Below are 115,343 nucleotides of genomic sequence, written 5' to 3'. Positions count from 1 at the left end.
CCCAGATAATCCCACCCACCTGCTGGCTTTGCTAATCCACCTTCCCAATTAGGGTTACCAATTAAGAAATTTAAAGCGATTAGAGCCTGAGCATTATACCAACCATTTGTATGTTTCACTGCACCACGATAGAACTCGACAGCTGCTTTTTTGCCATGAGATGTAAATTCCTTGGCAACATCGATGATGTCTTGGATAGCTAAGCCGGTGATGTCCGCATACTCCTGTAAAGTTCGTGAGAAAGCTTCCTCTTTAAGGAGCTGAAGAGAAGATTTTAGCATTATTCCCTCAAGTTGAGTTGTAACGAATAGTTCACCTTCAATTTCTTTTTGAGTGCTATTGGGATCCACTGCAATAAAATTCCCTTGGAAAAAAACAACAAATTGATTTTCCGTGCCCAATTTAACCTCATTGGCTCGTAAAAATTTCTCCGGTCGTCCGTTGACGATTTTGACCAAATATGAAGAATCGCTCCAGGTACTCTCCATGTCAGCATTTGCCGCTGCCAGATTGGCATTCTGCAGATATTTTTTATCAAAGCGATTATTCTCTAAAATCCACCGGATAAGTCCCAAGCCCAAGGCTCCATCGGTTCCTGGCTTAGAAGGCAGCCATTTCCAGGCTTTACTCGCCACCTTACTAAGTTGAGGATCGACGACTGCTAACTTTAGCCGTCCATTGATTATTCCATCCGTTATGGGCTCCGCTTCCTGAACGGGTCCATAGTTCGCTTCAAATACCCGAGTTCCGACGACAAGAACGAACTCCGTATTTGCCCAATCCGGACGAACAGTTTTTGTTCCTCCCGTCCATTTACCTTCTTTGAAAAGATTCGTTGAGGCAACCCAGGCCTTATTGCTGGTTTGGCCGCAGATGGAAGTTTTCTCAATCCAGTTAATACTGCCAAGTGCATTTTTCACAAATCGTCGTGTAAACTCAATCCTGCCATTATGAATACGTCCAACTTGGAAAAGAAATTGGTTGTTTTTGGGACCTAAATCCGGATGCTCAGGATCAATGAGATACTTAAGGTTGTCTTGATATTTCGACTTAAATTCCTGAACAGTCATTTTTTTGCTGCGGATGGACTCAACATCCTTTGCCATACTGGACATAAGCTTGGCGTCTCTCAAAATGGCAATATCCTTTATCCCCTGAATATTCCGTTCCTCACCAATTTCTTCAAATAACTGTCCACCATGAACAATTTCTTGTACAGCTTGATCGAAGGGAACCGATTTCCATTTCCCTGAGCCCCGCGGTCCTACCCGTTTGAGTACTTTGCGCAGTCGATATGGATCATAGGCAGTTTGGACTCCGGCTTGTCCTTTGCAACAACTCTTTCCATCCACTTGTGAGGAAACTAAAGGAGAAAGCGTATAGGACAGATTAGGCAGTAAGTTTGTTGAGCTATAGGGATTGCCGTCAATCTTCATAGCAACGCCATTAAGAAGCTTTACTTTTACCAGGCAGGCAGTAGTACATTGTAAACAGGTGGTATAGATAATGTTCTCTGGTTGTGCCAAGGGATAGAGATTTCCTTCTTCAGTCGTTGCTGCCTCAGCACTGGACGGCGTCCCCAATATACCCATTTGCGACGCTAATACACTGCATCCGCCTAATAAGGCTGTTGACTTAATAAAGTCGCGCCGTGTCAAGCCTGATTTTTGATTGGTATTCATGATGATTATTTCCTTCCATTAATTATAATATATGGACTTTCGGGAGTGAACTCGTTCAGCTAAAGCTGAACATCGGGGGGCTTCAGATACAATAATGTCCAGTGGACATTATTGCCGAGCCGCCTTTCCCAATAGGAAGACTTAGCGGCGAAGGAGGACTCTACCCCACCTGAAGTTACCGAAGGACCCACCCCCACTAAGTGTTGGGCCTGAATACTGGAAAAATTGTTTATTATCGCTTGCAGTAAAAAAGTTAGCATATCGTCTATTAAATTCAGACCAAGTAGTAGACATTGGGACCTGTTTTTAATTCCTCTTTTAACTTCATCACGGAATTCGATTTAATTAATCCATTGATTAAACTTGTATCATTGTTTAAATCACCAAAATACGTTGCACGGCCTAGGCATGTATTTACACAAGCGGGTAACATTCCAGCTTCAATCCGTTCAAGACAAAAATGACACTTGCGTACTTTGTTGATCGGTGGTTTTATTGAGCCAGGTTGGCGAAACCAATCTCCGCCATACTCAAACGAAGGTTCTGACTCATAGGGCTCATGCTGAGGAGTGGAGTTAGTATAATAACTCCCTTTATCAAAACTACGCGCTCCATACGGGCAAACAGAAATACATCTCTGACAACCAATACATTTGGTGTAATCAACCACTACCACGCCATCGTCTCGTTTATAAGTCGCAGCTACAGGGCAAACTTTAGTACAAGGTGGTATTGTGCAATGCATACATGGCTGAGGGAGAAAATGCAGCCTGACCTGAGGATATACACCGCCTTCCTGCTCGGTTACGGGACGATAAATAACCCCCGGAGGAAGAACATTCTCCGCTTGACAGGCAACAGTACATGAGTGACAGCCGATACACTTACGTAAATCTATAACCATAGCCCACTTTCGTTGTTGCTCTGGTTTTAACAAGGCCTGCTGAAGTTCACGCTGCATTCGAAGAACAATTTTATCAGAAGGGAAATCCTGTGTTAAAGGAATAGGAAAGTTCAAATCAGGAAGATTCTCCTCTGTTTTGGCCTTTGCTTCGGCAGCGATAAGCGCTGCACCGACTATTGCCCCTAAACCAATTTTGAGAGCTTTTGTGTTTGAATGAGTCTTAATGTCTCGATTAGGTTCCTGTTCCTGGTCATTAGGCACGTTCGTGTTCCTCCAATTGTAAATGAATTTGTTACTGTAAACGCAAATTGTATGTCCGAGTCATGCGAGATTTTGCGTTCTGACACGCTATATTGGCTTCGTATACAACACAACCTAAAGCCCAAGTTATATTGGGAACTTGGGCTTTAAGTTACTTTTAAAATATCAACATTGCAACAGCACCACTTAATATAGCTATTAATGCTACAGCACCTGCTGTAAGGAGAAGAACTTTCACCGAGAAAACTCGCTTGACCAATTTCGTGCTTTTTGCTGCATCTGTTCTTTAATGTCCCCTCTCGTTTGTATGGTCGGCGGTCTTTTCTCAATATAATGTAAATGTTATATTAAATAATAATACAACAATTATATGACATTGTTCAATATTTTCATAGAGAATATTGTCGGTTTTGATCGAAAACAAATACGCCGGAATTGGCATATACTGGTTATTAAAGGAGGTGCCAAAATGTTTCTTGGAAGAAATCGAGCGTTAAATCAAGGCGGAGAACTCGGAGGCACAGATGCAGGAGGTAATACTGAGTTCTTAAATCAGTCTAATCGAGCGATGCCCTACGGTATGCAACGCTTCTTAGCTAAAAAAGGGATTAACTCCTATGAGGACCTTGGGAGCAGATTTCAATCAGCTCCGCGAATGCCTTTTAGAAGGGCACGTTAATGGTTACTGAGATGATTAAAAAACAGCCTCCTCATTGTGAGGGGGCTGTTTGCTATGACTATGACTATCGCTTTAACTTTAATAGAACATTATCCGATGAAGACTTCGGTGTAATATCAATGATTTCGCCAGAGGCAAAATGAGTGTGAGTGTTATTCTTGTTAAAACTTCGGTAATGTTTTCTTTTCCAATAAAAACGTAAAACCCCTATTGTTCCGACCAGAAGAACACCCATTAATAGAATTCCCATGGTGAAAGCAGCCATTGTAATGACAAAGACCAAAATCGCCAAATACCAAAGAGCTTTATAAAATTTTGCCATATATCCTCCTTTTAGAGACAATGTAGTGAACTATTCAACATGTACGGCAGTACCAGAAGCACTAACCATCAGCATACTGCCATTTTGACCAATCACTTCGTAATCCAAATCGATTCCGACGACCGCATTAGCCCCTATTCGTGCTGCCCGATCTTCTAACTCTTTTAAAGCAACACTTCGCGCATCCTGCAGTTTCTCCTCATAAGCACCTGAGCGTCCGCCAATAATATCCGTAATACTGGCAAATATATCACGCATAATGTTGGCACCCATAATAGCTTCTCCGGTTACAATACCTAAATACGAGGTAATACGATGTCCTTCAATAGACGGGGTTGTCGATAAAATCATAGGTCTTCCCTCCCATATCGTAATCGTTTATCTCATTGCCGGAGCTTTAAATCTTAGCTCTCATTAAGATTTTAATGTCGTAAGGCAATCTTTTGAAACATCACCAAAAGACCAACACACAACCTATAAATTGAATCAAGCTGGAGATTAGCTTCTGCAGTCTCATCGAAAAATACATTTAATTTTGATTCAATGTCCTCTGTTGGTTTAGTGTAACAAAGGAGTAAAGGAACTTTAGGCAAGGGATACAAGGCAAGAGAAATATCTGCTTCAAAACTTGTCTGAACAGGTTTGCCGCTGAAAATATGAATCATATCTTCAATCAAGTCTGGGTGGTCATCGGTTAGTTGTTTTAACGGCTTTTCAAACCGTTGCTCGAAGAATGCAATCCAAACAGTCTCTTTACTAAGTTCTCTGAAAGGAACCCATTTTCCGCTAGGGGCTTTCCCGGCACTATAAATAACATAGTTGAGCAAAGGCACTATTACCCAGACATTAATATGGCAATCCGAGATAACAGTCCCCTCAGAATCAACGCCAAAATCCTTTCCCAAACATTTAATGATCAGCTTATCTCCGGATAGAGCAGCCCCTAACCGTTCTACTGATGCAGGAAAGTTTATCTTACCGATTTCTTTTTTCAAAGGTACGAGAACTTGCTTCAATTGCTCTTCCGGGGTCGATTGGCGGACGATTTTTCCTTCTAATTCCTCTATAAACGTCCTCTCTAAATGAGGACATCCAGTAAGACGTTTTTCTCCCTTGATTACTGCTGCAGCAAAAGCAAGACAGGTCGCCAGGCCGCATTGTCTGCAATTCGATCTAGGGAGCAATTTGTAAACTTCCAAAGGATTATCCAGTGACATGTAATTTGCCACCCCCCTATTTTGAGACGCTGAGGCTTAACATTGAGGTTCTACCCAGTAAAATCAAATGATTAATCTTCTAATTCTAATGCTGTTTCTAAGGCTATTTCAATCATATTGCGGAATGTTTTTTGTCGCTCTTCGGAGGTTGTAATTTCATGCGTTATAAAGCTATCGCTGACAGTCATTATCCCAAGTGCCCTGACGTTAAATTTGGCAGCTAAAGTATAGAGGGCAGCCGCTTCCATTTCCACTGCCAAAACTCCAAACTTAGCCCAGTGCTTCCAATCATCAGGTTCATCCCCATAAAAGGTATCCGTGCTTAATATATTGCCGACACGAACAGGGACCCCCAATTTCTGAGCATTATTATAGGCTTTCATGAGTAAGGAAAAATTAGCGGTTGGAGCATAATCCATATTGTTGAATCTAAGTTTGTTCATGTTGGAATCAGTTGAGGTACTCATTGCCAGAATGACATCCTTAAGATGAATATCCTCCTGCATAGCACCACAAGTACCGATGCGAATTAAATTCTGAACTTTAAACTCTGTAATTAGTTCATTGACATAAATTGAGATTGAAGGCATTCCCATTCCTGTTCCTTGAACAGAAACTCGTTTTCCTTGATAAGTACCTGTAAATCCGAACATGCCTCTTACTTCATTATAACAAACAACATCCTGAAGAAAGGTCTCTGCTATGAACTTTGCTCTCAAAGGATCGCCGGGTAAAAGAACGGTCCTTGCAATCTCGCCTTCTTTAGCGCCAATATGTATACTCATAAACGTCACCTTCCTAAATTAAACAATTTTGATCAATCCTATTTTATCCTATTCGATGATAATCTGTCCACTTTAATGAAATAAGCCCACCAAAAGGCGGGCTTATTTCTAAAATCTAATCCAAAAATTTTCTTCATTTATCCTCTAAGAAACTATAGGCAGTACGTTCCTAACCGTACTAGGAAAGAAGAAAAAGGTTCCCTCCGATTATGCTGTCCCGGAGGGACAAAGAGGATATACATGAAAAAGACTTAAGGACATATGTCCTTCCGCCTTATTATACAATATTCACAGGGATTTGTATTGGTTTGCTTCGTGGTAAGTTTTAGGTAAAGGCCCTGGAGGGGTTTTAACCCTCTGCATTTACGCCACTGCGTGGTGCAAACGTAGAAAAGGCCACCAAATTAGTGGCCTTTCTTTTAACTGATATATCCCGCAAAGTCCCCCCAGAATTAATGGATAAACGGCTCTGGATTAATTTTCAACATACTCACTAAAAGAAATATGAACCAAATCAAGTTAGGTTAGCAAACTAATCTCGACAAATCCTCCACTACTTCTGATAAAATGTGTTTCGGAAACAATCCTCTGAAATCTCGACCTAATTTCCCAGCAGAATCAATGACTTACTGATTACCAAAGAAATTTTATGGGACTAACGACAACAGAGTTACGGGGAGGAACTTTGCGGGAAAGCTTTCTTAAAAGAAAAAACTACCTTCTTACTAGGTAGTTATCAATTCAACGAATTCAGCACCCATTAAAACCGCAATGCTGAAAACCTCCGAAGAATCGAAACTTTACCTAGCATGCCCTAACAAGAACTAAACTGAATCTTTTTTATTCATTGACTATAATTTAATTATAATCATATTTTAATTCTTGTCAAGTGCCTTATTATACCAGAGTTGTATGATTTAGATGAAATTTCCGCCGTCCACAACAATCGTTTGCCCAGTTACAAAGCCGGCATGGGCAATAAGTGCGTAAACAACTTCGGCGATATCATCCGGGGTAGCCACCCGTCCGAGGGGAGTACCGGCTGCAAGATGGGCGATATGTTCATCCTTACCTGCTACCCAACGCGTCTGCACAATTCCCGGAGCTACAGCATTGACCCTAACCTCAGGCGCTAGAACGCGAGCTAAAGATTTATTAATGCTGACAACGGCAGCCTTGGAGGCTGAATAAGCAATAGAGCTGCCTAATCCCGTCAGGCCGGCAATGGATGCCATGTTGACGATACATCCCCGAGTTTTCTTAAGTTCCGGGGCGGCAGCACGGGAGCAGAAGAACGTTCCTTTAACATTTACTCCCATAATGTCGTCCCAATATTCTTCTTTTAAACCTTCTAAATCAGCATGATCTACAAAGTGAGTCATACCGGCATTATTCACAAGAATGTCTAATTTCCCAAAGTCGTTAACAACCTTCCTGATCATTAATCTGACGTCTTCATCCTTTGCGATATCGGCCCGGTAAGTTAGACAACGAACTCCCAAACTTTCGACCTCGGCCTTTGTCGTTAAGGCGTCATCTTCCGAACGGGAATAATTAACGGCAATCTGGACACCAGCTTTAGCAAGAATCAGGGCGATTGCTCTCCCGATTCCCGTACCACCGCCAGTAATTAAAGCTATTTTTCCTTGCAGCATTCAAACTCCTCCTCTACGTCTTAGTTCTGTATTATAGAAATTTTAAATATTGAATTCTAGTATAACGCACCCTCTAAAACTGTACAAGTTTAATCCGGAGTCTCTTACCCAGAGCTTAAGATTCCAAAAAACATAAAACAAATCACTTTTCTGATTTGTCGTCTAAATCTTGAACTAATGCTTAACCTTCAGTTCATCATTCCCGCTTTCTTATACAACTCATAAAAGTGATGAGTCGGTCCAACACCTTTGCCAATCTCTAAAGAGTGTTCAATCGCTGCGGAAATGTATTCTTTAGCACGAGAAACAGCTTCGTCAAGAGAATAGCCCAGGGCAAGGTTAGAAGTTATAGCTGAAGAAAGAGTACAGCCAGTTCCATGGGTATTCTTTGTCACAATTCGTTTTGAAGCATAATACTCAAAGCCTTGACCATTATAGAGAATATCTATTGAATCATCCTCCAGGTGTCCGCCTTTAAGAAGAACATTCTTAGCTCCCATTTGGCGAATTATTTTAGCAGCCGCTTCCATCTGGGGAAGATTACGAATTGACATTTTCGTCATCACTTCTGCTTCCGGAATATTAGGTGTTACGACGGTCGCTAAGGGTAAAAGCTTACGAATAAGCGTCTCCTCGGCTTCTGGATTTAACAAATGGTAACCGCTTTTTGATACCATGACTGGATCCAGCACAACGTTCTGCGGAGAATAGTTTTTTAGAGATTCGGCAATGACCTCAATAGAGGAAATTTGAGAAACCATGCCGATTTTGAGACCATCGACCTCAATATCTTCAAAAATCGCCTTAATTTGAGCTGCTATCATCTCTCTGGAAATATCTTGAACGGCAAAAACTCCTTGTGTGTTTTGAGCCGTGACGGCGGTAATAACGCTCATGCCAAAAATGCCATGTGCGGAAAAGGTTTTGAGATCGGCTTGAATTCCTGCTCCACCACTACTGTCTGAGCCGGCAATTGTAAGCGCTTTTTTCATTGTTCTCCCCCCATGATTTTTCATCTAATCGTGAGACTCCCACTTCTACAAGTGGGAGTGGCCCCCGTTCTCCGCTTCGGTGGGGGTAGAGTCCCCCACCGAAGCCCCGATGTTCAGCTTTAGCTGAACGAGTTCACTCTTTCATATAAAAAGAGCCTATCTCCAGAATAGGAGTTAAGCTCTTAATTATTTAAACCGTAAGAGTAACTGCTTACCTACGCTGGCATTATCCAGATCAGGTTTATAGGGTCCTAGACTTTCCAGGGTCTAAATCTCAGCCGGCCTTTCCAGCTCCCCCGCTCTATATGCTTTTTTAAAACTTAACACGCTCGAAATCGAAAGTCAACTCTTTGAGCTCGGTCAAACCATGATTTTCGATTTGTTTGAAAGCTACAGAGACACTTGATCGTCCATGACCGGCGGTAGACTTGAGGTATTTCTCAGAGGTTTTGCGGAACTCCCGCATAAGTGAATGGACGAAACCTGGAATGCGAAGGTGTTGAAATCACAAATATACGAGATAAACAGCGAAATGTCTTTTAAGTGTGTTATTGTAATTATAGATTTAAACTTAGGAGGCATTTTAATGGGAGATCCTTTACTTATGACTTTAATAGTTCTGGCAAGTATTTCGTTACTCTTACTTATTCTCTTACTCTTTCGCTCTTCTCAAAATTCAATGAACCATTTCCAGGGGAAATTCGAGGTATTGGAGAAGGGCCTTGAACGCAGCGAGCGCTTAGTTCATGGTGAAATCTCTAAAAATCGCGAAGAATCAATGCTCAACGCACGTCAGGTGCGGGAAGAACTAAGCCAAACGCTTCATTCCTTCAACGATTCAGTTTTGACGCGTATGGCGGAGATTGCTTCCCTCCAGCGTAATCAGTTGGATATTTTTTCAGATCAGTTAGGCTCGCTAACAAAAACCACTGATTTAAAATTGGAACGCCTGCGTCATACTGTCGAAGAACGGCTTACACAGATTCAACAGGATAACGCTCATAAATTAGACCAGATGCGCGCCACCGTCGATGAGAAACTCAGCGCTACCCTTGAACAGCGACTGGGAGAATCCTTTAAATTAGTCAGTGAGCGGCTTGAAGCCGTCTATAAAGGGCTTGGGGAAATGCAGACGTTAGCCTCCGGTGTTGGAGATTTAAAGAAAGTCTTAACCAATGTAAAAACGAGAGGCATTATGGGTGAGATTCAACTGGGGAATTTACTTGAACAAATCCTTACTCCCGAACAATATGCAACCAATGTCCCGACAAAGCTCGGAAGTAATGACCGCGTTGAATTTGCCCTTAAATTACCGTCACGGGATGATCAGGATAGTATCCTTTGGTTACCCATTGATGCCAAATTTCCCTTGGAGGACTATGAACGATTGCTGGAAGCACAAGAACAGGTAAATGTCCCGCGGGTTGAAGAGTTGGCTAAATCTCTGGAGAATCGCCTTAAGTCAGAAGGTAAAAGTATTCATGATAAATATATCGATCCGCCCCACACAACGGATTTCGGCATCATGTTTCTGCCTATTGAAGGCTTATATGCCGAAGTTTTGCGGCGCCCAGGTTTATGTGAATTCCTGCAGCGCGAATATAAGGTGATCATCACCGGTCCAACGACCCTCGCTGCACTTCTTAACAGTCTACAGATGGGCTTCAGAACCTTAGCCATTGAAAAACGATCGAGTGAGGTTTGGAACCTCTTGGGTGCAGTCAAAACGGAATTTGGAAAATTTGTGGAGATCCTTGAGAAAACCCAGAAAAAGCTTCAAGAAGCAAGTAATACTATTGATTCGGCAACGAAAAAATCACGCACTATTGTACGAAAACTTAAAACTGTTCAATCGTTGCCAGTAAATGAAACAAACCTACTCTTAGAACAGAATGAAAGTAATATTGAGGACTAATCGGGTTCCCTGCTGTCAGTTTCTTTTGTTAAGAATTGGCAGCTCTTTTAATCTCCAGGAGATAATTTTTCAGCAAATTAACTAACTCATGAAACTCCCACTTCAAGTGGGAGTAGTTCCCATACCTTGCTTCGGTGGGAGTAAAGCCCATCCTTCAGGGCATTAGCATTTATTATGGGCTAACTAACAAATCTTGCTCGATTCCATAACTCATTATATTCCCCCTCGAATTGAAGGAGCTCTGTATGCGTCCCCTGTTCAATTACTCTTCCGTTGCCGAGCAGCATAATCTCGTCCATGCTCTCTAGACCTAAGATGTTGTGAGTTATCAATATTATTGTTCGCTCCTCCAGAAGATGAAAGACTTCCCTTTGCACCTCGCTTTCAGTAAGCGAATCAAGGCTTGCAAATGCTTCGTCTAGAATTATGAGCGGTGCATTCTTTAGTAAGACACGGGCAATAGCTAAACGCTGCCTCTGCCCGCCGGAAAGTTTTAAACCTCCTTCACCGACATAACTATCATAGCCTTGGGGTAAGGACAGGATGAACTCGTGGAGCTGGGCCTGTTGAGCAACCTCAATCAGTTCCTGATCTGTGGCCGATGGTTTGGCCAGAAGAAGATTTTCCTTAATCGTTGCATTAAAAAGATAGGTCTGTTGAGAAACGACTGCGAATAAGTCCCTCAGTCGTTCTAAATCATATTCCGGCAACGAATGTTCAGCCAAGAATATTTTGCCCTTCTCAGGTTCCCAAAATCTTAAGACAAGGTTAATGATACTGGTTTTGCCCACTCCGCTCGGTCCAACGATTGCCGTTTTGCTTCCCTCTGAAATGGCCAAAGACAGATCTTTCAGAACCCAAGGTTCATCTTGGTTATAACGAAAACTCACATCTTGGAAACGTAAATCCAAATTATTTCCTGGGGGAAGAAGATCGCCCTTGTCATTTAGCTCGTGTTTGTTCTCTATTAGCTCTAACAAACGATCAGCCGCCGCAAGGTTTTCTTCACAATAGTTAGGGAGCATGGCTAGGGGGAAAATTGCTTCGAAGCTGCTTAACGTTCCAAGAGCCAACATTCCTAAATCAACTCCCTTTAACCTCCCTGCTTCCACAAGCAGAATTCCCCAGACAAGGACAGACAGCATGCCAAGATTGGCAATCAATCCCATCAGTGATGAGGAAAGTGCTGAAAGCTTCACGAGTTTACGCTCATGCTCGATTATCTTGTTACTTGTCCGTTCAATTTTGTGCAAGTGTTTACTGACCTGATTATAAGATAACAGTTCGGTCATTCCCAACAGGCCGTCAGCAACTTGGGTATTTAATTCTGCTTTAAGGGAGATAATCCGAGTTGAGATACCCCTCCCCAGTATCTTAATTAACCAAGGCAGTAATAGACCTGCCATTAAGAAACCGGCAGCAAGAATATAGGAAAAACGAATATCGAACCTCGCTAAAAAAACTCCATATCCCAGCAAAACCAGGAAAGCTACCAGAGGCGGAGCAAAAACTCGAAGATAAAAATTCTGCTGTGTCTCCACGTCCCCAACAATTCGGCTTAAAAGATCAGCACTGCGGTAGTTGCTTAAACGAGCCGGAGCAAGGGGCTCTATTTGTTCATAAAACGTTACCCGAATTCGGCTTAAAACACGAAACGTCACATCATGGGACAAATAACGCTCCAGATAACGGAAGACAGCGCGCGATAGCCCGAAAAAGCGCACTCCTACGATGGTTACCATCAAATCCAGAATGGGAGGATGCAGAGCAGCTCGAGCCAAAAGATAAGCGGACGCAGCCATTAAACCAATATGACTGGTAACAGTAAACACGCTTAAGACCAGGGCTAACAGTATTCTTGGCCAATAAGGAATCAGCAAACGAATTAACCAGATTAGTCTTTTCATAATGAGAGCCCTCTTGCTTTCTGAACAAGCTGATAATACAGCCCTCGTTTTATCATTAAACCATCATGGTTTCCCTCTTCAACGATGCGGCCTTGATCCAAGACAAGAATTCGATTTGCCTGCCGAATGGTATTAAGCCGATGAGCGATGATAATGCTGGTCTTCCCTTGAGCTAAATTCCAGAGAGCTTCCTGAACAGCCTTTTCACTCACGAGGTCTAAAGAAGACGTCGGTTCATCGAAGATAAGCAGCGGAGGATTTTTTAAAAAAATCCTCGCCATGGCAATTCTTTGAGCTTGACCTCCACTTAAACGATACCCACCCTCACCCAGGATTGTGTGGTACCCGCGGGGAAATGTCATTATAAAATTGTGAGCATTGGCGCTCTCCGCCGCCTTGATGATCTCGTTCATAGTCGCTTCGGGTTTTCCGAGAGTAATATTTTCTAAAATGCTGCCGGCAAAGAGATAGGGATTTTGAGAAACATAGCCAATCTGTTCTCGCCATATATTGGGTGAGATGGTCTGAAGCAGCTCTCCGTTGATAGAAATTTGACCTTCTGAAGGCTGAATAAAGCCCATTACAAGTTGAACCAAAGAGGTCTTCCCTGCCCCGCTGGGGCCGACAAGGGCAATAGTTTCCCGGCAATTCAAAGATACAGTGATATCTTGTAATGCCGGAGTATCCTCCTGCTCGTAGGTTAAGGTAACATGGTCAAACTTAATTTGATAATCGTCTGCCAAAATCCTTGAATGGCGGGTATCGGAATTAGGCTCGATGCTAAGATTTGGCTGAGGAACGTTTAAAATCTCAAAAATTCTGTCAGCAGCATTTACTCCGGATAGTCCAGCATGAAAATTTAAGCCAAGTGTTCTTAAAGGAGTATAAAATTCAGGGGCCAGCAATAAAAGAAACAACCCGGAAGAGAAAGAAAGTGTACCGTAAACAAGTCTTAAGCCAATAGCGACTGCAACAAGTGCAGTACTCATTGTCGCCAAAAATTCAAGAACCAGAGCCGATAAAAAGGCAATTCGCAGCACACTCAGTGTCGACTCTCGAAAGGATTCACTGACCCTGGCAATAACTCTAATCTGATCTTTAGCCCGTCCAAATAGTTTTAAAGTAGTGATTCCGCGCAAGATATCCAGAAAATGTCCGCTCATCCAACTCAAACGCTGCCACTGCTGTAACGACTTTTTCTCAGCTAATTTGCCAATCATCACCATAAAGATGGGAATCAGAGGTCCTGTTAAAAGAAGAATGCTCCCAGATTTCCAATCCAAGGGAAAAACAAAGGCTAAGATGATCAGCGGGATACCGACCGCTATCAGAAGCTGAGGCAAATATTTGGCAAAATAATCTTCAAGAGCATCTGTTCCGCCAACAATAGTTGAGATGACTTCGCCGCTCTTTTCTCCCCGAACATAAAAAGGACCTAAAGCAAATATCTTTTGCAGCAATCGCTGCCGCAAATCGCTTTTAACACGCAAGGCTGCTTCATGGGCACATACTTCGCTTGACCATTGAAAGAGAGCCTTAACGACGACAATGGCCAAAATTAAACCCAGAGCATGGTCAACAGCTTTAAAGGGCGCCTTAGCAAGAAATACTTTAGCGACAATCTGAGAAAAATACCAAGCTTGGGCAACGGCCAGGAGTGAAATTCCGACACTCAGACCAACGGTAAGTATAAGGTACCCCTTCACTTGCCTCCCTTCATTTATTAATCGCTTATCAAACATGCCATTCATCTCCTAAACCTTAGCATGACTAGACGAAAAAATGAGGGCTTAGTTTTCCAAGGCATTCACAGTCGAAGTAAAAAATGGAATCCTTGGAGAACAGGCCCTCAGGCTTATTTTTAATAATGCAGGTCTTTTTCAGTAACCCGTTTACGGAAAACCCAATAAGTCCAGCCTTGATAAAGTAAGACGATAGGAACCATGGTAAACGCTACGATGGTCATGATTTTCAAAGTATAAGGACTGGATGAGGCATTATAGATTGTCAAACTCCAATTCGGATTTAAACTTGAAATCATAACGTGAGGGAAAAGTCCCCAGAACATTGCCACAGTAAATAAGAGGATTGTCAAGCCATTCAGGACAAAAGCAGCTTTCACCTTTTGCGAACGCAATAAGACATTGGCAAGTACTAGAGTAATACCTGAGGATAATAAGGTGATTCCGGCGCCCAGGCTGGAAAATAGTCCTGTTTGGAAGTACGTGCAGCCCGCCATGATTAGGACGATGACAATAGCTAATAAGCCAACACTTCGGGCTGTTTTCGCAGCTTTTTCAGCCATTTTCCCTGTAGTTTTAAGACTAAGAAACAAAGCACCATGAAAGACAAAAACAAAAAGTGTCGTTAAACCGCCGATAATTGTATAGGGAGAAAGCAGATCAAAGAACGTTCCGACGTATTGCATCTTCGCATCAATGGGTACTCCCTTAATGAGATTTGCTACAGCAACTCCCCAGAGAATTGCCGATAAGATACTCCCCGTGAAGATTGCCCAATCCCAAGAAGTACGCCAGCCGGCGCTTGAATGACTGCTGCGAAACTCAAAAGCCACTCCCCTTATGATCAAGGCCACTAAGACTAAAAACAAAGCGAGAAAAAAACCGCTGAATAAGGTAGCATACCAATTGGGAAACGCTGCAAATATAGCTCCCCCTGCCGTAATCATCCAGACTTCATTGCCATCCCAATGGGGACCGATGGTATTAATAATTTGACGGCGATCCACATCATTCTTTCCTAGGATAGGCAAGAGTATGCCTACGCCAAAATCAAATCCTTCGAGGAAAAAGAAGCCGACAAACAAAACAGCGATTAAGATAAACCATAAACTATTTAAGTCCATAACGACGCCCCCTTCATTTCATGATTCAGTGCCTCCGGGCTTGCCTCTTCAGGACCTTGTTTGATAAATTTAACGAGGAGATAAACATCGGCAATAGCTAAAATCGAATAGATCAGTGCAAAACCGATTAGGGCTATGAGCATTGACGCCGCAGGTACGGAAGTCGAAACAGCCGCGTCCACTTTTTGCAGACCATAAACAATCCAGGGCTGACGACCGACTTCTGCCATATACCAACCCGAGGTATTGGCAATATACGGAATGGGAATTGTAAAAAGTAAAAGCTTTAAGAACCAAGTCTTTTGCTCTAAGCGTTTTGATTTATAGAAATACAATCCTAAAAGAGACATTACAACCAGCCACATCCCGGCCGCAAGCATAATTCTAAAGCTCCAGAACAGAGATGTTACGGGCGGAATATAGTTTCCCGGTCCATATTGCTGCACATCGGCAGCCTGAAGTTCATTAATTCCTTTAACCTCCCCGGTAAACCTATCATAAGAAAGGAAACTCAACATGCCGGGAATTTCAAGTTGAGACGTATTTTTATGCCCTTGTTCATCAATAGAGGCAAAAACCAACAAGCCGGCGGGATTTTCAGTCTCCCAATGTGCTTCCGCGGCAGCCATCTTCATAGGCTGAACCTTAACAAGATACATGCCTTGTAAATGCCCAATACCGGCAACTCCGAAAGTACTAATTATTCCAAAAACTACGGCCATATGAAAAGAACGGCGAAATACGTCCAGATGGTTCTTTTTGATTAGATGATAAGCACTAATTCCCATTACGAAAAAGGCAGCAGTAACAAAACCGCTTAAAACGGTATGAGGAAATTGATAGAATACATGTGGGTTGGTCACTAAAGCTAGGAAACTTGTCATTTCTGCCCGGCCATGACGCAAAGCATAGCCTACGGGCTCCTGCATAAAAGAGTTGGCAATTAAGATCCAAAGTGCTGATAAATTCGAAGATATAGCTACTAACCAGATACTAAGCAAATGTACCTTTTTGGGCAATCTATCCCAGCCAAAAACCCATACACCCAAAAAGGTTGATTCCAAGAAAAAAGCTAACAAGGCTTCAACGGCTAAAGGTGCCCCGAAAATATCTCCGACAAAGCGGGAATACTCAGACCAGTTCATACCGAATTGAAACTCCTGAACCAAGCCCGTGACAACACCCATGGCAAAATTGATCAGGAATAATTTGCCCCAAAACTTAGTCATTTTTTTATAGGTTTCATTGCCTGTTCTTACGTACCAGGTCTCCATCAGAGCAACTAAAACTCCAAGCCCTAAGGTCAGGGGTACGAATAAGAAATGATAAGATGTTGTAACTGCAAACTGTAATCTAGATATTATTAGTTGAGTCATCACTGCACCTCCGCTTTCATTTTTAACTCAAACTACGTCTATTTAGACATAGGGTTTTTTTTACACAATCTACCACCCCATTTCCTATCCTTCATTGATAATTGAAGCTTTGTAAGATAAGTCCGTTGATTGAAGTTTGGTTTAGTTTGTGGATAAACTGGATTAACTGAATCAGAGTGAAGTACTTTTGCTTATATATGTATTATTTACTTTATTGTTATTATACTAATTATAAATAAATTCGTCAACAGAGATATTGTCGAAGAATTGTTGACAGCAAGGAATAGAACCACTCCCACTTGTAGAAGTGAGCTTCTGACAATTGGATAAATAACTTATGCCTAAGCCAGCCTGGAATTCCTAACTGACTTAGGCATATTAGTCTTTAACTATTCCTCAAATTATTTATAACCTTGTGCTTTAAAGTAATTCTTCTCAATAACAAGATCTGCTAAATCTATTCCTGTTATTTCTTGATTTTTCTCAGTCTCGGAGGAGGCTTGTCCTACGTATTCTTTATTAGCTAAAACAGCAAAATTCTTATGCGTATTTAAGAGGTTTCGTCCAAAGGCAGTGTTTTGATACGTTTTTTCACTAATACCCATTAAAGAAGCTATTGTCGGCAGAGTATCAATCTGGCCTCCGGTAATTTTTAGCTCTTGCCCATTCATTCCTTTATGAAAAATAATCAGGGGAATTCGTTTGCTGTCATCAAGCCACCAGCTTTCTTGGGGCTGTACTTGCTTAACTTCATCATCATAATATTTATGAACACCGGTATGATCACCGTAAATAACCACTACGGAATTGTCCAAAACTCCTTGTTGGTCCAAAGTATTCAGGAACTTTCCGATCTGTTCGTCGGTATAATGGACGCTTTGGAAATATCCCCCCAGCTTCGATTTGTTTAAGTTATCACTTAACTTGAGAGTTCGATATTGAGCGGGCAGATCAAACGGATTGTGACTCGTCAAGGTGACTATAAAATTGTAGAAAGGCTGTTTTTCATTTTCGATAATTGGTGCAATTTGCTTTAAGTAGCTTCCATCGCTGATCCCTAAGCCAATTTTCTCAGTTTCCTTAAAATGAGAAGAATCAATAGTTTTTTCAAAACCTATAGACTTCAGAGCGGGCATCCAATTCCAATAGGACCCCTTGTCGGGATGAATAGCTACCGTTGCATACCCTTTATTGGCCAACATTTTTGGCAAAGAATTATAGGTATTATTGGGAAAGCGGAAAAACGTAGCCCCCGTTCGTATAGGGTAAACGGAAGTGTTGGTCATAAGGTCGGCATCGGAACTCGTCCCATTATTCACTTGTTCATAAAAATTAGAGAAATATAGGCTGTTTGCTAGTAATTTATTTAGGTTAGGTGTAATTTCCTGTCCATTAATTTTTTGCTTAATGACAAAATTCTCAAGCGACTCTACTTGAATCACGATAAGGTTCTGATTGGCAAACCTACCGAAATATTGATTTGGAGGCAGATTTTCTTGCTTTTCTTTAAACCAATTCTTGATTTCAGCGGTTTGCTGTGGGGTAATCGGCTGGATATTTTTATTTTTGTAAAAATTATATAAATCAAATGCATGATAACCTAAAGGCGACAAATTGGACATGGTTTGGTTCGGAGACCAAGATACTCTAAACAACATTGTCTTGTTGTTTCCATGTAGATCAAGTTGATAATGCTGATAATAGATATACGAAATGGGCAGCAGCAATGTCAGTAAAAAGGCAATTCCGCTTCGATTCCTATGGAGATAAAGTGTTTTTTTACCAAGGCCAAGGGTAAGATATATTATAAGATCTATGATCATAAAGATATCAATAGGACGAAGCATAGAAATTATGCTGTTTGATAAATTATCAAGATTCGTAGTCTGACTAAAGATATAGGGAGAAATAAAACTATTAAATCCACGATAGTACATTAAATCAGCGATTAATAATAGGGTTATTAGGCTATTGCAAAACTGCAGGAACCAAAAGCGTGCCCGCCCTCGGAATAAAAAGCTAAAGCTTAGCGGAATCAGAATCATGGAAATATAGACAAGGATCGGCGGAGGTGAACTAAAACTAAAGAATGCCTTCATGAAGCTGAATTTTGAGGAATCGTCATTATTAACTAAGCCTAGAAATAGAACAAACTTTAATAAGATTGTCAAAACCATGGAAAAAAGTAAAATGTTGTTTTTCAGGAACTGCACGAGTCCAAATCTCTGTCGTTTTTCGAAAAAACCACGAGTTTGAGATGGCGGCAAATTTAACGGATTGTAGATCAATGGTTCCTCATGTTGTGACAGAATATATCAATCCTTTACAATATATTTAGGCACATTTGAAATATTCGAGAAATATCCAAAAATTCCTCTATTTTTCCCGAAGGAGTTCGTGTATTAACACGCCCTCCTTTCCGGGACAAAATATTTGGCATTTCTAGTGTAAAGTATTCGGACGATCTTCAAAGACTGTTTTGAAATTCTCATTATTAATAATTTGGGCTATTAACTCTCTTTTTTCAGCAGCAGAATATTCATAAAAAATCGGATTGAGATCCCATTCGTGATTTGCAGGATAATAGCGCAAGTTTGCTCTAACAGTTTTTTCTGAGCCGTTGTTCTGGAAGACGAGAGTTAAAGCATAATTGTTAAAGTTATATTCAGGATCAAATCCCGCGCCATTAACTGTAACATCGAAAATTTCCATCATAAATCCTCCCGTTTCACCTCTTGTTTACTCTTTAGTATGTTGCACCTTCATAGGCATTATGCAATATTCTCTTCTCAAAACATCCTAACGCTTAGATTATCCTGTAAAACAGGTATCCATTGTATTCCGTATTTGGTCCGAGGCTCTGTTTTCAAATTTTTTAGATCCAGTTTTGTAATCTCACCGTTGACTTGAAGAATTTCTAAAACATCATCCGCTTTAGCTTGAGTGATGCCGACAAGAAAACCCGTCTTAACCGGGTTGATTTTAGTAATTCCGATCCCCTTGCCGGTTCTTCCCTGTGGTTTAAATTCATTAAAGGATGTCCGTTTGACAAATCCCCGCTCGGTGAGGGTTACCAGGTCGCCTAAAGAATCATCTGGCGAGGATACTAGTAATAATGCATCGACAACTCGATCCCCTTCGTTCAAGGTAATACCTTTAATACCACGCGCTTTACGACCCATTGGGTTGATATCCGTCAAGGGATAGCGAATCCCTTGTCCATTATAAGTGGCAAGGAATAACTCTCCTTCATCAGAACCCATAAATACTTTGATTAAACGATCTCCTTCTTTGAGTCCCATGCCCTCGGAGCCGCGAGCGTGAACAAAGTCCTTAACTGGACTCCTCATCACTTGTCCTTCTTGCGTTATAAAAACAAAGTAACTCTGACCGCTCTGTTCTGCCCCATCTTTTAGGGCTGCAATCGAAACGATGGTTTCCTGAGCTTGCAGCTGAAGCAGATTATTCAGCGGGCTGCCTTTCTCTTTAAACCCAGCTTCCGCTACCGTCTTGGCTTTGATACTATAAAAATTACCAAGTTGGGTGAAGAAATAAAGTGTTTCTTGATCTGTGGCCTGGACTTTTATGGCGACACTGTCCCCATCTTTAAACGATAGTAACGGTGTCGATTTAAGATTCTTGACCGGTAAAGGAATTCGTTTAATATATCCCTGTTGGGTCAGCATTACTTCAATGGGATGTTCTGCTTCTTCAAAGGAACTGAGGTCAAACTCGTTTCGCATTTCCTCAGGCAAAATATGTGTACGGCGTTCATCACCATACTTATCGGCGATTTCTTTAAGTTCCCGCTTAACAATCTGGTAAACCTTAGACACATCGGCCAGGATTCCTTCTAATTCTGATATCAGGTGCAGAGTATTTTCATAATCAGTTTTTATTCCTTCCAGTTCATAATTCGTGAGGTTCTGGAGCTTCAGGTCGAGAATTGCTTGTGCTTGTATTTCCGAGAGCTCGAATCTTGTCATAAGTGCTGCTTTGGCGAGTGCCGGTGTTTTACTAGTACGGATAATCTCAATAACCTCATCAAGATGTTTTATCGCAATCATCAAACCTTCAAGAAGGTGAATCTGCTTTTTGGCTTTTTCAAGATCAAACTCTGTTCGCTTCGTAACAACAATTTTGCGATGTTCGATAAAGGCCTCATTAATCTCGCGCAACCCTAAAACTTTGGGTGTTCCATCCGCAGTAATAACAAGATTGATGATACCAAACGTCTCCTCCATTTGGGTGTACTTATAAAGATTGCGTAAAATTTCGAGGGGGTCTGCTTCTTTACGGCATTCCACAACCAAGCGAATCCCTTCACGGTCCGATTCATCTCGAACCTCACTAATCCCGTTGATTTTTCCAGAATCCGCATGGGCCTCGATTTTAGAGGCTAACGTTGCTTTATTGACTTGAAAGGGAATTTCAGTGATGACAATTAAACTTTTGCCATTCTTACCTTGCTCTAATACTGTTTTACCACGCATGGTCACTTTTCCGCGGCCAGTCTTATAAGCGCTGGTAATTCCTCCAGCTCCTATGATCAACCCACCTGTAGGGAAGTCGGGGCCTTTCACTTTTTCCATAAGCTCTTCGACGGTGATGTCCGGCCGGTCAATTTGCAGGATCAACCCTGCAACAACTTCTCTTAAATTATGGGGAGGAATATTCGACATCATGCCTACGGCAATCCCTGACCCCCCATTAATTAACAGATTGGGAAAAGGGCTGGGAAGAACAACGGGCTCTTTAAGTCGCTGATCATAATTTGGTTTAAAAAGTACGGTGTTTTTATCAAGATCTTGGGTCATTAGTTGAGCTAAAGGGGTCATTCTCATTTCCGTATAACGCATGGCGGCTGCATTATCGCCATCGATTGAACCAAAATTCCCTTGACCGTCAACCAAAGGATAACGAATTGCCCAGGGCTGGGCCATACGAACAGCAGAATCATAGATGGAAGAATCGCCGTGAGGGTGATATTTCCCCATACAATCACCAACAAGACGGGCAGACTTACTATAGGGTTTATCTGGAGACATGCCGATTTCGTCCATAGAGTAAAGGATTCGGCGGTGTACAGGTTTCAGTCCATCCCGAACATCCGGAACGGCTCTCTGTAAAATTACATGTTTGGAATAGCCTAAAAACGATTCAGGCAGGACTTCTTCCAATGGCCGTTGACTAATCGTTTCTTCAGTTACACTCATTGGGATACTCCCCCTTTCACGTTACATATCATCATCAGTAAAAATAATATTTTCCATTAAAAAATCACGCCGCGGCTCAACCTGTTCACTCATAAGAATCCTCAGTTTACGTTCCGCCTCTAATGAATCATCTATAGTTACTTGAATCATGCGCCGATTGGCAGGATTCAGGGTTGTTTCCCAAAGTTGTTCGGGGTTCATTTCACCAAGCCCTTTGTAACGTGAGATCTTGGCCGTTTTCCCCAATTCTTTAAGCTCTTTCTTCAATTCTTCTTCATCATAGGCATAGCGGGTGATCTTTCCACGTTCTTTTTCCACTTTAAAAAGAGGAGATTGGGCAATAAATACTCGACCGTTTAAGATGAGAGGCTTCATATAACGGTAAAAAAACGTTAATAAAAGACAACGAATATGAGCTCCGTCAATATCAGCATCTGTCATGATACAAACACGAGCATAATTACCTTTCTCCAAATCAAATTCTTTGCCAATTCCCGAACCTACTGCCGTAATAATACTTCGTATCTCTTCGTTTTCCAGGATCTTATCTAATTTCGCCCGATAGGTGTTAATAACTTTGCCTCGCAAAGGAAGTATAGCTTGAAAACGCCGGTCCCTCCCCATTTTAGCTGAGCCGCCGGCGCTGTCTCCTTCTACTAAGAATAGTTCATTGCGAGTTTTATCCTTGCCGCTGCAGGCAGCAAGTTTGCCGCTTAGAGCTTTAACCTCCGCATCTCGGGCCTTCTTTTTTAGTTCTTTCGCTTTTTTAGCAGCCAAGCGAGCTAAACATGTTGTTAAGGTGCGGTTAATCACTTGTTTAGCTATGGTTGGGTTTTGTTCGAGAAACTGACTTATGCCCTCGTTCGTTAAAGATTGAACTATCCCTTCAATCTCTAGATTGGAAAGTTTCGTTTTGGTTTGTCCTTCAAACTGAGGATCTTTGATTTTAAGAGATAAGATACAGGTTAGACCATCACGCAGATCATCCCCGATAAGACTCTCATCTTTTTTGAAGAGGTTATTTTTGCGCCCGTAATTGTTAAATGCTTTAGTTAAAGCAGTACGAAAACCCGATTCGTGGGTTCCTCCCTCATCTGTAGGGATGTTATTAACATAGGAGTGCAAGGATTCATCCTCGCCATCATTATACTGCAAAGCGCATTCAACAATGACCTCGTCCTTCTCTCCGGAAAAATAGATCGTTTTTTTATGGATAGGTGATACTCCGGCCTCTTTCATTAAATGTTCAACAAAACCGACGATCCCTTGTTGTTGTAGAAAGGTCTCAGTCTTTACCTCTCCCCTGTTATCCGCAAGTATGATCGTCAATCCCATATTCAAAAAGGATAACTCCATCAAGCGGCTGCGCAAGGTAGTGTATTTAAAAACAGTTGTCTCCTTAAAAATCAAAGGATCGGGTTTAAAGGTTACCGTTGTTCCAGTACCTTTTACCTTTTTATCAACAATTTTTAAATCAGACTTTAATTCCCCGCCTTTAACATATTCAACTTGATATTGCTTGCCATCCCGTTTAATTTGTACCATTAAAAACTCCGATAAGGCATTAACAACACTTGCCCCAACTCCGTGTAACCCGCCGGATGTTTTATAAGTATCTCCGCCAAATTTACCACCAGCGTGCAAGGTTTCAAAAGCTAAGCGAACTGCGGAGATTTTTTTCCCTGGATGAATATCAACGGGAATTCCCCGCCCATTGTCTTCAATCGTAATTGATCCATCCCGATTAAGGGTAACCGTAATTCGATCGCAAAAACCTGCTCCCGCTTCATCAATAGCATTGTCAATAATCTCATAAGCAAGATGGTGTAGTCCTTTGCTTCCCGTGGAACCTATATACATGCCCGGACGGCGGCGTACAGCCTCCAGGCCCTCTAAAACTTGTATGGATTCTGCATTATACTGCGTTGCTGACAAACAGTTCACCTCCGTAGTGATTTTACTCTACTTTTGACATTATGTACAATAACACCTATTTCTCCTCCTTGTCCAGTTACTTTAATAAAAAAAACTCTGAGCATCACTGTATTGATAACTACAGTTTTACTCAGAGACAGTATAAGTATCTGAACAACTCAATCTCTAAAGAACTGCATTATCACCATGTAAGCCCCCCACTTCTGGATGTGGAGATTAGCGATAAACGCAAAATTATTCTCTAGAGCCTCAGACCTCGAGCTTCCTGATAGCCCTGATGAATAGCATCTAATACTTTGTGGGGTTTTAGCGCATCTCCAATCAAAGTCAATTTTTCAACCTTTCCCAGCAATGCGTGGTATAGTTCATTTTGAGAGATAGAGCCCACAGCAAAGATCACAGTATCGCAAGAGATTTGACGTTGTTCCCCTTCGCGCTCAACCAGCACGCCATCTGTTGTAATTTCTAAAACTTTCGTTTCGTCCATACATTTAACGCCATAGCGTTTCAAATCGGCGAGCATTGACCAGCGCGTACTTGGGCCGATGTCTCTGCCAATTCCCTTGGCCATTTCTAACAATGTAATTTGCTTATTACCTTGGGTTAATAAGCGATATAGTTCTTTGTCAGATTCAGCTTGCTGTAAGATAAGGAAGCGAAGGCTCTCGTCATCCAGAGCAGATGGTTCTGCCAAATATAAAGCCGTTTCCACCCCAACTGCACCGCCGCCAACAATTATTATGTTCTGACCAGGTGTTTTACGGCCAGCCAATACATCCCATGCTTGAAGAATGTTCTGATGTCCCTGATTGGGAAGCGGCGGGCTGATGGGAATAGACCCGGCAGCGATGACAACTTGATCAAACGTGTCTTTTTTTACCGCTTCCAGAATCATTTCCGGCGTAGCCGCAACACCAAATTCAAGGTGTACTCCTTGTTGCTGACAGGCCGCTAGCAAATAGGTGCTGAGATAAAGGAAATCTTTTCGCCCCGGAGGAGCAGCAGCTAGTGTCAATTGTCCTCCAGGTTTTTTAGTTTTTTCCCATACAGTAACCTTATGCCCAAGAAGACTTGAAACTCGAGCATATTCTAGTCCGGCAGCCCCGGCCCCAATCACTAGAATTTTTTGGGGGTTCGGTGTTGGCTGAATTGATCCTAACTCAGCTTCATGTCCGGCTTCAGCATTGACTAAGCAAGCAACCGGTTTTAAACGAAAAATATTATCAAGACATCCTTGATTGCAAGCGATGCAAGGACGAATGGCTTCCGAATTTCCTTGAATGACTTTATTGGGAAAATACGGATCGGCCATGAGCTGCCGGGCCATGCCAATGAAGTCCGCTTTACCTTCTTGGAGAATCTTCTCGGCAAGCTCTGGGGTGTTGATCCGATTGCAAGCAATGACGGGAATCGAGACCACTTGTTTAATCCCTGCAGCTAAGTAAGTAAAGGCTCCGGGCGGAACATTCATAGTAAGTTGAGGTACGGGTGTTTCATGCCATCCCCCTGTCACATTGAGTGCGTTGACCCCTGCATTTTCAAGAGCCTGACAAAAAGCTCTCGATTCGAGATTTGTATGACTTCCAGGCATAAAATCATTGCCCGCAACCCGAACGATGATTGGATAATCCGCTCCAACAGCTCTGCGAACGGTTTCAACGACTTCTAAACCAAACGTCATTCGAGCCTGAAGATCTCCCCCGTAACGATCTTTACGTTGATTGGTTAAAGGAGAAAGAAACTGAGAGATTAAGTAACCGGCACTAGCCAATATTTCAACCCCATCAAAACCGGCTGCCTGAGCACGTTTAGCTGCGCTTTCATATGACGCAATAACTTCCAATATTTTCTCTTGCGTCAATTCCTGAGGCGTTTGGCCTGTAAGCCGAGAAGGGATCGCTGAAGGAGCTACGGAAGATTGACCAGTATGGGCTGAGTGAGCGTAACGACCAGCTTGGTAGAGCTGAGGTACAATTTTTGCTCCTTCGGAGTGTACTGCCTCAACTAAGCGAATTAGTCCCGGTATATAACGATCCTCGTCAAGCTGCGTCATGCCAAAGGCGTTGCCGATTTTGTCAATGCCACAACCGCCGACTATAATCAAACCTACGCCTCCGCGGGCGCGGGTTCGATAGAACTCGATCAGTCGATCCGTAACTTCGCCCTCCGGGCAGTACCCCAAATGCAGCGGAGTCATGATCAGACGATTACGCAGTTGAAGGGTTCCTATCTGGGCGGAAGAAAACAATAGAGACATCCTATAATCCTCCTTTTTCATTCTTGCATTGTCTGTATCTTTGTCCACAGCTTAAGCGGTATCAGTTCATAAACCTGACACAACTATGTATCAACGGAAGTATCCATTAATGACAACATTAAGTTAACTTGTTCAGCTAAAGCTGAACATCGGGGTTCCTATCTAAAGCAACCAGAGTTTTTCCTCAATCTTGGAAAAGACTCTCCAAAACCTTTTCAAAAATAGCGTATTCTTCTCTGGAAAAACGCTCTTTGATCTCTTGATCCATTTTTTCTGCAAGATTAGTAATTTCCAAGATATTTGCACGTGCCTTTTCTTTTAGACAAACTAATAGAGACCGTCTATCTTCAGGATCGTCCCTCCTCTCTACTAAGTCTTGTCTCTCCATGCGATCCAGGATGGACGTCAGGGTCGATCCATCCATTTCTAAACGTTTAGCAAGTTCTTTAAACTTGAGTCCGTCATTCTCCCAAACTACGGTCAGAACGTAAAACTGAGACGGAGTAATACCATAGGTGGAAAGATTACTCTCGTAATAACGATATAGTTTTCTCATAACACGGCTCAGCTTATAACAAATATATTTTGAGGGACCGCATGAATTATCGGTGATCATTTTTGCCTTCAGACCTCCATTTTGTTGGTACTACAATTAATGGTATACAAATGATTGTAATACCATTATAGTTTTCAGTTAAGTAATTTTCAAGAATTTAATTAAATTTTCAAAACATTATATATAAATTGATCCTTACTTTTTTATAAAATTAACGGGCACGATTTATTGGATCGGCCCGTTAATTTCTTTCATCATCGGTACGTTGCATTATGGTTGTCTGCTATTTTGAATTGCCGTTTATGATCAGCGAATAATTCCACGATTTATAAAGTCTTGTTTCAAAACCTCTAAACGTTTTGTGCCATCAATACGTTTTTGCCTCATTTCATCTTGGATAGCCTTGGTCTCTTCTATTCCTTTAACGATTGTTTGCCAGGATTTTTCCAGAGTCTCAATACTCACTGAACTTCCCGAAGCTAACTTAGCAACCATTTTAGATTGCAAGGCTGTGTTTTCTGCGTTGCGGAGCAGAAGTTCATTCGTCTTTTCATCCAAAGCGCTCATTGCCTTAGCTTGGACTGATTGCCGTTTTAACATAATTGCCTGAACTAAACATTGTTTGAAGATTGGCATGGTAATAACAAAAGCTGAGTTAATCTTACGGATTAAATTATAATTACCATATTCAATAGATTTGATGGTCGGCATACTTTGAACAGCAACATTTTCGGCCAGTTGTAAATCATAGATTCTCTGTTCCATAATCTCTTGTATTTGCAAGAGGTTATTAACCTTAATTTGATCAAGCTGATTACCCGTCTGATTAGCCGCAGTTTGGGCAGCAGGAATAATATTGTTTTTCAGCTCGTCCAGGACGACTTGACCGGCATAGATATATTGACCCAGTTGCTCATAATATTCCGTATTTCTCATAAACATGTCTTCTAAATGCTTGTTTGCAGTATTGATTTCCGCTTCGTATTGTTTTAGAGTAACAAAGACTTTATCAACTTCATCACCCATAGAGTTATATTTATGGAACAAAGCTTCTACAGAGTTTTTAGCTTTAGAAAACATCTTTGCTAAAAATCCCGGCGATTTTTCTTCGAAGTCCTTAATATCAAATTTGTCCATGATTTTATTAAGCTGCAATAAGAGTTCACCTGAATCTTCAACTTTCGTTGTCTGCATGGAATGCAAAATAGCATCGGCAAATCTTGAAACCTCTTCTGACGTATTTTTCCCAAAGCTCATAATTGAACTAACATCTTCAATATTGATTTGGCGAACAATACTGCGTACTTCCGGGCTTTCTTTAACCTTAGCCATAATTTCGTTTTTAGTTTGTTCAACATTAAACTCTGGAACAGGCGCCGGAACTAAGCTTTTGTCCTCAGTCAATGTCGTTGTAAAACCTTGGATTTCCATGTTCTTTTATACCTCATTTCCTGCTAAATTAAGAGCATCTCGTGGTCATTTTTTCGACCTCTAATTAGCTTCAGTGAACTCGTTCAGCTAAAGCTGAACATCGAGACTTCGGTGGGGGACTCTAACCCCACCGAAGCAGAGTACGGGGGACCCACTCCCACTTATAGAAGTGGGAGTCTTACGATTGGATAAAAGCTTATAATCACCTATCCCTTGATATTCCCAGCCTTGACATCAGTACTATAGCTTATTACTATTGAAAAATCTCGAGAAAAACCCTTGCTTATGAGTCGAAGGGGACGGAATATTGTATAGTTCTGGGAGATCAAGGTCATATTTCAACAAAGGCAGCTGAAATACATCAAAAAGGTTTGGCCTGATTAGTTGTTCAAGGGTATTATACTTAGTAGGAGTAAAAACAAGAATATCCAGTCCGACTAGATTCAGAAAAGCAATTAATATCGCGTCAAATTCCGAAAAACTTTCCTTATTAGAATCATAAACAATAAGTTTGGGAATTTCTTGAGGAAAATCAAAAGTTTCTATGAGCTTGATCAAAGAATCATCCATGGTCAAAACTGTCATTAAAATCTTCAATTTCATCCGTTCATCAATTTGGAAAAGAAACACATTCGAATATAGAAGTTCGTTGATTTTAGAAAGCAAAAACTCTTGCAAAGGTGTTCTCAGATACGCAAATTTATAATGTTGACTTTTCATAACTTTATCCTCATCAAGATAACCTTGAGGATTAAATAAATAATCGGCTTGATAAAGTTCTTGTCTGGAATAAGTCACTTTGCAGAAAGGTACAGCTTTGATCAAGTGAGTATTGGAAGCCTGGGCAAAAGTTTTTAGATCTTGCCAATACTCTCTTAAATCCTCATGAACTCCATTTATCTTGGCGAAGAGATTGGGAATATAAACTTTATGATTTTGAACTTTGAATTCAGGTCTAATTTTAGCTGCTTCCTGCCAAAGTATCTTCAGCTCATCATACGTTGTTTTCAGAGTAATTGGTTGAGTCAAGTATTGTTCGAATTGCCAAGGTTTATATAAACCGACATCCTCACTGTAAATAACTTCTTCAATTTCTCTTGAGGCATTATACGCCACGGTACTTTTACGGATTAATTGTTCTTTTTGAGGAAATAGCACTAATGGTAAACTATTTAAGTTTCTGATCACTTGAGTCATTGTACCATTATTGTCGAAATTTTTAAACGTTGAGTCACCGTCCAAGTCGGAATGAATAAAAAGCACATCACTTCCGATCCTATGAAAAAAATCCAATAAATAAACCTCATGAAGTTTAATAGGGCCATAAAAGAGAATTTTAAAGCATTGTTCCTGAAGAATTCCTCCCTCCCCATCTTTCGCCAAGGGGTCGCTTCCTTCCAGCAGTTTGGGCAGATAGCGATTAATCCATACTACGAGCTTCAAACAAAAATTCAAGAAAATTGAAGACGTGAAATGCGATTGACTATCACAAAATAGATTTGCTGAATCGATAAACGATTGTTTAAGCGTATTACTGAAGATTGAGTTTTTTAGCTGAGGCAATAAATTAGCTTGCAGAATCTTTTCTAAGATATCCTCACGAGTCTCAAAGGAACCATGGGCAAATTGCTCCGGAATTAAGGAACTTTCCACGGGGGTAGGAGCAGAAACACCCTCAATAAACTTCAGATAATGACCCGAACGCTGTAAGGTTCGGTCTAAATTATAGAGGTCGTTATAGTATTCTGCTTTCCAATCATCTGAAGAAACAGGCACACCGATATAACGTGTAAATAATGTCGGTAAAATCGGGAACTGTCCAGAAATATAACCACTGCGTTTTGGTAACGGAAGGAGAATATCTTGCAAAGGATTATCTGAATGCTGCAATTTCACTACGATTGCAGGATCAGTTTTTATTTTAGAGATTAAATTGGAGGGCCTTTGCGCTGCCTTTGTTGGGGATTGAATAGCAGAGATGTTTTTGGGGCTATTTTCCACCAGCGGCCGTCTTTGGGGAAAGGAAGGAAGGGGTATTTCTTGGGATAATTTTATGGGCAGGCAGAAATGATTTTGCTTATCGACGTTATCAAAGCGGTCGTTAAAGGTTGTATTAATTACAATGACATCACCGCCGAGCAGGAACACTAAAATCAGAAAGTATACTTCATGGGTCTTAGGGCTTCCCCAATAGAGAACTTTCGGCTTAATCCGATTTTTTGGGCAAAGCTGCCCAAAATCAGTGTACCAGAGCAGAACTTTTGTCACAAAGTTCATGGCGATACTAATATTTTTAGGTTGATCATTAACCATATATAAATTAATTACAATCGCAAAAGCCTCGCGAATGGTTTGAGGACTCAAATCATCTATCGTTAGAGAGAAATAGCCTTTGCCTTCAAGAACATTGAGAAGAGCCCCGTTATTATAATCTTTGAGGGAAATCGGTTCTAGAATTCCCTTAATTCTTTCAATAATTTTTTGATCACTGGGCAAGGGAATTACCGTGTCCCAAATCTTAAAATTGTCCGTAGATTGTAGCTTTTCCGCAAAACTAGCGACTCGACTTAATAATTCCTTCTGATTATCGCAGCCGACAATTCGATAGAAGTAAGCAGGTGGACCCCCTTCTCTTTCCTGCAAAGGAGACAGAAGATCCTTAAAAAGTTTTTCGATTTCCAACAACATCATTTGATCATTTGGGCTTGTCTCCATCCTATTTCACCTCTTTAGAAAAGCCATGATTTGTACTAGACCCAAGAGTCCCATACCTCCGGTTTATATCCTACTGTTGCCAATTTCCCATTACGTACAATCGGTGTTTGATAAAGGCTCGAATGCTTCAATAACATCTCTTCCTTGCCCTGGGGTGTAATCATTCGCTCCATCATTAATAGCTTATAATCTTTGGCCTCAGAATTGATTAAATTATTTAAACCAACTGCAGACTTAACACTTTGCAGTTCGCCTTTACTTAAACCAAATTGTGCTAAATCAATAAATTGATAAGAAATTCTTCTCTCTTTAAAATAGCGTTCTGCCTTTTTAGTATCAAAACATTTCTTAACACCAAAGATTTGTATAGTCATTCCTTAACTCCCCTTACCATAGTTCTCCATCAAATGCATCTGCTTAAATTATGGCATTATTCCAATAAACTGATACTTACACCAAGTAAACATTCATAGTGAGACAGATTCGTCTTTCCTTCTTATTCCAGAATTGAAACTATGAAGCGTCATGCCAAGAATTACAAGTCCGATACCTATGATTGAAATGATGCTGGGGTAATTTCCCTTTAAAACAAAAATCTCTCCCAAGAGCGAAAAAATAATTTCACCGGACTGTGTTGCTTCAACTGCAGCTAGTTTATGAAGATCGCCTCTGCTAAGATCAGTTGCTGTGAAAAAGAGGACAGTGGCAATTACACCGGACGATAGAGCTACAATCAAGGATTGAATAACTTGTTGATGACTGGGGAGTCCAACACTCATATAGCCATAGATAGAAAGAATCAGCCAGAACGGAAGGCTTGCTAATGTCATTCCCAGAACTCTTTGATAGGTATCCAAACGTTCTCCGCAAACTTCCATCATTTTACGATTTCCTAGAGGATACGCGAAAGCCGCAGCAATAACCGGAAGTACTCCGAGTAGAATCTCCCGTAGAGCGAGATGTTGTATTTCCTGACATTGGATAACAGCAACCCCTATCAGGACGATTAGGGAAATCCACAGGCCTTTCACAGGTATTCTCGAACGTACTTTTTGTAATCCATTGTCTGAAGAAACAACTTCAAAAAAAAATGGGGCCAGTAAAGAACCCGCGACAATCGTAATTTGCCACATACTGGCCACTAACCAGGCCGGGCCGTAGTCAGCGGCAAAACATAAAGGAGCATAAAATAAACCAAAGCCAACTGTACTCCAACCAAGCCATAACCAAGGCCTTCTTAGCAAATCCAACAGAAGGTTTTTTAAATTTCCCCGGAGAAGGACAATTAAAAGCAACGGCCCTACCATAAACTCATAGCGCAGAACTGCACTCCATACCCAACTGCCTCCGGCAAGATTCATTGCCCGATTAAGCACAAAGGTGAAAGCAAAAAAGAATGATGCTAAAATACCCAGAATAATGGCTTTCAAAGTGTTCCTCCTCCAGAACTATACAACCTATTTTAACCATTTTGGAAATTGTATAGGTTAGTTGGTTTATACCATTACCATAATATTATTGTATAATATAACGTTATGGAGGACAAGAATCCTCGTTAATAGGCACTTTAAGCTCTATCCCTTTCTGTCTGAGATTTAATAAGCATTCTTCTAAATACGCCTTATCATGTTCAGGGTAAATATGAGCAGCTACTGGAATGTCTGATTTTTCAAGTGAAAGGCCGACCCACGGCCCTATATTTTTCCCCCTGTATTCAGGGGTATACCACTGTTGATCTGGTTTGTAGCCGCGGCGTTTCATTTCATTAAGAACAAGACGATGAAAGCTAACAAGCTTTTCGACGTCGTAAGCAAAAACATAATCGACTGTCGAATGTCTTTTCCCCCACCCTTTGCCTCGCAAAGCGCAGCACTCGCGGTGTTGTCCAAGGAGTTGGGCGCGAGGCAAAAAAGGTAAGAGATCTTGATGCCAGAGCCGCATAGAACACCCTTCCTTAGCTGCTATAAGAATAAACCTTAAACCATATTGTATTAATAAATGAATTCCCTGGGATCCAAGTGAACTTCCCGACATATTTCACTCACAACATTCTTTTCGACCGGCGAAAATTCTCCATCTGCAAAACCAATAGCACAACACAGACGGACAACTAAACGAGCTGCTTCCGGTTTATGAGCGACTTTGCCAACAGCTCTCAATGCTTCTGCTTTACCTAACATGGGGTCATTTTTTATTTTTTGAACAAATTCGGTAAACCGACTGTCAACGTCGCGAATATTTATACCACGCATTTCTTGACTCGTCCTGAAATAATCTATGAGTTTCTCCCGTTCTGAGGGATCAATTACTCCGTCTGCCATAGCGACCAAGGCACTCCCAGCTACCAGAGCATCAGTTAGGTCTTTGCCCATATACTTATTAACGACATTTTTGGCATTTTCCGTCTGTTGTTGAAGCCACTGAGCGGTATTGGTATTACTCGCCGCATTCCAACGTTCTCGACAGCTCAAGCAAGCAAATTCCATATTTCTGCTGCCGATAAAACCAGCCAGCAGGCCGACAGGTCCAAGTAAAATGCCCCCCACGAAAGCTTTGCCGATTCCAAATCCTTTCTTTCCTGCCGTTATTTGAGTCGAATGACAACGCGGACAAGTCAGACCACCATGATCCTGTGGATACCCTGAATTTCGGGATAGTTCAGAGGAAGGATAGTTTGTCCGTCCAGATGATGGGCTTGCATAAGAACTTCCATAAGTTGCATGATCGATGCTTGTTTCTTGTCTATTTTCATAATTACCTGCAGAGAAATTTCTTTCATTATTGATATTAGGGTTTCTGCTTGTTGACGTTTGATCTTCTTCAACGTCTAAGCCAAAATTTCGACAGAGGGCGGCCAAACCACCTTGGAACCCGCTTGCTATAGCATGAAATTTCCACTCACCACCATGGCGATATAGTTCTGCAGCTACAATAGCTGTTTCGACTGAAAAATCTTGACCCAAGTCATAATTTAGCAATAATTCATTGGTGTTTGCATTAATAATTCGAACGTAAGAGCTTTTTATATCGCCAAAACTTTGTCTCTTTAGTTGAGCATCATTGATGGTAATCGTAAAGGCAATTCTTTCAATATATGATGGCACAGCTTGAAGGTTAATTCGGATCTGCTCATCATCTCCGCTTCCGGATCCTTTCTTATTGTCACCGCTATGTTTAACAGAACCTTGGCCACCTGATGGGTTATTATAAAAAACCAAATCCTTTTCATCTTTGACAAGTCCATTGGAACTTAACAGAAAAGCTGAAGCATCTAAATCATAATCATAACTATTCGTTGAAACATTTGGAGCCCACCCCAGGCCAACAATAATTTCTTGCAAATTCGGATGACTCTTAGTTAAATCGACCTTTTGCCCTTTACTCAATCTAACAGCCATTAGCTTTCCCCGCCTTTCTATTTTAAACGTCAAAATTCTTATTAAATTAAATGAAGTTTACCATATAAAACCAAGGCCATGCAAACATTATGGTAAAACTATATAGCTTATTCCGCTGCATTGCAAAGGAACTTGATCTTATGCTTAGAACACTTTTGACCTATAAAATATTAAAACGCTCCTAAATGTAATAAAATAAACAGTTTCTTTTTAAACTGTCTTCTACTACAAGAGGAGCATTTCATTCCTTTTGACCTTTTGGCCGGATTATCTCCAGCTATTCTTATGTTTCAGCAAGGTATCGTCTTTTAAAGTGAGTAAGTATCTACCAGAAAACTAGTCAAAAATGACAAGAGCTAAAAACTCCAGATTCTGGTTCCCCGTATTTTCAATAGCATGTTTTTCGCCACTGCAAGTAATAATCACATCTCCTGGTTTGACAGCTTTTTGCTCTCCATTATCATTTAAAAGGCCTTCCCCGCTGAGAATGACATATGTTTCAAAATCGCCAACATGTTCATGAAGACCAAGAGACGCCCCAGGGAGGAGTACATTTTTAGCAAATAATCTTCCCTTGCCATTAAATTCATCAACATTAAGAAAATGAGTTATTTGGAGTTCTCCTTTTCCACCAAAACGTTCAAAAACTGTTTCCTTTTTTAAAGAATCTCCATGTTTTAACATTGGATGTCACTCTCCTTTGATATAATTACCGAATAATTATATCATATCCTCTTTTAGATTAAAGAATATTTTTCTCAATTTTAATTTTACAGACTATTTGTTCTACTAATAGTTTATTCCAGTTTTTAAGACCCCCACTTCTTAGTTCACTCCACCTTGAAGATATTTATATGATATTAAGAGAAATTCTTCAGAAAATATATGTTATAATTTAACACGTCTTTCTAAGCTTATAAATACATCATCTCAAAATCTTTCGCTTATGTACACCTCGCTTTTCGCATATATTAGATGCTGATGAAGAAATAAATTATGAGGCTAATTTTGTTAGGAAGGAATGTTATCATGACTAATAGTTTAGAAAAATACGCTTTACTTATTGTAAAAACCGGTTTAAATCTCCAGCCAAATCAGACCCTCGTTGTTATGTCTCCTATTGAATGTGCATCATTTACCCGATTGGTTGCCCAGACAGCTTACCAAGAAGGGGCAAGAGATGTCATAATCCAATGGAGAGACGAACTCTTTTCAAAAATTCGTTTTTTGAACGCCCCTGAAGAAATATTCGATGAATTCCCTGAATGGCAGAAAAATTTCTATCTCTCTTATGTTCATCAGGGAGCTGCTTTCTTAACTATTTCTGCTTCTGACCCTGAACTTATGCAAGACGTCAGTCCTGAGCGTATGATGAAAGCCCAAAAAGCAAACAGCATGGCATTAAAAGAATACCGCGAACGTCTTATGAGTAATCGAAATGTTTGGAGTATCGTTTCTATTCCTACCGCAGCTTGGGCTAAAAAGGTATTTCCAGAGCTGCAACCTGAAGAGGCACTAACCAAGCTATGGGAAACTATTTTTATGACAGTACGAGTTGACACTGAAAATCCGATTATGGCCTGGAATAACCATAAAACCAACCTCATGAAGAGTCTGGATTTCCTCAATAACTATGCGTTCAAATCACTCCATTACAGGAATTCTTTGGGCACGGATTTAACCATTTCGCTCCCTAAAAACCACCAATGGCTTGGTGGTTCAGACTTTACACCTGAAGGGGTTGAATTTATTGCCAACATGCCTACTGAAGAAGTGTTTACATTGCCTGATCGAAATGGAGTAAATGGTACCGTCGTCAGTTCAAAGCCCCTAAATTACAATGGAAATTTAATCGAAGAGTTTTCCTTTACGTTTAAGGGTGGGAGAATCGTCGACTTTTCTGCAAAGAAAGGGTATGACACGCTGAAAATTCTCATTGCTACAGACGAGGGTTCTCATTATTTAGGCGAAGTTGCTTTAGTTCCTTTTGATTCTCCCATTTCAAATTCAAATATCCTGTTTTACAATACACTTTTTGATGAAAACGCATCCTGTCATTTAGCTATTGGTAAAGCCTATCCTGTATGTATTAAGAATAGTGAAGCAATGGATGCAGAAGAATTACAGAGATTAGGTGTTAATGATTCTTTAATACACGTTGACTTCATGCTTGGTACTAATGATTTAGAGATAATCGGAGAAACATGGGATGGAAGAGAAATCCCAGTCTTTCAAAAAGGAAATTTCGCCTTCTAACTCATTCATCTGTTATTCTTTTTCCGGGCAGCTTCACCAACACGTCAGCGCATTCAAAACTTGTGGGAGCTCTCATTGAATCCCTACTTTCGCTTTCCTGATCATTAAGTGAACTCGCTTACGCTAAAGCTGAACTTCGGGGCTTCAGATACAATAATGTCCAGTGGACATTATTGCCGAGCCGCCTTTCCCAATAGGAATACTTAGCGGCGAAGGAGGACTCTACCCCACCTGAAGTTAACGAAGGACCCACCCCAACTTAAGAAGTGGGGGTCTTAAAAACTGGATAAAAGGCGTTCTCGCTTCACTATACTAGTGAACCGAGAACGCCCTGAGTTATTTACCACTCACTTCGGATTTCTGATTACGTTTTTACGCAGCCCCCGTGGCGATCATCAATTACACATTTATTTTATCCAGATATCAAGATTCTCTTTATATTCAATAATTTTCTCAGCGATTTTCACCCCAACATATTGAAAATAGCTCTCGCCGAAGTAATTTTGATTCTCAACAAACTTTACACCCGCATTAACTCGATGGAGCAAAGGTATTCGGTTAGTTTTGTTTATATCAAAATTTTTAATTCCTTTGCCAAATTCTTCGCCTAAAATAGCATTTCCCCAATAGACTGGTCCCTTCTCCGGCTTGATTTTAAAGACCCGTCGCAGAAATTCATAGGGAAAGGCACCAAATGTTATAATAATTTTCGGTTTATAGTCTAAGACAATTTCCCTGAACATCTCTATTTCTTCGCCGACTTCAATGCCCCACCAGTTTAAGGTATTAGGAACGATACCGCTATCAGTTACTGCGTTCCTAATATATAGGTTTGTTGTATCAATTCTCGTTTGGATTTCCCGATATACTTTATCCTGTATTTCGGCAAGAACCGGTGTCCATATTTGATGGCGAACTGCAGGATATTTGGGATTTACCAATAACCAAATCGGATAATTTTTATCTCCTGTATCTCTCTTAGCCTTTTCAGTCTGCGATATATAGTTATGGCGTATAAGATTTGTCATTTTGATCCCGCCTCTCAATCAATTTATCGATCGTCGATCACTCGTCGTTTTGGGTTTACAATCACCTTTAATTAGTGCTAGTATTTTCAAAATAAGCTGGCTTTTTATCGGAGTTGTTCCCCCCATTAAAATTCGAAACAGACTGTAAGAGATGATAGGCGAAATTATTAGTTTCCGTGTTCGTATTTTCACAAGGAAATGGAACCCTAGTTTTCTCGATATCAAGAGCTATTAATTTTAATAGTTCGTCTTCTGACAAGGTAAACTTGTTATCCACTCCTAATTCAGTATCTAGATTCGCCTTTAAAAGTAGTAAATTAATCTCCGGTCTTACTCCGCAGATCATGACTTTTCCGCCAAACCTATTGACAGCTTTAATGAAAACCTTCAAGGCATTTAGTACTGTTACGTCAAGGGAGATAACATTTTTCATTTCCAAAATATAAAGATTAGCTTTATCAACCAAACTATCAAGTTTCTGTTCTAAATCGTAGGCAGAGCCAAAATACAAATGCCCTTCTAATTGGATTATAAGCAAATCAGTTTTCTCATCTACGACCATTAATTCCTGTCTGTTAATTTTCAAATCCCTTCCCTGTGAAGGAATGAACAATTTAATTGGTGATTTATTCGTGTCCTTAAGATAAAGTATTATAGATAACACTATGCCCGTATAAATCGCATAATCTAAATCTGGCAGTAGGATTGTTGCTAAACAAGTTACCGCCATAGCTAAAGAATCCGAATTTAATTTCCCTAATTTGATAATACTCTTAATTTCTTCCTGATCAATTAAACTATATGCTGTTACCAGGATAACTCCTGCTAGGCAAGGATTCGGGATATAGCGGGCATAGGGTGCAAAGAACAAGAGAACAATGGCTATCACCACACCGGACAGAATTCCTGACAATCTGCTCACAGCTCCATTATGGTAGTTAATGGCAGAACGAGTGAAGGAACCCGATGCAGGAAAACACTGGAAAAACGAAGATATTATATTCGAAAGTCCCTGTCCTATAAATTCTTGATTGGCATCAATTTTTTGTCGAGAGGTACTTGAAATAGATTTAGAAATTGATATCGCTTCGACTAAACCAATCACAGAAATTGCAATAGCCCCACTAAATACTTTACTTGCTGCATCAAAGTTGAATTGAACCATTCTAAAAGGAGGCAATGACGAAGGTATAACTCCTGTAAGTTTAACACCCTTTTGATCCAATCCAAACATGACAATTATTAAGATCGGGATAATAATCCCTATAAGCGCACCAGGCAAGTTTTTATTGATTTTTTTACATGTCACAATGATTACGATCGTCAATAATCCTAGTCCTAATGCATAAAGATTTGTCTGATTAATGTGAGTTAATACATAGTAAAGTTTCTCCATAGTTGGTAATTGGGCTGAATTTTTAATCGAAATGCTCAGTATGGTATTCAATTGTCCAAGGGCGATTAAAACACCCGCACCCGCGGTAAAACCCACAATAACGCTATGTGAAACAAAATTAATGACTTTTCCTAGTTTAATTATTCCGTATAACATTTGTAAAGTCCCCACTAGGAACGTCATAAGAAAGAGCATTTGATAAGCATTATCAAGTCCCATATAGTTTCGCATACTTCCTGCAACGAGTAAGCATATGGCATTTGTGGGACCTGTAACTAAATGTTTCGAACTTCCAAAAGCTGAACCAAAAATGGAAGACACGATAGCCGTGTATAGACCGTAAAGTGGATTTACTCCCGCGATTAGAGCATAAGCCATTGACTGAGGAATCGCTACAACAGCAACAGTCAAAGCAGCAATTAAGTCTTTGACGAAATACTCCTTTTTGTAGTTCTTAATTGTAGAAATCACAGGAATATAGCGAAATCCTGTTAGGTTCAAATTAATCCCACCTTTCCTCTGAATGACAACCCTCTAAGCTATCTGAGTCGTTGATACATTAGGGTTGTTATTCCGAACGTTTAAGGCATAACTTTAGTCTCAAAATTTAGCAACAAAAAGCCAAGCCTATTGGTGTTAACCTATACCTATAGACGTTCAAATCGCCCTAAAACGGCGGCCTAGAATTCCTTAACCCAGATGACTTTGATTGAGACTTAGTTGCAACCTACAACTTAGGCTGCAACTAAGTCTTCTTTTCTTTTAAGCATGAGATTTTGCAGCAGTTACTTGGTCAGGGTAGATAACCATAAGGAATTCTGGTATAATTTATTTAGTCACATTTTTTAGCGGCCTTCGAGGCTGCTTTTTTTATTTTTTTAACTCTAACCCAATCGTTGAAGTTTTTGTTTTTGTTTTTGTTTCTGTTTTTGTTTTTGTTTCTGTTTCTAAAACTGTCCATTTACACATGCTCTCTTCCTCCGCTTCTTTGCCCCAATTGATCCGCTAAGATAACTCCGAAGGATGCTACCATAACCATGATCGCTAATATACCTGTTAACATTACTCTCACCTCCAAATTAAATATTTCACTAACTTTACTAAAAGGTTAACATTATGTTTTTGTTCTGTCTATGGGAAATCAATATGCTCACCATCGATTAACGTAATGGCTAAAATGATAAATAATGTAATTCGTGATTTAGCTCCTCTATACTGCTCTTTACCTTTTGATTACTTTGTGAATTTTTCTCTTTGCTCAGATTCATTACTCCCAATATAATCTTTAAAAATAACCAAAAATATCTTTTCTTTTCTACAATTCGACATTTCCATTCTTTAAAACGCCAATCGATGATTTAGGTATCCAGTTGAAAGCAGTAGCTAATCAATAATTATTATCGATGCTGAAAGAATGATCCTAAAAAAATTTTTAAAAAGCTTGCCGGCATGAATCCCGTACAGTACCGTTAAGTGAAACTCGTTCAGCTAAAGCTGAGCATCGGGGCTTCAGAGGGGACTCTACCCCACCTGAAGTTAACGAGGGGCCCACCCCACTTAGAAGCGGGGGCCTTAAAAACTGGATAAACGCAGCATAAAAAGAGGTGACCGCTTATTCGGTCACCTCGACATCGTTTTAACCTATTTTTGTCTACCATTTTGGGGGACAATTCTATAACATCTATAACGCAAATCCTTAGCAGGGTTTCAGCGGGGGGGGCTCTCCCCCACCGAAGCTAGGTGTGGGAACCACTCTCACTTATATAAGTGGGAGTCTTACGATTGGATAAATGTCTTACAATAATTCCTATCAATTTTCCAAGTAACTATCAATAAATTCTTGCGGAAGTTTTTTAATCAGCATAACTGGTATCGTTGACTTATTAAGTAAATTATGGGCTAAACTGCCGAAGATTAACCCCTTAAAACTTGATAAACCGCGAGTTCCAATAATAATCAGATCAAAAGAATTGGTATTTGCATATTCAAGGATTATATCTTCAATATGAGAAGTATCATTAGGAGCACCGCTTGTACTCTTAGTGTATATTTCTTTATGGGCAACATTATATCCCTGGTTGAAGAAGATTTGATTTGTTTTACGAAGAATCTTATAATATTCTTGCTCAGTCTCGTTATCCGATTCGGAAAGGACATGCTTCATCCATTCAGAAGTTGGAGTAGCAGGCCAAGTATCTCTCCAATCATACGATTTAAATGAAGGAGATTCGGTTTCCTCAATAACTCTTAATACCGTTAATTGCATATCTGGCATGTTTTGCAGTAGTGTAGCAGTATAGACCGCTGCTGAAAAAGCCTGATGCGAGCCATCGGAGTAAAGAAGCACTTTAAACTGAGAATCATTCATAATTCAATCTCTCCTAATAAAATTTAGAACTATTTTATCATAATTACAAGTTCTCAGTCTCTAGTGTTTTAAAGTTTTTTTAGATTTTTTCAGATCTTTTTCAAATCCCCTTTTGATTTCACATTTAGTTAAGCCCAGATAATATGAGCATAATCAATTATCATCTCTGAAATTGCTTTAGATCTACTCAGGTCAGAATCTCATTAACTAACAGTTATCTTATTGGGTTTCAGAAAAGCGATCTCACGAAAATGAAATTTTCTTATCCGGCTACATGAAAAACGCCTGAAGCTGCCGAGAGTATAATAATAATTTCCAGCCCAACCATAATTGCATAGGGTATATCTTTTTTCATAGAATAATTGAAAAACAAGGTAATATACCCAATAACAGAAACTAATCCTAAAAATGCTAATCCAACTAAATTCATATAATCAGCATGGCTGACCATTGTTAACCAACTCCAACCCGAAGGAGCATTAGTAAGTTTTGCATATTCATGAACTGAAAGCCCCCAATACTGAGGCATTTGCGAAGGCGCAACCATTGGATTAAATAAACCAGCCATATACAGAATAAACGTAACAGCCATAATACCTATGCCGGCCCAGGAACATACTAATAAAATATTTGCATATCGATTCTGTTCAGGACTAACCATTGAACTTAGAGCAGCATCCGAAGTATTGACTACACTTGGAGCATGGCCATTGGAAACAGAAGCTTGACTATTCATAATTTTTACCCCCATCCTAATCCATCTAATAAAGATTTTAACCCTGCAAATAATAACATAAGGATTACAATATAGCGGATTGATTTAGGTTTTGTAATATTGAGAAGCCGAACACCTACACGTGATCCAAGCATAATGCCAAGAACTGAAGGAATAGTAATTATTGCCAGTACTGCACCCTGATTTAAATAAATCCAGGCCGCTGAGGTATCAGTGATTGCCAGTAGTGACATACTCGTACCAACTGCTATTTTGAGAGGAGCCCCTAGCAGGAGATTCAATACAGGAACGTTAGCCCAACCTGCGCCAATTCCAAACATTCCAGCGATAACCCCGATAACGCAGAAGAGCAACAAACCTTGAGGCAGTCTCCAAACCGTCCAGTTGATATCTTGGCCGCTGGAAGACTCATAATATGCGCCCCCGATATTCAGATAACGAGCTAAAGAATCCGGACGGCCAATCTTAGGAATTTCACTATTTTTCGAAACCACAAATACTAAGGCTATACCTGTTATTAAAACACCTAATAATATTTTCAATATATTCTGTGGTAGAGCAAGTCCTAAATATGCTCCAGCGATACTTGAAGAGGAAGCAAGCAATGCTAGGGGAATAACTAATCGCAAACTTGCCATATTTGCTTTGAGAAGCTTAGGTCCGGCAGACAATGAACATGCAAGAGCAACAAATAAACCCGTGCCACGAATGAAATCAAAGTTAAAAGGAAAGAAGCTGCTAATGATTGGTACAAAAAGTGTACTTCCCCCAATTCCTGCCAGGGCCGAAACAATACCAATAAAGAAGGTTGTTACCATCAAGGCAAGCGGCCATACCCACCAGGGCATACCTGGGGTACTAGCTGCATTCGCCACAGCAAGACTAGTTGATGCAAATATTGAACTGGTGTGGGCGAAAAATTGTCCGATCATATTCTGGGCCTCCTATATACGTTAAATTTTCTAGGCATTAAGTCTTCAACTTATAGTTTTTTATCAATCTCACCCCCCTTACTTTTAACATGTGAGTCTTCTCACAAATAGAGTAACATTTGTCTTTGCCTCGTGTCTATAGGATAACAATATGTTCATAATCGATTTTATTTATGACTCAAGCCCTCTATAAAGTCACCTAAAAAAAGCAAAGGCCCGTAGGAACATACTCACTACAGACCTCTATCGATTTCGCCTGGAACTTTTGTCAATTTCGATTTATTTTCACAAGAGAATAATTTTATTGAAGCTTTACTCAATTCAGTAAAATAGTCATAATTTAATGTTTATCAGCCCCGGTGTTCAGCTTTAGCTGAACGAGTTCACTTAATCTTAACAGGTATTATTCACTTAGTTCAAAATTGCACTAAAGATTGGGCCAAGGCCATAGTGCTGGGTTTATTTTAAGCTAAATGAATACTAATAAATTGCTAAATCCAAATATCGAGATCATCCTTATGCTCAATAATTCTATCCGCTATTTTTGTTCCAACATAATGAAAGTATGTCTCGCCGTCATGAGGGCCCGAATAACTTTGATCAACCGTAAATTTTGCGGTTTCAATGACTCGACGGAGCAACGGAATTCTGTTTGTCTTCGTAATATCAAAATTATTGATTGACTTTCCAAATTCTTGACCAAGATTAGCAGTACTCCAAAACTTTGGTCCCTTTTCAGGTTTAATCTGATAAACTCTTCTCAAGAATTCAAAAGGAAATGCGCCAAAGGAAATAATAATTTTAGGCTTATTTTCAACGGCAATTTCCTTAAAAACCTCAATTTCTTCTGCTACTTCAACGCCCCACCAGTTTAGTGTATTTGGAACGAGCTCACTTATTCTAACTGCGTTCCGAATATAAATATTTGAGGTATCTATCCGTGAGTGCAAAACTCGGAATACCTTATCCTGTATCTCAGCAAGAACGGGAGTCCATATATTGTGACGAACAGCAGGATGTTTGGGATTAACAAGCAGCCATATAGGGTAACTTCTATCTCCTGTCTCCTGTTTGATTTTTTCTACTGCAGGAATATATCTGTTAAGCGTTAAGTTAGACATATAAAAATCCCTCCTCTCAAGATTTAAACATCTAAATATTATCAGTTCTTTAGCTTGGGTCAGGAATTAGCTTATCAAACAACTGTCTTAATCTATAACTAATATTTTATTGAAAATTTATCAAATTTCTTAGCAGCCCTTAGATATGCCTTCTTAACTCTATTGCTTCTATATCTAAGATTATGATAGTATCGTCTCCCTCCTCACCTAAAGTATGTACTTATCCTCACAATTAAAGATTATCATTGTGTTAAGATATTGTCTATAACTAGGCAATATTATCGTAATCAGAATATCCTATGGTTATAGCGCGTCCTGGTTCCTGTTTATTCCATTTTAGTTAATCTTTCTTTTTCGCTGCATTAACTTTGGCTATATTTTTAAGTTATTAATATAACACCTTTGACGTGTTCGGGCGCTAAAGAGGTAAAAACAAGAGAAAAAGCTTGAAAATCAAAGTCAATACAAAATCATAAAACCCCGTGATTGTTTTTACACTTCGCAGTTTACCAAATAGAGTATTAATTTTAAAAGTTTGCAGAATTTTATTGACCAATTATTATAATATTTCTTAATTACCTAAAATATTTTTTTCCTAGAAGTCAACCTCGCCATTGAAAAATTGGCAGTTAAAAATAAGCCCTGAAGTTTGAGCCTTCAGGGCAGTTGAGCACTTGATTCCTTATTTGATCCATATATCAAGACTATCTTTATTATCAATAATCTTTTCAGCTACTTTTTTTCCTACATACTGAAAATAGTTTTCTCCATAATAGTTATGATCTTCAATAAATCTCCCACTTTTTACAACTCTGCGCAGCAAAGGAACTCGATTAGTTTTCGTGATATCAAAGTTTTCAATAGCTTTGCCAAATTCATCCCCTAAATTTGAGGTACCCCAAAATTTTGGACCTTTCTCCGGATATATTTCATAGACTCTTCGCACAAATTCAAAAGGAAATGAGCCAAATGTTATTAATATCTTTGGTTGATAATCCACAACGATCCCTCTGAAAAGCTCAATTTCTTTGGCTAATTCCGTACCCCACCAATTTAAAGTATTGGGAATTATTCTGCTGTCACTAACAACTTTTCTCGTGTATAGTTTCGTTGTATCAATTCTCGTACGCAAGTCTCTATAAACCTTTTCTTGTATCTCCGCAAGCACTGGTGCCCAAATATTATGGCGTACAGCTGGATGTTTAGGGTTTACTAACAGCCAAATCGGATATGATTTATCTCCGGTCTCCCGTTCAATTTCTTCAGGTGGATTTGAAATTGTTGTATTAGTTTCATTTAACGATGACAAATTTATCCCTTCTTTCAGATTCAGTCATGCATATAAAAGCCCCAAAGAGAAATCCTCATTTAGGGCAAGTTATCTTGTTCTGCTGAATACATTAAAAAAATATATTACTTGTACGGCCACTGATCATATGTGCAATCGGGCAGTTTTCTTCTCTAGTATCCGATAAGAAATTACTAATAAATTCTTGAGGCAGCTTTTTAATTAAGAGTACCGGAATTGATGACTTATTTTGTACTTTATGAGCCAAGCCCCCGAAAATCAACCCATTAAACATTGAGAAACCTTGCAACCCTATAATAATTAGATTAAATGAGTTTCTACTTGAATAGTTTAAAATCAAATCTGCTGTATCGGAGATATCTGACTTATTAATATTGGAATATAATATCTGATGTTTAATGCTGTGCGAACTTTCTACAAAAATTCGGTTTGTTTTCGATACTATACGAGCATATTGATCTCCACAATCTTCCTCTGAATTAAGCATTCGTTTAAACCAATCATCGTCAGGAATTTTAAGATAAGTTTGGGACCAACTAAGTTCCGATTCGGATTCCCAGTAAATCCTCTTATACTTTCGTCTTAATTCAATCCAACTAAATTCACTCCCCATAAAACGTTCATGACTTTCATGTATTTGAAGAATTGTCAATTTCATATTAGGAATATTATTTATGAGTGATGCGGCATATACAGCAGCAGAGATCGATTGTCTCGATCCATCTGAATAGAGCAAAACATTAAAATTCGATTTTGCCATATAAATAGCCCCTTCCCTAAATAACTTGAACCATATAAAATAAATCCGATTAAAATTTTCGCATATTCTTTCAGCTATTTCGAAAATAATTAGTCAGTATTTTTTCGAGTTTATGGTATAATTAACATGTCAAATTTCTTAGCAGCCTTTACAAGGCTGTTTTTTTTATCATACTTTCATGTCATCATCTAAAGATACCACTGATAAAGGTATTTATTTTGGCAAGTATATATTCCGATCCACTAGTAAATGGCCTTCACCTTCACCTCCTATTTCCTTGTGACTTTACTAACAAGTACAGATTAGCATTGTATTTACACGGTGTCTATATTAAAACAATATGTTCATAATCAATATAATTAATATCTAAGGTTTTTCTTCTACGTAGAACTCGGGTATCTGTTGAAATATCTAAAACTATTAGAAGGCAAAACACATATAAAAAAGGCTTTGGAAAGAAATTACTTATCCCAAAGCCTTTTAAATCAAATATGAATCTCTATTAAACATTTAGTTGTTATACAAGAATAAAATATTTTAATTAATGACAAATATTTATCCAGTTTTAAGACCCCACTTCTATAAGTGGGGGTGGTTCCCTCATAAACTTCAGGTGGGGTAGAGTCCTCCTTCGCCGCTAAGTATTCCTATTGGGAAAGGCAGCTCGGCAATAATGTGCACTGGACATTATTGTATCTAAAGCCCCGATGTCCAGCTTTAGCTGAACGAGTTCATTAATTTCAGTACAATCATTTATAAATTATTAAAAATCCACTGAGGCTAGATAATTATCAATAAACTCCTGTGGCAGTTTTTTTATTAACAAAACAGGAAGCTTAGATTTATCAAGAACCGTATGAGCTAAACTGCCATGAATTAAACCATTAATTGTTGAAAGACCTCGAGTACCCATAATTATTAACTCAAAAGGATTACTACTAGCATAATCAATGATCATTTTTACCGTTTCAGAAATACTTGCTGATTCATTGAGACTTGTTTTTTTGTAAAGAATTTGTTGTTTAACATTTGCAGTCCGTTTCTGGTAAATCTCATTAGTCTTTTTTAAAATGCTTGCGTATTGTTTTTGGCTTTTTAAGCTAGACTCAGATTCATTAAGTACACCACACATCCAATCAGGACTTGGATTCTCTGGCCATGAATCAATCCATTTATACTCATTTTCAGATAGACAGCCCCAATGATAACGCTTATATTTGGGTCGCAGCTCTAACCAGCTGTAACTCATTTCTTGTGATTCATCATCGCTTTCTTGTACTTGAAGGATAGTTAACTGCATATTAGGGATTTTTTTTAAAAGCGTTGCGGTATATACAGCCGCTGAAAAAGCTTGATGTGAGCCATCGGAATAAAGTAAAACGTTAAACTTAGAATCGTTCATACAAACACCTCTTTCTCCATGATGGATCCTTGTGATTCTGATATATTAGACTGACATGATTTTCTCAAATATACGCTTATGCTTATTTATTCCTTATTTATAATTTCTACGATATAAAAAATTATAGCATATTAATATCCACTTAAACAAGTAGAGACAAATCTAAAATAATTTCATCTGCAATTATAAGACACCACTTCAATTAGTAGGAAATGTTCTCATACTTTGCTTCGATGCTGTAGATTTATCTCTAAAAGAGAAAACCTCAAAGATTATTTCTCTGAGGCAAACTAATAGTGATATTTTAAGTTGATTGTGAATGTCTCAAAATATGAAAACGCCGATTATTCCTGATGCTAAGATAAGATATGCCGGATGTATTTTCGTCTTAATTAATAGAATAAAAGCTGCGACTAATAATATGCTGCTCTTAATGTCAATAAACTGGCTACCGCCGACAATACCATTACTTATGGCGAATTTTATAGCAGCATAAGCAATTACTCCTACGATAGTCGGCCTTAGTCCATAGAAAGCGGCTTTTACATAAGGATGATTCTGAAATGTAAAAAATAGTTTGCCGACAACAAGGATTAATAGTAATGATGGTAAAGTTACTCCAATACAAGCAACTGCAGCCCCTGTTAGACCGGCCAATTTATACCCCACTACTGTTGCTGTGTTGCTGGCAATTGGACCGGGAGCCATTGCTGATACAGCAATTAAGTTCGTAAACTGACTGATATCTAACCAATGATGACTTTGCATTTCTGTCTGGATAAGAGGGATCATTGCATAACCGCCGCCAAAACTGACTAACCCAAGTTTGAAAAAAGTAACGATCATTTCCAAATACAAACTCATAATGTCTCACCACTAGCTTTCTTATGAGATAGTCTTTTATCTTGTTGATCCTTAACTTTAACAATCACAATGCCTACAAAAGCTCCTAAGAAAATCACCAGGATTAAGTTAAGACTCTTGATTAGTAAAAGCGACATAATACATACTGCGCAGATTGCAGCACTAATTTTATCTACTACTGAAACGTGTCCCATCTTAAAAGCAGCAGAGGCGATTAAAGCAACTACAATTGGTCTAATTCCTTGCAGAGCAGCCTGAACGTAACTATTTTGCTGAAATGAACTAAGTAAAGCACCTAAAATTATAATAATCACAAATGTAGGGATAACAATTCCAACTAATGCAGCTAATGCACCAGGAATGCCACCGATCTGATAACCAACAAATGTAGCGGAATTAACAGCGATCGCCCCTGGTAAGGACTGCGAAACTGCGAAGATATCAACGAGGTTTTCACGATCTATCCATTGTTTTTTATGGACAATTTCTTCTTCCATGATAGGAATCATAGCAAATCCGCCGCCAAAAGTAATAGGGGAAATTTTAAAAAATACCATAAATATTTCATATAAAAATTTAAATGTGATTTTTCGTTTTTCATTTTCCTTTTCTACTTCCACTTTGACTCCTCCTATGCAAAAGCAAGTTACGCAACATTAAGATTATTAAGTTAACAGATTTTACTTTCCCCCTTCCTACCTCTTGCATCCTTTATCTATACTTTGAGTGTTACATTCGAAGTTGAAATTCGTAGATATTTAGGGGGTATTGCACCAAAAGATCAATAAATATTTTCATATTATCGTAATAGCTTGTAATAGAGATTATTTTCACTTGGTGATCTATTAAAAGTTAATCCTGCTAGCAAAGGATTAGTGAAAAAGAATAGGTTATTCATGTCTGTTGGGAAGGATTAATAACATTTTTAAAACTGATTACGAACATACCGCCTTAGCTAAAATTTTTAGCTGTTTTTTAACGTTTGTCAGGTATCATACATTTATTGCTCAGAATCTCTGTTATAATAAGCTCGCTGCTGACGATATTGAATTTATGAGATAAGATTAACACTGTGAGTATTCCGAGTCAATATGGTCGTAATCAGGATATATTATGGCAAGATATTTTTAATAGAATTTTCTGTCTATTATTCTTGATACTTTATCACAATTTAGTTTATTACTTTATAGTTTTGCAATGTTATTTTGTTTTGCTTTTAATTTATATTATATTTCTAGAGGATAACACTCTGTTTTATTTATTATTGCCCTCGTTTCTGTACTTTAATAACAATCTACAAACGATTGATAACAAAAATTGTGCAATTTAATTTAAATTTTATAATAAACATTTATTATTGTCAGATACCTTTCTTTATGATTCTCCAATCTCTAATTAAAATTACGCTTGATATTTCACTAGCAAGAGAGAAGTTAGCTGCTTTTGATAGAGGCTCCGACTAGTACTGCCAGCCTCTATCAAAAGCAGCAGGCTAAGCCCTGCGCATTTCACGGGATACTAGACAAACGTATTAGATTTCTTGATAGAATTTTAATCGTAAAAACGAAACTATATATTCGTAAAAAAGAAGACGAGTATAAACCTTTCGATAGACTCGAAAAGTCATACTCGTCTCTCTGGAAGTTACCCTATTAGTTATAGTAGCAACTTAAAGCTGAAAGATATTACATTCTTTAGAATTTAACGTCGAACATATCGATGACAGGACGTTTGAAGATAGACCATTCTTTGGTTTGTGGATCCCATTTCATATTAACGAAACAATGCCAGTTCTCTTCGTCAATTACTGGTTTGTCTGTTCTGATATAGTATCCAGGCCAACGAGTTTCATCACGGAAGGTTACTGCTCTAAGGTGGGATTCAGCTTGCCACATTCTGTGTTTGTTTTCCCAGACTCTCAGCAATTCATAAATATCTTTAGCAGCCAGTTTTTCCGAGTCTTCTTTCAGGAACTCAAAGAGTTCTGCTGCTCTTTCTAAGGATGCATTGTTCATGCAGAAGTATACGTTGGCTCCGCCGACATACTCGTCCATCAATTTTTGTAAACGGAACATAAATTGTTTCGGAAGAATATAGTTCGGGTTGACTTGTGGATCGGTGCTGAAGCCGCTGTGTTGCTCATAGATTTCCAGTGGCTTGTAGGTGATAGCTTTCATTTCTTCAATTACTGAAGATTCTACTTCGAGAAGCGTATTGTTCTCTAAGATATATTTGCAAGCAGATTTCCCTGCAATACGTCCTTCAGCGTGTGTTCCTGAAGAGAATTTGTGCGGGCAGTTTCCTGAAGCGTCACCTGCAGCAAAGAGTCCAGGTACGGTGGTCATGTTAGCATAACCCCAGAAGTAATCGGTTCCAGCGGAAAGGTCTTCCGGACCAGAGATCCATGCTCCTGATGAACCGGAGTGTGAACTGATGAAGTAAGGCTCTGCTGCCGCGATTTCAGAAGATCTTTCTTCCGGTTGTACGTTGCTTGCAGCCCATAATAAGGCTTGGGCAATCGTCATATCGAGGAAGTCTTCCCAAGCTTCATTTTCTAAGGATTTCATTTTCTTCTTGAAGGCTTTTTCGTCTCCTTCATACGCTTTAGCCAGATTGGCAATAGCTTCTTCTGTGCGCATGAAGAGAGGTCCTTTACCTTCTTGGACGTCTAATAAGCCGAGATGGTTACGCAGGTTTGCAGGAATCGGTTTAATGGAACCGTAGACACCGAACTTCTTCAATTCATCGGCACGGGTTTCCATATAGTTTTCGCCCATAGCATTGGTTGCACGGGATTTAAAGAGTAAGAACCATGCTCCTACTGGTCCATAAGCGTCTTTGAAACGAATCGGTACGAAACGTACTTCTTGGCTGCTCATCTCTGCTCCAGCCTTCATGGTGAAGTAAGCAGATGATCCAGTGGAGAATGGAGGATACCATGAACGTCCGGCACCTTCACCTGTGGATTTCGGTTTGAAGACACCAACGGTTCCACCCATTGCACACAAGGTAGCTTTTGCTTTGAAGACATAGAATTTATTCTCACGTACACTGAAACCTACGGCTCCTACGCATTTGCCGTCTTTTAACAGCGGCTCGGTGATGAAGACTCTCTCATAAATGTTTTCTTCGCCTAAAGCAGTCTTAGCAGCTTCAGCTACGATTACTTTATAAGATTCACCGCTGATCATCAGTTGCCATTTGCCTTCGTGCACATAGTTGCCTTCTTCATCTTTCCATAAAGGAAGGCCCCATTTTTCAAACATATGCACGGAGCTGTCTACGTGACGAGCGATGTTAGCGACCAAGTCATCACGGGCAATTCCCATCATATCGCCTTTAACATAGCGAACATAGTCTTGGACTGTATTTCTGCCTTCAGCAAGTCCAACATAAAGGTTGATTGCGGACAATCCCATTCCGACAGCACCGGAACGCGGCATTGATGCTTTATCAACTAAGGTTACTTTAAGTCCGTGTTTTTTGCCCCAGTAAGCTGCTTCTACAGCTGCGCCGCAGGCTCCCATTCCGCCTCCGATGATGAGAAGGTCGGTTGTTACTTCTACTGTTTCAAAGTTCATTGGCATTGATTTTAACCTCCCTATTTATTCCTTATTGCAAGAGCTTATTTCTTATAAGTCCAAACCGGCATTTTCATGGATGAAGGTTCGGTGAAGAGTTCGATGCTGTTGATATCGGTGTTATCTTCAACGAAACCGCCATCAGGAACAGCGGAGCCTTCTTCAGTTGTACGGATGGGGAATTTAAAGCGTTTGGTCATGCCATTACGGAATTTAACTGTCCACATGATGCTGTCCGAACCACGGAGAGGTACACAAGAAGCGCCGAGGGGAACGAAATCTGCATAACCACGAAGGTCCATAGCTTGCTGCGGGCAAGCTTTAACGCAGCATAAGCACTCCCAGCATTGGCTAGGGTCTAGGTTTACAGCTTTCATTCTTTCTTTGTCTAAAAACATCAGGTCATTTGGGCATGCATACATGCAAGCTGTTTTATCTTGCCCTTTGCATCCGTCACACTTTTCTGCAATTACAAAACTTGGCATTTGTTAAACCTCCATCATTCTTATATTTTTGAAATTAAACGTAAGAATTACTCTCTTGTTTAATTTACAAACCAAAGTTTTACTTATTTAATGAGCCGTAATATTTGAGTAAGATTTGCAGAACTTCTGGACGACTGAAGTTACTGGGTGGTACTTCTCCTGCGCCTAACATAGCTCTCAGTTTAGTACCGCTAATTTTGAGATGATCTTCTTTTCCGTGTGGGCAAGTTTTTTCTGTAGTCATGCCTTCACACTTATTGCAGTACATAGCAGCTGTTACTTTGAGTGGTTGACAGAGAATTTCACCAGGTTTGAATTGGTCAAAAATTTCTTGAGCTTGATATGCGGTATAGTAGTCGCCAACACCAGCATGGTCACGGCCAATTAAGATATGGCTGCAGCCGAAGTTTTGACGGAAGATAGCGTGGAGAATTGCTTCGCTAGGTCCTGCATAACGCATTTCCATCGGATAAACTTTCATTACAACATTTTTAGGATTAAAATAGTTCTTTAAGAGAACTTCGTAGCACTCTAAACGAACTTCAGCAGGAATATCTCCAGCTTTCAGTTTTCCTACGATTGGATGAATGAAGAGTCCATCACAAACTTCATTACCCATTTTGCAGAGGAATTCATGCGAACGATGCAATGGGTTACGGGTTTGGAAAGCTGCAACAGTTGCCCAGCCTTTTTCGTCGAAGATTTTTCTGGTTTGTTCAGGAGTAGCATAATAGTCACCATATTTGGAGGCATAGCCTAATTGACTGAAGGTAATGATCGAACCACCAACATTGACATCTCCTTGAGCCATAACTTTTTGAACACCATTATGCTCAGGATCATCAGTGAAGAAAACTGCTTTGCATTCTTTTGTTTTGTTATACTCATACATATCGCCGACGGTTAAGATACCAACATAAGTATCAGTTTCATCATCGACTAAAGCAACTTCTTGACCAATTTTCAGTGAACCAGCTTGTTCTTTGGTAACTGAAAGAGTAATAGGAAGAGGCCATGCTAAGCCATTGGTTAAGTGTTTGGTTTCAACAACACTTTCATAATTAGCTTTATCCATAAATCCAGTTAACGGGCTGAAAGCACCCATGCCAATCATCAAAACGTCAGATGTTTCTCTGGATGTCATACGAATTACAGGTAATGTTTTAGCTTTGGCAAGGGCCTCAGCACGTTGTGTTTCTGGAAGTAATACTGGTGTTAATTTCCCGCCATGGGGTTGTACTAACTTTGACATCATTAGTCCTCCTCTATCTATTTTCTTCATTAGAGCCTACGAATTCGTGTGTTTTGTATTCGCCAGAGTCCACAAATTTTGCTGTCGATGACAGCTTCGAAGGATTACCGGCATCCCCCCCCTCGAATATTATCGTCTAGACAATATCACTAAGCTGAACCCATTATCCGGTAGACTTTCATCAACTCTTAATCACCTACGAGATATTAAGGCTTGCTAGCTGAACAAAGGAGTTCGGACATTTCCATAACTTCCAAGACATCATTCTTTTCCAGTCCTGCGCAGGCATCGTCAAGCATCAGGATGCAATAGGGACACGCTGTTACCAAGACATCAGCCTGTTTTTCCACCGCATCGGTTATTCTCAGTTCTCCAAAGCGCTGGCCCATTGGCACTTCTGCCCAGACTCTTCCTCCTCCGCCTGCACAGCAGAGGCTTTTGCTCTTGTTTCTCTCCAGTTCCACGAATTCTACTCCTGGGATCGCTTGGATTAGTTCACGTGGAGCATCGTACACTTCATTATGTCGTCCTAAGTAACAGGGATCATGGAATGTTACTTTCTTCCCTACTTCTCCCTTGAAGGTTAATTTTCCTTCTTTCATCAGCTTACTTAGCACTTCTGAATAATGCACGACTTCATACTCGCCGCCGTAGTCTGGATAATCCTTCTTAAAGGCATATAGGCAGTGCGGCGATGTCGTTATGATCTTTTTGACCCCTTTACTGTTAAACAACTTTATATTGGACTCCGCTAACTTTTGGAACAATTCCTCATCGCCCAGTTTGCGGATTGTCTCTCCACAACAGTTTTCTTCCGCCGTCAATACTCCAAAGCTTACCCCTGCTTCTTTTAACAAGCTTACGATGCTTTTGGCAATCTTTTTGCTTCGGGTATCGTAGCAGGACGTGCAGCAAACATACAGCAAGTATTCTGTATCCTCACTAAAGGCCGGTATATCCAATCCTTCTTGCCATTCCGCACGCTTTTCTTTCTCTCCTGACCATGGATTTCCGTTAGCATGAATGCTTCCGGCAATCGGCCGCAGGTGCGCCGGCAAAAATCCTGCACCTACTGTCGTGTTTCGCATTGACCGTACATTGTTGATGATCTCAACTTTTCGCGGGCAATTAGATTGGCACATCCCGCAGGTTGCGCAGGCAAACAATATTTCTTCGTCTTCAAATCCTTCTAATCCCAATTGTCCCAAGCGCTGCATTTTCCGAATGTTAAATGCTTCGCTTACTTCTCCGGGGACTAACCGCCAAGGACAAAGGTTGGTGCAGAGTCCGCATTGCATACACCAGCTGAGCGTCTCCGCCCCTGAAGAAACAATATAATCTTTCATCTCCAGAGATACACTTTTTATTTCTTCCATACTAATGCTCCTTTGCTATTCAAGGACTTAGAACCCTTTATAGGGGTTAGGACCCAGTTCTTCTAGTCTCTCGGCAAAGCCGTCCAAAATTCCTGGTATTTGATCGTAATCCATAATGGATACTTGTTCCATCCGTACGCGTTCCGACTCTAAGGACAATCGGTCTAACGTTTCTGCCACTTTGGAGAGTCGGGTTTCTGCCAATTCACTTCCTTTGATGAAGTGGCATTGGTAATCATCACCATGCTTACATCCGAGGAGAAGTATGCCATCAATTCCTTTGGATAACGTATCCGCGATCCACACCAGGCTCATGGAACCTAAGCATCTTACCGGTATCACCCGTACCCAAGCGTTGTAACTTAGGCGATTGATTCCCGCCATGTCTAAGCACGGTATGGCATCATTTTCACAGGCAAATACCACAATTCTTGGTTTTTCTTCATCCTCTTCCGGAACTTCGATGGCTTTGATCATGTTGCCGATCATCGGCACGGAGTAGTTTTTGAAGGATATGATCCGTTCCGGGCAGGCTCCCATACAGATTCCGCACCGTCGGCAACGGGTTGGATTCGGCAGCGGATTGAATTTATCATCTTCGTTGATCGCTCCGAACGGACATTCCACGGTACAACGTTTACATTGCGTACAACGCTGCATCGCAAAACTCGGGAAGGACAGATCCCCCACTCTGGGATGCACTGCAGAACCGAGTTCGCTCAATTCTATGCATTGGATGGCTTTCATGGCTGCTCCTGTCGCATCTTCGATGCTTGACAGCGCATCCATCGGTGCTCTTACACTTCCTGCTGCATAAATCCCTGTTCGTCGTGTTTCATATGGGAAACATACAAAGTGGGAATCCGAAAATCCATATTTTAATGTCGGCATCTCTGGTCCTTGGCGATACGCCAGGTTTAAGAGGTTCGACCGTATAATCGTGTCACCTTGTGGTTTCTCTTCTTTTTCTTCGTTTTCGCTCTTCGCGTCTAAGCTTTCTCCGAACGCTGTCGTCGGTACCATCCCTGTGGCTAAGACAACTAAGTCTACACCTTCTGTTCCAATGGTTGCGCCGGTGAGAACGTCGGCTGCTTCGATGAGCAGGTTCTTATCGTCGTCTTCTGTGATCCCCGTCACATCGCCTCGTACGAAAACGGCTCCATCTTTCTGAACCCGTTTGTACAGCTTTTCATATTGTCCGGGAGTTCGGATATCTTTATGGAAAACGTAGATCGCGGCTTCTGGGTTTTGCTCTTTCAGGTAGGTTGCTTGTTTCAAGGATTCTACACAACATACAGACGAGCAATACGGCAGGTGCTCAGCATCCCGTGACCCTGCACATTGCAGGAAGGCGATGCTTTGTACTTCTTTGCCGTCTCCCGGGCGTACGATCTTTCCGTTCTTCGCCAGTTCTTCGAAGGCTTGACTGGTTATGACGTTAGCATATTTGCCATAGCCCAAGTGCTCTAATTTCGATGCGTCATAGGGTACGGCACCGGTGGCCAGCACAACTGACCCGATTCGTTCATTAATTTCCTGGCCATTCTGTTCGATCTTGACATCAAACATTCCAGGCGCCCCGGCGATCTCTTTAATTTCTGCACTTGTATAGACTGTGACATCCGGATTGGCTTCTACTTCTTGGATCCGAACTGCGATGTCTACCTCTTCCGGATCGCTGTAGGGAGCTTTTAAGGGGGCTTGTTTGAACAGATTGTTCATCCAGCCGCCCAGCACCGGACTCTTCTCCACGAGAACCGTCTTGTACCCGGCTTTTGCTCCTTCAATTGCTGCCGTGATCCCTGTCAGTCCGCCGCCTACGACGAGAATGGTCTTAACCATGTTTTCACCATGGTATCCTTCGGGAATTTCAATATGTCCTGCTTTGGCCAGACTCATCCGCAGGTTGTCTTCTGCCATCATTTGCGTGTCTTCATCCTCTGCCGGATGACACCAAATGACTTGCTCCCGTATATTGGCACGTTCCAAGATAACTGAAGGTCCAAAGTCAAAGACATCATAATTTACGCGTGAGGAACATCCGGCGATGACCACCGTGTTTACCCCTTCGTTTTCGATGTCACTTTTAATTTGCGCCACGCCTTCTGCTCCGCACAAAAATGCGTGGGTCTTACATACGGGTACTTTACTTTCTTTGGTGGCAACCTTGGACAAAGCTGCTATGTCTAAGGCGTCTCCAATTCCACAGCCGCTGCAGATATATACCCCTGTCTTTTTATCCATTGAGCTACCTCCTCACCGTAGATTGTAGAGCTTTTAGTGCTGCAGCTGTAGCATCTTTTGCCGATGAGGCTACATCCAAGGGTTTCTTCACGCTTCCTGCGCCGTATATCCCCGGTTTCCCTGTTTCAGAAGCAATAAATCCATCCTCATCATACACTATACCAGCCGGTACTTTTGATCCTGCTGTGGACGGCACCATCCCTGTGGCCAAGACCACCATGTCCACTCGTTCTCTCATGATTTCTCCGGTCTCTTGATTCTCCACTTGGACGATCAGATCTTTTGTCTCGGCATCTTCCGAGATCTCCCCAACTTTGCCTTTAATGAGGTTGATCTTATCTTTAACGTTGTTATAAAAGTCTTCATATTTCCCCATCGCCCGTACATCAATGTAAAACATCGATACCTTAGCATCCGGAGCTTGTTTTAAGACGTATGTTGCTTGTTTTAATGAGGCCATGCAGCAAATGCCGGAACAATACGCCAGATGATTTTCATCCCGTGATCCCGCGCATTGTACGAAGGCGATCGTCTTTACTTCTTTGCCGTCAGATGGCCGGACAATTTTTCCGCCGGTTGGTCCGTTATGTGCAGCCATGCGCTCCAGCATAACGTTCGTTAGCACATTTTGATGTCGGCCATAGCCGTAATAGGAGATCTTCGTGGCATCATACGGCTCCCAGCCTGTTGCCCAAACGATGGAACCTACATTGAGTTTGAAACTTTTCGGTTCCATATCCAGTTCAATAGCACCGTACTCACAAACGCTGACACACTTCCCACATTCTGCTCCCAGGCATGCTTCCCGGTCAAGAACGTACTTCATTGGAAACGCAAAAGCATGGGCTCTATAAATTGCTTTCGTTTTATCCATGCCATAGTTGAACTCGTTGGACCTCTCTGCCGGACATACCTCCGTGCATTTCCCGCATGCCGTGCAGTTCTGATTTACATAACGCGGTTTCGCGGTTACCGTAACGGTGAAATCTCCTTCTTCTCCTTCAATGGATTCGATCTCTGACAATGTGAAAAACTTGATCCTCGGATTCTGTTTTATTCTGCGGAAGTTAATCTCTAATCCGCAGTTCGGAGGGCATAACTTAGGAAAATACTGGTTCATCTGGGCTACTCGGCCACCGAGATAAGATTTCTCTTCGACCAGATAGACCTCACTTCCTGCTTCGGAAGCTTCTACAGCGGCGGTAAGTCCGCTGATTCCCCCTCCAACCACCAGAATACTCTTATAAGCCATCCTTTTACCTCTTTTCTTCCTTAAAAGCAAGACTTTATTATTTAAATCGTAACAAATTACACAAACTATATTAAAAAAAATTTCGACTAAGTATATTAAAATAACTCGACTTAATTAATTTTCTCACAAATTAGATTAGCACTGAAGTCATAATACGTCAATATGAATACGATTAATATCTTATATAGCCAAACTATTGATCCTTTTGAATCATTTGTAAATAGCGTAATCCAAACCCTACTTTGGTCCATAATAGCACCTTAAAAGCAGCCAAAACACTAACCATTGATTAGGATATTGAACTATTTTGCACTAATTAACGCAACAAATACTTTTATGGTAGACATCCCCTCACTAAATCTTACTGCTTGCTCAAAAGGACAAGTAAAGATTTAGTGAAAGGAGTAAAGATATTCCAAAACAAAAGACTATCTAGCCATAATAATAATGTATTAACAAAGTCAAAAGCAAAAACAATTGTCAAAATTATTTTTAAATACTTTGAATTCCTTCTCTAATTTTACCAGATATTGTCTCCATTAGCTTTTGAAAATTATTATTGGCATTGTTGGAAGCATAAACTTGATTATTTGATAAGCAGACGTTTTCCAATTCCTTCATTTTTTCTTCGTCTTCTTTCGAAATCTCAGTTCCAGCCATCTTTTTGAGATAATGCTCTTTTTTCAATGTTTGTAAATCTTCTACAAGTTTACGTGCCTCCGGATTATGCATTAGATTGTACTCCGCTTTTTTGAATTCTTGATATACAGGGGTATCTGCTATTAGCTTCCCAAGATTAAGACATTTTTCGATGATTTCTTCATATTTTTGATCCATTTTTAAAGTCCTCCTTCGTTCGTTTCAAGATCTTTGAAATGACTATTAGTGTGATGATAGCAGAGGAATGAATCCTGAGCTAAACATCGTAAATATACCTTAATTTGTTACTAAGCATACTTACGATATTTAATCTGGGGATGAGTACATGTTTTCTGACTTCCCAGAAAATTGTACTCACCCCCGATCTGCTAGTTAATCCTATTGTAATACGAAGAATCCTTATTGACTACCCTGTAAAACAACTCATTTTCTAAGTTTAAATCTTTAGATTCAAGTTCCCGTCACTCTAGTTTCGTCTTTAGACTTGAGTTTGCGTCGTTCTAGTTTACGTCTTTAGACTTAAGTTTGCGTCGTTCTAGTTTACGTCTTCAGTTTACTTCTTCTGTTTATCCAATTGTAAGACTCCCACTTCTATAAGTGGGAGTGGGTCCCCCGTACTATGCTTCGGTGGGGGTGGAGTCCCCCACCGAAGTCTCGATGTTCAGCTTTAGCGTAAGCGAGTTCAATGTTTAATCTCAGGCTAATCTTCAAAAAATAATTTTAAATTTTCCTTAGAATTTAACGTCGAACATATCGATGACAGGACGTTTGAAGACTGACCATTCTTTGGTTTGTGGATCCCATTTCATATTAACGAAACAATGCCAGTTCTCTTCGTCAATTACTGGTTTGTCTGTTCTGATATAATATCCAGGCCAACGAGTTTCATCACGGAAGGTTACTGCTCTAAGGTGGGATTCAGCTTGCCACATTCTGTGTTTGTTTTCCCAGACTCTCAGCAATTCATAAATATCTTTAGCAGCCAGTTTTTCCGAGTCTTCTTTCAGGAACTCGAAGAGTTCCGCTGCTCTTTCTAAGGATGCACTGTTCATGCAGAAGTATACGTTGGCTCCTCCGACATACTCGTCCATCAATTTTTGTAAACGGAACATAAATTGTTTCGGAAGAATATAGTTCGGGTTGACTTGTGGATCGGTGCTGAAGCCGCTGTATTGCTCATAGATTTCCAGTGGCTTGTAGGTGATAGCTTTCATTTCTTCGACTACTGAAGGTTCTACTTCGAGAAGCGTATTGTTCTCTAAGATATATTTGCAGGCAGATTTCCCTGCAATACGTCCTTCAGCGTGTGTTCCTGAAGAAAATTTGTGCGGGCAGTTTCCTGAAGCGTCACCTGCAGCAAAGAGTCCAGGTACGGTGGTCATGTTAGCATAACCCCAGAAGTAATCGCTTCCAGCGGAAAGGTCTTCCGGACCAGAGATCCATGCTCCTGATGAACCGGAGTGTGAACTGATGAAGTAAGGCTCTGCTGCCGCGATTTCAGAAGATCTTTCTTCCGGTTGTACGTTGGTTGCAGCCCATAATAAGGCTTGGGCAATCGTCATATCGAGGAAGTCTTCCCAAGCTTCATTTTCTAAGGATTTCATTTTCTTCTTGAAGGCTTTTTCGTCTCCTTCATACGCTTTAGCCAGATTGGCAATAGCTTCTTCTGTGCGCATGAAGAGAGGTCCTTTACCTTCTTGGACGTCTAATAAGCCGAGATGGTTACGCAGGTTTGCAGGAATCGGTTTAATGGAACCGTAGACACCGAACTTCTTCAATTCATCGGCACGGGTTTCCATATAGTTTTCGCCCATAGCATTGGTTGCACGGGATTTAAAGAGTAAGAACCATGCTCCTACTGGTCCATAAGCGTCTTTGAAACGAATCGGTACGAAACGTACTTCTTGGCTGCTCATCTCTGCTCCAGCCTTCATGGTGAAGTAAGCAGATGATCCAGTGGAGAATGGAGGATACCATGAACGTCCGGCACCTTCACCTGTGGATTTCGGTTTGAAGACACCAACGGTTCCACCCATTGCACACAAGGTAGCTTTTGCTTTGAAGACATAGAATTTATTCTCACGTACACTGAAACCTACGGCTCCTACGCATTTGCCGTCTTTTAACAGCGGCTCGGTGATGAAGACTCTCTCATAAATGTTTTCTTCGCCTAAAGCATTCTTAGCAGCTTCAGCTACGATTACTTTATAAGATTCACCGCTGATCATCAGTTGCCATTTACCTTCGTGCACATAGTTGCCTTCTTCATCTTTCCATAAAGGAAGGCCCCATTTTTCAAACATATGCACGGAGCTGTCTACGTGACGAGCGATGTTAGCGACCAAGTCATCACGGGCAATTCCCATCATATCGCCTTTAACATAGCGAACATAGTCTTGGACTGTATTTCTGCCTTCAGCAAGTCCAACATAAAGGTTGATTGCGGACAATCCCATTCCGACAGCACCGGAACGCGGCATTGATGCTTTATCAACTAAGGTTACTTTAAGTCCGTGTTTTTTGCCCCAGTAAGCTGCTTCTACAGCTGCACCGCAGGCTCCCATTCCGCCTCCGATGATGAGAAGGTCGGTTGTTACTTCTACCGTTTCAAAGTTCATTGGCATTGATTTTAACCTCCCTATTTATTCTTATCGCCAGTATTCAAATTCAATAGTTATTTTTTATAGGTCCAAACAGCTGGTAATTTCAAGGATGACGGTTCACTGAACAGATTTAAACTGTTGATATCAGTGTTTTCTTCAACGAAACCACCATCAGGAACAGCGGAGCCTTCTTCAGTTGTACGGATGGGGAATTTAAAGCGTTTAGTCATGCCATTGCGGAATTTAACAGTCCACATGATGCTGTCCGAACCACGGAGAGGTACACAAGAAGCGCCGAGGGGAACGAAATCTGCATAACCACGAAGGTCCATAGCTTGCTGCGGGCAAGCTTTAACACAGCACAAGCACTCCCAGCATTGACTAGGATCTAGATTTACAGCTTTCATTCTTTCCTTGTCTAAAAACATCAGGTCATTTGGGCATGCATACATACAAGCTGTTTTATCCTGCCCTTTGCATCCGTCACACTTTTCTGCAATTACAAAACTTGGCATTTGTTAAACCTCCCTTAATAATACGTAAATATGATTTAGTTTAAAGATAAATTGGTTAATGTTTTTTAAAAAACATAATAATTAACGATAAAAATATGAGTGGCAAAGTACTATTTTGAATATTGGAATTATTTATTAGAAATTTTTTTTAAGGTTATTTACAATCACATCCCTCCCTAGAATCCACATTAACTCCAGTTAATTTAAGAGAAAACTTAGATTAAAGTATTTAATCATTTATTGAATCGATTTTGAATTCAATTTTTGAATTCAATTTTATGAACAAGACGTAATCATTAATTATTTATATTTGGTGAATATTTTATCTGTACAGATTAAAATAAATGTTCTGAATTCTAAATTTAAATGACCATTTCTAAAATTTCTGAAATATCTAAAGCTGTTAATTCTTCTCCGACTTCACGCATAGCAATTCCATCAACAATCATGGTTAAACAGAATGGGCAAGCAGTACCTACATAATCAGTTTTAACAGCGATTGCTTCATCGGTACGCATGACATTAATGCGTTCTCCTTCGTGTTCCTCAAGCCACATACGTCCGCCGCCAGCACCGCAGCAAAAACTCTTTTCACCGGTATGAGACATTTCCTTGATTTCCAGACCCACCATTTTGAGCAACTCTCGCGGTTGGTTATAGATCTGATTGTAACGTCCCAAATAGCAAGAATCATGATAGGTAATAGATTTCCCAGCAATATTTTTAAATTTAAGTTTTCCGGCTTTAGCAAGCTCCAGTAAAAAGACCGAATGATGAATGACTTCGTAGTCTCCGCCTAATTGTGGATACTCATTCTTTAGAATATTAAAGCAATGCGGGCATTGAGTTATAATTTTCTTGATTCCATAGCCCTTCATAACCTCAATGTTTTCCGAAGCTAAAGAATAAAACAAATATTCATTTCCAAGTTTACGAGCTGAGTCACCACAACACTTTTCATCGTTGCCTAAAATTGCGAAATGAACACCAGCAGCTTGGAGTAACTTCACGAGTGCTGCAGAAACTTTTTGATTACGTGCATCAAATGCTCCTGAACATCCGGGCCAATATAAATATTCAGCACTAGGATCTTCTTCGAAGGTCTTCACTCCTAATCCCTTGATGAAATCAGCACGAGTCGTCCAGCCAATCCCCCATGGGTTACCATTGTTCTCCATATTTCTGAAGGCTAACTGTGCTTCAGCCGGGAATCGAGTTTCCATAAGAACTAAATTTCGCCGCATGTCTATAGTTTTGTCAACATGTTCAACGAAAACAGGGCATTGTTGTTCACAAGAACGACACGTTGTACAGGACCACAAGTCTTCTTCAGGAATAACTTCACCAATGAGAGCTGGTACAGGAAGTTCGACAGGCTCTTCAGCTGCAGCACTTTCCAAATCGGCACTTTGCTTTGACAGAGCCAATTTTTGAGACGCCTTAAGAGCTTCACCTGTTTCTTCCATTAGAATGCGCATATCTTGAATTATCCTTTTGGGACTCAAATGTTTCCCGCTTAAATAAGCAGGACAATTATCCTGACAACGTCCGCAACGCAAGCAAGCATCAGTATTAAACAGAGCTTTCCAGCTAAACTCACGCAGTTGACTTTTTCCAAATGTTTCAAGATTTTCATCTTCAAAATCGATAAGTTCAGGAATGCCTATTGGTCCCCGATGACGGAAAAACATATTCAAAGGACCAAGTATTACATGAAACAATTTTGAATATGGAAAATACCCGATAAATGTCATGGCTAAAAGAAGATGAAACCACCACAGGAATCTGTGCAGCGAGAGTAATTGTGCTTCGTTGAGAGATGCTTTAAGAGGAATAGATATCCACTGTCCTATAAATCCCCATCCGGCCCAAGGATCAGGTGTTGCAGCGATACGGACTCCTTCAATTACAAAGCCCGTTAAAAGAATTGCAAATATTAAAGCTAGAGTAATTGCATCATCAGTTTTATTATCTAGGCGATCCGGTCTTTGTATATACCGGCGAAAGGCTGCTGTTATGATTCCCAGGATTGCTAACAAACCAAAAAGATTAGCTGTCAATTTAATGAACAAATATAGCCATCCATGGAAGATATGTAAGCCAAAGTCTGCTTGAAGTGTAATCATAGCAGTAGCAAACGCTAAAAATACAAATCCCCAAAAAATGCAAAAGTGCATAATACCCGGATAAGAATCTTTAAGGATTCGTTTATGACCGAATCCATATACAAGAATATCTTTTATGCCTTGCCATACGTCTTTCCAGCGATTCTCAGGTTTTCCCGATTTCCAAAGTGACAAACGTTTGTACACTCCGTAACCGAAGAAAATCAGTGCAATGATGAAGAATAAATAAAGCCAATGCTCTCCTTCAATGTTCCAATACACTTGACGTGTGGCCATTCTCATCTCTCCTTATTCATTTAGCGAAGCACCTTTATGGAGGCGCTCCGCTAAATTATATTTATTCAATTATCAAATATCAACATTAAATCCTAGAACAATCATTAAAGCAATAACATGTTGTTAAGCACTAACAATCTTTTTAAATTCTTCGGTCAGAACTGGAACTACTTCGAAGAGATCGCCAACAATTCCATAGTCTGCAACGTTGAAAATATTAGCTTCAGGATCTTTATTGATTGCAACAATAAATTTAGAAGAACCCATTCCTGCAAGGTGCTGGATAGCTCCAGAAATCCCACAGGCGATATAGAGGGTAGGAGCAACAGTTTTACCTGTTTGTCCAACTTGGAACTTTTGCTCTCTCCAACCTGCATCAACAGCGGCGCGTGATGCACCAACTGCTGCGCCAATAACATCAGCCAGGTTTTCTAAGATAACATAGTTTTCAGGGCCTTTCATGCCGCGTCCACCAGAAACAATGATGTTAGCTTCAGTTAATTCAGGACGTTTAGAAGCGGCAATAGCAACTTCTTTAAGGATTGCGCGTAAATCCGCTGCATCAATTTCCGCACTTTCTTTAACAACGTCTGCCTTGCGGGAATCATCAGCGGCAGGCAAGTTAAACGTATTGGGACGAATTGTAGCCAGGATAGGACGAACGCTGGAAGCAAGATATTCAAAGGCTTTACCAGCATAAATAGGACGTTTGAAGGTCATGAAGCTGCTGGCATCGAGTTCAATACCCGTGCAGTCAGAAGCAAGACCAACACCTAAACGTTGAGCTAAACGAGGAGCGAGGTCCTTTCCAACAGCTGTATTACCCATAAGGACAGCTTGTGGTTCCTCTTTACGAATCAATTGGTTCAATGCCGAAGTATAGGCACCTGTTGTATACTCTGCCAATTTCTCATTTTCAACAACGATAACTTTGTCTGCTCCATTAGCAGCAAGAGTTTGTGCAAGTCCTTCTATTCCTTGACCAAGTACAACAGCGACTAAGGGTTCGCCAGTCTCATCGGCCATTTTCCGTCCTTGTCCAAGAAGTTCTAATGAAACTTTACGAATTTGTTGTTCGCGTTGTTCAACAACAACCCATATTCCTTTTGCCATGTTTATTCCTCCTTCTACAGAACTTTAGCTTCTTCATGCAATAGTCGTGCTAATTCTTTGGCGGCTTGAGGTGCATCTCCAGGGATCTTTTGTCCTGCTTGGCGAGCAGTAGGCAAGGTGTATTTCTGAACACTCATTTTAGATGCTAAGTCGCCGGCAGCTAACCCGAGGTCAGCAACAGCCATTGATTTTAAAGGTTTCTTTTTAGCCTTCATGATTCCAGCTACGGATGGATAACGGGGTTCATTGAGGCCTTTTTGGGCTGTGAATACAGCAGGTAATGCAACTTCAATGGTTTCTGTTCCGCCGTCAATTTCACGGGTTGCAGTAACTTGAGTTCCAGCAACTTCAAGCTTAAGAACGCTGGTTACCGAAGGAATATTTAAGGCTTCTGCTAAACGTACGCTAATTTGACTTGCTCCGTCATCAATGGCAATACGGCCGGATAAGATGATATCATAAGGGAGTTGTGCTACTGCTTTAGCAAGAATTTCTGCATTAGCCCATTCATCCGTACCCTCTAAAATAGGATCATTCACGACGACACCTTTATCAGCCCCCATTGCCAAAGCTGTACGAACAGCCTCTTGAGCACGCGGACCTCCCATAGTAACGATCGTAACATCGCCACCAAATTTCTCCTTCAGACGAATTCCCTCTTCAATAGCGTACTCATCGTAAGGATTAATAATTAGGTTGACCCCGTTGGGATCGATTTTGCCATTACCATCAAGAACAATTTTAGCCTCGGTATCAAATGTTTGTTTGATGCAAACGATGATGTTCATGCTTTCTCCTCCTAACTTTTCCTATTTTGTCAACGGCTTATTGGGTATAATTGTATATATTGGACACCTCCCCTATATGGGGAAATGGCATCACCTACGAGATATTAAGGCTTGCTAGCTGAACAAAGGAGTTCGGACATTTCCATAACTTCCAAGACATCATTCTTTTCCAGTCCTGCGCAGGCATCGTCAAGCATCAGGATGCAATAGGGACACGCTGTTACCAAGACATCAGCCTGTTTTTCCACCGCATCGGTTATTCTCAGTTCTCCAAAGCGCTGGCCCATTGGCACTTCTGCCCAGACTCTTCCTCCTCCGCCTGCACAGCAGAGGCTTTTGCTCTTGTTTCTCTCCAGTTCCACGAATTCTACTCCTGGGATCGCTTGGATTAGTTCACGTGGAGCATCGTACACTTCATTATGTCGTCCTAAGTAACAGGGATCATGGAATGTTACTTTCTTCCCTACTTCTCCCTTGAAGGTTAATTTTCCTTCTTTCATCAGCTTACTTAGCACTTCTGAATAATGCACGACTTCATACTCGCCGCCGTAGTCTGGATAATCCTTCTTAAAGGCATATAGGCAGTGCGGCGATGTCGTTATGATCTTTTTGACCCCTTTACTGTTAAACAACTTTATATTGGACTCCGCTAACTTTTGGAACAATTCCTCATCGCCCAGTTTGCGGATTGTCTCTCCACAACAGTTTTCTTCCGCCGTCAATACTCCAAAGCTTACCCCTGCTTCTTTTAACAAGCTTACGATGCTTTTGGCAATCTTTTTGCTTCGGGTATCGTAGCAGGACGTGCAGCAAACATACAGCAAGTATTCTGTATCCTCACTAAAGGCCGGTATATCCAATCCTTCTTGCCATTCCGCACGCTTTTCTTTCTCTCCTGACCATGGATTTCCGTTAGCATGAATGCTTCCGGCAATCGGCCGCAGGTGCGCCGGCAAAAATCCTGCACCTACTGTCGTGTTTCGCATTGACCGTACATTGTTGATGATCTCAACTTTTCGCGGGCAATTAGATTGGCACATCCCGCAGGTTGCGCAGGCAAACAATATTTCTTCGTCTTCAAATCCTTCTAATCCCAATTGTCCCAAGCGCTGCATTTTCCGAATGTTAAATGCTTCGCTTACTTCTCCGGGGACTAACCGCCAAGGACAAAGGTTGGTGCAGAGTCCGCATTGCATACACCAGCTGAGCGTCTCCGCCCCTGAAGAAACAATATAATCTTTCATCTCCAGAGATACACTTTTTATTTCTTCCATACTAATGCTCCTTTGCTATTCAAGGACTTAGAACCCTTTATAGGGGTTAGGACCCAGTTCTTCTAGTCTCTCGGCAAAGCCGTCCAAAATTCCTGGTATTTGATCGTAATCCATAATGGATACTTGTTCCATCCGTACGCGTTCCGACTCTAAGGACAATCGGTCTAACGTTTCTGCCACTTTGGAGAGTCGGGTTTCTGCCAATTCACTTCCTTTGATGAAGTGGCATTGGTAATCATCACCATGCTTACATCCGAGGAGAAGTATGCCATCAATTCCTTTGGATAACGTATCCGCGATCCACACCAGGCTCATGGAACCTAAGCATCTTACCGGTATCACCCGTACCCAAGCGTTGTAACTTAGGCGATTGATTCCCGCCATGTCTAAGCACGGTATGGCATCATTTTCACAGGCAAATACCACAATTCTTGGTTTTTCTTCATCCTCTTCCGGAACTTCGATGGCTTTGATCATGTTGCCGATCATCGGCACGGAGTAGTTTTTGAAGGATATGATCCGTTCCGGGCAGGCTCCCATACAGATTCCGCACCGTCGGCAACGGGTTGGATTCGGCAGCGGATTGAATTTATCATCTTCGTTGATCGCTCCGAACGGACATTCCACGGTACAACGTTTACATTGCGTACAACGCTGCATCGCAAAACTCGGGAAGGACAGATCCCCCACTCTGGGATGCACTGCAGAACCGAGTTCGCTCAATTCTATGCATTGGATGGCTTTCATGGCTGCTCCTGTCGCATCTTCGATGCTTGACAGCGCATCCATCGGTGCTCTTACACTTCCTGCTGCATAAATCCCTGTTCGTCGTGTTTCATATGGGAAACATACAAAGTGGGAATCCGAAAATCCATATTTTAATGTCGGCATCTCTGGTCCTTGGCGATACGCCAGGTTTAAGAGGTTCGACCGTATAATCGTGTCACCTTGTGGTTTCTCTTCTTTTTCTTCGTTTTCGCTCTTCGCGTCTAAGCTTTCTCCGAACGCTGTCGTCGGTACCATCCCTGTGGCTAAGACAACTAAGTCTACACCTTCTGTTCCAATGGTTGCGCCGGTGAGAACGTCGGCTGCTTCGATGAGCAGGTTCTTATCGTCGTCTTCTGTGATCCCCGTCACATCGCCTCGTACGAAAACGGCTCCATCTTTCTGAACCCGTTTGTACAGCTTTTCATATTGTCCGGGAGTTCGGATATCTTTATGGAAAACGTAGATCGCGGCTTCTGGGTTTTGCTCTTTCAGGTAGGTTGCTTGTTTCAAGGATTCTACACAACATACAGACGAGCAATACGGCAGGTGCTCAGCATCCCGTGACCCTGCACATTGCAGGAAGGCGATGCTTTGTACTTCTTTGCCGTCTCCCGGGCGTACGATCTTTCCGTTCTTCGCCAGTTCTTCGAAGGCTTGACTGGTTATGACGTTAGCATATTTGCCATAGCCCAAGTGCTCTAATTTCGATGCGTCATAGGGTACGGCACCGGTGGCCAGCACAACTGACCCGATTCGTTCATTAATTTCCTGGCCATTCTGTTCGATCTTGACATCAAACATTCCAGGCGCCCCGGCGATCTCTTTAATTTCTGCACTTGTATAGACTGTGACATCCGGATTGGCTTCTACTTCTTGGATCCGAACTGCGATGTCTACCTCTTCCGGATCGCTGTAGGGAGCTTTTAAGGGGGCTTGTTTGAACAGATTGTTCATCCAGCCGCCCAGCACCGGACTCTTCTCCACGAGAACCGTCTTGTACCCGGCTTTTGCTCCTTCAATTGCTGCCGTGATCCCTGTCAGTCCGCCGCCTACGACGAGAATGGTCTTAACCATGTTTTCACCATGGTATCCTTCGGGAATTTCAATATGTCCTGCTTTGGCCAGACTCATCCGCAGGTTGTCTTCTGCCATCATTTGCGTGTCTTCATCCTCTGCCGGATGACACCAAATGACTTGCTCCCGTATATTGGCACGTTCCAAGATAACTGAAGGTCCAAAGTCAAAGACATCATAATTTACGCGTGAGGAACATCCGGCGATGACCACCGTGTTTACCCCTTCGTTTTCGATGTCACTTTTAATTTGCGCCACGCCTTCTGCTCCGCACAAAAATGCGTGGGTCTTACATACGGGTACTTTACTTTCTTTGGTGGCAACCTTGGACAAAGCTGCTATGTCTAAGGCGTCTCCAATTCCACAGCCGCTGCAGATATATACCCCTGTCTTTTTATCCATTGAGCTACCTCCTCACCGTAGATTGTAGAGCTTTTAGTGCTGCAGCTGTAGCATCTTTTGCCGATGAGGCTACATCCAAGGGTTTCTTCACGCTTCCTGCGCCGTATATCCCCGGTTTCCCTGTTTCAGAAGCAATAAATCCATCCTCATCATACACTATACCAGCCGGTACTTTTGATCCTGCTGTGGACGGCACCATCCCTGTGGCCAAGACCACCATGTCCACTCGTTCTCTCATGATTTCTCCGGTCTCTTGATTCTCCACTTGGACGATCAGATCTTTTGTCTCGGCATCTTCCGAGATCTCCCCAACTTTGCCTTTAATGAGGTTGATCTTATCTTTAACGTTGTTATAAAAGTCTTCATATTTCCCCATCGCCCGTACATCAATGTAAAACATCGATACCTTAGCATCCGGAGCTTGTTTTAAGACGTATGTTGCTTGTTTTAATGAGGCCATGCAGCAAATGCCGGAACAATACGCCAGATGATTTTCATCCCGTGATCCCGCGCATTGTACGAAGGCGATCGTCTTTACTTCTTTGCCGTCAGATGGCCGGACAATTTTTCCGCCGGTTGGTCCGTTATGTGCAGCCATGCGCTCCAGCATAACGTTCGTTAGCACATTTTGATGTCGGCCATAGCCGTAATAGGAGATCTTCGTGGCATCATACGGCTCCCAGCCTGTTGCCCAAACGATGGAACCTACATTGAGTTTGAAACTTTTCGGTTCCATATCCAGTTCAATAGCACCGTACTCACAAACGCTGACACACTTCCCACATTCTGCTCCCAGGCATGCTTCCCGGTCAAGAACGTACTTCATTGGAAACGCAAAAGCATGGGCTCTATAAATTGCTTTCGTTTTATCCATGCCATAGTTGAACTCGTTGGACCTCTCTGCCGGACATACCTCCGTGCATTTCCCGCATGCCGTGCAGTTCTGATTTACATAACGCGGTTTCGCGGTTACCGTAACGGTGAAATCTCCTTCTTCTCCTTCAATGGATTCGATCTCTGACAATGTGAAAAACTTGATCCTCGGATTCTGTTTTATTCTGCGGAAGTTAATCTCTAATCCGCAGTTCGGAGGGCATAACTTAGGAAAATACTGGTTCATCTGGGCTACTCGGCCACCGAGATAAGATTTCTCTTCGACCAGATAGACCTCACTTCCTGCTTCGGAAGCTTCTACAGCGGCGGTAAGTCCGCTGATTCCCCCTCCAACCACCAGAATACTCTTATAAGCCATCCTTTTACCTCCCTTATATGCCAGTAAAATCTCGACGAACGCCGAGCTAGTCAGTCCGGTTTCCCGGACCAACCATATAGCACTCCTCCAAGATGATTATGGAGGTATTTGCTTTCTCCTATAACGAATTCAATTTATATTGTATAAAATAATATAAATTTGGATTATTAAGACTATTTACACGTTAACATTAATCCCTTGACGTTTATATCATAAGCAGGGAATATGAATACTTTCACATAAAGAACTAAAAAAAATAAGTAGACCCGAAAGGCCTCTCTTCTAAGCAAAATAATACATGTACAAAAAATAATATACAACTTTTAATGTCGTAGTTAGTTAGCTTACGTATTTAAGATTAGCACTGAGGTTACTAGAAGTCAATATTACTATAATTAATATATTATATAGTGAATTAATTAAATCGATAATTCTATTGGGAATTCAAATAGCAAATTTCTCATATAAATTGATGCCCAAAATTATTTGTCGAGCTGAATCGAATCCTATATATTTTATGATAGGATAATTGCTTTTTAAACTTAATATTTAAATGCCTCAGCGAGCAAATGAACACGTCTTATTTGGCCATATGAATAATGAATTATGGAATTAATAAACCCCGTTATAAAAGACCATGAAAGAAACTTATTACTATTCCTCCATGGTCCTTATCTATAGTGCTTAATGACTAATTTGTGCGCTTTAGCAACATATAATTACTGGTTAACTACAGATGTCAAAGAAGTGTATAACTTATATAGACTTTGTGTACCGCTGTTTTCTTCACCGGCAGCGGCTAATTTGTCATATAAGGATTTTGCAAGCTTCAAGCCTGGAGTCAATAGTCCCATTTCATCAGCAGCATTCAAGGCAATTGTCATATCTTTAATAAAATGCTTGACATAAAAACCAGGAGCAAAATCATTCGCAAGCATACGAGGCGCCAAGTTGCTTAATGACCAACTTCCTGCTGCACCAGTAGCAATGCTCTTAAGAACCGTGTCAGGATCTAAGCCCGATTTAGAAGCATAGGCCATTGCTTCACACACGCCAATCATATTAGTCGCAATAGCAATTTGATTGCACATTTTAGTATGTTGACCCGCTCCAGCCTTCCCTTGATAAACAATGTTTTTACCTAAATAACTCAAAACCGGGACTAATACGTTAAAGACTTCCTCATCACCACCTACCATAATCGCCAAACGCGCTTCCTTAGCGCCCACATCTCCTCCGGAAACCGGTGCATCTAAGGCGAACATTTCCTTTGCAAGCGCTTCCTCATATATTTTTTTAGCTAATGATGGCGACGAAGTAGTCATATCAATTAGATAACTTCCGCTTTGAGCATAATTAACAATTCCATGTTCTCCTAAATAGATTTCTTCGACATCCTTAGGATAACCTACCATAGTAATGATAATATCACTATTTTGTGCCAGCTTTTCGACCGTTTCTTGCCAAACGGCTCCGGCAGATAGGAGTGATTCTGCTTTACTTTTAGTTCTGGTGTAAATATTCACTTCATAGCCAGCCGATAATAAATGTCCCGCCATGCTTTTGCCCATAACCCCTGTGCCAACGAAGCCAATCCTGGAATTTTGTTTTATTGTTAACAAGATCTTCATACTCCTTTCTATTTCTAAGGTTAAATCGATCGTCTGCAGTTGGTTAAAGCTAATCAAAAATGCATATCGTTAAAGAGTATCATCACTCTTCCTTTTGATTAGGCATTACCTAGCGTCCTACTACAATATTCTCTAGAAACCGGGAATTTCCTCCTTATAAGAATTTCTTCATTATTTATTCGACTTCGACACTCCCGCTTATAGAAGCGGGGAGAACAAGCGAGCACTTGATTCTTTCAGACGATTGGAGAAAGGACGATTTTTATATTCAGTGAGAATTAATTCCTTACTGTCTTGAAGATCTTGATAAAAGTCTCGTTCTAAACGATGAGCCAAAGGTTCATCGTATATAAAAGCACTAATTTCAAAATTTAAACTAAAACTTCGAATATCAAAATTAGTCGAGCCAACAACCCCGATTTCTCCATCCAGGATTAAGATTTTGGCGTGTAGAACTCCCTTTTTATATTGATATATTCGGACTCCAGCTTCCAATAACTCTTCAACGTAGGAAAGAGAGGCCCAATAGGTAATTTTATGATCAGCCACACCTTGTAGAATAACTCGTACATCTATGCCGCTTAAGGCTGCGGTTTTTAACGCCATTATTGAACCTTCATCGGGTATAAAATAAGGTGTTTCAATATAAATCGCTTTTTCAGCACTGGTCAAAGCTACAAAGAAGATTTCCAGCATCGAACCCCAATCAGAATCAGGGCCGGTAGCAGCAATTTGTGTCATTTGAACATCTAGTTGGTTCGCCTTAGGATAGTAGTCCACATCAAATAGTTTTTGTCGAGTGGTTCCATTCCAGTCATTTAAGAACACCGCTTGCAGAAAATTAACAGAATCCCCCTCAAGTTTCAGAAAAGTGTCTCGCCAGAAACCGATTCTTTGATTGAGAGATAAATATTCATCTCCGACGTTTAGTCCTCCCAGAAAACCGATTCGGCCATCAATGACAACAATTTTACGGTGATTGCGCAAGTTAAGACGCCGCGATAGAAATGGAAAGCGGACCGGATAAAATACTTCCGCCTCAACTCCTGCTGCTCGTAATTCGCCAAAATGTTTTCGCAAAGAACGATTAACCAAACCATCGACCAGAACTCGGACTTTGACACCTTCAGATACTTTGCGCATCAATAAATTTAGAATATCCCGTCCAATGCTGTCATTGTGAAATATAAAGAATTCCAAATGAATATGATTCTTGGCGCTTTCGATGGCGTCAAAGATCGCTTTAAATGTGTCGATACCATTGGTAAGCACTTGTGAACGATTATTAAAGGTTATGGGGGCAGAGGCATCATTCATTAAAATATTTGCGAGTTTGCGATTGATTGGAATACTTGTGGTCTGATCATCATCGTCTTCAGCTTGAATTGCCTGTCGTTCCATTAAAAGTTCTTCCGTAGGTCCCTGCAAAAGCTGAGTATGATGTGAAAGTTGATGTTTACGTACCAATCTGCCTAACATGAGATATATTAGAGCACCTAAAATAGGCAAAGCACCAAGAATTAATAGCCAAATAATGGTCTTTGTAGGGTCTCTGTTTTCTAGAAATACGACGGACCCGAGAATAATCAATTGGGCTATGGTAATTAAGGCTATAGTTATTACTAGAATGGAAATAGGCAAGACCCTCCTTAAAAAACATCTCTAACTATTTTTAGCAAGTCTTCTGCAGAACGGCAACGATAAGCTTTCCTATAGAAAGGCTGATAATGTTTCATGATATTATCAGGATCATTCCACTCCTCAGCATTTAAAGGATTCAGCCAGAAGATCTGTTTAACTCGTTCAGAAATTTGGGCAATATACTCTTTTTGTGGTGAACGATAATTATTCTTACCATCACCTAATATCACAATCGTTCCCCTGGCAGACACGTTAACTAAATAATTCTCGGCCAGTTCTTTAAAAGCTGCTCCGTAATCTGAGTACCCAAGACTAATCTTATGCCCCCAACTCGTTATCTTTTGTCTGATATCCTCAAAATCTTCATCCCAAATGAAATCCGAAACATCCCAAACAGTTTCAATAAAAAAACAAACCCTAATTTTTCGGTAACACCGTTTAAAACAAGAAATTAAAAAGATAAGAAATTCTACAAATGGTGCCATTGAATTTGAAACGTCACAGAGAACGATTAACTCGGGTGCACGAGGGATCCGCTGGTGAAAACTCAACTTAAAAATTAGTCCGTTACACTGAACGCTTTGGCGTACAATTCGGGCAATGTCGATCAGCCCTCTTCTAGTAGTTGGTTTCCAGCGTTGTCCAGGCCGGACGGCTAATTTTCGGGTCCATTTTCGAATACTCGATTTTACTAAACTCTTTTCTAGATCTGTAAGATTGCTCAGTGGTTTAACCAAAAAATGTTGCCGGGCCAAAGGCTGCCAGCTGTTTTCTTTATGCACTTGAAGTGCCAATACCTGATGTCTGATTTCATCAATTATCGATGAGCGTAAGTTTAAATGAGCGTACCATTCCTCTTCGGTAAGTGATCCTCGTTGGTAATCTAATTCATAGGAATTAATCCAGGTATAATAGTTCATATCTGCTAAAACAGCTTTAACAAGATCATCGAATGCCCCTATCTTATTCATTAATACTTCAAGTTTCGCCGGATTAATTTTTAGAGTAAGATCTTTAGAAACATCATGCCCTTCTGAATTCGATAGACTAATACCGCCAAATCCTCGTCCGACACCTTGTCCGCCTATACTGGGGCTGTTCTTATCCTCAATGTTAATAACCCTCGTTGAATCTTCAGCATCATCAGCTGTACCCAGCAAATTTGCAGCAAAAATGATTCTCCAAACACTTTCAAACATGATTAGGTCTTGAGGTCTGCGAATTAAAAGTGCCTTCATTATCTGTTTTTCCGCTATCATCGGAAATCGATCGAGACAGATTTGAACATCACGAACATCTTCAGATGAAATCATAATCGAAGCTTGTCTCAGGCCATTAATTAATCTAAGAAAATCCCACCCGTTCATCGTTTAGTCCATCCTAACCTTAAGCTCAGAATCCCATTTTTTTAGACGTTCCTCCAACTTGACGATGTCCTTAGGGTATTTCAACAAGACATTAAGTAACCCCATCAAGTTACTATAATTTACCTTGTCTTTTTGAAGTGCTTTTAAAGCACAGGCAAAATCGATGGATTCCGAAACGCTCGGTAATTTTTGCAAAGGAAGCTTACGAACTTTAGCAACAAATTCACAGACCTCTTGAACGAGTTGTTCAGTAAGATCGGGAACCTGTGAGCTCAAGATGGACATTTCTCGTTCAAGGGTTGGATATGTCAGGTAGATATGGATACATCGCCTTCTTAAGGCATCGCTGAAATCCCGACTATTATTACTTGTTAAAATTACAATAGGATTGGCTTTTGAAGTTATGGTTCCTAATTCCGGAATTGTAACTTGTTGCTCCGCAAGCAGCTCTAAAAGAAAACTTTCGAATTCTTCATCGCTTTTATCCAGTTCATCAATTAATAACAGGACAGGCTCCTCAGAACGAATTGATTCCAGGAGTGGACGGGCCAGTAAAAATTCCTCTGAAAACAAATTAAGCTTAATTTTTTCCCAATCATCTGTTTTAGCAAGCTGAAGACGCAAAAGCTGCTTCGCATAATTCCAATCATAAAGTGCTTTTGTGATATCCAATCCTTCATAACATTGCAGCCGTATTAATTTTCGGCGCTCTGCCTTAGCCAAGGCTATAGCTAGATGCGTTTTTCCAACACCGGCCGGTCCTTCAATAAGGCAAGGCTTTTTTAAATAAAGGCCTAAAAATAAAGTTGTTGCTGTTTCTAGATCAATCATATAGCCTTCTTGTTTTAATGCCTGGGCTAATTCACCTGGAGATGTATGCATTGCTTACCTCCTAAATAAAAGTCTTACCATCGTCCCATATAATTCATAACTCTTGAGAACTCTCTATGATCACAGAAAATTATATCAATTGTCATTTATATGTACAAAGACCTTTATATAATCGAAGTAGATCTCAGACCCAAACAAAAATAGTCATATTTAGCTTGGATTTTTGGTTCGAGTTTTTGCTCTCCCATAAAATTGTCTTTTCTGTGGATCAACAATTTTCCCAAAGGCCATCTCTTTCGGATTAATGTTAATTCCATATACATTTTCTAACTTTTTTAAGTAAGAAATTTCAGATTTTGTAACAAGTGATATGGCTTTTCCGCCTTCCCCTGCCCTGCCGGCCCGTCCTACCCTATGAAGGTAAATTTGATGATCTTCCGGCAAATCAAGATTAAAAATATGGCTTATCCCTTTTATGTCTAAACCCCGGGATGCTAAATCGGAAGCTACCAATATACGTAGTTTCCCCGATCTAAACTCATCCATTGCTTTGTGACGGTTTATTTTGCTTGCTCCCCCATAAATTCCTTCCGCTTCTATTCCATGATAGTTAAGTTTCTCAACGGTTTTTTCAATTTCCTCACTTTTATTGACAAAGATTAGAGCTCTTTTTGGGGATATACTACGGATGAGCTTTCTTAAAACTTCAAATTTATCCCTTTGTTCTGCAACAATATAGTCATGAGAAATTGTCGGGTTAATCTTTATTGTCTTAGTCACTCGCAGAACTTGAGGATTTTTCAAAAATTCCATAGCGCGCTGAGTTGTTGTTTCAGGAAGCGTTGCTGAAAATAAAAGAAGTTGGGTATCCCTCAAAGCAGTTTTGACAACAGCCGCAACGTCATGGACATTATCTTCATCTAATAAACGATCTGCTTCATCAAGAACAATTGTTTTAAGACTTTGAGCTGATATCTTTCTTTTCTTTATGAGCTCTAAAATTCGGCCGCTTGAGCCTACAAGAATATGTGGTTTTTCTTTTAACTTTTCAATTTGCCTAGTGATATTCACATTCCCAATTATTGCAGCCGCAGTAACCGGCAGGCCGGAATTTTTAGCAAGTATCCCTATCTCAGCATTAATTTGCAATGCTAATTCATGAGTTGGAGTGAGAATTAAGGCTTGATTCTCTCTTTTTAAACGATCTATTTTCTGAAAAATCGGCAGCAAATAGGCCAAGGTTTTACCAGTTCCTGTTTCAGATTGTCCTACAACATCATGACGCTCTAAAACTAAGGGGATTGCTTGTTCTTGAATAGCTGTTGGCTCATTGATTCCTTGTTGATTCAAGGCAAGAACTAACTTTTCTTCTACTCCGAGTTGGGCAAAGGATGTTGGCATTTTATTCTCCGTCCTATCCGCTAATATTTTCATTCACTGGTCAAGCATAAGACCGTATTTTTACGACAATTATAGTTGCTTACTGTTCAAACTCAAATTTCAATTTACCCTCTTCTGGTTTGTCCCAAACCAAATAGGCTGAAAATTTTTTACCGGTATTTGATTTAAAACCTTTGATGAGAGGAGTCCTGCCCTTTTTAAGCAGACTTTTGACTTGATTAGGAGTTATAGTTTTGCCACAGAGCTGTTTCTTCCAAATTACAAAATGACACCCATTTTTCCAATTTGAGCAGCCGAACCCTTTCTGACCCTCGATCACCTCGTGCCCGCACCTTGGACATTTTCCGAGCAAGGTCAATCCTTCATCCGCGATTTTAGATCCTGATTTATCCTTCTTAGCAAGGGTTCTATGGACACCTCCCGTTATAGATTTCGGCGCCAATGGTTTAGAACCCACTGCTATGGGCATCTTCCCATTAGTTTGTTCAAATGTACGCAGCTCCTCAATAATCTGACGGATAGCCATTTCGACATCAGAAATATAAGCTTCCAAGGTTAATTTCCCTTTTTCAACTTTAGAAAGGTTGAATTCCATTTGTCCTGTCATTTCGGCGCTTATCAGAAGCTGAGCTTTAGCGAGCCGTTTCTTGATAAGTTGAATAAGTTCGGTTCCCTTGACAGTAGGCTTCAACGCCTTCTGTTCTTGATAAATGTATCCACGATCAATTAAGCTCTCGATAATTGCCGGCCGGGTGGCAACGGTTCCCAACCCTTTCCCTTTTAATTGTTGCCGAAGTATCTCATCGTCAACTTGTTTTCCCGCTCCTTCCATAGCTTTTAGCAAGTCTCCCTGGGAATAGCGTTTAGGAGGCTTCGTGGTTTTCTCCTCAATTGAAAGAGCTTTTGTTTCGACCTCTTGACCTTGATCCAAAGGAGGTAAGACGGTCGTCGTTCCATCCTCGATTTCGTCCTTGTCGTAATCGTAAACAACTTTCCAGCCAGGATTTTTCAAGATCTTTCCTTTGACAGCAAAATGTTCACCTTCGATTACTGTGTCCACATCAGTCTGGCTATACTTCGCCGGAGGATACCATACAGCGATAAAACGTCGTACAATCAAATCGTAAAGATTTTGTTCGTCTCGTGTAAGTCTGTCTCTAGCAGTCTTTTCGGTTGTCGGAATTATAGCATGATGCGCGCTAATTGTATTGATCACCCGTTTCCCTTGAGGTACTCCGTAACGAATCGCTTCTGCCACTAATTTTCGGTAAGGTTCCTGGTTAACTGCCTCCAAATGATTTGCCAGCTTAGGAATTAGGTCTTTAGAAAGGTATGGACAATCAGTACGAGGATAGGTAATCCCCTTTTTTTCATAAAGGGATTGGGCGATCTTTAACACCTTCTCGGCACTAAATCCATATTTTTTCGATGCAGCAACGGTTAGTGAGGTTAAATCAAAGAGCAAAGGCGGTGGTTCTTGAAGGTCCTTTTTCGTGAGCTTCTGGATAAAAGCAGGTTTTCCCTGAATTCTTTGGATAATTTCCTCAGCCTCGCCGCGCTTTGCTATTCGTTTGGTTTCATTGGTTATATCGTACCATTTAGCGATATAGTTTCCCTTGCTTGTTGCAAACTCGGCCCGTATTTCAAAGAACGGCTGAGGGTTAAAGGAAAGTATCTCCCATTCTCGTTCAACGATGAGAGCCAGCGTCGGGGTTTGCACTCGTCCAATAGAAATAACATTTGGCTTTTTTCTTAACGTGTCATAACTTCCAAAGAGAGACGTGAATCCTTCAGTTAAATTCATACCAAAATCCCAATCAGCATAAGCTCTTCCATGACCAGCTGCGGCCAAGCCTGCAACGGATTGGGCCGGTTGAAGATTATTCATTCCTTCCAGAATTGAGGATGCAGTTAAGGATGAGATCCAAAGTCGTTTTAAAGGTTTTTGGCATTTGGAAGCCTCCCAAATTTCCTGGAAAAGCAACTGCCCTTCTCGATCAGCATCTGTACCACAAATCACCTCTTCTATCTCCGAAGACCTAAGCAAATGCAAGACAATCTGGTACTGCTTTTCAGCTCCTGATTTAACAACTCTGCGAAATTCCGCCGTCTTAGGAAGTACCGGTAAACGGTTTAAACTCCACCGTTTACCAACACGATCTAAATCCATATAGGTCTCAGGTCGTTCTAATTCTAATAAATGGCCATAACACCAAGTGATTATATACGCCTCATTTTCCAGATAACCGTCAGCTCTGCTTCTAACGCCTAAGGCATTGGCATATTCACGAGCTTGAGAAGGTTTTTCCGCAATAATGAGTTTTCTCCCCACACCTTAGCCTCCTACTAAATAATTTTAAAAAAACACCGTTTTCGTAAACGGTGTTTTCGTTTATACGTGCGCAATTATTTCAGGTTAATCAGCTTCAGGACTCCAAGAAGCGAGATAAGTCCGTTGTTCTTGAGTCAAAGTATCGATGGATAAACCTAAAGACTGAAGCTTTAACTGAGCCACCGTTTCATCTATTTCACTGTTCACTTGGTAAACCCCAGGTGACAATTTATGATGATTTACCGCCACATATTCCAAAGACAAAGCTTGGAGAGCAAAGGTCATATCCATAACTTCTGCAGGATGCCCATCACCGGCAGCCAAATTTACAAGACGCCCTTCTGCCAACACGTATAGCTTTTGGCCCGTCGGCAGCGTATATTCTGTAATATTATTGCGAGCAGTTCTTTCTGAGAGCGCGATCTCTTTAAGCTGGGCAACATTAACCTCCACATCAAAATGACCGGCATTGCAAAGAATAGCTCCAGACTTCATATGCCCAAAATGTTCCTTGTTAATGATATTGGTATTTCCGGTAACCGTAATAAAAAAGTCTCCAAATTTAGCTGCCTCGACCATAGGCATAACCTCAAAACCATCCATTAATGCTTCATTAGCTTTGATAGGATTAATTTCGCAAATAATAACCTTTGCGCCCAGACCTTTAGCCCTCATGGCAACACCCTTGCCACACCAGCCATATCCTGCGATAACAGCAGTCTTTCCGGCAACAACTAGATTTGTTGTCCGCATAATACCATCCCATACCGATTGACCAGTCCCATAGCGATTATCAAATAAATACTTACATTGAGCGTCATTAACAGCGATCATTGGAAACTTGAGCACTCCGTCCTTGGCCATTGAATGCAGCCTTAAAACACCTGTCGTTGTTTCTTCCGCTCCGCCTTTAACTTTTTTTAATAATTCAGGACGCGTAGTATGTATGGTTGAGACAAGATCTCCTCCATCATCTATGATAAAGTCAGGCTCTGTATCAAGAGCCAATTGGAGATGATGTTTATATTCCTCATCGGTGGCATTATACCAGGCATGAGCTTGGATTCCTTGTTGAACGAGGGCCGCAACAACATCATCCTGCGTAGAAAGCGGGTTGCTGGCAACTACTGTTACATTAGCGCCGCCTGCTCGAACCACATGAGCAAGATAGGCGGTTTTGGCTTCTAAATGCAGACAAATAACAACATTCTTACCAGCAAAAGGCTGAGTTTTTTCAAACTCTTGACGAACAATATTAAGGACTTGCATTCTTGGTGCGACCCAATCAATTTTGCTCTGTCCTAAAGGTGCTAGGGATATATCACGAATCGTTGATTTCATAAACTGATACCTTCTTTCTCTTTCTAGAGTTTAATTATACACTAATTCCTGAACTTTTCTCCATAGCTGATCTATAATCGTAAATTATCTCTGGCCATAGCCGTGAAGATAGAAATTCCGCATTCCCTCAACGTCTGTTGGCGACAATTCTACGACTCCGCCCATGAGCTGAGCAACTATCGTTATTTCAGCAGCTTTCTCAACAATCTGACAGACTTTAAGTGCCTCTTCTAAAGAACTTCCCACACCCAACATACCATGATTGGCCAGCAATACAGCATTTCGATCTTCAAGTGCCTTTAAGGTATTAAGGCCCAATTGCTGGGAACCCGGCAGGGCGTATTCGTTAACCCGAACATTTCCTCCCACAATCTGAACCAAATCTTCAACAGCACCCGGGATTTCTTTACGCGCGGCGGCCATGGCAGTGGCATAAGTGCTATGGGTATGGATGATAGCTTGTACATCCTTCCGACCGTGATAGACCGCCAAATGTAGTGGTAATTCTATAGATGGTAAGCGTGCTCCATTAACGCATACTCCATTATAGTCAAGAACTACAATATCATCGGGAATCAATGTGTCATAGCTCATTCCCGTAGGCGTAATGGCAAACCAATCGGTTCCCGGTACGCGGCAACTAATATTTCCCCATGTTCCAATGGTAAGCTTTGAAGTAAGGATTTCCTTTCCTTTGGCAACAACGTTCTGACGGGATATTAATATTTGATCCATTACCCGATCGTTTATCATGTCCATGTTTACCTCCATTATGTCACGAAGATGGAAATCATCCTATTATTTCTTTAAATAGCCTTTATTGATTGAGTCTTCGATGATTTCTTTTGCTAACTCCCATAGTTGCGGAACCGGATTCTCGAGAACGGAATTTCGTTTCAGCACTTTTTCACTTGTAACACCAGGTTTTTTCCAGGTATGTCCATTAGTATTATAGTTCAAGAGCAAGGGTTGAAGTCTATCTAAACTGGCAGCAAATTGTGACTCGGGTGTATGCATAGCCTCAAATTCATGCCATAAATCCATGATTTCTTCAGCCTGATCAGAAGGCAGAAGATAAAACAATTGATTAGCAGACTTCTGTTCACGCTCAAACTTATCAATATTTCCTTTTTCATCATAGCAAAATGTATCACCAGCATGTATCTCAACGAGATCGTGGATAAGAATCATTTTTAGAACTCTTAAGATATTAATTTCCTCAGAAGCATATTCAGACAATAGTATGGCCATAACTGCCATATGCCAGGAATGCTCTGCATCATTTTCCTGTTCAGTAGTTCCTATCACAACATTCTGCCTAAAAATTCTTTTTAAACGATCTATCTCTACAATAAACTTAACTTGATCTTCTAACCGTTTATTTTGCATATATAACACCCCTTACTGAGTTGATTAATACTTTTACGTCTATTTATTCAATTTCTTACGTGTTTGAACTATTTATAAATTAGGATATACCTTAATGGAAATTATCTAACTCAAATGCGTAATAAGCAGAATTCCTTTTACCATTGTATGTGTTCTACGTCAACTTTTCAAATCCCTGCCTATACTTTGGGCTATAAATGGAAAGGAGCCGATCTTTAGCGATCGACTCCAAACTTCTAAATTCATTATAACCCAAGGACTGATGAACTGGATTAAGCAGTTTTTACACGCAACCGGTCGGTTTCGGTAAGCCAGCGATTTTGCAAGCTCCCTTTCCAGGGCCAGCTGGGAATAATTCATAGATTTTCTTTTGGTCAAAACCGGTGTCTTTGCACATTTTACGAACCATTGGAGCAACACCGAATTGATCAAAGTATTCTCTGAGGTAATTGATCATTTTCCAGTGCTCTTCACCTAATTCTTCGATTTCTTCAGTTTTGGCAAGGTAATTTGCTACGTCAACGGTCCATTGTTTATGATCCTCTAAGAAACCGTCTTCATCCAATTCTACGACTAAATCCCCCACAGTAATTTGTGACATTTTAAATATCCTCCTTTAATGAGTTTATAAAATTGATATTGATGAGTTTATTTTAATGGTTAACTCAATCATTATCAACAAAAATAACATAAACAAAAAACTAAAACTTATGCCTGCTGTTCTTCTCGAACAGAGATAGCAACTTTATAAAGAACTGTTACGATTAATGCTCCTATCGCATAAACGGCAAGGACGATTGATATTTCGTTAGCTGTAGGAATATAATCCACAACTCTATCGAATGAATTAGGGACGAATCCGGCAAGTATCAAGACAACACCTTTATCAATCCAGTTTGCGAAATAGATGGATAAAAGGGCAATTGGCAGTAAAACTGGATTTTTCCTGGTCGGGAAGACTAGCAAAGCAATACCGAGAAACGCCAGAAATGCTGCTGTCCACATCCAAGGCACGAGAGTAGCATGTCCGTCAATTCCAACAAATATATACTTAAATGAAGCCATTTCCTCAGGAACATTACTATAAAACGCAGTAAATACTTCACAAAGATAAAAGAACACATTGGCGATCATTGCGTAGCGAATAATTTTAACAAGAGAGGGTATTGCATTGCGATCCGGATCAGGATCAAACTTGCTAACTTTACGCACAATTAACGCCAAGATAATTAAAAGCGAAGGACCAGCTGCAAAAGCAGATGCCAAGAACCGGGCTGCCATAATTGCACTCATCCAGAAACTTCTGCCTGGCAAACCAGCATACAAGAACGCTGTCACCGTGTGAATGCTGAAGGCCCAAGGGATTGACAAATATATAATTGGTTTAACCCAGTTCGGATAGTGAACTCCTTTGCGTTCTGCACCTAAAGTAGTCCAGCCTACGATCAAGTTAATTGCCAGATATCCACACAAAACACACATATCATAAAACATTACTGAGTGAAGCTGCGGATACAATAGTACGTTGAGGATACGCATTGGCTGACCAACGTCAACAAAGATGAATAGGATACACATGATCACGGCACCAATAGCTAAAAATTCAGCTAAGATTACCATTTTGCCAAAACGTTTGAAATCGTGCAGATAATAGGGTGTTACCAGCATAACAGCAGCTGCTGCGACACCAACAAGAAAGGTAAACTGTGCAATATACAGGCCCCAGGAAACATCGCGGCTCATACCTGTGAGCCCGAGACCATAATTATACTGTCTCATATAGGAAAAGAAACCAACGACGATAACAGCTAGCAGAAAAATAATCCAAGTCCAATATTTTTTACTGCCTGACAAAGCTTTTTCAAGCATGGTCCCCACCTCCTACCAAGTAATAGACATTAGGTTGGGTTCCAAATTGTGTCTTACGGCGAATCGTAAATTTTGTACTGACAATTTTATAAACCTCTGAATTTTGATCACTTAAATCGCCGAAAATTAATCCGCCATTCGAAGCCTCAGCACAAGCAGGTTGTTCCCCTTTTTCCAATCTCTCATAACAACCCAAACATTTTTCTACAACACCTTGGGTCCTGGTTGGAAAATTCGGGTTGAAATCTTTAATGAAAGGTCTGGGATCTCTAAAGTTGAAACTTCTGGCTCCGAAAGGACATGCACCCATACAGAAACGACATCCGATGCAGCGATGAAAATCCATCGTTACTATACCATCTTCTCGTTTGAAAGTTGCACCTGTCGGACATGCACGAACGCACGCTGGATTTTCGCAATGATTACACATTACAATAAATGGCATTTTTTTCATAGTTTCATCGAGATACTCGTTCTCAGAATCTGCGAACGTGTGTTCGTAATCATCATACCAAATCCATTTGATTTCATCCTTAGAACTGTCCATCTGTGGTATATTATGAATCTTGTCACATGATTGGATAACTCTATTAATATCTTCCTCAGTTTTAAACTTACTCATATCGACGACCATGGCCCAATGTTTGATTTTATCAGCGTTAGGTGCTTCCTCATACTCAGAAGCCGCCGAAGCCAAACGATCACCGATTCCTATGGTTGCAAACGAACTTCCGAGTCCGAGTGCTGTTACAACCCCAGCTCTTTTTAAGAATTGACGTCTATTGATGCTCATTGATTCGCCCCCTCTGGTAGATTGTGGCAACTCCAGCAGGTCGGCTCTACTGATGCATATTTATGGCATGTAACACAGAATTGATCGGACGGATTTACTACGGAGTTACTCGCTTCAGTAGTAGCCGCAGGGTTACTAGCACCAGTTGTGCTCACCGCAGGGTGAGTTGCAGCTGGTGAACTACTCGTCGCTGAATTAGAATAGTGGCACTGCAGACAGGTGTCAATATTAATATTAAAGGATTTACCTTGACTATTTACATACACCGTCTTGCCTTGGCGTACATATTCATCTCTCCATTGATTAAGCAGCTGCATATGATTAGCTCTCATATATGCTACTGGTTCTACACACTGAGTGCCTGATGGAACATTAATGACTGGGCCAGCGTTTGCTTTACCCAAATTATAGAAGAAAGGAAATGCGAGAACAGCAACAAAAACTATCAGCGAAGCAATAATTCTTCCGCCTTTATACATTATTCATTGCCCTCCTTTCCAGGTAGATCCTCACCACGTAAATTAGTTGTCCGTTCTTTTTCGCCCTTCATAACTAAAGCATTGGCTACTAATTCATGCGTACCTGTAACACCTACACCTGGAACCCAGTAATCCATCAATGCAGGAAAAGCTGCCCTGTCAACTGCACATATATTTGCCAGCATATTGACACCATGTTTATCATGGACATATTTTACTGCATTGGCTCGAGGGAACCCGCCCCTCATTCGTTCTTCCATATTTTCGGTTGCATTTAATCCCGAACCGCTGCCGCAGCAAAAGGTTTTTTCACGGATTGTATTTTCTGGCATCTCAAAGAAATTATTGCAGACTGATTTGATTACGTATCTCGGTTCATCAAATAATCCCATACCACGAGCTGGATTACAAGAGTCATGGAAAGTCACTCTCAAATGATCATTTCTGCTTGGATCTAATTTGAGTTTATTGTGTTTGATTAAATCTGCGGTAAACTCTGTAATATGAACCATCTTGGTAGATTTAGCGTTTTCAAATCTCGTACCGGTGATTGGGGAAACTGGCACTTCAAGGAAATCGGCAGGACCATTCCAAGTATCCATATATTGGTTCAAAACACGCCACATATGACCGCATTCTCCGCCTAAAATCCATTTTACTCCTAGACGTTTAGCTTCGGCATAAATCTTAGAGTTCAATCTCTTAGCCATGTCATTAGAGGTGAAAAATCCGAAGTTCCCCCCCTCTGAAGCATAGGTACTCCAGGTATAATCCAAACCGAGCTCATGGAAAAGCATTAGATAGCCCATACAGGTATAAATCCCCGGCTCGCCCATGTAGTCACCTGAGGGAGTAACAAACAAAATCTCAGCGCCCTTCCGATTAAAGGTTGGATTGACTCTGATTCCTGTTATATCCTCAATATCATCAATCATGAGTTCAATATTACTTTTTAAGGCGTGTGGCTCGATACCCAAGTGATTTCCCTTGCTGTAGCAAGCCGCTACCGGTCCGGCAATCCAGTTGATATTCAAGCCTAACAAATTGAGCAGTTCTCTGCCCATGATTGTTAACTCAGCTGTGTCAATCCCATAAGGGCAAAAGACAGAACAACGTCGGCATTCAGTACATTGAAAGAAATAGTACCACCATTCTTTTAAAACATCAGCATCGAGATCGCGTGCCCCAGCCAATCGTCCTAAAACTTTCCCGGCTTTCGTAAAATACCTTTTGTAAACAGATCTTAATAATTCTGCTCTGACAACCGGCATATTCTTAGGATCGCCTGTACCGATATAGAAATGGCATTTATCGGCACAAGCACCGCATCTTACACAGACATCCATAAACAACTTAAAAGAACGATATTTACTTAGTCTCTCTTCAATACCCTTGATAACAGTATCTTCCCAGCCATCCGGCAGGTTCCAATCTTCGTCTTCCGGCGTCCACTGATGAGCATTGGGAAAGCCTACAGTTAACAAATCTTTCTCTTTTGCAGCCGCAGGATAGGTAGCTGGTTTAAACTCAACCGGAATATCCATCCAATCCTTTGCCGGAGGATTATAGTTGATGCTTGATGATAGTTCTCCAGGTTTAGGAAGCTTATATTTCGCCATCCGTGATCACTCCTTTTCCACCGGTATACCAGCTTTTTTCATTTTCTCTCTAAATTCATCTTCATACTCAGCATAGCTATGAACTTCTACAGCATGATTCCAAGGATTAATATGCCGAACCATGCGATTATTACTGATCATATTACGAGTCGGACTCATGAAAATTCCACCCATGTGCATCAGCTTGCTTGTTGGGAAATACACAAAGAGGCAGCATATTAAGAATAAATGCACATAGAAAATAGCGCCGATATCCGAAGGTAACACAGGATGTAAGGTAGCTATCCCCAAAGCTAATTCCTTAACCGAAATTAAATCCACTTTATCGAAATAACGCATGAGAATTCCAGAAACCGCTATACCGAAAATCAATAAAAGAGGGAAATAATCGGCAGGAAGAGAAATGTATTTGATTCTTGGAACACAAACTCTTCTTAGGAAGAGGAATGTAATTGCTGCAAGGAATAATAAGTCTGTAATATAAATTTGCGGCAATCCAATTTGAAGCATGCTGTCAACGCTGTCAACCAACTGCAAGGCAACCGGGATTGGTTCTAAGAAGAATCTTAAGTGCCTTATAATAATAATCAGAAACGACCAGTGAAACACCAAGCTTCCTAACCAAAGCCACTTTGCAGAGCCATACGCTAATTGCGGCCCATTTTCCCCTTCCCTTAATTCGGTCTTAGTGTTTCGAAACAGCGAGCGAAACAAGAGTACTTCTGAAGCCATCCTCACTATAACGCCAAGGGCTGATGTCGGATTTTCAATCTTCGCTTGTTTGATCCAAGGTAAGGATTTTTGTTGGCCACAAGTTGTTGGAATGCGGTAGGGAACCGGCGAACGACCCCACTTAATAATACGATAAATAAACCCACCCACAAACAACACAAAGGCCACATACGGTATTATGATACCAAAAAAGAAATGTAAATTTGCGATACTGCCTCCAATAACGGCAACAAGGATAAGAACGATTACTGCGAGGAAAGAATAAAAGGCTTTCACTCTACGACCTCCTTCCTTTACAAATTAAATTTTAATTCTTTGTGCTCAAACTCTTGAGCTGGGATCTCGGACATCAAATTAGCCTTTTTGAGTAGTGTGAATGTCATTCGTTTAAGTTCGTCCGTTTTAAGCTGGTTGAGTTGTTCCCGACAACCCGAATATATATCAAAGGCAAAAAGAGCCAGATCATCAAGTTGAGATTCAAATTTAAAAATTTCTTCGTAGATCTGGTTCTGCCTGATTTCCTTACCGAGTTCTTCTCTAACCACATTTTTAAGCATAAAAATAAAGCTTACTGCTTTTGAAGGGGCAAAATCTTGTACAGCTCTTACTCGTATAATATCATCCAAAAGCTGCTTGCAATCAGTAAAACTTTTTTCGTCTAAGAGAGCTTGAAACAGATTCTGCGTTACATTCGTGATCGTATGCCCTATAGGATTTTCGAATCTGTCTTTTTTGTTTTTCAACATGCCTGATGGATCTTTGGGATAGGTGCTGATTATTGCATCAATCCATTTTGAGACAAGTTCTGATCTCTTTTTCTCGAGAAGGTCTTTTAACTTTGAGTCCACGATGACCACTCCTTGTCAATAATTTCTTTAAGACAACTGAGTCGATGCCGAATGGCGTCATGTTCTCCATCCAACACCGACTTTCCCCTTAACTAATATTTGATCTCCAGGCAATTACCAGGGGTAAAAAGTGATTTTGCCAATTAAAATTAGGAGATTTTCAACTATTCGGATTGTGTTTGTTCTTATTATCACTTTCAGTTTAAGGATTTTTGTCCTGCTTGTAAAATTCTTATTCCTAATTGTACTATTAGATAATCCCATAGCAATATAAGTTTAAGCATAGCATAACCCAAGGATTAACTGGAAATTCCGATAAAATTCGATAGTTATAAGGTTGTTTTGCATATAATTTTTATATTACCCGTAGAGAAAGAACGAATATTATTGCTCGTTCTTTCTCCTATTCTTACAAGTGGTTCTCATACCTCGCTTCGGTGGGAAGAGAGTTCATCCTTCACTTCAGTGTAAATGCATTTATCCAATCGTAAGACTCCCACTTCTATAAGTAGGAGTGGTGTCCCCCGCACTCTGCTTCGGTGGGGTTAGAGTGGGGGTAGGGTCCCCCACCGAAGTCTTGATGTTCAGCTTTAGCTGAACAAGTTTACTTTGCGAGCGCTCGCTCAATAATTTGATTAAGCCTGTTGACCATACCTCGAGGATCTAAGATTAGCCCTGCTGCAATCTGTGCATTTTCGAAAATTTGTTCAGCGGCGACTTTCGCAAAAGAATCTTCATTAATCCGTGCCGTATCCAACTGTTTGATCATTGGATGAGCAGCATTAATTTCCAGAACACTAGGACCAACGCTGTCGAAGTCCTTATTCATAAGCTGCATCATTCTTTGCATACTGTTCGTTCCATAAGGGCTTAGCACAACGGCCGGACTGTCAATTAAACGTTTCGATTCCCTTACATCTGTAACCTTTGCTCCCAATACCTCTTTTAGCCAAGCAGTCAGAGCTGCGACTTGTTCTTCAGGTAAAGCTTCTTCGCTTCGATCTTTCGGTTCTTTGTCGATCAGATCCAGATTGGCTTCATCAGCGGATACAAGCCGTTTACCTTCGAATTCCCCAATTGTTCCAAAGATATAATCGTCAATGGCCGCATAAGTGTAGATAACTTCTAAGCCTTTGTCCCGGAATATTTCTAAATACGGACCAGTTTCAATCGTCTCGCGGGAAGGTCCATTAACATAATAGATTGCCGTTTGACCCTCTTTCATCCTTGAGACATATTGGCTTAGGGTAATAAGTTCACCCACTTGGGTATTCGACGATTCAAATTGTAAGAGCTTAAGAAGGTCGTTGCGATGTGTAAAGTCATTGGCTGCACCTTCTTTAATAAATAAGTTGAATTTCTCCCAAAATGTTTTATACTTTTCCGGTTCCGAAGTAATCTGGCCTTCGAGGAATTTTATAAATCGGGTCGTGACTACTTTATTAAGTTTACCAACCAAGGCGCTATCTTGCATCGTTTCCCGGGAAATATTTAAAGGAAGCTCTTCGCTATCGATAACACCTCTTAAAAAGCGCAGCCATTCTGGTAAAATTGCAGTGGATTTCTCTTGAATCAGGACCTTTTTACAATATAAATTAACACCCGGTTCCATTCGTCCAAATCCAAATTGTTCAAAGTTCTCTTGGGGAACAAAAAGCAGCGTATTGATATTTAAAGGTGCATCCGAGGAAAAATGTAAGCGATAAAGAGGCTCATCATGAGCATTAGCGATAAACTTATAAAACTCATTATACTGATCATCGCTAATTTCACTCTTGTTTTTAGTCCATAGGGCATCAACGGTGTTGACTTTCTGCCCGTTAACGGTCACTGGATAAGGAACAAAACTTGAATACTGCTTAATAATTCGCTGTATTGTTTCAACTTTAGCAAAATCATAGGCATCCTCTTTTAAATGAAGGACCATTTTCGTACCACGCTGATAGTCATCCCCAGGTTTTATAGTATAGCTGCCTGTCCCGTCTGATTCCCAAATCAGACTTTCTCCTTCCGGTAAAAAGGTCCGAGTATAAATTGTTACTCGCTCTGCAACCATAAAGGCAGAATAAAACCCAACTCCAAACTGACCAATGAGATTTAAATCTTTTTGATTCCCTTTCTCACTTAAATGTTTAATAAATTCTTTGGAACCCGAATGAGCAATGGTTCCAAGGTTCTCAGCAAGTTCTTCGCGAGTCAAACCTACACCGTTATCCGTAATTGTGAGTGTATGTGCCTCTTCAGAAGTATCAATATTAATTTCTAACGGCAAGTCTTTTTGATAAACGTCTTGCCCCGTCAGCTGGGTATACCGAAGTTTCTCCATAGCATCTGCGGAGTTCGAGATGAGTTCCCGCAAAAAGATTTCTCTCTCAGTATAAAGAGAGTGAATGACAATGTCCAATAACTGACGAATTTCCGTTTGAAATTCTTTGGTTTCCACTGTTGTGCTCACTACAAACCCTCCAATTAAAATTAAATGCATTAAATAAGGCAGACTAAGATTGATTTGCAGTCTCCTTCAATAGTTTAATCAACTTTGTCCAAAAGTGCAAAGCCTTTTAGGTGTTTTTACATCCTTTTATTTAGAAATCTCTCTTGTCCTCACATAATTTCTTTGACTTATGTGGCGCATGGTGATCAGCGTTATATCTTTTCGTGGCCGCTTTTTATTCCATATATATCCTGTAATATACGTCGTAAACTGTCTTCGAAAAATTGATCGTCTTCCAGTTTCCTTTTTTGAGGACCTTTTGTCCTCCCGCCGCCCCTGCGAAACTTTGCTTTAGTTTCACGTTCTTCAAGCAAAAACTCAATTGTGTCATTGCTGAATTCTCTGCCCGTAGGATTCAGACACCGTACCCCTTTGCCTAATAACATGGCTGCTAACCCCCAGTCTTGAGTCACAGCCACATCACCAGCATGTGCAAGATTCATCAGGCGTATATCTGCTTCTTGAGAAGCATTCCCTACAACAACATGAAAATCCGATTCAATCTTATGGTTGAAACTAGCAATTGTCCAGACCTGAATAGAATATATTTTAGCAAGCCTGAGACAGATTTGCAAAACTGATCTCGGACAAGCATCCGCATCAACAAGTATTTTCGCTGAACGTCCTTCTTCACTGGTTGGACTCAAAGCAATTTCTCCTTTAAACCATGCTCTGACTTTACCACCTTATTTTCTTTGAGCAGCCTGCCTACAGCCCTCTTAAAGGCAGCTTTGCTCATTTGAAGCCGACTTTCAATTTCTAAAGGGCTGCTTTTATCATGTAACGGCAGAAAACCATCGCCTTGACGGATTTGTTCTAATATTTTCATACCATCTTTATCAAGTTGCAGATAAGAAAGGTCTCGAAGAGAAAGATCCAATTTTCCATCGTCGCGAACTCTGATTACTCGTCCTTCTACTTGATCGCCCTCCTTTATGTCAGTATAACACTCCGAACTTGGTATTAAGCCACAATATTTATTGTCTACGGCTACAAATATACCTATTGGAAGATTGATTCTGTAAACAGTCCCTGTAACCTTGTCATTTTTTTGATAAGGAGAATCTGCAGTTAAATACTCATAAATTTCTGTTGTAGCACATAAGCGCTGACTTTTATCCAAGTATACCTTAACTAAATAGTATTTATCGACTTGGACCGAAAATTTCTGCTCATGAAAGGGTAAAAGCAACCCTCGTTCCAGCCCAATATCCAGAAACGCTCCAATTTTAGTTCTGGCGCTGACCCTTAAATAGGCTAGATCCCCTAATTGAGCATAAGGTTTTTGCCGTGTTGCGATCATCCGCTCTTCAGAATCCCTATAAATAAAAACTTCAAGGACATCACCCTCTTTGGCCCCCTCAGGAACCTGTTTCAGCGGCAAAAGGATATTATCTTTCCTTTCCCCTGTTCCGGCGTCCAAATAAGCCCCAAACGACGTAAAATTATTAATTTTGAGTTTATAATACTTACCAATTTCCAGCACAACAGATACTCCTTTACATGAGTACACAAGGTCGTAAACTATTAATAACCTTGTATACTATTTTAGCTTATTATAATTATATCCGCATAAATTGCAAGAATACAAATTATTATCTTTTTCAACGTTCTAAACTATTGGCAGCTGTACATGAAACCAAGTCCAGATTTGTCTGCCTTCAGTTTGACTAATGCTCACCGTACCCTTTACTTCGGCCAAAACATGAAGCACATGGGTAAGTCCAATTCCTGTCGATGCGGTTCCCGAATCTGAGTATTTCGTAGTAAATCCCGGCAAAAATATTAGTTCTCGATCGTCCGGTGAAATTGGTTTTCCAGTATTGCCAAGATGCAGATATAGGGTCTCCTCACGTACATGCCAGACAACAGCAATTTCTCCCGACCTTGCAATAGCATCTATCCCATTAGCCAAGATATTGTTAACAACTACTAATATAGGAAAGAAATTTTCAACAAAGTAATGATTAGACCCCGATGAACGCAGCCATTGTACCTCTTTATGATGAGCAAAAGCATAACGCTGCTGACTCTCAACAACAAGGTCCAGGGCCTCTCCAAGGTCTATTCTTGTGTAATCGTTAGGCTCTATCAACGATTCTAAACTGCTGAAAACGCGTTGCGTATCTTTTTTGATTTCGTGAATTTTCTCAGCTAATTTCAAAAGCTCATTCTGCTGGCTAAGACTAGCCGATTCCGGTAAGTATTCTTGATAAAGTTGAAAGCTTTTTTCCGTTGCTTCTTCAATTTCCTTCATAATTTTTTTTAAAAAAAATCCTTCGGCATAAAGAGTTGCTCCCATAAGAAGCTGCCCTTGGAACTTTTCTCGTTCCTTTTCCTGCAAAATTCTTTGACGAAACAACTCTGTAGTAGCGATAAAGGCTAGAAAAAATAGTCCTTTAACGCCCGCTCCTAAGACTAAGACATAAATACTATGCCAGGTCGTGTGAACATTCGCCGTAAAGGCGAATTCTAACAGATTAGCAATCAAATCAAATACCATAAAATACAAACTAGTTTTTATGGTATTTGTTTTCCAATACCTTACTTTTGAAACAAGAATTCCGCCCGTCAAAGCTAGATAATAAATCAGAGCGGGCGCATTTTCCAGGATAAGATTATGCCAGGATAATGGGCGAACATAGATGAAACGATCGGCTATAACTCTAATAAATACAACGACAGCACCTGTTAAACAGCCGTTAACGAGAGTTGCTAATCTTGGGAAAGTATAAAGACATAAAACATAAAATACACTGCCTAATCCTAAGCGAAATGTTGATCCAAAAGGAAAAAAACCTATTTCACCCAAAATATACGTTCCCACGATTAGGGCTGCTCGCAGAGTATCAAACGGCATCTTCTTTTGTATGTCAGATAGCCAGTTCATCCATTTCTCCAAATTCATTTAACACCCTCCAGATGCAAGAGGATGCAGCCGGCAACCCCAGTCTACATCCCCAAAAGAACGGCAATATTTAAATTGTTTATAGTATAGGCTTTGAAAGAAATTTAATGTGCAATTATAACTTTATACTTTTAATGATTACTTGGCAAATGATTCTGTCATCACTGAGTTTTCCTTAAGCTGATCAAGATCTCCAAGATTACTTTCTACATCTTCTGGTAAGGGTTGTAACGGATAAGTTGCTCTTGAACGATCAAAGACTCCTTCAAGTCTCGCCATAACGACTGAGGCTAGAGAAACTCCGATAACATTCACCACGGTACGCCCCATGTCCATAATTCTGTCGACTCCGGCAATTAGAGCTAACCCTTCCACCGGGAGACCTGTCGAGGCCAATGTTGATGCTAAAACGACAAAGGATACTCCAGGAACTCCAGCCATTCCTTTTGAAGTAATCATCAATACGGCAATAATCGTTAACGTATGGAGAAAAGTCAAATGAATCCCGTACATTTGCGCAATAAACGGTACAGCTAATCCTTGATAAAGAGCACTGCCATCTAAATTAAAGGTATATCCTGTCGGAACAACAAACGTAACGATGGATTTAGGAACGCCGAATTGCTCCATTTTTTTGAGGATTCTTGGGAAGACAGATTCGGAGCTGTCGGTTGAGAAAGCGATCAACATCTCGGCGCTAAGGTTTCTAAGCATTGTGAATAAATTAATACCCGCAAGCTTAGCAACTAGTCCGAAAACCACAACCACGAAAAAGGCCATGGTCAGATAGAGAATTCCCACCAATTTACCTAAAGGAAGAAGCACTGCTAACCCAAACTGGGAGACAGTGAATCCCATTAAGGCAAAAACTCCGTAGGGCGCAGCAGTCATAATGATATTTGTCAATTTAAACATCGTTTCGGCAACACCCTGGAAAAAATGAAGAACAGGTTTGCCGATTTCTCCAACTCCGGCCAAAGCCACACCAAAAAGAACAGCGAAAAAGATAACTTGCAGCAAATCTGCACGGGCTAAGGAATCTACAATGTTCGTAGGGATCAGGTTTACAAATAAGTCCGTTGTCGTGTGATGAGTTGCTGTGCTGGTGTAAGCGCTAATATCAACTTTGGTTATGCTGCTTAAGTTAATACCGACTCCTGGTTTCGTTACATTGGCTACAGTTACTCCAAGTAAAATAGCAATCGTTGTGATAATCTCAAAATAAATAAGAGTTTTGCCGCCAAGCTTTCCAACTTTCTTCAGGTCACCCACACCTGCGATGCCAATAACAATCGTAGAAAAGACAATCGGGACTACGATCATTTTAATGGAGCGAATGAACATGTCTCCAACGGGTTTGAGCCATCCAGAATAGTTTCGGAAAAAATATCCATAGAGAATACCCAGAGCCAAACCAATAATAATTTTTGTTGCCAGCCCCATTTTTTTTCGTTCCGTCATCAGAACCCCCCCTGTTCATAATTTTGCGAAAGTTTCTGATAACACTATACAATGAGGACTACAGAATCCTACAGGAACTGACAAGCATTCCTGGAGGCATAAGGTTTAGATATCATGAAGCACGTCCATGTATAAAGCTATTATAAATTTGCGGATATTTATTCTTGCCGAACTTGTTCGCTTCTGACGTAACTCCAGCACACGGTCGCGGACTTCAGCATAATCAAAATATTTCGAGGCATACCGTTCAAAATATTCGTCATAGAAATCCTCCAAACCCCGTAAAGCTATGTTTTCTAGTGCTTGTTTTATTACTCTGCGGATCCTTTGTTCAATGCTTTGTATCTCTTCTTCATTTCCAGCAATTGCTTGATAAATCGAGCGTAAAGGCAGATTTATCAGCTCTTCTTCATGATCTTTAAAGCGTAAAACAATGGCCTGTAATTCTCGGCTTCCTGTCTCACCAACAATCCCTAAATCTGCAAAGATGCCTTGAAACCTCTTCTTTATCACCTGCTCGTTCGGCTGATAGTCTTTAACTGGTTTAAGAGCGCGTATTTCCGCCAGCGATTTCTCGATCTGCTCAAGGGTGGATTTCAAACGCTGTTTTTCTAATACGCGTTCAGCAATGGCTAATATTTCATTGCGATTAATAGGTTTATGAATAAAAAACTCAATTCCTGCTGTATAAGCTTTAGCCATTAAGGTCTTTGCTTCCACCTGGGATATCATAACAAACAGAGTCTCTGGAAACATAGAGAGAACTTTTTCTACAACTTCAATTCCTGAGATATCCGGCATCAAGAGATCAATAAAACAAACATCAACTCTGCGACCGCTCTCAAAAAATCTTAAAGCCTCATGCCCAGAAGAAAATTCTGCAATTACGTCTCCTTTGGTATTTAATATATCCGCAAGCATACGTTGGGACGCCAGATCATCATCTACGACGGCAAACGTTGCGGCCATCTACCCAGCCCCTCTCGCTCTCATTCTCACACTCACTCATTATAACGAAGTGTGCAGATTGGTGCAAAACATTAGCATAAATTTATCATCATCGACAAACTCCCCTACTTTCTTCTTATTAAAAAAGTGCTAAACTAATGAATGAAATCAGTATCAGTGAACTCGTTCGCCTATAGCTGAACATCAGGTCTTCGGTGGGGATACAGTATTATTTCGATTTCTCTCTTGTCAGATCCTATGTAACGTGATAAATTAAGACTATATTGGATGGAGCAATGACGCTCTTCTTAAAGATTTGAAATACAATCTTTAGGGGGGAGTCTTTTTGTTTATCTGAGGAAATTTTGATAGTTTAGGAAGGGGAAAAGACAGATATGGATATTTTTGGGGAAAACGTTTTTAATGACACAGTTATGAAAGCACGTCTACCGAAGGCCGCTTATAAATCCTTACGTAAAACCATTGAAGAAGGACTGCCCCTGGACCCTGGCATCGCTGATGTTGTTGCTAATGCCATGAAAGATTGGGCTATTGAAAAAGGCGCTACCCATTTTACCCACTGGTTTCAACCGCTGACTGGCATAACCGCTGAAAAGCATGATTCATTTATTTCTCCGACAAGTGACGGACGAGTTGTAATGGAGTTTTCCGGTAAAGAACTCATCCAAGGTGAACCTGATGCTTCCTCCTTTCCCAGCGGCGGAATTCGGGCTACCTTTGAAGCTAGAGGGTACACGGCTTGGGATTGCACCTCACCGGCCTTTCTTAAAGAGGACGGCGGGGGATTAACACTATGTATTCCTACTGCCTTTTGCTCTTACACCGGAGAAGCACTTGACAAAAAAACACCTCTTTTGCGCTCCATGCAAGCACTTTCCAAACAAGCTCTTCGTATATTAAAGCTTTTCGGCAATACTACTTCTACCCAAGTCACCAGTACAGTTGGTGCTGAACAAGAGTATTTCCTTGTCGATAAAAATTTTTTTGATAAACGACTTGATCTAGTTTTAACAGGTCGTACTTTATTCGGCGCCATGGCTCCAAAGGGACAAGAACTTGAAGATCACTACTTTGGCAGCCTTAAAACACGAGTCGCCGCTTTCATGCGTGAAGTCAATGTAGAACTATGGAAGTTGGGTGTTCTTTCTAAAACACAACATAATGAAGTTGCCCCCGGACAGTTTGAAATTGCCCCGCTCTTTACAACCACAAACATTGCCACCGACCATAATCAAATTATCATGGATACCATGAAAAAAATTGCTCTTAAGCATGACTTGGTCTGCTTGCTCCATGAAAAGCCCTTTGCCGGCGTCAATGGCTCAGGCAAACATAACAACTGGTCAATGTCTACCAATGATGGAAGCAACCTTCTTGACCCTGGTAAAAACCCGCATGAAAATTACCAATTCCTCACCTTTGTTTCTGCAGTCATTAAAGCCGTAGATGATTATGCTGAACTCTTAAGATTATCTGCTGCAATTCCTGGAAATGACCATCGTCTAGGTGCGAATGAAGCTCCTCCTGCCATTATCTCAATTTTCTTAGGGGATCAACTTACCGATATCTTTAATCAGCTGCAAAACGGCGGTCTCAAGAGATCTCTTCAGGGTGATAAACTATTAAGTGGTGTTGAGACTCTTCCTTCTTTCCGTAAAGATTCAACCGACCGCAACCGCACTTCGCCTTTCGCCTTCACCGGAAACAAATTCGAGTTCCGTATGGTGGCCTCTTCTCAATCAATTTCTGGGCCAAACGTTGTTCTTAATTTGATTGTGGCTGAAGTTCTCTCCCAATTTGCAGATCGTCTCGAAAAGGCTTCTGACTTTAACGCAGAACTTAAACAAATTCTCCGCGAGACAGCAACAAACCACAAACGGATTCTCTTCGACGGCAATGGTTATTCCGATGAGTGGGTTGAAGAAGCAAAACGCCGCGGATTGCCCAATATTACGTCTACCGTTGATGCCTCACTCATTCTCAAGCGTCAATCAACGATTGACTTGTACGAAAAACACAAGGTTCTGAATAAAACCGAGATTGAATCTCGCTTCGAAATTAATATGGAACAATATATCAAACAGATCAATATCGAAGCACTAACCATGATTGACATGGCTAAACATCAAATTATTCCCGCGGGAGTAAAATACTCCACTCAATTGGCGAACTCTATTAATGCGATTAAATCAGCCTCCGCTGCCGCCGATGTTTCAGTCCAAGAATCTCTGCTTAACAATGTCTCCTCTACGCTTGCATCCTTCCAAGCAAAATTAAACGTTCTGGAAAAAAGAACCCAAGAAGCAGCAGACAAGACTGAAGAAGCTTATGAACAAGCCGCTTTCTATCGCGATGTTGTTTTCAAAGCTATGAATGACCTGCGTCAAGACGGAGACCTGCTTGAAACCATGATTGATGGAGATCTCTGGCCAATGCCTACCTACTCTCAAATGTTGTTCATGCTCTAATTATAACAACAATTTAAATTCTAGAGAGGGATTATCTGCTTAGATGCATCATAATCCCTCTTTTTTTGTTTCTCAAAGTTATAGTTCAGTTTTTATCCCCTTCTAAGACCCTCACCTCTATAATGACGGTTACTATTCCTTCGTATTTTTCGGTGAAGGTAGAATCCATCCTTCAGCGCGATGGCATTTGTTATTGGATAGGCGCTTTCGGCGAAACTATCCACAGGACACTTTCGTCACCGGAGCACCGATGTTCAGCTTTAACTGGACAAGTTTACGATTCATTTTTTTAGATTCAGTTCGTTAAAGACTCTTTAAAATAAAAGCGCTCCCTACTATGATTATCAAACTACAAGTAAGGAGCGCGCTTTTTATTCTTCTTTGGAAATAGTTATGCTTACAGTTTGTTGAAGAGCTAAACCGGAAGCAACCTCAATTGTCTTAAGAATCCCCGAAAGCCCAGGACAGCTGGGGTGTGGGCTGTATTTGGCAAACACTTCATAAACTTTCCCAGTGTGAAGTTTATGAAACATTTCTTGATAAGCATCGACTTCTGTTAATTCAGGGGCTATTTTTTGGAAATTTGGGCAATCACTCGTTATTTCCAATTTTACATGCTCATCGCCCCCGCTCACTGCTTTAACGGTTATTGTAAAGCCGCAAATGCCGCTTTTTATGACTCCCGTTGCCATAAACACCCTCCATACGTTGCCAGAATTATTTCTTTGTCTGTGGAACCTTACTTTCCGGGCGCTTTATTCCTAAAATAGGTGCAGAGTGATCTTTCCCTAAATAGAAATTAGACCAAGAAGAAGTCTGATACAGATCCCAATTGGCTGGGGGAACCGGAGGAACATCAATATTGGCTTCTTCCCCATACTTTTTAAGTCTGGCATAAGCTCTTACCCAAATACATTTTTTCTCATTTGGGAATACTTCGCACCAACCATTTAAACTTCCTCCACATGCACCATTACGCTGATTTTTAGGGCACTGTGACATCGGGCACAAATAGGCTATATCAAACATTGCACAATCTCCGCAGTCCTTGCAATCAAGCATAACAACTTTGGCAATATGCTCAAGAGCATGCAGACGTTTCTCTCTCTTTTTCTTTCCTTCTGCTGCACGGTAAAAACTTCGCATGACAGGGAATAACTTTTTGTTGGGAGTAAACATCAAGGCATGCATACCACGCATCATGGTATAACCAAAATTCACAGGCGCATCCAGGGGCAGGTTAGCACGATTCGTTGGACGATCGCTATTTAAACCTGTCTTCTCGTCTTTTTCGAAACAATAGAAACCATTCTTTTGTGGATAGTCGAATTCACGAATATAATCCTGCCAATTTTTGCTTAGTTCTTCCCCTTGATCAATGATATACTCCACCTGTTCATATTTGATATTATGTCCTCCAATATGCACACCGCCAAAGCCCATTCCCTTCATAACAGCATACATTTTGGCCGCTCTCAGCATACGTGCTCCAACCCCTTTATCCGGGGCACCTTTTTCGGCCTCAAGCTCAGCTAACAATTTATCGGTTACAACACATCCCGGTAATTGGTTTTGATTCATAATTCGCGCAGCACCATAGGGTAAGATATAGATATTACCGACTACAGGAATATCATAGTTGTTAACCTTTAAAAACTGCAAAACTTCATGGAACTTTCGGGCATCATAACCAAGCTGACAGACAATAAACTGCGCTCCACCGGCAATTTTCTTTTTCATTTTATAATATTGAACCATTTGTTCAGCCTCGGTAGCTTTAAAAGGAGAAACTGCCGCTCCGGCAAAAAAATCACTTGCTTTGTGATAAATTGGTACTTTCATGCCTTGAATTTCTAAGCCCTTATTCATATCCGTAATAAGTTGAAGTGCATTTATAGGATCAAGGTCAAAGACAGGTTTCGGGCGTCCTTTAAATCCGGATACCGGATAATCACCAGTCATAACTAAGAGATTACGGATATTAGCTCTATCTAAAGCATAAAGTTGGCTTTCCATTTGATTTCGATTCTTATCCTTGCAAGTAAAGTGTACAAGAGGCTCTATCCCAAGTTTCAGAATATCCATTCCCAAATAATCAGCTAGGATTGCCGGATTACCCCCTGGATTATCTGTGATAGTTAGAGCATGTACCCTCCCTCCCTTAGCAGCTTGTTCAGCTGAGGCAATAGCAACTTCCTGGGGCTTTTCATTGGCACCTCTTCCCGGGACAAGCTCCCAAGTTACTGACAATGTATTTTTGTCGAGTAGTGATTCTTTGAACTTATTTTCCATCTCCTAGTTCCTCTCCCTTTCCTCGATATTCATGTACATACTTTGCCACTTAAATCATATTATACCTCTTTTTGGACAAGAAATTAAGCCTCAATTTTCAGTCTTTAGATAACATTCTATTTATTCTGTCGAAGCCGTCGTTATCAGCTAGTCTTATAACAAAAATACTATTCAGGAATTCCTCAAAATATGAATAGGATGAATACTAAAAAATAATGCTCAACAGTCAAGGTGCGGTACTGTCGAGCATTGCCTAATCCTTTATTATGATTATATTATAATCTGCCTAGATAATACAATGGATTGTTTAAAGCATAAACAACAATTGCCTATAGGTTTCTACAGTCATATCAGAGCCCCAATGACCTGTCAGTTTAGCAACAACGATGCCTAAAAACCAAAGGCAAAGGATAGCTATTGTGAGCAAAGGAATGGCAAGGGTTTTCTTTCCCCAAGATGTCTTCAAGGTTAATGTATCTTTAACGGGACATTGTTGAACACAATTAAGGCAGCCCGTGCATTCAGGAGAAAAGACACGACTTTCATGGGCAACATCTATCCGACTCGGACAACTTTTCGAACATTTTCCACATTCGATACAAGTATTTTGATTTCGAGTAATTTTGACTGGACTCAGAAAACTAATCAACCCCAGAAGAGCGCCATAAGGACAAAGATACCGACACCAAAAATTTTCAATCATAACCGAAAGCAATGCCAAAACTCCAAAAACTGACAAGCCAACAATAGATAAATGTTCCATAAATTCGAGCATCATGATATCTGATATTCTATTGTACGGTGATTGAACAAAGGAAGCGGCATCTGTCCCACTCATTCCCCAAAAAATGGCCAGCAGAAAAAAGAGAAGGAGAATATATTTCAAAAAACGCAAGATAAAATCAAGCCAAATTGGTGTTTTAAAATTTCGGCCGAATAGAGCTCGTCCTATCTTTCCCAGTCCCTCAGAAAGGGTTCCTATTGGACAGATCCAGGAACAAAAGGTTCTTTTAAACAAAAGGGAAGTTACAAGGATTATCAGAAAAATTACTAACCCTGCCGGATGGACAGGATCGAATCTTCCGGTTGCCAACCATGCCCTCAGTCCAACCAAAGCACTTAAAGGCAAAAAGGCCTCTACTCCCGGCGGTCTATTTATAACTGCCAATGACTTCTTTGTTAACTGATTTACAAACAGGATAAAGTCAATACCAATATAAGCAACTACAAGCGCAAAGAACAATTGAACACCATGTCTCCATGATATTAGGTTTTTTAGTTTTGAAAACATGGAACCCCTCATTTCTAAACTAAACTCGTTCAGCTCAAGCTGAACGGAGCTTCGGTGATCAGTGTCCTGTGAACATCTTAGACTATTATAGCAAATAAAAGTTTAAACGTTATGTGATTTAAGTCACAATTTTAAGCTCATTTTGTCACAAAAAAATCATCCGAAGATAAGCTGTATCGCCAGATCATCACTGGTTAGCCTTATCCGGATGATAATTAAACTAAAATTAAGAATTTATTATAGTACCGCCATTAATATGTATAATTTGCTCAGAAATGTATGAAGAGTCTTCAGATGCTAAAAACACATAGGCTGGAGCTAATTCCTTCGGCTGACCTGCTCGCTGCATCGGCACCGTACTGCCGAAGACGGCTACTTGTTCCTCTTGAAACGTAGAAGGAATTAAGGGAGTCCAGATTGGACCCGGGGCGATGCCATTAACTCGGATTCCCAATTTGCAAAGAGACTCCGAAAGCGAACGAGTAAAAGAAATCACGGCTCCTTTACTAGCGGAGTAATCAATGAGTTGATCATGCCCTTCATAAGCCGTAATCGAAGTCGTATTGATAATACTGCTTCCAGGCTTAAGATGAGGCAATACTGACTTAGTTAAATAAAAGCAGCCAAATATATTTGTGCGAAATGTACGCTCCAGCTGACTGCTTGTTATATCAAGCAAACTATTTTGAGGATGTTGTTCTCCGGCATTATTTATCAAAATGTCTATTTGAGCAAAGGTCTGAAGTGTAGTATTTACAACCCCTTGACAAAACGATTCATCGCCAATGTCGCCGGCTAAAAGCAAGCAGCGTTTTCCTAATTCTTCGATTCGGGCTTTCGTAATATTCGCGTCCAGATGTTCATTGTAATAAACAATGACAATATCAGCGCCTTCCTTGGCAAAGGCTATAGAGACTGCCCTTCCAATGCCACTGTCTCCGCCTGTTATAATAGCTATCTTTCCTTTTAATTTGCCATTGCCTTTATAAGCCGGGTCTTCAGCCAAAGGTAATGGATTCATTAACGTTTCGAGGCCAGGTTGCTGTTCTTGTTGCTGAGCCGGAAAGGTCGGTTTTGGCGATTTAGCCTGGGTCATTTAAATGACTCCTTTCTTCTTGTTCGTTTTCCCATTGATTGAACGATAATAAAATGACCAATTATGGTCATTATTAATCCTCTTTCTCTGGACTATCTCTCGCTTAAATTCTTCCATTTATTAGAGTGAATAAAATTAAGGCTTTATCTTGTTATATAAAAGTGATATCATATTGGTATCGAGAGACATTCGATGCAAAAAGATTCTAAGGTATCCATACCTAGTTTAAGGAGGTTTATCACTATGTTTGAGAAAAAGGCTTGGGCTGTCAACGGGTATCTGGCGCTAATTTGTATGCTTGCCCTTTTAATTGGAGGAATCGCCCTAATAATCCAAAAAAACTTTATTGGGACTGTGCTCCTTATCGCAGCTCTTATATTGGGAACAGGGATTATTGTCGTACAACCAAATAAAGCCTATGCCCTCGTATTTTTCGGGAATTACCTTGGCACTATTCGTAAACCAGGGCTTTGGCTAAGTATTCCCTTGGCCTCACGCAAAGGCATTTCCTTAAAGGTTCGCAACTTTAACAGTAAAACTTTAAAAGTAAATGATATCCAAGGGAACCCGATTGAAATCGCAGCCGTTGTTGTTTTTCGAGTAGTTGATACTGCAAAGGCCATCTTCGACGTGGAAAAATATGAACAATTTGTGGAAATCCAAAGTGAAACCGCCTTACGCCATATCGCAACTCGCTATGCTTATGATAATTTCGAAAGTGATGATATCTCCTTACGCGGGAATCCGGAGGAGGTATCCGATGAATTAATGAAAGAACTTCAACAGCGGCTCATCCTCGCTGGAGTTGAAGTCAGCGAAACTCGTCTAACCCATCTGGCTTATGCCACAGAAATAGCTGGGGCAATGTTACAGCGTCAACAAGCTTCTGCGATTCTTTCAGCTCGCCAAATCATTGTTGAAGGGGCTGTTGGCTTAGTGCAGCTGGCTATCGAACGAATTGAAAAAGAAGGCGTCATAAATCTTGATGATGAGCGCAAAGCATCAATGGTTAACAATCTCCTAGTATCCATAGTTTCTGAACGTTCTATTCAACCCGTCGTAAATACCGGAACAGTGTATTCTTAATCCTTGCGTGTTAATTTAGGAGCATCGGATGTGGATAACCATGAGTAAGAAACAATTTCTGCTTCGCATAGATCCTAAACTCTATGCCGTCCTAGAGCGATGGGCTGCTGACGAATTTCGAAGTGTCAATGCCCATATGGAATATTTGCTCCGTGACGCAGCCCGCAAAACGGGTCGTCTAAAAGAGATTACTGCCAATCCCAAGGAACAAGAATCATAATAAAAGCGAGACCGTATTTAAAATATTTGATCTGGATTATTGTATAAAGAAAATACAAAGCAACTTAAAAAGCAAGCCTTCCAATTTAACTACTGATACAATTGGAGGACTTGCTTAATTTTTTGTTTTACTTGTAATTTGTTTAATTTTAAAAAGTCATCATTTAAAAATGTTTTTGAGCATACTCAATCCCAGCTTTGAAAGCTCTGGAATTCAAGTCGGCTAGCTCGGGTTTTTTACCCGCCAATTCAACCAGTGCCTTAATTAGAATCTCATCCTCAAGAGTTGGAGTCAAGGCTTGTATAACTCCCAGCATCACAATGTTGGCGACCTTCGCCTCTCCTATTTCATGAGCAATATCATTAACCGGAACGCGAACAATTTTAATATCGTCTCTGCCCTGCAAATCCGGCACGATTGAGGAATTTACATATAAGGTTCCGCCAGGGACCACGCTGGCAATAAATTTTTGATAGGACGCTTCATTCATAACTAGAGCTATATCAGGTTTACCCACAGTCGGAGAACCAATCCGCTTATTGGAGATAATTACCGAACAGTTAGCAGTCCCGCCGCGCATTTCCGGTCCATAAGCAGGAATCCAGGTAACTTGACGCTTTGCGAGCATAGCGGCCTGAGCCATAACTTTACCGATAAATAAAACCCCTTGACCTCCAAATCCCGCGAATAAATATTTTGTTATTCCAGAAGTCATGGATTGCTCCCCCCTTCCAGTGCTGGAGTTTTCAGCTCACCCAAGGCAAAATGGGGTTTCATTTTTGTCGTTAACCAATCTAAGGCTTCGACCGGATCGACACCCCAGTTCGTAGGACAGGTGGAAAGTATACTGACAAAAGAGTATCCCAAACCATCCAGCTGAATTTGAAAGGCTTTTCGAAGAGCTTTTTTGGCTTCTTTAATGGCTTGCGGACTTTCCACAGAGACCGAGGCTACATAAACTGCTCCTTCAACTTGGGTCAAAATCTTAGGAAGATCCAAAGGGAAACCCATCGTTACCGCATCTCGACCATACGGAGAAGTTGAAGTTCTCTGTCCTACCAGAGAAGTTGGGGCCATTTGCCCTCCTGTCATTCCATAGATGGCATTATTGACAAAAATGGAACTTATCTTTTCGCCGCGGGCGGCTGCAGATACCGTTTCAGCAAGTCCAATGGAGGCACCGTCACCATCTCCCTGATAGGTAAAGACAAAACGATCAGGACGGGCTCTTTTGGCTCCTGTCGCTACCGCAACTGCACGCCCGTGCGCAGCACCGATCATATCACAAGAAAAGTAGTTTTCACAAAAACCGGCACAGCCCACAGGAGCTACGCCTATCGCCTTTTCAATTAGATTCATTTCTTCCAATAATTCACCGATCAGGCGATGAATAATCCCATGAGTACATCCTGGACAATAATGAAAGGGTCGTTCGGTTAGACCTGAGGTCTTAGCAAAAATCGTTTTCATCCCTGTCCCCTCCCTAACATTTGTTTCTTAAAGGCATCAACAACCTCTTCCGGCTCGGGAGTCATACCCCCTTGACGTTTGCATAAGCCAACTGGAGCTTGACCGTTTACGATCAGCTTTACGTCTTCCACCATTTGACCAGAACTGAGTTCTACACTCATCCAGCCTTTAATTTGAGGTAATCGTGCTGAAAGACCTTTTTCCGGGAAAGGCCACAAAGAAACGGGCCGAAAGAGACCAACTTTTAAGCCCTCTTCGCGCAACATGTCCACAGCTGTTTCCGTGATGCGGGCACTTGTCCCAAAGGCCACAAATGCAAATTCGGCATCATCCATGAGATACTCAGAAAATCGTTGTTCAGATTCTTTCATCAGAGATATTTTTTGGCCCCAGCGAAGATTTTCCGATTCTCCCAGATCCGGAGTAAGATAATAACTGATTACATTATTTTTAGGCCGCCCTTCAGCCCCGCTGGCTGCCCAGGTTTTCGGACTTAGCTTTCTGCCTTGATAAGGGGGAAACTCCACCGGTTCCATCATTTGTCCCAAAATTCCATCGACAGCGACAATCACTAAATTCCGATAATAGTCTGCGATATCAAAAGCTTCTTTCGTTAAATCCACCATTTCCTGAACGGATGCGGGGGCTAAAACGATGCTGTGGTAATCTCCATGACCGCCGCCTTTTGTTAGTTGAAAATAGTCTGCTTGTGTAGGGCCTAGGCCGCCTAATCCCGGTCCGCTTCTCATAACATCGACAATAACACAAGGGATTTCTGCTGCAAACAAATAGGAAAGCCCTTCTTGCATTAAACTAAAGCCAGGGCTTGAGGTTCCTGTCATGACTCGTTCACCGACCGCTCCTGCCCCATAGACCATATTTATGGCTGCCACTTCACTCTCAGCCTGTAAATAGGTTCCTCCTGAGCTTTTCATTTTTTTGGACATGTATTCCGGAATTTCTGTTGAAGGAGTGATCGGGTACCCATAAAACAAACGGCAGCCCGCTTGAATCGCCGCTTCGGCGATTGCTTCATTTCCCTTCATTAACATTGCCATACCAGACTCACTCTCCTTTCTCCTCACGATAAATTTCCAAAGCCAAATCAGGACAGATTAAACCACAAAAAGCACAACCTATACATAGGCTTTGATCGGTCATTTCTACAGCATAAAAGCCCTTACTGTTTGCCTTGTCACCGATCTTTAAAATTTTCTTAGGACAAGTATGGACACAAAGGCCACAACTCTTGCAGCGTTCCACGTTAATTTTAACGACATTCTTCATAAACTCTCCTCCCTATAATATCTTGATATTTTCTTTAGATATCTCGTATTTTCATAGAATTCCTAGCTAACCAAATTAGCTCACCACGGATAGAATTCGCATAAAATGTCTAATTCGGAGAAATTGGATATGGCAAAGCCAACGTCTACTATTTGTGGATATGTTGGCCGTTGTAAACCCATGATTCTCACGGTGGTAAACCTCCCATGTCTAACAGGGTCAAGATTATAAATCTGCCCTAAATTCCTTCGTTCCACCTATCCATGATTGGGTGTCAGTTATGCTCCTCTACCGAGTCCTTGCTCTAATGGAAAAATATGCGACTGACTACCAGCTCTTTTGTTTTGCTAGGTTACCTGGATTGCTCGCTTCTGTGGTGACGCTTTAACCCACAGATCGTTTGTTTCTTATGGTTTCGCTGCTATTCTAATTACGCTGCTAAATGCTCAACTGGACGATGAATGTCCTTAATTAGCTTTTCTGGATCGTATTCTGTACCTTTTGTTAATATTGCATAGAACACCCGAATTAGTTTACAGCTTAAGGCAATTAGTGATTGTTTCTTCTTCAGGGGATTCTTGATCCTTGTTGTGTAGTAGTTGTGTATCTCTGCAAACTCTGCGTTTTTTGCGACTAGCGGCATCACTGCTTGAAATAGGATTGCCCTCAGTCGTGCGCGGCCGCGCTTACTGATCGTGGTCTGTCCCTTGTGCTTACCTGAGCTGCTTTCTCGTAAGGCTAAGCCCGCAAGCTTTTGGATCTGCTTTGGAGAATTAAAGCGTCTAATATCTCCAACTTCGGAGAGAAAGCCTGCCACGGTAACAAGGCCAACACCTTTAATTTCAAGTAACTTCGCTACTTCTGGTATCTGACGGCACAACTCATCGATGGTTTCTATGACTGCCTGATATTGTGCTGTTTTAGTGTGATAGTCTTGGAGTAATAGCTGAATTTCCATTCGGGAACAAGACTCTCCTTCGGTGCAACCAATGCTCTTCTGAGCAGCTTCATACAGGCTCTTAGCCCTTTTCATTCCGACTGCTCTCAACTTGTTGTCTCTCCAAATTCGGTTTATTCCTTCTACTCCAAGTCTTTTGATATCCCTAGGTTGCGGGGCAACTTGCAGAACCAGCATGCTACTTGTCGCATCAAACTTTCCAAACACCGTTTCATGCTCGGGAAAGTAGATTTTCAGCCACCTCTGAATGCGATTTTTTATACTGCTCATTTCCTTTTGGATGCGCATTCTGCAAGCCATCGCTATTCGCAGTTCTGCATAGATCCCCTCCGGGATATAGGGCTCATTGTATCTCCCCTCGATGACCAGCTTAGCAATTGTTTTGGGGTCCTTAGCATCCGTTTTGCTGGGGTGGTTGTCATCAAGCTCCTTACTACGCTTTACATGGAATGGGTTTACGAGGACTAGCTTAATGCTTTGCTCTTTTAGATATGATGCCAGGCCGAACCAGTAATGGCCGGTTGGCTCTGCGCCTACCACTATGCAGTCCTTTTGTGCTTGACCTTTTAAACGTTCAATCCATGCATAGAAATCCCTGAATCCTTCAGCACTGTTTTCAAACTTGAATACTTTGCCCAGCTCTACTCCTCGCCAGTCGAAAGCCCTGGCGTAATGAAGCTCGCTGGCGATGTCCACTCCGATAACAATACTTCTTTCAGAAAGTTGCTTTAGTTTCTCGTTTTGTGTAAAATTCATTTGGGATGACCTCCGTTATTTTGATTGGATTCTGTTGGCCAACAGTCCTTTCAAATTGTAACGTGAGGTCTTCTTTTTGACAAAGCTCATTTTTTCCTACTACAGGAATGCTCCTTTACTCGGTAGATGAACGTTTCCCTGAAGTTTTCCAACCAAGGTTTAAGAACCGCTGAACCGGAATCCAATCAGATTCCCATGGAAGGCCCACTTTCTCAGCCCATTGCGGATTCATACCGCAGGCAACCTTTGGAATCTTAGTTTGAGCCTCCAGTTCGTGAATAAGTTCTTCAGATTGACGCCAATCTTCTACTGTCGTCCATTCTTGCAGGTTAGAATTATTGATCCAACCTTGAACCTTCAGGTGCGATTTTAATTCCATGTCTCGTCTCAAGTTCTCAATTTCCTCCAGAGTACTGCTAAAGGGGCGAAACACGTTTACGACCTGAAGAACAGTGACATCCTCTTTCTCCAGAAAGGTATGATATCGTCCAACTACTGTTGCACCGGTTTCATTCCCCCCAACATCAAGGAGAACCCTTTTTTTTGTATCTCTTAAGGAGCCTTCAATTTGGGGAGTTAGAGAGGGATTTTCAGCCAACGCTAAATCACCTTGTGGACGGATCACTTCAACCCCATCTTTTTCTAAAGGAATTGCAGCTTCCCGCGAACGAAAATAAGGATTAATCAAATCAAGATCTACCAAAGATACTCGTTGATTCTTTTTTGCCCATTGGGACGCCAAATTTATGGCCAACTGAGTTTTGCCGGCACCATATCCTCCCATTAAAACTACAATCCTGCGATCAAGTAGGTTTATTTCTGACGTACTCTTACCCTCCCAGTTAAAGTTAGTCGACTGATCTTAGTCAGGACAACCTCTGTCCTTTTTGACTTAAGGCAGCCATCGTCAAGGCCATTAGTTTACTTCTTGGAGTATCATTTCGTGACGTTAAAACTATGGGAACTTGAGCGCCCAGGATAATTCCGGCCATCGTTGCGCCTGCGAAATAGACCAGAGACTTTCCCAAGACATTTCCAACTTCAATCGATGGTACTAAAAACAAGTCAACATTACCATTAATCCTACTAGAAATTCCTTTATGCTTTAAGGCAGCTGCGCTGACTGCACCATCGAGGGCAAGAGGACCTTCCACCACAGCATTAGGAAACTCTCCGTTTAGGTTCATTTCTTCTAATGTCTTAGCATCAACGGTTGCCGGCATTTTAGGATTTACAACTTCATTGGCTGTTAAAACAATAACATTGACCAATTCCATTCCAATCCCATGTAAATACAATAGGCTATTTTCCAAAATTTCTTTCTTTTGTTTTAAATCCGGAGCAATATTCATTCCGCCATCCGTTACAAAAAGCAAGCGGGTATAACCCGGTATTTGAAAGGCAGCCATATGACTGAGCAGACGGCCTGTTCTCAGCCCCCTTTCCGGTCTTAAAACTGCCCGAAGAAAATCAGAACTATTAATTAAGCCTTTCATTAAAAAACTAGCTTGTCCGTCAATGACAGCATCTACTGCCCTATGGGCCGCATTAATAGGATTTGGTTCATGGATTAGCTCTATCTGGTCTAACCTGAATTCTATTTCCGCGGCATATTGTTTAATGACTTCTGCGTCCCCGATCAGAAGAGGAGAAATAAGGCCTTCTATTTCGGCAAGTTTAATTGCTTCTAAAACGTCTTTATCAGCAGCGGCAGCAACAGCAACTTTCGTCCGCCCCATACTTTTTGCTTTTTCAAGCAGGGACTCAAACCCGGAATACCGCAATGTTATCACTCCATTTTCAGTCCAAAGGTTCATGCCATAAATTTATGCCTGATAAACCAGCGCCTGTTCTTCACCCTTTAAAACTCTCAAAGCTCCTGAAGCCAGGGCCTCCATTTCTTCTTCGCCAGGAACCACTTCTACCTTGGCAATAAAAGCTATTCGTCGACTGATTTCACAAGTGATGAATTGTGAATGAGCAAGCCCTCCGGTTAATACGATTCGATCCACGTCACCAGCCATTACAGCGGCCATAGCTCCGATTTCCTTAGAAACTTGATAACAAAGTGCTTCTAATACCAATTTTGCCTGAGAGTCACCTTCGCTCATCCGCTTTTCCGCCGCACGGGCATCTTTTGTCTTAAGATACGCAAACATGCCGCCTTCTTTAGTAATTTTGTTCAGCATTTCCTGTTCACTATAGTTACCTGAATAACAGAGTTTTACAAGTTGATAAGCAGGTAAAGTACCGCATCTATCCACAGAAAAGGGGCCTTCACTATTGGCGTTATTAACATCAATCATCCTGCCTTTATAATGAGCGGCTACAGAAATTCCTCCACCTAAATGGACGACAATAAAATTGACTTCCTGATAAGTTTTTCCTATCTGACGAGCAACCTTACGGGCAACAGCTTTCATGTTCAAGGCATGTGACAGACTTATACGAGGTAATTCCGGCAGCCCGGAAAAACGTGCAAGAGGCTCCATTTCATCAACAGCAACTGGGTCAACAATAAAAGCTGGTACATTAATCCGCCGACCAAGATGGTAAGCAATAATTCCTCCGAGATTCGATGCGTGTTCTCCGCCCGGTGCATCCTGTAAGACGCGAACAAGGTTATCATCTACAAAATAAGTGCCGCCTATTAGGGGAGCAAGCAAGCCCCCTCGTCCCGCTATAGCGTTAAACGTTTCCAGGGCATCACCTTTTAAGGCCAGAGTTTTCAAAACAGCTGCAATTCGATATTCATATTGGTCTCCAACCCGAGCAAAACCTTCAATTTCTTGAGCCGGATGATCAATTCCCGTTTTCCAGAGACATGTTTCGTTTTCAAAAGCCGCAATTTTCGTCGATGTCGACCCTGGATTTATAACGAGTACTCTCAAACGTATCCCCCTTCGATAATTAATCCTATCAGCCTATTGATTGACAACTAATAATGACCAACTCAACTATTAACTAAATATTAAGTATAAGCTTAATTATAACATAAATCGCAGAAAAGACATGCTTCCTATTATTGTCACAATTATAGGAAAGGAGCTGCAACAAATATTATTTCAAATTTGTTCAACTCCCGCTCCCACTTAAGAAGTGGAAGTCTTATGATTATATAAAACAACACGCCATCAAAATTCAAATTAGTATTAACGATCTCATTGAATTTTAAGGCGTGTTACATTATTTATTGAGCGATAACTCGTCGAGCTCCTAAGTAACGTACAGACCAATATGAATTTGTCATATCATCGTAAGAAACACCGCCGTTAGAAGAATTAAGCATTGTATTATTTCCAACATAGATCCCAACGTGTGATGCATCAGAGGCATAAGTATGGAAAAACACTAAATCCCCCGGACGCAAATCGGATCTGGAAACGGCTACTCCATTTGTAAACTGTCCTTCAGAAGTACGACTTAAGGAAATGCCAAAATGACGATATACATATTGAACATATCCCGAACAATCAAATCCCGGAGACGGAGATGTCCCTCCCCAGACGTAAGGAATGCCCATGAATTGAGAAGCGTAGCTTATGATTTGCCCTGCGCCGCCGGAAACAGCAACTGTCTCTGATACCCCACCGGTATCACCCCGCCCAATAGCCCCTGGGTCTCTCGCAGCATTGGCAGCTTCGATCTCTTGTTGTTGTATTAATTGTTGAATCCTGTTAACTTTTGCTTTTGCATTTACGGATTGGGTAAGCGTTGCTTTTTCCTCTGAACTTAACTGTGAAAGAATTTGCTGCTGCTTGGCTAAAGCCACTTGAACAGTCTGCTGCGACTGTGTTTTTTCTTGGATTGTTGATTGAATAGACATTTTCTTTTGATTTATTAATTGCTTTTGGCCATCTAAGGACTTATTCAGAGTGGCTATTTCACTTTGAATTTTACTATAAGATCCTACGATCATTTTAACCTGCTCTGCCCTGTCGATGAAATCCGATAGACTGGTAGCATTAAGCAAAACTGCAACGTAAGACGTTACGCCGTCTTCATAATTACTTTTTACGTACTGCCCCAAAGCTTTTACATGTTCCTGACGTTGATCTTCAAGTTTCTGTTGTTGTTTTTCTAAATCCTGAAGATGACTCTGCTCCTGCTTTAATAACTTTTGTTGTTGAGCAATACTGTCATTTAAAACTTGAACAGATTGCTTTAAGCCTAAGACTTGTGTCGTTGCTTTGGAAACTTTATCCTTTTGTGCACTCAATGTCCCATTTAATGACTCAACTTGCTTCTGTGATTGAATTAACTGTTGGTGCAAATCATCTGCTTGAGCTGGAATAACCGAAGATACGAGAAGAACGGTACCGATTGTTGTTACAACTGCTGTCTTATATAAAAATAACTTCTTTTTCATCCATCAAACTCCTCAACGATCCTTAATAAATAAGAATTCGCCACAAATCTCTAAATTCCTTGTCAAAAGATTCAGAATTTGTGCCGTGTCAAAAAGCTCTCACATTGCGTCCCGTAACGCCTTCTCCTGCAGTGTGGGACCCAACATCTTTCATTTCTTCCATAAACACAGGGGCTGTGTGAAAACACAGCCGAGAGAAACCGCTAGAAATCATTAGATTTCGGCGGTTTCTCCGCGTATTCGGAAGAAAAATGGTATAATTATGACAAGGAAAGAACGAATGAGGCAGGTGTTTTCTCCTTGTCAAAACCGGGTAAAAAAAGTACATAACCAAGTTGTTTTTAAAGAGTATAATCAGAATCAACTGAGCTTACCAATAGATTTGGAATGTCTTATTCCTCCCAATCATATGGTCAGAGTGGTAAACTCTGCTATCGATCAAATGAATCTGGAACCTCTTTTAGCTAAATATCCGGGAGGTGGACGTTCGAGTTATCATCCCGTCATGATGACCAAACTGATCGTTTATGCCTATGCTGATAAAACGTTTTCTAGCCGCCGCATAGAAAAGGCAGCCCGCGAAAACATCATGTATATGTGGTTGTGCGGAGGAAATAGTCCGGATTTAAAACCATCAACAGCTTTCGGGGCGAACGTATGAAG

At 40.9% G+C, this 115,343-nt stretch carries 92 protein-coding genes, 1 pseudogene and 1 riboswitch (1 of these 94 running past the window's edge); of the genes and pseudogenes, 7 read left to right on the top strand and 86 right to left on the bottom strand.

Annotated elements, in window-relative coordinates; all coding sequences use genetic code 11:
- Positions 1-1,682, bottom strand: partial view of a molybdopterin-dependent oxidoreductase gene (locus DEAC_RS13670; protein WP_047810629.1) — the 5' portion only. It extends 1,468 nt beyond the left edge of the window; the window shows 1,682 of its 3,150 coding nt (coding positions 1-1,682); its start codon is at positions 1,680-1,682; its stop codon lies off the left edge, out of view.
- 274 nt (positions 1,683-1,956) lie between these two features.
- Positions 1,957-2,847: a 4Fe-4S dicluster domain-containing protein gene (locus tag DEAC_RS13665; RefSeq protein WP_200903135.1), complete on the bottom strand. Its 891-nt coding sequence runs from the start codon at positions 2,845-2,847 to the stop codon at positions 1,957-1,959.
- Positions 2,848-3,316: 469 nt separating this feature from the next.
- Between DEAC_RS13665 and DEAC_RS13660 the strand changes: the two genes are divergently transcribed.
- Positions 3,317-3,526 (top strand): hypothetical protein, encoded by a 210-nt coding sequence (locus DEAC_RS13660; protein WP_047810628.1) that lies wholly within the window; start codon positions 3,317-3,319, stop codon positions 3,524-3,526.
- Between the two features lie 64 nt (positions 3,527-3,590).
- Here DEAC_RS13660 and DEAC_RS13655 read toward each other — a convergent pair whose 3' ends face one another.
- The 6 genes from DEAC_RS13655 to thiD form a co-directional block, all read right to left on the bottom strand.
- Positions 3,591-3,848, bottom strand: coding sequence for a hypothetical protein (locus tag DEAC_RS13655; protein WP_047810627.1), 258 nt, complete (start codon positions 3,846-3,848; stop codon positions 3,591-3,593).
- Positions 3,849-3,878: 30 nt separating this feature from the next.
- Complete coding sequence (locus DEAC_RS13650; protein ID WP_047810626.1) at positions 3,879-4,199, bottom strand: heavy metal-binding domain-containing protein; 321 nt, start codon at positions 4,197-4,199, stop codon at positions 3,879-3,881.
- Positions 4,200-4,270: 71 nt separating this feature from the next.
- Positions 4,271-5,065, bottom strand: a complete 795-nt coding sequence (locus tag DEAC_RS13645) for a DUF3786 domain-containing protein (protein WP_047810625.1) — start codon at positions 5,063-5,065, stop codon at positions 4,271-4,273.
- A gap of 71 nt (positions 5,066-5,136) precedes the next feature.
- Positions 5,137-5,850, bottom strand: a complete 714-nt coding sequence (deoD, locus tag DEAC_RS13640) for a purine-nucleoside phosphorylase (RefSeq protein WP_047810624.1) — start codon at positions 5,848-5,850, stop codon at positions 5,137-5,139.
- A 917-nt stretch (positions 5,851-6,767) separates the two neighbouring features.
- Positions 6,768-7,505 (bottom strand): SDR family NAD(P)-dependent oxidoreductase, encoded by a 738-nt coding sequence (locus tag DEAC_RS13635; RefSeq protein ID WP_047810623.1) that lies wholly within the window; start codon positions 7,503-7,505, stop codon positions 6,768-6,770.
- A 188-nt stretch (positions 7,506-7,693) separates the two neighbouring features.
- On the bottom strand, positions 7,694-8,497 hold the full coding sequence (thiD, locus tag DEAC_RS13630; RefSeq protein ID WP_047810622.1) for a bifunctional hydroxymethylpyrimidine kinase/phosphomethylpyrimidine kinase: 804 nt from the start codon (positions 8,495-8,497) through the stop codon (positions 7,694-7,696).
- Between the two features lie 194 nt (positions 8,498-8,691).
- Positions 8,692-8,805, bottom strand: a riboswitch (TPP riboswitch).
- Positions 8,806-9,083: 278 nt separating this feature from the next.
- On the opposite strand from thiD, the gene DEAC_RS13625 reads away from it, so the two are divergent.
- A complete protein-coding gene (locus tag DEAC_RS13625; RefSeq protein WP_152671404.1) occupies positions 9,084-10,412 on the top strand; it encodes a DNA recombination protein RmuC in 1,329 nt (442 codons plus the stop codon).
- A 179-nt stretch (positions 10,413-10,591) separates the two neighbouring features.
- On the opposite strand, the gene cydC is transcribed toward DEAC_RS13625, so the two are convergent.
- The 17 genes from cydC to DEAC_RS13540 all read right to left on the bottom strand — a co-directional run bounded on the left by cydC (position 10,592) and on the right by DEAC_RS13540 (position 34,753).
- On the bottom strand, positions 10,592-12,319 hold the full coding sequence (gene cydC / locus DEAC_RS13620) for a thiol reductant ABC exporter subunit CydC (RefSeq protein ID WP_047810621.1): 1,728 nt from the start codon (positions 12,317-12,319) through the stop codon (positions 10,592-10,594).
- Positions 12,316-14,061, bottom strand: coding sequence for a thiol reductant ABC exporter subunit CydD (gene cydD, locus DEAC_RS13615; RefSeq protein ID WP_047810620.1), 1,746 nt, complete (start codon positions 14,059-14,061; stop codon positions 12,316-12,318). Before cydD ends, cydC begins: the two co-directional genes overlap by 4 nt.
- A gap of 119 nt (positions 14,062-14,180) precedes the next feature.
- Positions 14,181-15,185 carry a cytochrome d ubiquinol oxidase subunit II gene (cydB, locus tag DEAC_RS13610; protein WP_047810619.1) on the bottom strand — a complete coding sequence of 335 codons (1,005 nt, stop codon included), beginning with the start codon at positions 15,183-15,185 and terminating at the stop codon, positions 14,181-14,183.
- Entirely contained in the window at positions 15,176-16,561 is a 1,386-nt protein-coding gene (locus DEAC_RS13605) for a cytochrome ubiquinol oxidase subunit I (protein WP_047810618.1), read from the bottom strand. The genes cydB and DEAC_RS13605 overlap by 10 nt, the downstream gene beginning before the upstream one ends.
- A 401-nt stretch (positions 16,562-16,962) precedes the next feature.
- Complete coding sequence (locus DEAC_RS13600; protein ID WP_242847157.1) at positions 16,963-18,849, bottom strand: LTA synthase family protein; 1,887 nt, start codon at positions 18,847-18,849, stop codon at positions 16,963-16,965.
- A gap of 154 nt (positions 18,850-19,003) precedes the next feature.
- Positions 19,004-19,273, bottom strand: coding sequence for a hypothetical protein (locus DEAC_RS13595; protein WP_047810617.1), 270 nt, complete (start codon positions 19,271-19,273; stop codon positions 19,004-19,006).
- Positions 19,274-19,350: 77 nt separating this feature from the next.
- A complete protein-coding gene (gyrA, locus tag DEAC_RS13590) occupies positions 19,351-21,777 on the bottom strand; it encodes a DNA gyrase subunit A (RefSeq protein ID WP_047810616.1) in 2,427 nt (808 codons plus the stop codon).
- 21 nt (positions 21,778-21,798) lie between these two features.
- Positions 21,799-23,712: a DNA gyrase/topoisomerase IV subunit B gene (locus tag DEAC_RS13585; RefSeq protein ID WP_047810615.1), complete on the bottom strand. Its 1,914-nt coding sequence runs from the start codon at positions 23,710-23,712 to the stop codon at positions 21,799-21,801.
- A gap of 241 nt (positions 23,713-23,953) precedes the next feature.
- Positions 23,954-25,969, bottom strand: a complete 2,016-nt coding sequence (locus tag DEAC_RS13580) for an oxidoreductase (RefSeq protein ID WP_152671403.1) — start codon at positions 25,967-25,969, stop codon at positions 23,954-23,956.
- A gap of 184 nt (positions 25,970-26,153) precedes the next feature.
- Positions 26,154-26,585, bottom strand: coding sequence for a MarR family winged helix-turn-helix transcriptional regulator (locus tag DEAC_RS13575; RefSeq protein WP_047810613.1), 432 nt, complete (start codon positions 26,583-26,585; stop codon positions 26,154-26,156).
- A 246-nt stretch (positions 26,586-26,831) separates the two neighbouring features.
- Positions 26,832-27,956 (bottom strand): toxic anion resistance protein, encoded by a 1,125-nt coding sequence (locus DEAC_RS13570; protein WP_047810612.1) that lies wholly within the window; start codon positions 27,954-27,956, stop codon positions 26,832-26,834.
- Positions 27,957-28,196: 240 nt separating this feature from the next.
- On the bottom strand, positions 28,197-30,671 hold the full coding sequence (locus DEAC_RS13565) for a YceG family protein (RefSeq protein ID WP_047810611.1): 2,475 nt from the start codon (positions 30,669-30,671) through the stop codon (positions 28,197-28,199).
- Between the two features lie 35 nt (positions 30,672-30,706).
- Positions 30,707-31,045, bottom strand: coding sequence for an arsenate reductase family protein (locus DEAC_RS13560; protein WP_047810610.1), 339 nt, complete (start codon positions 31,043-31,045; stop codon positions 30,707-30,709).
- Between the two features lie 93 nt (positions 31,046-31,138).
- Complete coding sequence (locus DEAC_RS13555; protein WP_047810609.1) at positions 31,139-32,101, bottom strand: DMT family transporter; 963 nt, start codon at positions 32,099-32,101, stop codon at positions 31,139-31,141.
- Between the two features lie 103 nt (positions 32,102-32,204).
- Positions 32,205-32,612 (bottom strand): TIGR02328 family protein, encoded by a 408-nt coding sequence (locus DEAC_RS13550; RefSeq protein WP_047810608.1) that lies wholly within the window; start codon positions 32,610-32,612, stop codon positions 32,205-32,207.
- A 50-nt stretch (positions 32,613-32,662) separates the two neighbouring features.
- Positions 32,663-34,069, bottom strand: coding sequence for a TerD family protein (locus DEAC_RS24795; protein ID WP_047810607.1), 1,407 nt, complete (start codon positions 34,067-34,069; stop codon positions 32,663-32,665).
- 336 nt (positions 34,070-34,405) lie between these two features.
- Positions 34,406-34,753, bottom strand: coding sequence for a cupin domain-containing protein (locus DEAC_RS13540; RefSeq protein WP_047810606.1), 348 nt, complete (start codon positions 34,751-34,753; stop codon positions 34,406-34,408).
- A gap of 345 nt (positions 34,754-35,098) precedes the next feature.
- Here DEAC_RS13540 and DEAC_RS13535 point away from each other — a divergent pair, with 345 nt between their 5' ends.
- Entirely contained in the window at positions 35,099-36,325 is a 1,227-nt protein-coding gene (locus tag DEAC_RS13535) for an aminopeptidase (RefSeq protein WP_047810605.1), read from the top strand.
- A 407-nt stretch (positions 36,326-36,732) separates the two neighbouring features.
- Here the strand turns inward: DEAC_RS13535 and DEAC_RS13530 are convergent, their stop codons facing one another.
- The 48 genes from DEAC_RS13530 to DEAC_RS13290 form a co-directional block, all read right to left on the bottom strand.
- Complete coding sequence (locus DEAC_RS13530; RefSeq protein WP_047810604.1) at positions 36,733-37,353, bottom strand: hypothetical protein; 621 nt, start codon at positions 37,351-37,353, stop codon at positions 36,733-36,735.
- A 67-nt stretch (positions 37,354-37,420) separates the two neighbouring features.
- Positions 37,421-39,250 carry a SulP family inorganic anion transporter gene (locus DEAC_RS13525; protein WP_047810603.1) on the bottom strand — a complete coding sequence of 610 codons (1,830 nt, stop codon included), beginning with the start codon at positions 39,248-39,250 and terminating at the stop codon, positions 37,421-37,423.
- Positions 39,251-40,559: 1,309 nt separating this feature from the next.
- A complete protein-coding gene (locus DEAC_RS13520) occupies positions 40,560-41,117 on the bottom strand; it encodes a universal stress protein (RefSeq protein WP_047810602.1) in 558 nt (185 codons plus the stop codon).
- Between the two features lie 262 nt (positions 41,118-41,379).
- Positions 41,380-41,853 (bottom strand): hypothetical protein, encoded by a 474-nt coding sequence (locus tag DEAC_RS13515; RefSeq protein WP_047810601.1) that lies wholly within the window; start codon positions 41,851-41,853, stop codon positions 41,380-41,382.
- 5 nt (positions 41,854-41,858) lie between these two features.
- Positions 41,859-42,785 (bottom strand): sulfite exporter TauE/SafE family protein, encoded by a 927-nt coding sequence (locus DEAC_RS13510; RefSeq protein WP_047810600.1) that lies wholly within the window; start codon positions 42,783-42,785, stop codon positions 41,859-41,861.
- A 491-nt stretch (positions 42,786-43,276) separates the two neighbouring features.
- The gene (locus DEAC_RS13505) at positions 43,277-43,906 is read right to left on the bottom strand and encodes a hypothetical protein (protein WP_047810599.1); all 630 of its coding nucleotides are present in this window, start codon (positions 43,904-43,906) and stop codon (positions 43,277-43,279) included.
- 682 nt (positions 43,907-44,588) lie between these two features.
- Positions 44,589-45,215, bottom strand: coding sequence for a hypothetical protein (locus DEAC_RS13500; RefSeq protein ID WP_047810598.1), 627 nt, complete (start codon positions 45,213-45,215; stop codon positions 44,589-44,591).
- A 91-nt stretch (positions 45,216-45,306) separates the two neighbouring features.
- A complete protein-coding gene (locus DEAC_RS13495) occupies positions 45,307-45,975 on the bottom strand; it encodes a universal stress protein (RefSeq protein ID WP_047810597.1) in 669 nt (222 codons plus the stop codon).
- Between the two features lie 763 nt (positions 45,976-46,738).
- The gene (locus tag DEAC_RS13490; protein WP_047810596.1) at positions 46,739-47,377 is read right to left on the bottom strand and encodes a universal stress protein; all 639 of its coding nucleotides are present in this window, start codon (positions 47,375-47,377) and stop codon (positions 46,739-46,741) included.
- 324 nt (positions 47,378-47,701) lie between these two features.
- On the bottom strand, positions 47,702-48,241 hold the full coding sequence (locus DEAC_RS13485; protein ID WP_047810595.1) for a chromate transporter: 540 nt from the start codon (positions 48,239-48,241) through the stop codon (positions 47,702-47,704).
- The gene (locus tag DEAC_RS13480; RefSeq protein WP_242847156.1) at positions 48,238-48,861 is read right to left on the bottom strand and encodes a chromate transporter; all 624 of its coding nucleotides are present in this window, start codon (positions 48,859-48,861) and stop codon (positions 48,238-48,240) included. The genes DEAC_RS13485 and DEAC_RS13480 overlap by 4 nt, the downstream gene beginning before the upstream one ends.
- Before the next feature lie 1,074 nt (positions 48,862-49,935).
- Positions 49,936-51,828 (bottom strand): adenylyl-sulfate reductase subunit alpha, encoded by a 1,893-nt coding sequence (gene aprA / locus DEAC_RS13470; protein ID WP_047810593.1) that lies wholly within the window; start codon positions 51,826-51,828, stop codon positions 49,936-49,938.
- 38 nt (positions 51,829-51,866) lie between these two features.
- Positions 51,867-52,307: an adenylyl-sulfate reductase subunit beta gene (aprB, locus tag DEAC_RS13465; protein ID WP_047810592.1), complete on the bottom strand. Its 441-nt coding sequence runs from the start codon at positions 52,305-52,307 to the stop codon at positions 51,867-51,869.
- A gap of 79 nt (positions 52,308-52,386) precedes the next feature.
- Positions 52,387-53,559 carry a sulfate adenylyltransferase gene (sat, locus tag DEAC_RS13460; RefSeq protein WP_047810591.1) on the bottom strand — a complete coding sequence of 391 codons (1,173 nt, stop codon included), beginning with the start codon at positions 53,557-53,559 and terminating at the stop codon, positions 52,387-52,389.
- Between the two features lie 206 nt (positions 53,560-53,765).
- Entirely contained in the window at positions 53,766-54,935 is a 1,170-nt protein-coding gene (locus DEAC_RS13455) for a (Fe-S)-binding protein (protein WP_047810584.1), read from the bottom strand.
- 27 nt (positions 54,936-54,962) lie between these two features.
- Entirely contained in the window at positions 54,963-57,179 is a 2,217-nt protein-coding gene (locus DEAC_RS13450; RefSeq protein ID WP_047810583.1) for a hydrogenase iron-sulfur subunit, read from the bottom strand.
- Between the two features lie 4 nt (positions 57,180-57,183).
- Complete coding sequence (locus DEAC_RS13445; protein WP_047810582.1) at positions 57,184-58,431, bottom strand: CoB--CoM heterodisulfide reductase iron-sulfur subunit A family protein; 1,248 nt, start codon at positions 58,429-58,431, stop codon at positions 57,184-57,186.
- A gap of 492 nt (positions 58,432-58,923) precedes the next feature.
- Entirely contained in the window at positions 58,924-59,268 is a 345-nt protein-coding gene (locus DEAC_RS13440; protein WP_047810590.1) for a YlbF/YmcA family competence regulator, read from the bottom strand.
- A gap of 554 nt (positions 59,269-59,822) precedes the next feature.
- Positions 59,823-61,715, bottom strand: coding sequence for an adenylyl-sulfate reductase subunit alpha (gene aprA, locus DEAC_RS13435; protein WP_047810589.1), 1,893 nt, complete (start codon positions 61,713-61,715; stop codon positions 59,823-59,825).
- A gap of 50 nt (positions 61,716-61,765) precedes the next feature.
- Positions 61,766-62,209, bottom strand: coding sequence for an adenylyl-sulfate reductase subunit beta (aprB, locus tag DEAC_RS13430; RefSeq protein WP_047810588.1), 444 nt, complete (start codon positions 62,207-62,209; stop codon positions 61,766-61,768).
- 362 nt (positions 62,210-62,571) lie between these two features.
- Positions 62,572-64,611, bottom strand: a complete 2,040-nt coding sequence (locus DEAC_RS13425) for a heterodisulfide reductase-related iron-sulfur binding cluster (protein WP_047810587.1) — start codon at positions 64,609-64,611, stop codon at positions 62,572-62,574.
- A 123-nt stretch (positions 64,612-64,734) separates the two neighbouring features.
- Positions 64,735-65,724 (bottom strand): electron transfer flavoprotein subunit alpha/FixB family protein, encoded by a 990-nt coding sequence (locus tag DEAC_RS13420; RefSeq protein WP_047810586.1) that lies wholly within the window; start codon positions 65,722-65,724, stop codon positions 64,735-64,737.
- A gap of 14 nt (positions 65,725-65,738) precedes the next feature.
- Entirely contained in the window at positions 65,739-66,512 is a 774-nt protein-coding gene (locus DEAC_RS13415) for an electron transfer flavoprotein subunit beta/FixA family protein (RefSeq protein WP_047810585.1), read from the bottom strand.
- Between the two features lie 104 nt (positions 66,513-66,616).
- Positions 66,617-67,786, bottom strand: a complete 1,170-nt coding sequence (locus tag DEAC_RS13410) for a (Fe-S)-binding protein (RefSeq protein WP_047810584.1) — start codon at positions 67,784-67,786, stop codon at positions 66,617-66,619.
- A 27-nt stretch (positions 67,787-67,813) separates the two neighbouring features.
- Entirely contained in the window at positions 67,814-70,030 is a 2,217-nt protein-coding gene (locus tag DEAC_RS13405; RefSeq protein WP_047810583.1) for a hydrogenase iron-sulfur subunit, read from the bottom strand.
- 4 nt (positions 70,031-70,034) lie between these two features.
- Positions 70,035-71,282 carry a CoB--CoM heterodisulfide reductase iron-sulfur subunit A family protein gene (locus DEAC_RS13400; RefSeq protein WP_047810582.1) on the bottom strand — a complete coding sequence of 416 codons (1,248 nt, stop codon included), beginning with the start codon at positions 71,280-71,282 and terminating at the stop codon, positions 70,035-70,037.
- Between the two features lie 719 nt (positions 71,283-72,001).
- Positions 72,002-72,913, bottom strand: coding sequence for an NAD(P)-dependent oxidoreductase (locus DEAC_RS13395; protein ID WP_047810719.1), 912 nt, complete (start codon positions 72,911-72,913; stop codon positions 72,002-72,004).
- 198 nt (positions 72,914-73,111) lie between these two features.
- Positions 73,112-74,554 (bottom strand): cardiolipin synthase, encoded by a 1,443-nt coding sequence (cls, locus tag DEAC_RS13390; protein ID WP_047810581.1) that lies wholly within the window; start codon positions 74,552-74,554, stop codon positions 73,112-73,114.
- An 8-nt stretch (positions 74,555-74,562) separates the two neighbouring features.
- Positions 74,563-75,921, bottom strand: a complete 1,359-nt coding sequence (locus DEAC_RS13385) for a VWA domain-containing protein (RefSeq protein WP_047810580.1) — start codon at positions 75,919-75,921, stop codon at positions 74,563-74,565.
- 3 nt (positions 75,922-75,924) lie between these two features.
- Positions 75,925-76,803 carry an AAA family ATPase gene (locus DEAC_RS13380; RefSeq protein ID WP_047810579.1) on the bottom strand — a complete coding sequence of 293 codons (879 nt, stop codon included), beginning with the start codon at positions 76,801-76,803 and terminating at the stop codon, positions 75,925-75,927.
- A gap of 159 nt (positions 76,804-76,962) precedes the next feature.
- Entirely contained in the window at positions 76,963-78,153 is a 1,191-nt protein-coding gene (locus DEAC_RS13375) for a DEAD/DEAH box helicase (RefSeq protein WP_047810578.1), read from the bottom strand.
- Positions 78,154-78,232: 79 nt separating this feature from the next.
- Complete coding sequence (locus tag DEAC_RS13370; protein ID WP_047810577.1) at positions 78,233-80,485, bottom strand: type IA DNA topoisomerase; 2,253 nt, start codon at positions 80,483-80,485, stop codon at positions 78,233-78,235.
- A gap of 84 nt (positions 80,486-80,569) precedes the next feature.
- The gene (locus DEAC_RS13365) at positions 80,570-81,826 is read right to left on the bottom strand and encodes an adenosylhomocysteinase (RefSeq protein WP_047810576.1); all 1,257 of its coding nucleotides are present in this window, start codon (positions 81,824-81,826) and stop codon (positions 80,570-80,572) included.
- An 84-nt stretch (positions 81,827-81,910) separates the two neighbouring features.
- Entirely contained in the window at positions 81,911-82,561 is a 651-nt protein-coding gene (locus DEAC_RS13360) for a class II aldolase/adducin family protein (protein WP_047810718.1), read from the bottom strand.
- Positions 82,562-82,624: 63 nt separating this feature from the next.
- Complete coding sequence (locus DEAC_RS13355) at positions 82,625-83,215, bottom strand: HD domain-containing protein (protein ID WP_047810575.1); 591 nt, start codon at positions 83,213-83,215, stop codon at positions 82,625-82,627.
- Positions 83,216-83,498: 283 nt separating this feature from the next.
- Positions 83,499-83,816 carry a TusE/DsrC/DsvC family sulfur relay protein gene (locus tag DEAC_RS13350; RefSeq protein ID WP_047810574.1) on the bottom strand — a complete coding sequence of 106 codons (318 nt, stop codon included), beginning with the start codon at positions 83,814-83,816 and terminating at the stop codon, positions 83,499-83,501.
- Positions 83,817-83,923: 107 nt separating this feature from the next.
- On the bottom strand, positions 83,924-85,084 hold the full coding sequence (gene dsrP / locus DEAC_RS13345) for a sulfate reduction electron transfer complex DsrMKJOP subunit DsrP (protein ID WP_047810573.1): 1,161 nt from the start codon (positions 85,082-85,084) through the stop codon (positions 83,924-83,926).
- Positions 85,077-85,877 carry a sulfate reduction electron transfer complex DsrMKJOP subunit DsrO gene (dsrO, locus tag DEAC_RS13340; RefSeq protein ID WP_047810572.1) on the bottom strand — a complete coding sequence of 267 codons (801 nt, stop codon included), beginning with the start codon at positions 85,875-85,877 and terminating at the stop codon, positions 85,077-85,079. The genes dsrP and dsrO overlap by 8 nt, the downstream gene beginning before the upstream one ends.
- A complete protein-coding gene (dsrJ, locus tag DEAC_RS13335; RefSeq protein WP_047810571.1) occupies positions 85,874-86,356 on the bottom strand; it encodes a sulfate reduction electron transfer complex DsrMKJOP subunit DsrJ in 483 nt (160 codons plus the stop codon). Before dsrJ ends, dsrO begins: the two co-directional genes overlap by 4 nt.
- A complete protein-coding gene (gene dsrK / locus DEAC_RS13330; RefSeq protein ID WP_047810570.1) occupies positions 86,356-87,975 on the bottom strand; it encodes a sulfate reduction electron transfer complex DsrMKJOP subunit DsrK in 1,620 nt (539 codons plus the stop codon). Before dsrK ends, dsrJ begins: the two co-directional genes overlap by 1 nt.
- 6 nt (positions 87,976-87,981) lie before the next feature.
- Positions 87,982-88,983: a sulfate reduction electron transfer complex DsrMKJOP subunit DsrM gene (gene dsrM, locus DEAC_RS13325; protein WP_047810569.1), complete on the bottom strand. Its 1,002-nt coding sequence runs from the start codon at positions 88,981-88,983 to the stop codon at positions 87,982-87,984.
- Between the two features lie 17 nt (positions 88,984-89,000).
- Positions 89,001-89,555 carry an RsbRD N-terminal domain-containing protein gene (locus tag DEAC_RS13320; protein ID WP_047810568.1) on the bottom strand — a complete coding sequence of 185 codons (555 nt, stop codon included), beginning with the start codon at positions 89,553-89,555 and terminating at the stop codon, positions 89,001-89,003.
- Between the two features lie 604 nt (positions 89,556-90,159).
- Positions 90,160-92,040, bottom strand: a complete 1,881-nt coding sequence (gene htpG, locus DEAC_RS13315; RefSeq protein WP_047810567.1) for a molecular chaperone HtpG — start codon at positions 92,038-92,040, stop codon at positions 90,160-90,162.
- A gap of 161 nt (positions 92,041-92,201) precedes the next feature.
- The gene (locus DEAC_RS13310) at positions 92,202-92,696 is read right to left on the bottom strand and encodes a YaiI/YqxD family protein (RefSeq protein WP_047810566.1); all 495 of its coding nucleotides are present in this window, start codon (positions 92,694-92,696) and stop codon (positions 92,202-92,204) included.
- On the bottom strand, positions 92,693-93,535 hold the full coding sequence (locus DEAC_RS13305) for a CvfB family protein (protein WP_047810565.1): 843 nt from the start codon (positions 93,533-93,535) through the stop codon (positions 92,693-92,695). The genes DEAC_RS13310 and DEAC_RS13305 overlap by 4 nt, the downstream gene beginning before the upstream one ends.
- Positions 93,536-93,661: 126 nt before the next feature.
- On the bottom strand, positions 93,662-94,957 hold the full coding sequence (locus DEAC_RS13300; RefSeq protein ID WP_047810564.1) for an ATP-binding protein: 1,296 nt from the start codon (positions 94,955-94,957) through the stop codon (positions 93,662-93,664).
- 138 nt (positions 94,958-95,095) lie between these two features.
- Entirely contained in the window at positions 95,096-96,418 is a 1,323-nt protein-coding gene (locus DEAC_RS13295) for a dicarboxylate/amino acid:cation symporter (RefSeq protein WP_047810563.1), read from the bottom strand.
- 105 nt (positions 96,419-96,523) lie between these two features.
- The gene (locus tag DEAC_RS13290; protein ID WP_047810562.1) at positions 96,524-97,387 is read right to left on the bottom strand and encodes a response regulator; all 864 of its coding nucleotides are present in this window, start codon (positions 97,385-97,387) and stop codon (positions 96,524-96,526) included.
- Between the two features lie 374 nt (positions 97,388-97,761).
- On the opposite strand from DEAC_RS13290, the gene DEAC_RS13285 reads away from it, so the two are divergent.
- A complete protein-coding gene (locus tag DEAC_RS13285; protein WP_047810561.1) occupies positions 97,762-99,855 on the top strand; it encodes a glutamine synthetase III family protein in 2,094 nt (697 codons plus the stop codon).
- A gap of 371 nt (positions 99,856-100,226) precedes the next feature.
- Here DEAC_RS13285 and DEAC_RS13280 read toward each other — a convergent pair whose 3' ends face one another.
- The 4 genes from DEAC_RS13280 to DEAC_RS13265 form a co-directional block, all read right to left on the bottom strand.
- Positions 100,227-100,547 (bottom strand): DUF6951 family protein, encoded by a 321-nt coding sequence (locus DEAC_RS13280; protein WP_047810560.1) that lies wholly within the window; start codon positions 100,545-100,547, stop codon positions 100,227-100,229.
- Positions 100,548-100,572: 25 nt separating this feature from the next.
- Complete coding sequence (locus tag DEAC_RS13275; protein WP_047810559.1) at positions 100,573-102,147, bottom strand: methylenetetrahydrofolate reductase C-terminal domain-containing protein; 1,575 nt, start codon at positions 102,145-102,147, stop codon at positions 100,573-100,575.
- Positions 102,148-102,454: 307 nt separating this feature from the next.
- Entirely contained in the window at positions 102,455-103,438 is a 984-nt protein-coding gene (locus DEAC_RS13270; protein ID WP_053006435.1) for a 4Fe-4S binding protein, read from the bottom strand.
- Between the two features lie 226 nt (positions 103,439-103,664).
- Complete coding sequence (locus DEAC_RS13265; protein ID WP_047810557.1) at positions 103,665-104,534, bottom strand: SDR family oxidoreductase; 870 nt, start codon at positions 104,532-104,534, stop codon at positions 103,665-103,667.
- A gap of 243 nt (positions 104,535-104,777) precedes the next feature.
- Between DEAC_RS13265 and DEAC_RS13260 the strand changes: the two genes are divergently transcribed.
- Both DEAC_RS13260 and DEAC_RS13255 read left to right on the top strand, forming a co-directional pair.
- Positions 104,778-105,620: an SPFH domain-containing protein gene (locus DEAC_RS13260; protein ID WP_047810556.1), complete on the top strand. Its 843-nt coding sequence runs from the start codon at positions 104,778-104,780 to the stop codon at positions 105,618-105,620.
- A gap of 40 nt (positions 105,621-105,660) precedes the next feature.
- On the top strand, positions 105,661-105,840 hold the full coding sequence (locus DEAC_RS13255; protein WP_200903134.1) for a type II toxin-antitoxin system antitoxin: 180 nt from the start codon (positions 105,661-105,663) through the stop codon (positions 105,838-105,840).
- A gap of 163 nt (positions 105,841-106,003) precedes the next feature.
- Here the strand turns inward: DEAC_RS13255 and DEAC_RS13250 are convergent, their stop codons facing one another.
- The 9 genes from DEAC_RS13250 to DEAC_RS13210 all read right to left on the bottom strand — a co-directional run bounded on the left by DEAC_RS13250 (position 106,004) and on the right by DEAC_RS13210 (position 114,680).
- Positions 106,004-106,555, bottom strand: a complete 552-nt coding sequence (locus DEAC_RS13250) for a 2-oxoacid:ferredoxin oxidoreductase subunit gamma family protein (RefSeq protein ID WP_047810555.1) — start codon at positions 106,553-106,555, stop codon at positions 106,004-106,006.
- The gene (locus DEAC_RS13245; protein ID WP_047810554.1) at positions 106,552-107,310 is read right to left on the bottom strand and encodes a thiamine pyrophosphate-dependent enzyme; all 759 of its coding nucleotides are present in this window, start codon (positions 107,308-107,310) and stop codon (positions 106,552-106,554) included. The genes DEAC_RS13250 and DEAC_RS13245 overlap by 4 nt, the downstream gene beginning before the upstream one ends.
- A complete protein-coding gene (gene vorB / locus DEAC_RS13240; protein ID WP_047810553.1) occupies positions 107,307-108,368 on the bottom strand; it encodes a 3-methyl-2-oxobutanoate dehydrogenase subunit VorB in 1,062 nt (353 codons plus the stop codon). The genes DEAC_RS13245 and vorB overlap by 4 nt, the downstream gene beginning before the upstream one ends.
- Positions 108,369-108,375: 7 nt before the next feature.
- Complete coding sequence (locus DEAC_RS13235; protein WP_047810552.1) at positions 108,376-108,597, bottom strand: 4Fe-4S dicluster domain-containing protein; 222 nt, start codon at positions 108,595-108,597, stop codon at positions 108,376-108,378.
- Positions 108,598-109,027: 430 nt separating this feature from the next.
- Positions 109,028-110,311, bottom strand: a complete 1,284-nt coding sequence (locus tag DEAC_RS13230; RefSeq protein ID WP_047808144.1) for an IS110 family RNA-guided transposase — start codon at positions 110,309-110,311, stop codon at positions 109,028-109,030.
- A gap of 115 nt (positions 110,312-110,426) precedes the next feature.
- The gene (locus DEAC_RS13225) at positions 110,427-111,095 is read right to left on the bottom strand and encodes a hypothetical protein (RefSeq protein WP_053006434.1); all 669 of its coding nucleotides are present in this window, start codon (positions 111,093-111,095) and stop codon (positions 110,427-110,429) included.
- Between the two features lie 82 nt (positions 111,096-111,177).
- Positions 111,178-112,095, bottom strand: a complete 918-nt coding sequence (locus DEAC_RS13220) for a bifunctional enoyl-CoA hydratase/phosphate acetyltransferase (protein ID WP_200903138.1) — start codon at positions 112,093-112,095, stop codon at positions 111,178-111,180.
- A 42-nt stretch (positions 112,096-112,137) separates the two neighbouring features.
- A complete protein-coding gene (gene buk, locus DEAC_RS13215) occupies positions 112,138-113,202 on the bottom strand; it encodes a butyrate kinase (protein ID WP_047810550.1) in 1,065 nt (354 codons plus the stop codon).
- 299 nt (positions 113,203-113,501) lie between these two features.
- Positions 113,502-114,680, bottom strand: coding sequence for a C40 family peptidase (locus DEAC_RS13210; RefSeq protein WP_047810549.1), 1,179 nt, complete (start codon positions 114,678-114,680; stop codon positions 113,502-113,504).
- A 300-nt stretch (positions 114,681-114,980) separates the two neighbouring features.
- On the opposite strand from DEAC_RS13210, the pseudogene DEAC_RS13205 reads away from it, so the two are divergent.
- A pseudogene (locus tag DEAC_RS13205) lies at positions 114,981-115,343 on the top strand (transposase); the annotation flags it as partial.

The organism is Desulfosporosinus acididurans (assembly GCF_001029285.1).
In the GTDB taxonomy this organism is placed as follows: Bacteria; Bacillota; Desulfitobacteriia; order Desulfitobacteriales; family Desulfitobacteriaceae; genus Desulfosporosinus; species Desulfosporosinus acididurans.
The sequence above is the reverse complement of the archived record's forward strand: the minus strand, read 5'-3'. Positions and strand labels throughout refer to the sequence as shown.

Excerpts from the sequence above, each read along its gene's own strand:
- dsrJ (WP_047810571.1), bottom strand. The coding sequence starts at position 86,356 with ATGTATAAAGGCGGAAGAATTATTGCTTCGCTGATAGTTTTTGTTGCT.
- DEAC_RS13250 (WP_047810555.1), bottom strand. The coding sequence starts at position 106,555 with ATGACTTCTGGAATAACAAAATATTTATTCGCGGGATTTGGAGGTCAA.
- DEAC_RS13570 (WP_047810612.1), bottom strand. The coding sequence starts at position 27,956 with ATGGAAATCCAAGGTTTTACAACGACATTGACTGAGGACAAAAGCTTA.
- DEAC_RS13420 (WP_047810586.1), bottom strand. The coding sequence starts at position 65,724 with ATGGCAAAAGGAATATGGGTTGTTGTTGAACAACGCGAACAACAAATT.
- DEAC_RS13290 (WP_047810562.1), bottom strand. The coding sequence starts at position 97,387 with ATGGCCGCAACGTTTGCCGTCGTAGATGATGATCTGGCGTCCCAACGT.
- DEAC_RS13245 (WP_047810554.1), bottom strand. The coding sequence starts at position 107,310 with ATGAAAACGATTTTTGCTAAGACCTCAGGTCTAACCGAACGACCCTTT.
- DEAC_RS13295 (WP_047810563.1), bottom strand. The coding sequence starts at position 96,418 with ATGACGGAACGAAAAAAAATGGGGCTGGCAACAAAAATTATTATTGGT.
- DEAC_RS13440 (WP_047810590.1), bottom strand. The coding sequence starts at position 59,268 with ATGGATCAAAAATATGAAGAAATCATCGAAAAATGTCTTAATCTTGGG.
- DEAC_RS13255 (WP_200903134.1), top strand. The coding sequence starts at position 105,661 with ATGAGTAAGAAACAATTTCTGCTTCGCATAGATCCTAAACTCTATGCC.
- DEAC_RS13375 (WP_047810578.1), bottom strand. The coding sequence starts at position 78,153 with ATGCCAACATCCTTTGCCCAACTCGGAGTAGAAGAAAAGTTAGTTCTT.
- DEAC_RS13455 (WP_047810584.1), bottom strand. The coding sequence starts at position 54,935 with ATGGAAGAAATAAAAAGTGTATCTCTGGAGATGAAAGATTATATTGTT.
- DEAC_RS13210 (WP_047810549.1), bottom strand. The coding sequence starts at position 114,680 with ATGAAAAAGAAGTTATTTTTATATAAGACAGCAGTTGTAACAACAATC.
- dsrK (WP_047810570.1), bottom strand. The coding sequence starts at position 87,975 with ATGGCGAAATATAAGCTTCCTAAACCTGGAGAACTATCATCAAGCATC.
- aprB (WP_047810588.1), bottom strand. The coding sequence starts at position 62,209 with ATGCCAAGTTTTGTAATTGCAGAAAAGTGTGACGGATGCAAAGGGCAG.
- DEAC_RS13225 (WP_053006434.1), bottom strand. The coding sequence starts at position 111,095 with ATGGGAGGATATGGTGCCGGCAAAACTCAGTTGGCCATAAATTTGGCG.
- DEAC_RS13365 (WP_047810576.1), bottom strand. The coding sequence starts at position 81,826 with ATGAAATCAACGATTCGTGATATATCCCTAGCACCTTTAGGACAGAGC.
- DEAC_RS13410 (WP_047810584.1), bottom strand. The coding sequence starts at position 67,786 with ATGGAAGAAATAAAAAGTGTATCTCTGGAGATGAAAGATTATATTGTT.
- DEAC_RS13645 (WP_047810625.1), bottom strand. The coding sequence starts at position 5,065 with ATGTCACTGGATAATCCTTTGGAAGTTTACAAATTGCTCCCTAGATCG.
- DEAC_RS13650 (WP_047810626.1), bottom strand. The coding sequence starts at position 4,199 with ATGATTTTATCGACAACCCCGTCTATTGAAGGACATCGTATTACCTCG.
- DEAC_RS24795 (WP_047810607.1), bottom strand. The coding sequence starts at position 34,069 with ATGGCTGTTAGATTGAGTAAAGGGCAAAAGGTCGATTTAACTAAGAGT.
- DEAC_RS13485 (WP_047810595.1), bottom strand. The coding sequence starts at position 48,241 with ATGAGTTTGTATTTGGAAATGATCGTTACTTTTTTCAAACTTGGGTTA.
- DEAC_RS13260 (WP_047810556.1), top strand. The coding sequence starts at position 104,778 with ATGTTTGAGAAAAAGGCTTGGGCTGTCAACGGGTATCTGGCGCTAATT.
- DEAC_RS13280 (WP_047810560.1), bottom strand. The coding sequence starts at position 100,547 with ATGGCAACGGGAGTCATAAAAAGCGGCATTTGCGGCTTTACAATAACC.
- DEAC_RS13635 (WP_047810623.1), bottom strand. The coding sequence starts at position 7,505 with ATGCTGCAAGGAAAAATAGCTTTAATTACTGGCGGTGGTACGGGAATC.
- DEAC_RS13565 (WP_047810611.1), bottom strand. The coding sequence starts at position 30,671 with ATGGAGACAAGCCCAAATGATCAAATGATGTTGTTGGAAATCGAAAAA.
- DEAC_RS13285 (WP_047810561.1), top strand. The coding sequence starts at position 97,762 with ATGGATATTTTTGGGGAAAACGTTTTTAATGACACAGTTATGAAAGCA.
- DEAC_RS13515 (WP_047810601.1), bottom strand. The coding sequence starts at position 41,853 with ATGAATAGTCAAGCTTCTGTTTCCAATGGCCATGCTCCAAGTGTAGTC.
- sat (WP_047810591.1), bottom strand. The coding sequence starts at position 53,559 with ATGTCAAAGTTAGTACAACCCCATGGCGGGAAATTAACACCAGTATTA.
- DEAC_RS13230 (WP_047808144.1), bottom strand. The coding sequence starts at position 110,311 with ATGAATTTTACACAAAACGAGAAACTAAAGCAACTTTCTGAAAGAAGT.
- DEAC_RS13625 (WP_152671404.1), top strand. The coding sequence starts at position 9,084 with ATGGGAGATCCTTTACTTATGACTTTAATAGTTCTGGCAAGTATTTCG.
- DEAC_RS13550 (WP_047810608.1), bottom strand. The coding sequence starts at position 32,612 with ATGCGGCTCTGGCATCAAGATCTCTTACCTTTTTTGCCTCGCGCCCAA.
- aprA (WP_047810589.1), bottom strand. The coding sequence starts at position 61,715 with ATGCCAATGAACTTTGAAACGGTAGAAGTAACAACCGACCTTCTCATC.
- DEAC_RS13270 (WP_053006435.1), bottom strand. The coding sequence starts at position 103,438 with ATGTTTTCAAAACTAAAAAACCTAATATCATGGAGACATGGTGTTCAA.
- DEAC_RS13385 (WP_047810580.1), bottom strand. The coding sequence starts at position 75,921 with ATGAACGGGTGGGATTTTCTTAGATTAATTAATGGCCTGAGACAAGCT.
- DEAC_RS13530 (WP_047810604.1), bottom strand. The coding sequence starts at position 37,353 with ATGACAAATCTTATACGCCATAACTATATATCGCAGACTGAAAAGGCT.
- dsrP (WP_047810573.1), bottom strand. The coding sequence starts at position 85,084 with ATGCTTGAAAAAGCTTTGTCAGGCAGTAAAAAATATTGGACTTGGATT.
- DEAC_RS13490 (WP_047810596.1), bottom strand. The coding sequence starts at position 47,377 with ATGAACGATTCTAAGTTTAACGTTTTACTTTATTCCGATGGCTCACAT.
- DEAC_RS13400 (WP_047810582.1), bottom strand. The coding sequence starts at position 71,282 with ATGGCTTATAAGAGTATTCTGGTGGTTGGAGGGGGAATCAGCGGACTT.
- DEAC_RS13445 (WP_047810582.1), bottom strand. The coding sequence starts at position 58,431 with ATGGCTTATAAGAGTATTCTGGTGGTTGGAGGGGGAATCAGCGGACTT.
- cydD (WP_047810620.1), bottom strand. The coding sequence starts at position 14,061 with ATGTTTGATAAGCGATTAATAAATGAAGGGAGGCAAGTGAAGGGGTAC.
- DEAC_RS13655 (WP_047810627.1), bottom strand. The coding sequence starts at position 3,848 with ATGGCAAAATTTTATAAAGCTCTTTGGTATTTGGCGATTTTGGTCTTT.
- DEAC_RS13510 (WP_047810600.1), bottom strand. The coding sequence starts at position 42,785 with ATGATCGGACAATTTTTCGCCCACACCAGTTCAATATTTGCATCAACT.
- aprA (WP_047810593.1), bottom strand. The coding sequence starts at position 51,828 with ATGCCAATGAACTTTGAAACAGTAGAAGTAACAACCGACCTTCTCATC.
- aprB (WP_047810592.1), bottom strand. The coding sequence starts at position 52,307 with ATGCCAAGTTTTGTAATTGCAGAAAAGTGTGACGGATGCAAAGGGCAA.
- DEAC_RS13350 (WP_047810574.1), bottom strand. The coding sequence starts at position 83,816 with ATGTCACAAATTACTGTGGGGGATTTAGTCGTAGAATTGGATGAAGAC.
- thiD (WP_047810622.1), bottom strand. The coding sequence starts at position 8,497 with ATGAAAAAAGCGCTTACAATTGCCGGCTCAGACAGTAGTGGTGGAGCA.
- DEAC_RS13495 (WP_047810597.1), bottom strand. The coding sequence starts at position 45,975 with ATGGCAAAATCGAATTTTAATGTTTTGCTCTATTCAGATGGATCGAGA.
- DEAC_RS13535 (WP_047810605.1), top strand. The coding sequence starts at position 35,099 with ATGACTAATAGTTTAGAAAAATACGCTTTACTTATTGTAAAAACCGGT.
- DEAC_RS13520 (WP_047810602.1), bottom strand. The coding sequence starts at position 41,117 with ATGAATGATTCTCAGTTTAAAGTGCTTCTTTACTCCGATGGCTCGCAT.
- DEAC_RS13540 (WP_047810606.1), bottom strand. The coding sequence starts at position 34,753 with ATGTTAAAACATGGAGATTCTTTAAAAAAGGAAACAGTTTTTGAACGT.
- cydC (WP_047810621.1), bottom strand. The coding sequence starts at position 12,319 with ATGAAAAGACTAATCTGGTTAATTCGTTTGCTGATTCCTTATTGGCCA.
- DEAC_RS13450 (WP_047810583.1), bottom strand. The coding sequence starts at position 57,179 with ATGGATAAAAAGACAGGGGTATATATCTGCAGCGGCTGTGGAATTGGA.
- DEAC_RS13595 (WP_047810617.1), bottom strand. The coding sequence starts at position 19,273 with ATGGAAATTTTCGATGTTACAGTTAATGGCGCGGGATTTGATCCTGAA.
- DEAC_RS13505 (WP_047810599.1), bottom strand. The coding sequence starts at position 43,906 with ATGTCTAACTTAACGCTTAACAGATATATTCCTGCAGTAGAAAAAATC.
- DEAC_RS13580 (WP_152671403.1), bottom strand. The coding sequence starts at position 25,969 with ATGTCTCTATTGTTTTCTTCCGCCCAGATAGGAACCCTTCAACTGCGT.
- htpG (WP_047810567.1), bottom strand. The coding sequence starts at position 92,040 with ATGCATTTAATTTTAATTGGAGGGTTTGTAGTGAGCACAACAGTGGAA.
- DEAC_RS13660 (WP_047810628.1), top strand. The coding sequence starts at position 3,317 with ATGTTTCTTGGAAGAAATCGAGCGTTAAATCAAGGCGGAGAACTCGGA.
- DEAC_RS13275 (WP_047810559.1), bottom strand. The coding sequence starts at position 102,147 with ATGGAAAATAAGTTCAAAGAATCACTACTCGACAAAAATACATTGTCA.
- deoD (WP_047810624.1), bottom strand. The coding sequence starts at position 5,850 with ATGAGTATACATATTGGCGCTAAAGAAGGCGAGATTGCAAGGACCGTT.
- DEAC_RS13575 (WP_047810613.1), bottom strand. The coding sequence starts at position 26,585 with ATGATCACCGATAATTCATGCGGTCCCTCAAAATATATTTGTTATAAG.
- DEAC_RS13415 (WP_047810585.1), bottom strand. The coding sequence starts at position 66,512 with ATGAACATCATCGTTTGCATCAAACAAACATTTGATACCGAGGCTAAA.
- gyrA (WP_047810616.1), bottom strand. The coding sequence starts at position 21,777 with ATGAGTGTAACTGAAGAAACGATTAGTCAACGGCCATTGGAAGAAGTC.
- DEAC_RS13395 (WP_047810719.1), bottom strand. The coding sequence starts at position 72,913 with ATGAAGATCTTGTTAACAATAAAACAAAATTCCAGGATTGGCTTCGTT.
- cydB (WP_047810619.1), bottom strand. The coding sequence starts at position 15,185 with ATGGACTTAAATAGTTTATGGTTTATCTTAATCGCTGTTTTGTTTGTC.
- DEAC_RS13360 (WP_047810718.1), bottom strand. The coding sequence starts at position 82,561 with ATGGATCAAATATTAATATCCCGTCAGAACGTTGTTGCCAAAGGAAAG.
- DEAC_RS13300 (WP_047810564.1), bottom strand. The coding sequence starts at position 94,957 with ATGAATTTGGAGAAATGGATGAACTGGCTATCTGACATACAAAAGAAG.
- vorB (WP_047810553.1), bottom strand. The coding sequence starts at position 108,368 with ATGGCAATGTTAATGAAGGGAAATGAAGCAATCGCCGAAGCGGCGATT.
- DEAC_RS13380 (WP_047810579.1), bottom strand. The coding sequence starts at position 76,803 with ATGCATACATCTCCAGGTGAATTAGCCCAGGCATTAAAACAAGAAGGC.
- DEAC_RS13425 (WP_047810587.1), bottom strand. The coding sequence starts at position 64,611 with ATGGCCACACGTCAAGTGTATTGGAACATTGAAGGAGAGCATTGGCTT.
- DEAC_RS13560 (WP_047810610.1), bottom strand. The coding sequence starts at position 31,045 with ATGACTATACAAATCTTTGGTGTTAAGAAATGTTTTGATACTAAAAAG.
- DEAC_RS13605 (WP_047810618.1), bottom strand. The coding sequence starts at position 16,561 with ATGACTCAACTAATAATATCTAGATTACAGTTTGCAGTTACAACATCT.
- DEAC_RS13265 (WP_047810557.1), bottom strand. The coding sequence starts at position 104,534 with ATGACCCAGGCTAAATCGCCAAAACCGACCTTTCCGGCTCAGCAACAA.
- DEAC_RS13235 (WP_047810552.1), bottom strand. The coding sequence starts at position 108,597 with ATGAAGAATGTCGTTAAAATTAACGTGGAACGCTGCAAGAGTTGTGGC.
- DEAC_RS13355 (WP_047810575.1), bottom strand. The coding sequence starts at position 83,215 with ATGCAAAATAAACGGTTAGAAGATCAAGTTAAGTTTATTGTAGAGATA.
- dsrO (WP_047810572.1), bottom strand. The coding sequence starts at position 85,877 with ATGAGCATCAATAGACGTCAATTCTTAAAAAGAGCTGGGGTTGTAACA.
- DEAC_RS13405 (WP_047810583.1), bottom strand. The coding sequence starts at position 70,030 with ATGGATAAAAAGACAGGGGTATATATCTGCAGCGGCTGTGGAATTGGA.